Here is a 115343-nt window from a genome sequence, read left to right on the forward strand (position 1 = left end):
GTCGATTGACGCGCACAAGGCCGTCGGATTCCGACGCGCAGGCCATGACCGCGTTCGCCGAGGCAGAAGCCGCGAAGCGTCGGGTGATCTACGAGCTCGACGAACTGAAGTTGCCGATCTTCGGCAAAGACACCGACCCGCAGACCGGACTCGCTTTCGACCTTCTGTCGAGCCGTGACCAGCCGGTCACCACCGGCCACGCCGACGGTGTGATCACCATCGACCTCGCCGAGGGCGACGACGTGCACCGCGAGCAGCTGCGTGTGTCGATGGACGAGCCATACCGGACGCTGATCGGACACTTCCGCCATGAGATCGGACACTTCTATCAGATGGTCCTCGTCGGCGAGGGGCCCAATCTCGAGCGCTACACCGAGCTGTTCGGCGACCCCGACACGAGCTACCAGGACGCGCTCGACCGTCACTACAACGACGGTCCGCCGGAGGATTGGGAGGAGGACTACGTCTCCTCGTACGCCACGATGCACCCCTTCGAGGACTGGGCCGAGACCTTCGCCCACTACCTGCACATTCGCGACACCCTTGACACAGCAGCCGCCTTTGCGCTGGCGCCCGCGGGTGCGACCCTGGAGGCCGATCTGCCGGGCAAGGTCGGGTTCGAGCGGATCATCGACTGGTGGTTGCCGTTGACCTGGGCGCTCAACCAGATCAACCGCTCAATGGGACATCAAGATCTCTACCCGTTCGTTCTGCCGCCGAAGGTCCTCGAGAAGATGGAGTTCATCCACGAACTCGTCAGCTCAGACGAACGCGCGGTGGTATCGCAAGCCCAGTGATCATGTCGCAAGCACAGTAGCCGTGCCGCGGTCGCGGTGATCGACGCGACGCAACTGTAGTAATCACCGCGACCGCAACCCTTGGAACGGGCCCTCATCTCGACTGAACTGGTGTAGTTGCGCGTACGTCGCGCCACCCGACGTCGAGGAGAGAGGCTTTCTGTGAGCTCCCTGAAGTTCCACTGGTTCCTGCCGACAAACGGCGGTGACAGCCGCAATGTCGTCGGAGGAGGTCACGGCGTCGCCGCCGAAGCGGCTGGTCGACCGGCATCGGTGCAGTATCTGGGACAGATCGCGCGCAGCGCGGAGCAACTCGGATTCGAGGCGGCGCTGACTCCGACGGGCGCCTGGTGCGAGGACGCCTGGGTCACCACGGCGATGATCAACGCTCTGTCCGAGCGATTGAAGTTCCTCGTGGCGTTCCGGCCGGGCATGACGGCTCCGTTTCTGGCTGCTCAGATGGCTGGATCGTTCCAGAACCTCTCGGGAGGTCGGCTGCTGCTCAACGTCGTCACCGGTGGTGAGGATGCCGAGCAGCGTATGTTCGGCGACTTCCTCGACAAGAAGCAGCGCTACGCGCGTGCCGATGAGTTCCTGGAGATCGTGCGACGGCTCTGGACCGGTGACACCGTGAACTTCGACGGCCAGTACCTCTCCGTCGACAACGCTGTACTGCACCAGATTCCCGACCCCCTCCCGCAGATCTACTTCGGCGGCTCGTCACCCGAGGGGATTGCGGTGTCGGCAAAGCATGCCGACGTCTACCTCACCTGGGGTGAGCCGCCGGAGGCTGTGGCGGAGAAGATCTCTCGGGTCCGTGCTGCCGCGGCGGCGCAGGGGCGCGAGTTGACCTATGGAATCCGACTGCACACCATCGCGCGGGATACGTCCGCGGCGGCGTGGGCCGAGGCAGATCGTCTGCTGGCCAACATTTCTGACGCCGACATCGCGCGAATCCAGTCGGGTCTGAAGCGTTCGGCATCCGAGGGGCAGCAGCGCATGCTCGCACTGAACAAAGGCTCCAAGGACGGCCTGGAGATCTACCCGAATCTGTGGGCGGGCGTCGGACTGGTGCGCGGCGGAGCCGGCACGGCGATGGTCGGTTCGTTCACCGAGATCGCCGACCTCATCGAGGCGTACCACGAGGTCGGTATCGACGAGTTCGTGTTATCCGGTTATCCGCACCTCGAGGAGTCCTACTGGTTCGGTGAAGGCGTGCTCCCCGAGCTGACACGTCGCGGACTGTGGGAACACCCTGCGCCGGTTGCGACTACAGCGTCCGTGCCTTTCGGCTCGCCGACTCCGCTCACGCGGGTGTCGGCATCGTGACGACGGCAGTCGTCGTCGGCAACCCGCGCCCGGGTAGTCGAACACTGAGCGCCGCCACGTATCTGGCTACCGAGCTCGCCGACGGCCGACAACCCGATCTCACTGTCGACCTCGCTGCTCTGGGTTCGGCTCTACTGGACTGGTCGGACGAATCGGTCGGCGACCTGGTGACGCGGGTCGGAGCTGCTGATCTCGTCGTATTCGCCAGTCCCACATACAAAGCCGCATACACCGGACTGTTGAAGCTCTTCCTCGACAGGTTCGCGGGCGGAACCGGACTGTCGGGAGTGGCGATTCCCCTGATGCTCGGCGGCAGCCCCGCGCATTCCCTCGCACCCGAACTCGCGCTACGCCCGGTGCTCACCGAGATCGGTGGCACGGTCCCCGGACGCGGGCTCTACGTCGTCGACACCGCATACGACGATCCGGACGCTTACGCCGAATGGCTCACCGCCACAAAACCACTCGTGTCCACATTGCTGAAGGCAGGCTCATGAGCGAACTACGCACCAACCAGGATCTCGACCCAGCGCGTCTACGCAAGGCGTTCGGCATCTTTCCGACCGGAGTGGTCGCGGTCGCCGCGGAGGTCGACGGTCGGTTGACCGGGCTCGCCGCGAGCTCGTTCACCAGTGTCAGCCTTGATCCGCCGCTGGTGTCGGTGTCGGTTGCGGCCGGTTCGAAGACATGGCCCGATCTCCGACGCGCCGCTCATCTCGGCGTCACCATCCTCGCCGACCACCAGGGCGCCGCGTGCCGCCAACTCGCCGGAGATGTGGAACACCGCTTCGACGGTATCCCCGTCAAGGCGTCCGACGGCGGTGCGGTGACCCTCGACGACGGACTCGCGCATTTCGACTGCACCATCTACCGCGAGGTCGAGGCGGGCGATCACGTCATCGTGCTACTCGAACTTCACGGCGTCGACCATCCGGAGACCGGGGATGACCATCAAGAGGCCGGCAATCCATTGATCTTCCACCGCAGCGGTTTCGGCCGTCTCGCGCAGGCTGTGTAGCGCTCTAGCGCAGCGAGGCTGTCTAGCGCAGCGAGGCGACGAATGTCGCCGCTAGTGCCTCCAGACCTGCCTGGTCGTCGTCGTCGAACCGGTCGGGCACCGGGCTGTCGAGGTCGAAGACCCCGATCAGAGCACCGTCGTCGTCAACGAGCGGCACGACGATCTCCGATCGACTGTCGGCGTCGCAGGCGATGTGGTCGGGAACAGCGTGCACGTCGGCAACGCGCTGTGTCGTGCGGGTCCTCGCCGCGGCGCCGCAGACACCGCGGTCGAGGGGAATACGCACGCATGCGGGTTTGCCCTGGAAGGGGCCGACCACCAACTCATCGCCGTCGAAGAAGTAGAAACCGGCCCAGTTGACCTGCGGCAGTGCCTGGTAAACGAGTGCCGACAGATTCGCCGCGTTGGCAACCCGGTCGGATTCGCCGTCGACGAGTGCGCGTGCGGCGTTGTCGAGTTCGGCATAGTCCACAGCTGGATTGGTGATCGGGGCGGCGTCGAAACTCATTTCCCCACTGTGCCCCGGCGTCAGTGGTGACGCCAGACCGGCGATCACGCTGGTTCTGTGCTGGACGGTCGATGTGAACCGGCGAGACGACTGTGGCCGGGAGCGCGCACGCTCCCGGCCACACATCGCGTCAGATTCACTGGCGGACGGTGCGCCCCCGGATGGCGAGGTAGGCGGCGATCAGCACGATCGCGACGACGACGCCGACGATGAACGGGATGACCTCCCAACCGCCGTTCGAGTTGCTGTACCCGAACTGGTAGGTGAGCCAGGAACCGATGAGCGATCCCAGCACACCGAGAACGATGGTCATGATGATGCCGATGTCCTGCTTGCCCGGCATGAACAGCCGTGCGAGCGCGCCGATGATCAGGCCGACGACGATGGCGCTGATGATTGTTCCGATCACGTGAAACTCCTCCGTTGGCGGGGCCTGATCCGCTTGGACGATCCACGACTGCTTCATGGACGGAGCGTCGACTCGTCGACACATCCGTGACGGCCCCTCAGCCAACGTACGGCTGCGGAACGGTTATGCGGTTCCACGCAAGCCGCGTCGTAATCCAATCGAAATGTCGGGCAAACGACCCATCTCGGATGTCCCTGTTCGGTGTCGACGCACACAGTCGTGTCCACCGCAGGCAGACCGCCCGGAACGGTGACGAGACCGCCCGGAGTGGAGACGAGTCAGTGGCGGTGCCGTCGGAGATGCACCAGGTGTGTGTCGCGCTCGTCGTTGACCCACGCGTAGTAGAAGCCGATGAGGATCCCGCCGCCAACGAAGTTGCCCAGCAGCACTGTCCCGAGGTTGCCGAAAACCAGCCCGACCGGGACGTCGTGTTGGAATCCGACGATCATGAACAGCACGGTGTTGGCCACCGAGTGCTCGAAGTCGAGGAAGGCGAACACGAAGACGGCGGTGATCATCGCCATGCATTTGGCGATGTCCTCGGTGAGGTAGCCGTTGTAGACGAGCAGCATCGCCAGGTTGATCATGAAGTTGCAGAGCACGGCGCGGATGAAGAGATCCAACCAGCCGCTGAACCCGTCGCTGAGGTAACCGGTCTTGACGTCGACCGCGTGGACCATCGCGTTCAGTACGGGACCGTCGAGAAGCGTCGTGCCGCGCAGCATCACCGCGATCAACAGGCCGCCGAGGATGTTGCCGAGGTAGCAGAACACCAGAATGCGCATGATCAGCACGGGCGTCACGCGGCGGTAGTAGGCGCCGACCGAGACGATCATCATGTTCGAGGTGAGCAGTTCGGACTTGGTGTAGTAGATGAAGACCAGTGCCCAGCCGAAGGCGAGCGCCCCGATGAGTTTGCCGACTGCGTGGAGTTGGCCCGGCGGATCGGTCATCGTGTCGAACGCCGCGACGATTGTGTAGTTGATGACGTAGAAGATCGCGATGATATCCCGGCCATCGCGGCTCGCTGGATGAAGCGCCGCCGAAGGTGACCGGTCATCTTCTTCTTGGATTCGAGCACGTCGAGGGTCGTGCTGATGAAGAACTTTCCCGGGAAGAGCTTGGTGACGTCGAACTCGGGGTCGCTCATGGGTCAACGGTTCCACAGGCCCGGCGCCGCTGCCCGTCATACGTACACAACTGCTACGTCAGCGCGAGGCCATCGAAATAATTGTGATGGCCTCGCGCTGACGTCCGGGTTGTGTACGTCTCCGCGGTCAGTCTGCGAGGGTGGCGGTGTCGATGACGAATCGATACCGCACGTCGCTGTCGACGACGCGGTCATAGGCCGCGTTGATCTCGTCTGCGCTGATCTTCTCGATCTCGGCTCCGATGCCGTGCTCGGCGCAGAAGTCGAGCATCTCCTGGGTGGCGGGGATACCGCCGACCATCGACCCCGCGATCGAGCGGCGGTTGGCCAGCAGCGAGAACGCCTTGATCTCCAGGGGGTGCTCCGGCACGCCCAGCTCGACGAGCGTGCCGTCGACGGCCAGCAGGCCGAGGTAGCTGTCGAGATCCAGATTGACCGACACCGTGTTGATGATGAGGTCGAACTCGCCGCGCAGAGCCCTGAAGGTGTCTGCGTCTTTGGTTGCGTAATAGTGATCGGCGCCGAATCGTTTGCCGTCGGACTCCTTGGACAAGGTCTGACTCAGCACGGTGACCTCCGCGCCCAGTGCGTGCGCGATCTTGACACCGATGTGCCCAAGACCGCCCATGCCGATGATCGCCACCTTCTTCCCCGGACCTGCTCCCCAGTGCTTGAGCGGCGTGTACAGGGTGATGCCGGCGCAGAGGAGGGGTGCTGCGACGTCGAGCTCAACGCCCTCGGGGATCTTGAGCACGAAGTCCTCGGTGACGACGACCTGCTGCGAGTAACCGCCGTGGGTGAACTCGCCCTCGTAGGTAGACGAGTTATATGTCTGCACCACACCTTTAGTGCAGTACTGCTCGTCGCCGTTCTTGCACGCTTCGCACTCGCCGCAGGAGTCGACGAAGCATCCGACGCCGACGCGGTCGCCGACCTTGTGCTTGGTCACCTCGTCGCCGACGGCGGCAACTGTTCCGGCGATCTCGTGTCCGGGGACGACGGGGTAGGTCGTGCCGCCCCACTCGTTGCGGGCGGTATGGATGTCGGAGTGACAGATCCCCGCGAACGCGATGTCGATCAGAACATCCTTCGGGCCGAGATCCCTGCGTTCGATGGTGGTCTTCGACAGGGGCTCATCGGGTGCTGTCGCCCAGAACGCATTGACGGTTGTCGTCATGGTGGTTCCCTCTCCGGCGTCCGCGGGAAGCGCGACGATCTGCCGGTGCCGCGGGCACCTCACCTCATCCAGCGTGCCGACGCATCGTCGAATGCGCATGCGACTGTGGCGGGAGACACGTCGGGCCCGAAACGGGACCGACTTGGTTTTGTCACAGACAACCTGACTAGCATTCGCGTGTGACCGAATCGCCGGAGAAGACGACAGCAGGGCTGCCCACCCGTCGATCCGACGACCCGAAGCGCCGCGCCACAAAGCTCTCACCTGCGACGACCGCGATCGTCTCGGTGGTTGCGGGGTTGATCGCCGTCGTTGCAGCCGTACTGACCCCGTTTCTGCCCGTCACGACGACGACGGCAACCATCACCTGGCCGCAGGGGCAGCAACTGGGCGCGGACAATGCCGACATCACCTCGCCGCTCGTCGCGCAGATGGCGCAGGACCTCGACATCACCATTCCGTGCGCTCTGCTGCGCTCGGCACCGACGGACGCGGCGTCGACCGTGCTCACCACGATGCCGTCCGCTGCGAAGAACCAGCGCTCATCGGCGCTGAACGTGACAGCGGACGCCAACGCGGTGACGGTCACGATGCGCGGCGACACGGTTGCGTCCGCCCCGCGCGCAGACATCGCGTCCGATCGCTGCACGCAGCTGCACATCTTCTCGTCGGCGGCGGGTTCGGGCGCGCGTTTCGTCGGACTCGGGCCGGCGCAGATGGCTCCCGAAGCCGACCGGCCCCAGGTCGCAGGCGTGTTCACCGACATCGGGGCGTCGACGATCACGTCGACGCCCGGCCTCTCGGTGCGCATCGTCGTCGACGATCGCTTCGATTCGAGTCCTTCGGTCATCAAGTGGCTCGTGATGATCATCGGGGTGCTGGCGGCGATCGTCGCGCTCGCCGCCCTGGCGCTGCTCGACCACATCCACGGCTATCACCGACGGATCGGCCGTGTGCGCTGGCTTGCCCTGCTCCGTCCGCGCGCCACGGACATCGCGGTCACGGCGATCCTGGTCATCTGGCATTTCCTCGGTGCCGGCTCATCCGACGACGGATACATCCTCAACATGGGCCGAAACGCCGAGCACGCGGGCTACCTGGCCAACTACTACCGCTACTACGGCATCCCGGAAGCGCCGTTCGACTGGTACTACGACTTCCTGGCGCACTGGTCGACGGTGTCGGCGACCGGCGTGTGGATGCGACTCCCGTCGTTGGTCATCGGGCTGGTCAGCTGGTTCATCCTGAGCCGCGTGCTGTTGCCGCGACTCGGCCGCGCAGTGCGTACCTCACAGTGGGCCATGGTGACCGCGGCCGCGGTGTTCCTCGCGTTCTGGTTACCGATGTGCTCGGGGCTGCGCAGCGAGGGAGTGGTTGTGCTCGGCAGTCTGCTGACCTGGTGGGGCGTCGAGCAGGCCATCGCCACCCGGCGCATGTTGCCCGCCGCAGGTGCGGCGTTCGCGGCCGCGCTGACCCTGGCCACCGCACCCACCGGGGTCATCGCGATCGCACTGCTGATCACCGGTGCGCGGCCGATGCTCAAGATCCTGGTTCGACGACGCCGCGAATCCGGTCTTGCGTCTCTGCTGTTGCCACTGCTGGCAGCGCCCGCGATCGTGCTCATCATCGTGTTCCGCGATCAAACGCTTGCATCGGTGTTCGAGGCGATTCGGGTGCGGTACACCGTCGGCCCGACCCTCGAGTGGTATCAGGAGCTGCTGCGCTACTACTTCTTGGCCGTCAACACCCGCGACGGGTCGTTGGTACGTCGGGTCCCGGTGTTGTTGCTGCTGGTCTCGGTGTTCGTGGTCTTGGTGATCATGCTGCGACGCAAGCAGATACGCGGAGTCGACGGCGGTCCGGTGTGGCGTATCACCGGCGCGGTGCTCATCACCATCGGTCTGCTTTCGCTCACCCCTACCAAGTGGACGATCCAGTTCGGTGTCTTCGCGGGCCTGGCGGCCGCGCTGGCCGCAGTGGCCTGCGTTGCGATCGGGCAGGTGGCGCAACGCAATACACGCAACCTGTCGATTCTCATCGCCGGTCTACTGGTCGCCTGCGCTGCCGCGGCCGCCGGATACAACGCGTGGCCGTGGGCATACGACTTCGGTATCTCGTGGTTCGACAAGGCGCCGGTCGTTGCGGGTCTGCAGGTCTCGTCGATTCTGTTGGCGCTGGCCGTGATCGCGCTCGTCATCGCGATCTGGCAGCATCTGCGGCTCGACTACGTCGCCGACACAGGACTTCACCACGACGCGGGCAAGCCACCCAAGCGGTGGCGCATCGGTGTCGCGTCGTCGCCGGTCGCGGTCATCGCGGTCATCATCCTGCTGGCCGAACTCGCCGTGTTCGCGAAGGCTGCCGCTGCTCGAGCTGACACGTACTCCGTGTTGAAGGGCAATGTACATGCCGTGACCGGTGGTTGCGGAATGGCCGATTACGTTCTGGTCGAACCCGATTCGAACAAGGGAACTCTGGTCCCGGTCGACGGTGCCCCGGCGTCGAAGGCATTGGAGGGCACAGCCCGGGGATTCTCGTCCCAGGGCGTCGCCGACGACCTCACGCCGGAGGCCGATTCGATCAAGCCCGGTACACAGAACACATCGGCTGATCTGTCGAAGACCTTTGTGATCGCCGGTGGCGCGCCGGGGACGACCGGGGGGCGCGGGCCGCAGGGCGTCAACGGCAGCACCGCCGCACTGCCCTTCGGACTCGACCCCGCGACGACCCCGGTGATGGGTAGCTACGGGACAGGCGACGGCCAGGCGTCGCTGACGACCGACTGGTACCGGTTGCCCGCGCGTGATTCGTCACCACTGCTCGTCATCACCGCGGCCGGTGCGCTCGCGTCGACCGATCCCGATGGGGTGAGCACCTACGGACAGTCACTGCAGGTGGAATTCGGCGTCGACCGGGCCGGGAAGTTCGAGCAGGTGGGGGCGCCGGTGCAGCCCATCGACGCCGACCGCAAGGCCAACCGGCCCTGGCGCAACCTGCGCATCCCGATGTCGGCGGTGCCCGCGCAGGCGACCGCGATGCGGATCGTGGCCACCGACAACAACCTCGACCCGGATCAGTGGCTCGCGGTGACTCCGCCGCGCGCCCCGGAGTTGAAGACCTTGCAGGAGGTCGTCGGGTCGTCGGCTCCGGTGCTCGTCGATTTCGCCGTCGGAGCGGCCTTCCCGTGTCAGCACCCGATGGATGCGACCAACGGCATCAACCAGATTCCGCAGTGGCGCATCCTGCCGGAGCTGCCGGTCGCGAACTCGCAGTCGAAGACCTGGATGGCGACGGTCAACGGCGGGCTGCTCACCACAGCGGAAGCGCTTACCACACCGTCGACGATGTCGACGTATCTGAAGAACGATTGGTACCGCGATTGGGGCAGCCTGCAGCGGTTGTCGCCGCTTGAGCCCGATGCGGTGCCGGCGGCGGTGAGTACCGGAACGTCGACCAGATGGGGCTTCGATCGCCCCGGAGCGATGCAGGTGGTGCCGCAAGATGATGAGTGAGACATCGGTGAACGCACAGAGTACGGGGGCAGGCGGATCGGTGGACGCGGACTCGTCAGCGAAGTTTGCTCAACGCATCAGGATCGCGAAGATCGTGGCGGTGGTCGCCGGTATCGTCGGCATCGTCATCGCTTTGCTGACCCCGTTCCTGCCGGTCAACTACACCAAGACCGAACTGTCCTGGCCGCAACAGAATTCGGTTGGAAGCGTGGCCGCACCGAGTGTGTCGTTCTCGCCGGTGTCGATGGACGTCACCGTTCCCTGTGCGCTCGGCAAGAGCATGCCCGCGTCGGGCGGCGTGATCGTGTCGACGGTTCCGTGGAACGGAGCAGACGCCAACAAGGTCGGCTTCTTCGTCCGCGCCACCCGCGACTCGCTGCAATTGACGCAGCGAAACATCGTGTTACTCAGCGCACCACGTGCCGCCGCGGAGAATTCGCCGGACTGCCGGGTTGTCTTCCACGCCGACACCGACGGTGCCGCAGGTCGATTCGACAATCTGTCGAACCCTGACTCCGGGCTCGGATCCTTCGACCTGCGTGACGCGACGGCGCGTCCGCAGATCATCGGCGTCTACTCACAGCTGCCCGAGAACGCGCCGACAGACGGTCTGTCGTTCCGCGCGACACTGGACACGCGGTTCGTGTCCACCCCCACGACGCTGAAGTTCTGGTTGATGGTGATCGGCGTCGTCATGACGATCGCGTCGATGCTGGCGCTCGCGGTCCTCGACGCACGCGATGGACGCAGTGCACATCGGCGTTTCGGGTCACGGTGGTGGCGACCGCGCTGGGTCGACGCATTCGTGACTCTCGTCCTGCTGATCTGGTTGTTCGTCGGCGGGAACACCGCGGACGACGGCTATCAGGTGACGGTTGCCCGTGTCGCGCGGAACGCCGGCTACCTGGACAACTACTACAGATACTTCGGTGTGCCACAAGACCCGTTCGGCTGGCATTACCAGTACCTCTCGTTGTGGATGCAGGTGAGCACCGCGACGCCGTGGCTGCGTCTGCTGCCATTCCTCTACGCGGTCGTCGGTTGGTGGTTGATCAGTCGATATGCGATTCCGCGGCTCGGCCACGCTGTCCGGACCTCGCAGTCGGCGATCTGGGCCGCAGCACTGGTGTTCCTCGCGGTGTGGATGCCGTTCAACAACGGGCTGCGCGTCGAACCGATCATCGCGGTCGGGACGCTGCTCGCGTGGGTCCTGGTGGAACGGGCGATCGCAACCGGCAGATTCTTCCCGCTGACGTTGGCGGTCGTGGTCGCTGCGTTCACGCTGACGATTCACCCGACCGGTGTGATCGCGGCGATCCCGCTCATCGCCGGTATCCGACCGCTGCTGAAGCGACTGATGATCCGCCGACGTCGAGACGGGCTATGGCCCATCCTCGTACCAATACTCGCAGCCGGCGTCGTGGTGCTCTACGAGATCTTCGCCGACCAGACTCTCGCCTCGATCCGCGAGGCCATCAGGGTCAACGCGGCGGTGGGCCCCACCAACAAGTGGTGGGAAGAGGGCATGCGCTATTACATGCTCATGAACCCCACCGCCGACGGTGGTATCGCGCGCCGATTCGGTGTCCTCATCACCTTTGTGTGTCTGATCGTCGTTGTGGTCATGCTCCTCAATCGTCGCAGGCTGGCCGGTATCGCGTCGGCGCCGACGTGGCGACTGGTCGCGACCGTCGCCGGTACCGCGGTGATGATGGCGTTCCTGCCGACCAAGTGGACCCACCAAATGGGTGTGTACGCCTGTATCGCAGGTGCTCTGGCAGCTGTCGCGACCGTATGCGTCGATCGCGCGGTGATGCGTCGACGTCGCAACCGCACGCTGTTCGCGGCGGCATGCGCCTACGTTCTCGCGCTCGCATTCTCCGGACGGAACCAGTGGTGGTACGTCGGTAGCTACGGAATTCCGTGGCGCGATGCCGTTCCCGACGTCAAGGGCATTCCCGTCTGGGCCGTCATTCTCGCCGTGGCGGTGCTGTTGACGCTCCTGGGATTGTGGCAGCACTTCCGTGACGACTACGTGTCCGACGACATCCGGCGCGGGGAGGAGCGTGTCTCGAAGAACCGGTGGACATCGTGGCTGCGTTCGCCGTCGATCATCGTCGTGTCGGTGATCATGCTGCTGTTCACGCTGGTCTCGTTCGCGAAAGCGGATTGGACGCAACGGCATTCATGGTCGTGGCTGAGCTCGAACGTGGCGGCGGTACGCGGACAACCGTGCGCGCTCGCCGATTCGGTGCTCGTCGAGAAGGATGTCAACGAAGGATTGTTGTCACCGGCAGGTGTTGCCGGACAGAACAATCCGTCACCGGGCGCGGCGCTTGCCGGTGCAGGATCGGCAGGGTTCGACCCGAACGGTGTCGGATCGGATCTCTCCGACGACGGCACCGAATCGGACTCGGACTCGTCGACCGGGACGTCGTCGGCCGAGATCGACCGTACGCAGTCGGATGCGACCGATCAGTCGGGTTCGGACTCGTCGAGTCCGTCGAGCGATACCGCGGGCGGCACCACGTCGACGACGGGTGTCAACGGCTCGAGGGTGAAGCTGCCGTTCGGACTCTCGCCGCAGCGGACGCCGGTGCTCGGTACGTACGGCTCTCCTTCGGGCACAGGCTCGCTGACCTCTGACTGGTATCAGCTTCCGCCACGAAGCGCCGACGCCCCGCTCATCACCATGTCGGTTGCCGGGCAGATCGAGTACGTCGACGACCTCGCCGTGACCCGATCGGGCCAGCAGGTCCGCCTCCAGTTCGGTCGTGTGGGTCCCGACGGCGCGGTGACACCCGCGGGGATCATGACGCCGATGGACATCGGCGGTGCACCCGCATGGCGAAACCTGCGATTCGCGCTCGACGCCGCGCCGCAGGGCGCCACCGTGGTCCGCGTGCTGGCGCAGGACACGTCCACCAACCCCGATCAGTGGTTGGCCGTGACACCGCCCCGCGTGTCGAAGATGGTGACGCTCAACGATCTCGTCGGTCGCGAGGCTCCCGTGATGATCGACTGGGAGGCCGCGCTCGCGTTCCCGTGTCAGCGTCCCGCGCAGGTACACAACGGTGTGCTGGAGACGCCGGAGTGGCGCATTTCGCCGGACCGCGAGGGTGAGCGCGTCAATTCGCAGCGCTGGATGTCGGGAACCGCGGGAGGACCACTCGGCATCGTCGAGAACCAGCTCCGTCCAACGGTGTTGCCGTCCTACCTGCGCAACGACTGGGCCAAGGACTGGGGCATGCTCCAGCGCCTCACGCCGCTGGTTCCACAGAAGCCGGCGGAGCTCACGGTGACCACCGATGTCCACAACGGACTGTGGTCTCCCGGACAGATTCGCGCCGTGGGCTTTTGATACCGAAGGGGCCGCGGGCCCGGAGGTCTGGGAAGCTGGAGGCGAGGCCTCCGGAGGCGCAGGTTCAGGCGGCGCCGATGTCGGCTGTCGACGCGTGCGCGGTCGTGGAGCCTCGGACGCGTCGCTCGAACAGGTAGACCGCAACGCTCACCGCGGACCACAGCGCGAGCACCAGGAACGGCCAGAGATGTTGGTGTCCGCGGAAATACACTGCGGTGTGTAGTGCGTTGACCGACGCACCCGGCGGCAGCCAACCGCCGATGGTCGCGATGACCCGCGGCAGGAGCGGCCACGCCACCGACCCTCCCGACGACGGATTTCCCAGTAGCACCATGACGGCCCAGGTCGGCAGGATCGCCCACCTGCCGAACATGGAACTGAACATCGTGAAGATCATGCCGCAGGTGAACATGGTCAACGCCAGGATGAGCCACACCTCGAATACCGGCAGCGTGAGTGCCCCTATGATCCAGTCGATCATTGCGCAGATGGTGAAGCCGCCCAACAGCGAGTAGAGGGCGGTGAAGCCGATTCTCTCCCACGGGCGCAGCTTGTTGGCGTGTACGCCGAGTTGGATGGCGCCGACGAACCCGATGATCACCGCGGCGAGCATCATGTAGAAGATGGTGAGTCCGTGAGGATCTCGCGGTTGTAGTGGATTGGCGTCGCGGACGTTGACCGTGTAGCCCAGGCCCGCGGTCGCGCGGGGCGTTGCCTGTTCCAACAATTGCGCCACCGTGGCACCGGACGCACTCGACACCGCGACGTCGACCGTCCGCGTGGCGACATCGATGTCGACGACGGCGAAGACCTGCTGGTTCTGCAACTGGTCGAACGCTTCGGCATCGGTGGCCACATGCCGGACGTCGAGCGAGCTACCGAGTTCGTGTGCCAGCTTCACCTCGACCTCCGCCGACTGCGCTCCCGGGAGTGTGCCGACGACGGCGATCGGTACGCGTTCGGGTTTCGGATTGGCCGTCGAATACGTATACGAGCCAACGAACAGAGCCGCGGCGATACCGAGGATGACCACGATCACCAGTGCGGGTGCAAACCGCGACGTGCGAACGGCGTGCCATGTTCGTCGGATCTGATCTGCGGTGCGCACTCCTCAAGGCTATTCGGTCGTCGGATAGGCTGCTCCGAAAGCTGGTCGACTTCGGGGGTTTCGCCATGACAACTGCTTACGACTTCACCGTCACGGACATCGACGGCAACTCCGTCGACCTCGCTGACTATCGTGGTCGGCCACTGCTGATCGTCAACACGGCGTCGAAATGCGGGTTCACGCCGCAGTACAGGGGACTCGAAGAGCTCAGCAAGTTCTACGCCGACAGCGGGTTGGTTGTGCTCGGTTTCCCGTGTGATCAGTTCGCGCATCAGGAGCCGGGCGATGAGGCGGAGATCAAGAACTTCTGTTCGCTCACCTACGACGTCAGCTTCCCCATGTTCGCCAAGGTCGAGGTCAACGGCTCGGATGCACATCCACTGTTCGCGTGGCTGCGGGAGCAGAAGTCAGGTGTTCTCGGCAACCGCATCAAGTGGAACTTCACCAAGTTCCTCGTGAACCGCGACGGGCAGGTCGTCGACAGGTTTGCGCCGACGGTGAAGCCGGAGAAGCTGACCGGAGACATCGACAAGGTGATCTGAGGCGCGACCGGTTCGGACCGAAACCACGAAGAGACGTCATACACCCTTCGTCGAAGCGTATGGTCTGCGTATGTGAGCGCAGATGTCGCCGAACGCGGGCAGCCCGGCACGGGACTGCACCGATTGATCGGCCCGCTCTTCGACGACATCCGGCGCTGGACCAGACGCGTCACTCCCGAGGATCACGACTGGTTCGACCTCGCCACCGGATGACAAGGGAGAGAGTATGAGTGACCGACTGGCCGGCAGGGTGGCGTTGATCAGTGGCGGAGCCCGGGGAATGGGTGCCTCGCACGTGCGGGCGATGGTCGCGCAGGGCGCGCGGGCCGTCGCAGGCGACATCCTCGACGACGAGGGAAAGGCGCTCGCCGAAGAGGTCGGGGACGCGGTGCGCTACGTCCACCTCGACGTGACCGAGCCCGACGACTGGCGTGCCGCCGTCGACTTGACGGTGCAGGAGTTTGGTTCGCTCGACGTGCTGGTGAACAATGCAGGCATCGTGAATTTCGGACTCTTCGAGGACTACTCGCTCGACGACTGGCGCAGCATCATCGACGTGAACCTGACGGGCGTCTTCCTCGGAATCAAATCGGTTGTGCCGCAGATGAAGAAGCAGGGTGCAGGATCGATCATCAACATTTCGTCGATCGAGGGGCTTGCTGGGACAATGGCATCGCACGGCTACACGGCGTCGAAGTTCGGTGTCCGGGGCATCACCAAGTCTGCGGCGCTGGAGCTGGGTCCCAGCGGCATTCGGGTCAACTCGATCCATCCGGGACTGATCAAGACACCCATGACCGAGTGGGTGCCGGACGACATCTTCCAGACAGCGCTCGGACGGGCCGCCGAACCGTCGGAGGTGTCGGCGCTCGTCGTGTATCTCGCGTCGGACGAATCGGGTTACTCGACGGGCTCGGAGTTCGTCGTCGACGGTGGGGTGGTTGCGGGGTTGGCGCACAAGGACTTCGGTAGCCTCGACGGGTGACATCGGCCGACTGGCGGGCGAAACCCCGTTGCGCTGTCAGCTCACGACCACCCCGAGTCGCGTACGCAGAAACCTGCGCAGTGAGTCGTTGAACCGTTGGGTGGTCGGCGCTTTCGGTACCAACTGATCGAACGCGTGGAAGGCGCCGGACGCGATCTCGACCTCGCACGGAACATCTGCGTCGGCGAGACGCCGAGCATAATCGAGTGTCTCGTCGTGGAACAGGTCGCACGTTCCGACACCGAGCCAGGTCGCCGGGAGACCGCCGAGGTCGCTTCGGCGGGCGGGCACCGCGACGTTTCTGTCCGCGGAGCCGAGGTAGAGATCCCACGCCCGCTGATTGTCGCGCTCGGACCACAGTAGGTATCGGCGTCCGGTGGGTGTGGAAGCCGTCCGATCGTCGAGCATCGGGTACACGAGAGCCTGTGCGGCAAGCGGAATGTCACCACGGTCCCGGGCCAGGAGGGCCAGCGCGGCGGTCAGTCCGCCGCCCGCGCTCGCACCACCGACCGCGATGCGGTCGCGATCCGCCCACGGTTGTTCGGTCAGCCAGGAGAGTGCGGCGTAGCAGTCTTCCAGTGGCGTCGGATACGGGAATGCCGGTGCAAGTCTGTAGTTGACGGCAGCCACCGTGACGCCCGTGGTGTCGGCGAGGTCGCGGCAGTAGACGTCGTCTTGCCCCGCCGAGCCGAGAACGTAACCGCCGCCGTGGATCCACAGCATCGCTGCGCCTGTGTCGGCGGTTGCGGTGGGGCGGTGCAGGCGCACCGAGATTCCAGGACTGATCGCAACGGTCGGGGTGCCCCGCAGTCTCGACAACTGCACCCCGCCGACGCGTAGAAGAGGTTTCGGGGCGTAGCGCAGCCCGATTCCGCGGGGTATCCAGCGTGCGGTGCGGCGGAGATCGGGTGCGATATCGGAGGCGTTCATCGCGGCGACTATACATTCTCGGAAAAGTGTCTACTTTGACTGTGATCTGTGCCACTATGACCGCGTGCGAAGGGAGTCCCATGCCCACATTTGACACAGTCGTCCGGGGTGGCCGGTGGTTCGACGGGACGGGGGCGGCCTCGGCGATACGCGATGTCGGCATCCGCGACGGCCGTGTGGCAGAGATCAGCGCCGAGCCTCTCGACACCAGCGGCGCGCAGGTCATCGATGCCGAGGGCGCATGGGTGACGCCGGGACTGATCGACATCCACACCCACTACGACGTCGAGGTGCTCGATACTCCGGAACTGACCGAGTCGCTCCGGCACGGGGTGACGACCGTGTTCATCGGGTCATGTTCGCTCTCGACGATCTATGTCAACGGCGAAGAGGCAGGCGACCTTTTCGGGCGTGTCGAGGCGATTCCGCGTGATCACGTCATCTCAGCGGTGGATGAGCACAAGGACTGGACGTCACCCAAGGAATACGTCGATCGACTGGAGAGTCTGCCGCTCGGTGCGAATCTCGCAGCCTTCATCGGGCACTCGGACATGCGGACGGCTGTGATGGGGCTCGATCGGGCGACACGTCCTGACGTGCGACCGTCCCGGGCCGAGCAGGCGCGGATGGAGGAGATGCTCGGTGATGCCTTGGTGGAGGGATTCGTTGGACTCTCGTCGCAGCAGCTGAAGTTCGACAAGCTCGACGGGGTGACCTGCCGATCGCGCACTCTGCCGTCGACCTACGCCAAGCCGAAAGAACTCCGCAGACTCAAGAGCATGCTGCGTCACAGCGGGCGGGTGCTGCAGTCGGGTCCCGACATTCAGAATCCCCTGAACCTGGTCTCGCAGATGGTGCAGTCGATCGGGTTCGGGCGTCCGGTGCTGAAGACCTCGCTCCTCTCGGCTGCCGATGTGAAGTCGAACGAGAAAGCACTGCTCCTGATGGATCACCCGACAGCGCTGATCAATCGACTCGGTGGAGACTTCCGGTGGCAGCACCTACCCGTGCCGTTCGAGGTGTACGCCGACGGCATCGACTTGGTGATCTTTGAGGAATTCGGTTCGGGCGCAGCCGCTTTGCATTTGCGCGACGACATCGAACGAGACGCACTGATTCAGGACGAAGACTATCGACGGTGGTTCCGCAAAGACTACGAGCAGAAGTTCGGTATCAGGGTGTGGCACCGCGACTTCTTCGACGCCGAGATCGTCGCGTGTCCCGACGAAACCGTGATAGGCAAGTCGTTCGGCCAGGTGGGACTCGATCGTGGTGGCCTGCATCCGGTCGACGCCTTCCTCGACCTCGTCGTCGAGCATGGCAGACAACTGCGTTGGCGTACGACGATTTCCAACCACCGGCCGGAGATGCTCAAGAAGATCGCCACGTGGCCGACGGTGCAGATGGGCTTTTCCGACGCCGGCGCCCACCTGCGCAACATGGCCTTCTACAACAGCGGTCTGCGGCTGTTACGCCACGTTCGGGATGCCGAGCAGACGGGAAAGCCTTTCATGAGTAGCGAGTACGCAGTTCACCGCCTGACGGGCGAGGTGGCCGACTTCTACGACATCGACGCCGGGCACCTCCGTGTCGGCGACCGCGCCGACCTCGTGGTGATCGATCCCGAGCATCTCGACGAGCAACTCGAGGCGTATGTGGAGGCACCTATCGAGCAGTTCGGTGGTATGTCGCGCATGGTCAATCGCAACGACGGCGCAGTGCGCGCCGTCATGGTCAGTGGACGGACCGTCTTTGCCGACGGCCGGTTCTCGTCGGCGGTGGGGACCATGAGGACAGGCAGCTTCCTCCGCGCGGGCCGGGCCGCGCCGCCGGTGTCCGCACCGAGCGCGCACGCCGACGCTGAGCTGATACGCATGGGCTGACGGCTTCGGGTCGTGCCCTACCGTCGCGACGTCACCGTTGCGTATAGGTCCGAATGCAATTGGAGGGAAATCTCGACCAGCGGGAAACGGTGTACCCAACTAGTGGTGTTTTCGGGTGCGATGTGGTCCGATGTCGTGCAACCATCGATTCATGGCCGACACAGCAACTGCACCCGACAGCATCCTGGAGGCCGGAACCACGGCCCCCGATTTCTCACTCAAGGCGACGCCGGATCAGTCCCTGCGCTTGTCCGAACTGAGAGGCAACCCGGTGGTGCTCGTGTTCTATCCCGCCGACTGGAGTCAGGTGTGCGGGGACGAACTGGCCGTGTTCAACCAGTCTCTGCCGCTCCTACAGGAGTATCGCGCGGTGCTGCTTGGGATTTCGGTCGACAGCGCGTGGAGTCACCAGGCCTTCAAGGAATCCCGCAAGCTCGGCTACGATCTGCTCGCCGACTACAACCCGAAGGGTGAGGTGTCGCGAGCGTACGGCGCATATGACGAGGCCGCGGGATGTTCCAAGCGCGCACTGTTCGTCGTCGACGCCGACGGGGTGATCGCCTGGAGCTATCTGTCGCCGATGGCCATCAATCCTGGTGTCAACGGAGTGCTCGACGCGCTCGAAGCGCTCAAGAAGAATGCGTGAGGAGCCCACGATGACATTGACCCCATCCGTCGGACCCGACGACTACACGCAGGGACCCCACGACGCTGCAATCACATTGGTCGAGTACGGCGACTACGAGTGCTCCTACTGCGGGCAGGCCTATCCGATCGTCAAAGAGATACAGCAGACGTACCCGGACTCACTTCGCTTCTGCTTCCGCAACTTTCCCATTCCCGAGATCCACCCGCAGGCGCTGACCGCCGCGGAGTTCGCCGAGTACGCCGGAAGTCAGGGTCGTTTCTGGGAAGCGCATGATCGGCTGTACGAGAACCAGAACCGACTCGGCGACGGCGTGTATCGCGAACTGGCGGTCGAACTGGGTCTCGATCAGGGGGCCGTGGAGAATGCGGTGAACTCCGGAGAGTTCGCGGATCGAATCCAAGGACATATCAACAGCGGCCTGCGCAGCGGTGTGAACGGCACGCCCGCGTTCTTCATCAACGAGCAGTTCTTTCCTGGGCCTTTCACCGAGTTACCGGACATTCTGGAACAGATCTTCGCAGCCGGAAGGTAATACGTTCCCGCTCACGCGGTCGTGGCCACGGTTGCGCTGCGCTTTTCGAGCCGGATACACCGTGGCGTAGCCGCGTCGCACCGATCGTGCCGCGAGCGATCGGACGGTTCTACGCGACGAGTCTCGAGACTTTCCGCTGCCTTTTCACATCGCGGTTCAGGTGGAGAGAGTTCCTGCATATTCGCGTGCTCGGAATCGTTCCTAGCCAGCGCCTGCGCGTCCTTCGCGTTGTTGCTCACGCTCCGCGGATGGCACTGCGTCGGAGCAGGCTCCGGGACCTCCACGCGGACGACAGCTGTTGACGCTCCCTGTCTGCTGTGCACTCATCGTCGCCGGAATCGCTTACGGAGTGGTGACGTACGGATCGCACCACGCCGCCAACACCCAGGGCGGTGGGTGGTCGGAAGCGCCGACGACGGTCCTCGACGCGATCTGACGGTGTCCCGCGTCCCGGTCTAACCGTTTATGCGCACCACGGTGCGGCCCGTGATCCCGCCTGCACCAATGGCTTCGAGTGTCGACGGCAGATCGTCGAGGCCGATCTCGGTGATTAGATTGTCGAGATGTGCAGGGCGCAGGTCGGTCTCGAGTCGCGCCCAGATCGAGCGCCGGAGTTCGGGTCCGATCAGTACCGAGTCGATACCGAGCAGCGCCACGCCGCGCAGGATGAACGGCATGACCGTGGTGGGCAGGTCGGCGCCGCCGGTCAGCCCGCTCGCAGCGACGGTCCCACTGTGGTTCATTGTCGACAGAACGTACGCGAGTGTCTTACCCCCGACACAGTCCACCGCACCAGCCCACAGGGACTTTCCCAGAGGACGAATCCTGGTGTCGGCGTCGACGAGTCGACCGACGACCTCGGCTGCACCGAGCTCGGTCAATAACCCTGTGGCGTCGGTCTTTCCGCTCGATGCGGTCACGGAGAAGCCGAGGCTGCTGAGGAGGTCGACGCTGACGCTGCCCACACCGCCACTTGCGCCGGTGACGACCACAGGCCCGTCGTCGGGTGTCAGCCCACGATCGAGCAGGGCGACGACGCTCATCGCTGCAGTGAATCCAGCGGTGCCGATCGCGGCGGCCTCGCGGGTGGAGAGAGTGTCGAGTGCGACCACCTGGCTTGCGGGGACACGGGCGTAGGCGGCATAACCGCCGTGCTGGCCGGTGCCGATCGGACCACCGTGTGCCACAACGCGATCGCCGGGCTCGAAGTCGAGTGTCGATGATGCGATCACCTCGCCCGCGAGGTCGATGCCCGGGACGATCGGGTAGTCGCGGACCACGCCACCGCGCGGTGTCACGGCCAGCGCATCTTTGTAGTTGACGCCCGAGTACTCGACGGCGATGGTGACCTCGCCGTCGGGCAGGTCGGTTGCAGCGAGTCGCTCGCTGGTGAGCGCAACCGAGTCGCCGGCCTCGCGGGCCATCAGAACGGTGAACTCATCGGGCAGGGTGCGCGTCATCGGGCTCTCCTGGTCGTCGAGGGGCGTCGCATCTCAGCGTAGGTCACAACAGTCCGGCGATGTCGCCCGCGGCGAGCATGCTGACGAGTACGGGTACGAGATGGGTCGGGGCGATGCCGTAGTCGTTACGTCCGACCTTGGTGACGATCGACGCCGTCGTGAGGATCTTCAGGTGGTGGTAGAGCTGGCCGGTCGTACCGAAGTCGCCTGCCTCCTGGAGGTCGGTGACCGAGGCGTTACCGCGGACCAGCAGACGGACGATCTCGATGCGTGCCGGGTGGCCGAGTGCGGCGAACGTCGACGAAAGTGCTTCTGGTGCAAGGTCGACAGCGGCGTCCGCGGAGTAGGCGATGTTCCAGGTGACCGGGCCCGTGAAGTCCACGGCCCCGGAATACTCGAGTATCCCCGACGTCGTGCGTTCGGCACCGTCGTCGTCGGAGGAATCGGCGTGGTCGTCGGGTCGCCCCGAGGCGAAGACCGCAGCCTCCAGCCGCGCGATGCGTGCCTCGAGATCGTCCGACGACTGACTGGTCACGCAATGCACCGTAGCGCGTGCGCAACTGCCGGATCCGTGATGGCTGCCAGCAGGAGCTTCTGGTGTGCGAAGTTGTCGGCTTTGGTGTCGGCATCGGAGAGACCACGCACCATCAGGGTGCCGACGCCGATCCGGCCGTCGGCGGTGCGGTATTCAAAGACCTCGGTGATCACTCCCGGCAGGCTTCCGCCCTTGAAGCCGAGAATTGAACCGTCGGAGGACGGCCCCTGGTATTCGAGCACGCGCCGTGCGAGGGGGGCACCCGGTCCGAACGAGCCGTCGGCCAGGCCCGTCATTAGGGAGTGGAGAGCATTCGGCGTGGCCTGCAACAGTGCATTCGCCCGCGCCGCTTCTGGGTCGCCGGTCGCCACGCGGGCGCGTATCGCGGCGGCATACGCGGGATCGTCGTGATAGCGCTGAGCGGCACGGAACGCATCGTCTGGTCGCTGCAACGTCGGGTCAATGGTGGCGAGGTAGGCGCCGAGCAAGCTCGGGACGTCGTCGGAGAACCCGAAGCGATCCATCACCGAGCGTAAAGAGTTGTCTCCCAACGTGTTGCGCAGCAGGTCTGGCGCCGCGGAATCGGAGAATCGGATCATGACGTCAGCGAGCTGCTCGTAGGTGACCGTGCGTGTGCCGTCGACGGGGATGCCGTCGACGGCGGGGATCTTCAGGTAGGCGAGTGCACGCGCGTGAGCGCCACCGTCGAGTGCGAGGTACCAGCGCTGCCACTCGTTGACGCTGACGCGAGCCTCCGGGTTGAGACGGCCGTCGGCGACGGCGCTCGCGTAGGCCGCGAGGTGGATCAGCTTGACCGACGACGCCGCGGGGAACACCGCACCGGAGTCGTGCGAGATCGGCGCGCCGTCGATCGGTGTGACGCGCAGTGCGTAGTCGTCGGGGTGCGAGGCGAGATAGCCGATCCAACCCTGTATGGACGAGGTATCGGCCGCTCTCGGCGCCGCGCAGTGCGCGGATGAGGCGGTTGGGACGGCGTGTGCTTCCGCGGGAATCGTGACTCCCGTGATCACGGCGAACGCGATGGCGAGCAAGGAAACGAAGCGCATCAGGATCTCCCGGATGTTCGTAAGTACGTAATTACGAAACTATCAAACAAGGCGCCGGGCAGTCCGCGACAGACCCACGACAGCCGACGGCAGCGTCGTGTAAGCGGGCGACCATAGCGTCGGTGTCAATAAATCCTGACTACCGATAGGAGGTGCCCTCATGACCACCACTGATGCTGCGACGCCCAGTTCGTCGCGCACCTACACCTCGCTGGCAGCGGCAGCCATTCCCCTGGCCGCACTCTGCCTGGCCTTCTTCGTCGAAATGGTCGACAACACCCTGCTCTCGATCGCTTTGCCCACGATCGGCCGTGATCTGGGCAGCAGCACCACTGCGCTGCAGTGGATCACCGGCGCCTACTCGCTCACGTTCGGCGGGCTCCTGCTAACCGCGGGATCGATCGCCGACAGATTCGGTCGCAGACGCGTGCTGATGGTCGGTCTCGCCGCCTTCGGGCTGTTGAGTCTGCTCGTGGTGTTCGTGACCAGTACCGGCGAGCTCATCGGACTCCGTGCGGCGCTCGGGGTGGCAGCCGCGATGATGGCGCCGATCACCAACTCGCTGGTCTTCCGGCTCTTCGACGACAAGACGCTGCGCATGCGGGCGATGACCGTGATGATCGTCGTCGGCATGGCCGGGTTCGTGCTCGGCCCTATCCTCGGCGGCACCGCACTCGCCCACGTTCGCTGGGAGTGGCTGCTCGTCGTCAACGCGCCGATCGCACTGATCGCAGGTATCGGCATCTGGTTCGGCGTCGCGTCGGACCGGCGTGAGGACCTGACCGACGACAAGCTCGATCTTCCCGGAGCGCTGCTCAGCATCGCCGCGATAGGACTCGGCTGCTGGTCGCTGACCAGTGGCGTCGATCACGGGTGGAATTCGGCGCTGACCGTTGCGGCGATCGTCGGTGCCGTTGTCGCAGCGGTCGGATTCGTCGTCTACGAGCGGCGTGCAGCCTCTCCGATGCTCGATCTCCACCTGTTCGGGCGGGGCACGGTCAGCGGGGCCGCCGTCGCACAGATCGGGACGTCGATCGCGATGGCAGCCGTCATGTTCGGCCTCATCCTGCACTTCCAATACGCCTACGGGTGGAGTCCGATGAAGGCAGGATTGGCCAACCTGCCGATGATTGCCACGATGCTGCTGGCCTCCCCGCTCTCGGAACGGCTCGCCGCGCGCTTCGGTCACCGGATCGCCTGCTTCATCGGCGCGATGGCACTCGCGGGTTCACTGGTCGGGATGGCGTGGGGCGTCGAACACGGCTACCTCGCCATCGCGATCTCGATGGTCGTGATGACCATCGGGCTACGGACGGTCATGACGATCTGCGCCGTCGCGCTCGTCGATTCGGTGCCGGAGAACCGGACGTCGATGGGCACCGCGCTCAACGACACCGCCCAGGAACTCGGCACGAGCATCGGCACCGCCGTCATCGGGACCTTTCTCGCCGCACTGGTCGCCACCCAGTTGCCCTCGGGCGTGTGGACCGGCGCGTTCACCGAGACCTTCTATCACGGAGAGCGCATTGCTTACGCGGTGCTGGCCGTGGTCGTCGGACTCGTTGCAGGCGGGGGTGCGCTGGCGCTGACCAACTCGCGGAGCACTGAGGAAGCGCACTAGGTTTCGTCGTGCCTCAGTAGTGCCGTACCCAGGTGTCAGGTGGTGGCACCTGGGTACGGCACTGTTTGTGAACCGGTCCGAGTGTGTCCACAGATTGCGGAGCGCGGCGTCGTACAGAGGCTCCGGGAGCCCACACTGCTGTCCATGACCACCCTGCCGACACCACGGCCATCGCCAGAACGTATCGACCCAGAACGTATCGACCCAGAACTCATTGACGCAGAACTCATTGACGCAGTACTCGACGAACAGGACGGCGTGATCGCGCGTCGCCAGGTCATCGAGGCGGGATTCTCGGCGCCGTACATTCGACGCAAGGTGCGCCGCAGGGAGTGGGTAGCGGTGTCGGCCGGCATCTACGTCAACCACACCGGGCCCCTGACCGCTTCGGAGCGCGCGTGGGTCGCAGTTCTCGACGCCCACCCTGCGGCGCTGAGTCACCGCTCGGCGATCGCGGTCGGCGATGCGATCGGTGCGGAACCCATCCACATCGTCGTCGATCGGAAACGCCGGGTGCGTCGACGTCCCGGCGTCGTCGTCCATTACGGAACCCGTCTCGACGAGCGAGTTGCCTGGCACTTGCGGCCTCCGCGGGTTCGACTGGAGGAGGCTGTGCTGGACGTCGCGGCCGACGCGTCGTCGACGACGAGCCTGATCGCCTGCCTCGCCGACGTCGTCTCAGCGCGTAGAACCACTGCCGACAGGCTGCTTGGTGCACTGCAGAGGCGCCCACGGATGCCATCGCGCGAGTACGTCGTTGGCGTCCTGCGCGACGTACGCGACGGTACGTGCTCGGTTCTCGAGCACGGTTACCTGACGAAGATCGAACGTGCGCACGGGCTTCCGGCACCCGTGCGGCAGGCGCCGACCGCTGTGGGGCGAAAAGGGTTTCGCGATGTCGAGTACGAGGACTTCGGGCTCATCGTCGAACTGGACGGGCGCCTGGGGCACGATGGGCCGCAGGCTCGCGACCGCGACCTCGAGCGCGATCTTGACGCCGCGGTGGATGCCGATCAGAAGACGGTGCGCCTGGGGTGGGGCCAGGTCTACGACCGGCCGTGTGCGACAGCGGCCAAGATCGCACGCGCACTGGGGAAGGCGGGGTGGCCGGGAACACTCAGTCGGTGTCCGGACTGCCCGGAAGCGCCGTACCCAGGAGTCGATATGTGACTCATGGATACGGCAGCGGGTGCCTTCGCAACACATCACCACGTCAGCGGCGACGTTCCCAATGGTCGAGCCGGTAGTGGATGCGGCGTGGGTTTGCCGTCGAAAAAGATGGGGATGACCGGTTCGTCGATACGCCCGAACGGACCGTCGACTGTCGTCAGATCGATCGACCTCGTGCCCCAGTCGGTGTCGGGGGCGGCGCCCGAAAGCCCGAGAGAGTGCACCCAGGTGCAGACGCGCGCTAGGTTGATCCGGACCCGCCAGGAACCGCCCTCGGACTGTCGGCGGCGCAGTGCGGCAACGATTCCCGTGGCACCGAGGTAGGCGGCCAGATAGTCGTTGAGCAGATGTGTCGGCGGTAATTTCGGCGGTCCTCCGAGCCCCTCCTCCAGGCTGAAACCGGTTGCTGAACAGGCTAGTTGATCGAATCCGCCGCGATCTCCCCACGGTCCGTCGGAGCCCCAGCAGTGGTATTCGACGACGATGATGCCCGGTCGTCGCTGCGCGAGGTGCTCGGCATCGAGGCCGTGACGCTGCAGGCCGCGGTAGGCGTTCACGAAGACGTCGGCGTCAGCGATCAGGCCGGTGAGTGCGGCCAACTGATCCGGGTCGCGAACATCGCAGTAGGCGTTACGTTTTCCGCCGCCGGTGAGTGCCGGCATGGGGTGGGGGTCGACGAGGTCGGGTCGGGTGACGTGCACGACGTCGGCTCCGAACGTTGCCAGCAGTTCGGTGCTCACGGGGCCGGCGATCACGTGAGTCATATCCACAACTCGAACGCCAGTCAGCGGCGGCCATTCTCGTGGTGCGGTGAGGGATTCGGGCTCGGCGTCGTCAATGCGTTCCAGGTCGATGACCGGTCGTCGTGCGACGTCGATACCGACCGGCGACCCGGCCCACTGCTGCGCGGTTCTTGCAGCGGCCGCAACGCCGCCCGCCGCAACCACGGCCTCTTCGAGGGCAACGGAATTCCATGTGAGAGCGGCCTGCGCGATCCGCTCCTTTGTCGGCGGACAGTCCAGGACGGCGCACACGGCATCGCGTTGGTGCGGAAAGGTGGTGATCAAGAACGTCCAACCGTCGGCGGTGCGATAGAAGTCGTTGTTGCGCAGCGCCGTCGGGTCCTCGGCGATCAGTCGTGTCGGCTGTCCGTTGATGGTCGTGAGGTACGCGGCACGGAGTTGATCTACGGCGTCGGCGACGCTCACGGACACAACTGAGCTGTCGCCAAGCGCTGCGATCTGAGCCCCGAAAGCAGCGATGGCCGCAGCCGAGGCGTCGCCGATGCGGTGTGGAGACGGGGTGATCGGGTCGGCTCCGCTGATACGCGTCGGTCCGACGGCGGTTCCGGTGAGTGCGGTCAGGCCGTCGACGATGTCGGAGACGGGCGGCGAGGTGATTGGCATGGCTTCACTCTTCGCGTCGACCATGCGCGGCCGGTGATCTTCCGAATATACGTAAGATATCGACGTGGGTGGACAACGCGCCGTCGTGCGAGCCGACCGAGTGCTGGAAGAGGTTGCGCGTGCGTCAACTCCTTTGTCACTGAGCGTGATTGCTCGATCTGTCGGCGCACCCGTGTCGTCGACGTCGGATCTGCTCGATGACCTGGTGGCGTGTGGCTACCTGGTTCGAGCCGATCGGAGGTACCGTCTGGGCCCGCGGTTGATGACGTTGCGACTGATCGCGGCCCGCGCCGATGCGCCGCCGATCGAATCGGATGGACTTGCGGCGCTGGCGCAGTTCACCGGTCTGCCGGTGGCGCTTGCGGTGCTCGTCGGCTCCGACGTCGTGTATCTCGGGAGCGTCGGCGAGGTGTCTGACTATGCGGCGGCGGTGGTCGGGGAGCACCGACCGCGGCCCCTTCTTCGCACAGCGGCCGGACGTGCGTTCCTTGCTTTCGCCGACGACGGCGAGCGCGACCGGTTGTTGGCGATTCACGCCGGGCCGGCCGGCGCCGCTGGCTTCCAGCGCGAGGTCGCCGCGATTCGACGTCGCGGCTATGCGATCAGCGACGGACTCGCCGATCCCGAGATCCGCGCCGGGGGTGTTCCGGTCTTCGAGCGCGGGCTGCTGGTGGGCGTCGTCGTGGTGGTGGGTTCTCGAACCGACTCTGGGCGCGCCGTGGACAGGGCCGCTCGGCGGGCGCGGGAGTGGCTCGCGGGCCAGTGGGGGCTGTAGACGTGTGCCGAATGTAAGGATGTGGGTGCTGTAGCACCCAACTCTTTCGATACGACACACATGTGGGCTGCGTTGACGCGGCTGGTCGCGTGGCGCCGGGGGAGGGCACACTGAGGTGGTGACGGAATCGGTTTCGACGAGCAAACGGCGCTCGACAGCGAACGCGCGCCCGAGTAGCCGTGACGAGATTCGGGACGCATTCATTCGCCACGTGGCGGAGTCGGGATATGACGGCACCAATTTTGGGTCGATCGCCGACGAATTAGGCATCAGCAAGGGCACCATCGTCCACCACTTCGGCACCAAGGAGCGGCTGTTCGCTGACGCCCACGAGCGGTATATGGAGAGGCGGCTCGGCGAGGCGCAGGACATTGTCGCTCGCCTCGACGCTGTCGAGGAACGTCTCGCGGGTCTCGTCTGGGCGTTCACGATGTATCAGACGTATGGGCGAACTGAAACGGTCGCGTTCCAGCGTGAAATCGTGCGCTTCAACGATGCGCCGTCGATGCGACGATCCCGCGACCTCCGCCATGAATACCGGGATCTCGTCAAATCGATCCTCGACGAGGGGATGAGCACGGGAGTATTTCACGACGGCAACTCGTCGATCCTGGCGTTGCAGATCTTTGGCGGTACGCAGTGGATGTGGACGTGGTTCAACCCTGCCGGTTCGCAGTCCAACGACGACGTCGCCGCCACGTACGTCCTGCTGATCCTTCGAGGCTTAATGCTGTCCAGCGAGGGCATCGATGCCGTGATTGATCCGGCCGGCCGTGTCCGTGCGGTGGTGTACGAGGTCCTCGACGGAGGCGCTACGCCCTGCTGAGAGCGGTTTTCTCATATCCAGAAAGCGGGTCTGTCGAGTCGCGCTGTGACCCTTGACTGTACGTACGGTCAGTGAGATAGTCGTCACACACTGAACGGCGGTAATCGCTAGGAGAGGGATCAACGATGAGCTACTTCGCTGACGCATCAGAGGTGTACAAGTATCTGGGCGGCGTGTTTCGTCAGGCCAACGACACCGACGGCGTCGGTTCGACGCTGCGAGCCGCCGACATCGTTCTGCGGCTTGACTATTCGGCGCCCGATTCGTCGATCACCGTCGTCTTGAAAGAGCCGGCCATCGAAGTCATCGAGGGCGATAGCGAATTGACTCCCGATGTGCGGATGTCGATGTCGGCCGACAACGGCAACAAGTTCTGGCGAGGCGAGTACAACGTCGCCGTCGGGCTGGCCAAGGGGCAGGTGAAGGCCAAGGGGCCCGTCTCGAAGATTCTCAAGCTGATCCCGGCCGCCAAGCCTGTGTTCCCAATTTATCGAGACCTGGTGTCCGCGAAGGACTCCGAGAACGCCTGAGAACCCCGGCCGAGAGAGGATTGCGCGTGATGACGCCTCCGCATTATCAGATGTACATCGACGGTGCCTGGGTGGACTCGTCCACCACGATCGACGTCACCAACCCGGCGTCGGATGCACTGGTCGCGACCGTAGCCCACGGTGACGCCGACGACGCCGATCGCGCTGTCGCTGCCGCACTGCGCGCGCACCGTGACGGTGAATGGCGAAACACTCCGCCCGAAGAACGTGCCAAGATCATGACGCGGTGGGTCGAGATCCTCAACGAGCGGATGGACGAGTTCGTCGATCTTCATGTCGCCGAGAACGGGGTGACGCGCAGACAGGCCATGGCATTTCACGTCGGATATGCCATCTCGCACCTGCAGTACTTCGCCGATCTCGCGGCCACGTATGAGTTCAGCCGAAGCGGACCGATGCTGGGTTACCCGACCGTCGCCGCCGGGCTCGTGCGGCGCGAACCGTTCGGCGTCGTCGCGGGGATCGTGCCGTGGAACTTCCCGATGCTGCTCGCCGTCTGGAAGTTCGGACCGGCACTCGCCGCCGGTAACACCATCGTGCTCAAGCCGGACGAGAAGACTCCGCTGACGCTGCTGGAGATGGCACGCGCAGCGCACGATGCGGGAGTCCCGGCAGGTGTGTTCAACGTCGTGACCGGTCCCGGGGAGGTGGTCGGCGCGCGGTTGGCGGCTCATCCGGACGTCCGCAAGGTCGCATTCACCGGCTCGACTGCGGTGGGCCGGACCATCACGGAACTTTCGGCAGCCAACATCAAGAAGGTCACGCTCGAGCTAGGTGGCAAGGGTGCCAACATCATCCTGCCCGACGCCGATATGTCACAGGCAGTCGACGCTGCGCTGTTCGCCTTCTGTCTCTATCAGGGCCAGGCCTGCGAGTCGGGGACGCGGCTACTGTTGCCCGAGTCGTTGCACGATGAGTTCGTCGCGAGGCTTGTCGAGCGTGCCGCAGCTATTCGCGTCGGCGATCCAGACGATTTCGACACCGACATGGGGCCGATCATCTCGGCTGAGCAGCGTCAGCGCATCGAGCACTACATCGAGTTGGGCAAGAAAGAGGGCGCAACGCTGGTCTATGGCGGCACTCGCCTGACCGGTGAAGGGTTCGACGCCGGAAACTGGTTCGGCCCCACGATTTTCACCGATGTCGACAATTCGATGACCATCGCGCAGGAAGAGGTCTTCGGGCCGGTACTGGTTGTCATCAAGTACCGAACGGTTGACGAGGCCATCGAGATCGCCAACGACAGCGAGTACGGCTTGTCGGCAGGCGTGTGGAGTGAGGACATCGACGCCGCACTCGACGTGGCGGCGCAGATCGAATCGGGCACGGTCTGGATCAACGACTGGCACATGGTGAACGCGCTGTATCCGTTCGGGGGATACAAGCAGAGCGGCAACGGCCGTGAACTCGGACCGCACGCACTCGACGAGTACACCGAGGAGAAGTTCATCCACGTCGATCTCGCTCGCCGGATCGAGAGCAAGGTGTACGACCTCGTCGTGCCCGAGGGGGACTGATGTCGACAACCGTGCAGGCCGGGCCGATGCGCGCAGCCGTGTTCCACGATTACGACGTCGCGCCGGCCGTCGAAGAGGTCGTCCCAACCGACCTGGAACCGGACGAGGTCCTCGTTGCTGTTGCGGGAGTGGGGATCTGCCATACCGATCTCACTGCGATCGACGGGACAGTGCCACTACCAACACCTTTCGTCGTCGGACATGAGGGGTCCGGGGTGATCGAGGCCGTCGGCAGCGACGTCGTCGATCTCGCGGTCGGCGACAGGGTGGTGCTCACATTCGATCACTGTCGTGAGTGTGCCAGCTGTCGATCAGGGCACCCCGCGTATTGCGAGCTGTTCGCCGCGCTCAACTACTTCGGGACCCGGCTCGATGGCAGTGCGACCCTGCGCAGTGGTGAGGAGGATATCCACGGAAGCTGGTTCGGGCAGTCGTCATTCGCCACCCACGCGGTCGCCAGCGCTCGAAATGCCGTGAAGGTGGACGACGATCTTCCGATCGAGATTCTAGGACCACTCGGGTGCGGGTTGCTGACCGGCGCAGGTGCTGTGCTCAACGTGCACCGCCCATGTGAGGGCCAGAGCATCGGTATCTGGGGGATCGGTACGGTCGGGCTGTCTGCGGTCATGGCAGCAAAGGCGGCGGGGTGCGATCCCATCATCGCCGTCGATCCGAACACGGAAAGACTGGAGGTCGCCCGGAAACTCGGTGCGACTCACACGTTCGATCCCACGGCGACCGACGACGTCGTCTGGGAGATCATGGAACTGACCGGCGGACTCGACTTCACAGTCGATGCGGTGGGGTCGGGACTCGTTGTGCGCCAAGCCCTCGAGTCGCTTCGGTCGCCCGGGTCGTGCGCGACGCTCGGGCTGCAGAAGCTGGAGAACGAGATCACCATCGACCAAGGTCATCTGTTGCTGGGTCGGACCCTCACCGGCGTCATCGAAGGTGACGCCGACCCGCATCGATTCATACCCGAATTGATCGGGCTCTGGCGGGAGGGGAAGTTTCCCTTCGACACGCTGATCACCACCTACCGTTTCGACGACATCGCGACAGCTCTGTCGGATCTGCGCGCGGGCACATCGATCAAACCGGTTCTGGTGCCATCAACTTCAGACGAGGAGGACACTCGTTCATGACCGCACAGGACTCCGAAATCAGCAACGGTGTCGATACCGCGCTTCTGGGCGGTATCGGAGACGGTGGCGTGCAACCGATCATCGAGACCGTCGATCGCTGGGTTGCGCGCAAGCCCGACGACGTCGCGGTGATCTACGGCGAGCGACAGTTCACCTGGCGCGAGTTCCGCGAGCGCATCGGGCGCAACGCGACCGCTCAGGCCGCTGCAGGAATCGGCCCGAACGACCGAATCGCATTCCTGGACAAGAACTCCATCGCCTGTCTGGAGACGACGATGGCGGCTTCGCTGACGGGTGCGGCCAATGCCGTCATCAACTTCCGACTCTCGCCTGCCGAGGTCGCCTACATCATCAATGACGCCAAGGCGTCGATCGTCATCGTGGGAGCGGAGTTCGTCGACGTCATCGCCGCGTTGCGCGACGAACTGCCGACGGTGACGCGGGTGATCGTCAGTGGTGGACCCGACGACGAGTACGAGCGATGGCTGGCCGACGCCGCCGCCCCGTTCGAGGCCGTACCGTTCGATCCCGAAACTGCCTTCCTGCAGCTCTACACCTCCGGCACCACGGGGCATCCCAAGGGCGCCATGCTCACTCACCACAGTCTCGGAGCCCACAGCGCGGCCGCAGTAGCCGGGTTCCACTTCACCGGCGACTCCGTGAACATGGTCGCGATGCCGCTGTTCCATGTCGGCGGCTCGTCCTGGGCGCTCGCCGCCATGTCCGTGGGTGCCCAGACGGTGATCGTTCGCGAAACGATACCGGCAGCGATACTCGACGAGATCGTCGCGCGCGCCGTCACGCACGCCTTCTTCGTCCCGGCGGTATACGGCTTTCTGCTTGCCGATCCACAGGTAGCCGAGCGCGACTACTCGACGGTGAGATGCTTCGGTTACGGCGGCTCGCCCATGCCGTTGCCGACGATCCGCGCATGCCTGAAGACATGGCCCGGTGTCGACTTCTACCAGGTGTACGGCATGACAGAGATGTCCGGTGTGTTCTGCGTGCTCGACCCCGCGGACCATCGCGACGTCGAACATCCTGAACGGCTCGTCTCCGCGGGTCGACCGCTTCCCGGAGTCACCGTCAAAGTTGTTGACCCAGAGGGAAAGACGGTGGCTCCCGGTGAGGTTGGCGAGTTCTGGACACAGTCAGAGCAGCACATGCTCGGCTACTGGGACAAGCCACAGGAGACCGCGGAGACACTCGTCGGTGACGACTGGTTGCGTACCGGGGACGCCGGGCACATGGATGCCGACGGTTACCTGTTCATCTCCGACCGGGTCAAGGACATGATCATCACCGGCGGCGAGAACGTCTATCCCGTCGAGGTCGAACGTGTCGTGATCGAACACGACGCCGTCGCCGATGTTGCGGTGATCGGTGTGCCCGACACGAAGTGGGGTGAGTCCGTGAAAGCGGTGATCGTGTTGAGCCCCGGCGCCGAGGTCACCGAGGATGAACTGGTCGCCCACTGCCGCGCCCGGCTCGCCGGATACAAGGTGCCCAAGTCGGTCGACATCGTCCCCGATCTGCCGCGCAACTCGACCGGCAAGATCCTCAAACGCGAGATCCGCAAGGAATTCTGGGAGGGGGCGGACGCTGCACACGTGACGATCATGTCGAGCAGTTAACGGAAGCCGATGATGTCAAATGTCCCGGACGACAGTTCGCATACTGCGATGACGGCACCGGGCACGGTCAGCACCTGGCGGATGTACTGACGGGAACCGGTGCAGGTCGTGACGTCGATGGCTTGCACAGCGCCGGTGAGCGGGTTGACTCTCGAGAGGCTGTGCCCGTCGAGCGTGGCGACGATGTGGTCACCGACGAGTGCGAAGTCACCTGGCTGTCGTGCGGGATAAGCAGGCACTTCCACCGTGTGACGCTGTGCGTATGAGCGCACGAATACCGAATCGGCCGACACGTCTGTGGGGATGAGAACGACCGTGCCGCGCGGGCCGCGTGCGAGCTGCCCGACGCTGCCGGGGACGGGTGCGGAGTCGACCTGCTGCCCGCGATCGTTGATCACGACGACGTGTGCTGAGTCGGCTGGGCTCGTCGGCGCGACGAGAACCGCGAACTCATCCACGGAGACCGCGGCAACGTCGACGACGTTGCCTGACGGCAGGTTGGACTGCAGACGAATGGGTGCACCCGTCGTACGATCGGTCAGCTCGAGCTGTCCGTCGAGACACGTCGCCTGTGCTGCGTGTGTTTCTACACCAGAGCAGTCCTCGTCGGACTGATCCGAACGGCTCTCGTCGTCGACAGAGCGCGAACGGATCTCGCCGGTGACAGGGTCGAGTCCGACGGTGATGTTCGCGCGGCGCGCCGACACGGTTCCGTCGGGTTCGACGGTGAACGTGACCTGACGCCCGTTCTGGTCATCGACGGTGAGATCAGCGAAATCGAACGACCATCGGGGTGATCCGGTGCGCCCGTCGTAGGCGGTCACCGTGTTGTCGTGGACCGCCACGAATCCGTCGCCTGCGCGAGCGAGTGGGTCTCGGCCGTCGCCATTCAGCCTTGTGCGGTAGGCGACTTCGGTGACATCGGTCGGCAGTGGCGCCGTCGGCTCGGCCGCGGCGAGGTGCGGTCGCCATGGATTCGCGTACGAGCGTGCGAGGGTGATCGTCGACGGCACGACGAGCGCGATGACGAGAAGAGCGACGACAGCGCTGGTCCGGGCCCGACGTGGTGCGGAGATGGGCAGTGCAGCGACTGTGCACAGTGCGACCGAACCACACACAGCCGCGACGATCGCGTAGACGAACGCACCATGGCTGTCGAAAAGTCTTGAGACGTCCCGGTTCTTCGATCCTGCGACAACGCAGGCAATCACCGCGATCACGGCCGTGATCGCGACCGGCGGCAGGCTCGCCGACCACCATTCCGCGGTCCACGCTCGTCGGCGGACCGCCAGCGCGAGCACTGCGAGAGCACCAGCGATGAGAGCGCCGAATGCGAGCGCCCGTGCGATCGCACCCGGCACACCGGCGAGGTGGAGATCGGTGCGGAGTATCAGCGAGGTCACCCCGAAAGCAATTGCGAGCAGTGCGAGCGACATCGAGAAGCCGACGAGCACCGGCGCACTGACGACGTTCGACTCGACTGGTGCGTCCTGTGTCGGTGACGGAGTCGATTCGTCCGTCGGTTGTGCGGCTTCCGACGCCGTCACCGCGTCGTCGCGATTATTCTGAGCGGTCATCGGGTACCTCGCATCGTTGAGATGGTGTCGTCGAAGCCCATGACGACACCGCCTGGGAAGGGCTCTATCGACTCTGCCCGGCCGGGTCGGCTCTCATGGGTGCCCGTGTGCAGGTCGACCGTGGTGATCTGTCCCGTGGATGCCGAGCGCGGCTGACTCCCGTCCCAGGAAAGAGTGGCGATCAGGAGTTGATCGTGCAGGAAGAGCGAGGAGGAGTAGCTGCCCTCAACCGGAATTCGCAGAGGAGTGGTGGGTGCGGCGAGCGAGATGAGTTCGATTTCCGCACGGTCGACCGGTTCTGCGATGCAGTTCTTAGAGGTGTTGTCGCAGTTGATGATTCGTTTGTCAGTTAACTCCACGACATGCTTGCCGGTGGCGTCGGCGATAGCGGCGGGGTAGTGAGCCTGCTGGTCGGTGACGTAGTGATATCCCTCTGGTAGCGGTGGTCGGTCGGGGTCGCGTGCATCGCGCTCCGCGCGGCTCGGGAGCACTGCGCCGGTGTCCGCGTCGAGTACGCGGGTGTGACTGCCGTCGGGGCAGGTGAGCGTGAGCTCGACGGTGTCGTCCAGATCTCTGACGTCGTCGATGCTGCACGTCGTTCCCGCGTCGTGGCTCCAGCGCAGTTGGCCGGACGTGGGGTCGTACTCGCGAACGGTGCTGTCGTCCGTTGCCTCCAGGAGGTGATGAACCTGTGGGCCACCCGCGACGTCGCGATCCGAGTTCGTTTGTGGAAGCGACAACGTTGTCGAGTTCTTCCATATTCTCTCGCCGGTTGTCGCGTCGATACCGAATGTTCTCGTCCCTCCGGGGAATCCGCCGACGGTGACCGCAACGATTCCCTTGGCGGTGATGACGTGGACGCGTATCGAAGGGGAAGGATTGCCGACCACTCGCAGGTTCCATCTGGTGGTGAGGTCGTCGCCGTTGTACATCGTCAGACTGCTCGGGGAGTTGTAAAGTCCGGCCTTGTCGACCGTCACGAAGCCTGGACCCACCGGGTATGCGGCCACGACGCCGTCGGCGAGCTGACGCGGCTCACCGACGACAGCAGTGGGAGGAGGCGTCGACACCTGATGGCGGTCACCGAGATCGATCTCGATCATCTGATCGTCGGCACTGGCGGTCGGCGGCGCGAAGACCGCTGTCGCGGTTGCCGCTGCGGCGAGTGCGATCACTGCGGTCAGGGTGATTCCGCGCGTCGTCGACCTGCGGGGTGCGCGCCCTGCGAGGCCGAAGGGCAGAAGAAGAAACCCGACGAGTGCCACCCAGAATGCGGCGAGTGTGCCGCCGTAGCCGGTGCCGTGGATGTCCGCGTCGTTCATCGACGGCGCGTGAGTGAAGTAGAACAGGCCCACGATGGCCTGGCAGAGCAGCGCCACGAGGCACACGAGTTTCGCGGCATACCGAAGAGTTTGCGAACGTGTGAGTACGGCTACGACCGTCAGCGCGATAACGACCAGAGACAGCACCATCGTCGCCATGTTGACGGGGAGCCGGATGTCGCTGAAGCGGACCTTGCCGCCCGTCGTCGAGCTGTCCACCAGGTTCTTGGTACCGAACAGGATCACCATCAGGGCGACGGCGGACGCTCCGAGCAGTGCACCGAGGCCAAGGCCGGTGACCACCCAGTCGACCCAACCGCGGTGCTTGGTCGGGCCCTCTGGCTGTTCAGCGGCTGACGCTGTGACTTCTCGGGCGTCCGGGTCGGGGGCTCTGCGCACGCCGGGGATGCTACCTATCGGGTAAACGAGTGAGTCGACGTCCTCATTCGCGCGAGCGACGGCTCGAAGCAGATCGGCCTGTGCAGCCGGGGTGGATGCGTTCGGGTGTGAACGCGGGGCGGGTCCGCGGATTCAGGGGATCGGGGGAGCGCCGGTGTCGCTCGCTGTGCCGCCGCGGCGCAGTACCTCCGCTTGCGCTCGGGCGATGCCGCCGTGTTCCAGTGCCGCCAGGGTGGATTCGCCTGCCCAGACGGTCTCGCCGTCGTGTCGTCGAACCTCGACGGTCATGTGCGCGCCGAGATGCTCGATCGCGCCGGGAATGTTGCGTCGCTCGCTGGGGAGAGGCACCGGCAAGACGTGCGCATCGCCCAAACGTCCAGACCCTTCGACGTGAACGACGTACCGACGGCCGGTGCTGTGCAGTGACCACGTTTCGTCGTTGACATCTGCGTGTACTGGTGAGATCAGCGGGTCGCCGACACGCACCAGACGACCGTCGGGCAGTAGGACCACGATGACCGTGACCTCGGTGTGCACTGGCCCCGCCCGGACGGTTCCGCCTGCAAAGGCCACGCACGCCTCAGGTTCGGCGAATCCCTGGGCCTGACCCCACCACCAGCTTTCCGGGAAACCCTCGCGGCCCCAGTTCTTTTCGGCGTACACTTGGGCGCCGTCGAGATCCCACGTCTCATCGCCCACAGTTGCCGTACCGCTGGCCCGACCGCCCAGCAGCCACGGAGACCAGTACTGGTTCAGTCCGGGAATGGAGTGGAATGGTCCGGAGGCGCCGTAGACGCGACGCGGCCACGGCACGGGATCGTCGACGTGAACGTCGAGACGCGCGTCCGAGCCGAGGTCGAGGCGAACGTCGGCCACGTCGGCGCGGAACGCGGAGTCGACGCTGACCTTTAGGCTATGCGGATTGTCGTGACCGCCTGGATGTGCGGTCGTGCGTAAGAACCGATTTGGTTGGGAGGCAAGCCCTATGGTCACCCAGTGGTCGCCGTCGGGCGCAGTGTTCACCCCGCATAGCGCGATCAATGTGCGTCCACGGTCGGGTTGAGTGAAACGCCAGAAGTATCCCTCCATCGCCACGCCGTGCCCTGCCAGCGGATCGCCGAAGGGGAGGTCGGCGCCGCTGGCGCGATAGCGAGTGCTCAGTCGGGACATGTGCCACTCCTCGTGCCGCTGGTAGAGGCAGGCTACCGCGCACCGGCAGCGCCCGGCTGAGGCTTCGGGTCGGATTTCCGCGTTGGCCTCGCGGAAGGGCTTTCCACCTTAGACATGATAGAAAGTGAATCCTTCGCGGGCGAGAGAGAAGCCGTAACCTTCTGGGTTCTCGCAGGCGATACCCACGCTGCGTGAGTAGCAGACGATCTTGAGATTCGATCTCGGCTGAAACGCAACCGCCTCGCCGTACTGGAGGACTGCTCGCCCGTCACGGTAATTGCCTTGAATGACTGACCCGCACGCGGGCTTGTCGTAGTTGACCCAGCCGAAGATGTCGGCGGAGTTCTCGTGTCCCTCGAATGCGGGTATGTGACACGTTCGGTCAGAACCGAGCGTCACGCTGAATCTGGTCTCGCACAGCAGCGAGTCGGAATTGACGAAGCAGTTGATATTGCCTGATGGCGTGGCGAACGAATACGTGGCGCCTCCGCCGCCGGTGAAGTCAGTGCTCGGCCGCAGCGAGTACGTGGCGTCATCGCCGTGCGGACCCTTGGCCGTCCCGCTGTTCGTCGGAGCTGATGCCAGGTCGATGTAAAGCCGGTCCCCGTACGTATTCGAGAGACCGGGTGAGACGCTCGCGTCGTCGCCGTCGAGCGTGATGGTGACAGTGGTGTTCTCCGCCGGGTGGTTGCCGTTGTAGCGGGAATCGAAGCTCGCCACGATCTTCTGCGCAGAAGCGGATTCGATTGTCACGCTATGCATCACATAGGGCGTAACCGCACGAGACACCTCACCGTGGACGAATACGACGAGGGCCTCGAACATCGACGACCCGGTCCCTCCGGGTTGGTCTTTCGTACCGTTGGAACCCGTGACGACGGCGTAGGAAAGGCCTTGCGTGCATCCGGTGTAGTTCGTAGATTTCGGCTGAGGGTCGACATGAGCGTAGAAGTCTCTGATGTTCGCATTGCTGCTGCGCTCGGGAAACACTCCACCGGACAAGACAGCGGGAGCCGCGGCGCACGACTGTTCCGTCGATGGCGAGGCGGGGGTTGCGGTGACTTGTTCGGTAACAGTGGATTTGGTTCCGACGGCCTCGCCGGTACGGGAGGTGGAGCAACCGACGAGGATGATGCACAGTGTAAGCGCTCCGAGCGCACACACGCGGAGTGAAGGTCTTGCTCCTGCGGTCATGGACGAACCTTCCATCGACGGCTGCCTATCATGGATCGAGAACTCGGCTGAATACTAGATCCCGGGTCTGACAGGAGACTCCGCGCCACTACCGGATTCGGTATTGCTAGTCGGTTGTCGGTAGGCGCCGCTTCTTGGGCTCGATGACCTCGACGGCGTATTTCGTGCCCCACTCGTTGAGGGTTCTTACGAACGGTGCTAGCGCGTATCCCAACTCTGTTAACGAATACTCCACGCGCGGGGGGACCTCGGGATAAGCCTGTCGTTGCACGATGTCGTCGCATTCGAGTTCGCGTAGCTGACGAGTAAGTACGCGCGGGGTCACCGGACCGACCGCGCGTCGTAGTTCGCCGTACCGCACTGGACCGCCCAGGAGATTCTTGACGATCGTCATTTTCCATGCGCCGCCGAGCACCGCGATACTGACCTCGACAGGACACACATCAAACGCCCGGCGCACGGAGTCGCGGATAACCTCGCGCTCGTCACTTGGCATCGCCTGACCGCCTCCACTCCTGTGAACAGCTAGTAGACCAAACGGTACCTTATGGACGAAAATGTACATACTACCGCTGATGTGCTCAGTGCACTATTCAGTGAGTATGCGCGAATCCTCGGAGGCACCGGAGGGCCATCACCTGATTCACCCCGCGTGGCGGATGACGGTCATCGCTGCTGCCGCACTGGTTGCTGCCGGTTCCTACACCACAATCGCAGGACTCATTACCGATCCATTGGTGACGTCGTGCGGCTGGAGCCGCGCCGAGATCGGCATCGCAGGCTCGGTCAACATGGTCCTGTACGGCGCCATCGCGCCGTTCAGCGCTGCGCTGATGGATCGCTACGGCCTTCGCCTGATCGCGGCAGGTGCCCTGACGCTATTGACGCTCAGTTCGGTGCTGCTCGTCACCTTCACGCCGACGGCTGTCTGGTTCACGCTCTGGTGGGGCATCCTCGTCGGCACAGGAACCGGCTCCATCACCATGGTCTTCGGCGCGACAGTGGCCAACCGCTGGTTCATCGACCGCATCGGACTCGCCACAGGGATTCTCACCGCTGCCAGTGTCGTCGGACAGTTCGCCGTGCTCCCCGTGCTCTCGACGCTGATGACACATCACGGTTGGCATGCGCCGGTCATCACCTGCGGCGCGCTCGCGGTTGTCGCCGCGCTCCTGGTCACGATCGGCCTACGCAACCAACCCGCTGATCTCGGCGTCACGCGATACGGCGACATCCCCACCGCGACTACTCGCTTCACGGAGGGGACGGAGAACGCGCTGCGCCGAAGTCTGCGTGTACTGCTCGCCTGTGTGCGTAACCGAGCTTTCTGGCTACTCTCCGCGATGTTCCTTCTCTGCGGGGCCACCACCAACGGACTCATGTGGTCACACTTCACCCCCGCCGTCCACGATCACGGTATGGCCCCCACCGCAGCATCAAGCCTGCTCGCATTGATCGGCTTCGCTAACATCGCAGGCACTATCTCGGCGGGATGGCTCACTGATCGGATTGAACCCAGGGCTTTGCTCGCGGTGTTCTTCCTGATCCGTGCAACCGCCCTGGCCATCCTGCCCACCATCTTCACCAGTGAGATAGATGCGGGCCTCATCGCGTTTGCTGTGGCCTTCGGCATCCTGGACGTCGCCACTGTCCCGCCGACTATTGCCCTGTGCCGCCACTACTTTGGCGCCGACAGCGCACTCGCATTCGGATGGGTCAATGTCTTCCACCAGCTCGGAGCCGGAACCATGGCCGCCGTCGGCGGCGTCATCCGCGAGGTCGACGGCACCTACACTCCGGTATGGATCGTCGGCGCGACTCTGTGCACGGCAGCCGCCGTACTGGGCGCCATCACGACAAAGATCCACATACGCCACCACCCTGTCGACACGAACCCCTGCAGGTGGTACTCGCGTATGTGGCTACCCGCCCGGCATGTGGGCCCTGTTGCGGTTCATCTCGTTCCACTGCTACTCGGGCGTGTCCTCGGAGGAGTGGGATCGACGGCCCGGGCGCTGCTGTATCGCCGTGATCAGGGCTGCAGCGATGAGTAACATCATCACGCGCTGGCCCACCTCATCGCCGGTAGGGCTTGAGATGAGCGCAGCCAATGCAGCTAACGCGAGTAGCAGCCATGGCCAAGTCGTGGGGCGCATAGATTTCCTCTGCTCATAACCGATCTTCTTGTCGGGGTGCCGACAAGAAGATGAGAACTGATGGCTAGCGTCGTTGGCGAATTTCCAACCGCACCAACTCACGCTCGAGCAGGCTCTGTTGCCGCTCGGTCCAGATACCGTGGCCTGTGTGACTGATGTGACTTTCCAGTCCAGAAATCCAGAAAACGCGTTCGCCAGTCCAGGAACTGATCGAGCGCGGCAGCCGCGGCTAGTGATGCAAGTCACACACTCTACAAACCTGAGCGGAATGGACTCAACTCTATGTGCGTTGAAGGACCTGAGTGGCCATAATTGAGCCACAGAGACTTAAGAACGCAAGAACACGTAGAGAAAGAGGTACCACCAAGTGGACAGCTTCACCCCGACCACGAAGACGCAGCAGGCGCTGAGCGCTGCTGTGCAGGCGGCGGCCGCTGCTGGTAACCCCGACGTACGTCCGGCCCACATCCTGGTCGCGCTGCTGGACCAGTCCGACGGTATCGCTTCGCCGCTGCTCAAGGCGGTGGGAGTGAACCCGTCGACTGTTCGGGCGCAGGCTCAGGCCATGGTCGACCGGGCGCCGACGGTGTCGAGTTCCAGTGCCCAGCCGCAGCTCTCCCGCGAGTCGATCGCGGCGATCACCGCTGCTCAGCAGCTCGCTTCCGAACTCAATGACGAGTACGTCTCCACCGAGCACCTCGTCGTCGGTCTGGCCACAGGCGACTCCGACGTCGCCAAGCTGCTGCACGACAACGGCGCAACCCCGCAGGCTCTGCAGGAGGCGTTCGTCGCCGTCCGCGGCACCGCGCGCGTGACATCCGAAGACCCCGAATCCACCTATCAGGCGTTGGAGAAGTACTCCACCGACCTGACCGCTGCTGCCCGTGAGGGCAAGCTCGACCCGGTCATCGGCCGTGACGCCGAGATCCGTCGTGTCGTGCAGGTCCTCAGCCGTCGTACCAAGAACAACCCGGTGCTCATCGGTGAGCCCGGCGTCGGCAAGACGGCCATCGTGGAAGGTCTTGCGCAGCGCGTCGTCGAAGGCGATGTGCCGGAGTCGTTGCGCAACAAGACCGTCATCTCGTTGGACCTCGGATCGATGGTCGCGGGTGCAAAGTACCGCGGTGAGTTCGAGGAGCGGTTGAAGGCCGTGCTCGACGAGATCAAGGGCTCTGCCGGACAGGTCATCACCTTCATCGATGAGCTGCACACGATCGTGGGTGCCGGTGCCACAGGCGATTCCGCCATGGACGCGGGCAACATGATCAAGCCGATGCTCGCTCGCGGTGAGTTGCGGCTGGTCGGTGCGACGACGCTGGAGGAGTACCGCCAGTACATCGAGAAGGACGCCGCCCTCGAGCGTCGGTTCCAACAGGTGTATGTCGGTGAGCCGAGTGTCGAGGACGCCATCGGCATCCTTCGTGGCCTCAAGGAACGGTACGAGGTGCACCATGGTGTGCGCATCACCGACTCCGCATTGGTCGCTGCCGCAACGCTTTCCGATCGCTACATCACCTCGCGATTCCTGCCCGACAAGGCCATCGACCTCGTCGACGAGGCAGCCTCGCGCCTGCGGATGGAGATCGACTCGCGACCCGTCGAAATCGACGAGGTGGAGCGTGTCGTCCGACGCCTAGAGGTCGAGGAGGTCGCACTCGAGAAGGAGCACGACGAAGCGTCGAAGCAACGTCTGGAGAAGCTGCGTCAGGAACTGGCCGACCAGAAGGAGAAGCTCAACGAGCTCTCCGCGCGCTGGCAGTCGGAGAAGACCGCCATCGACGCCGTCCGCGACACCAAGGAAGAGCTCGAACGCCTTCGTGGAGAAGCAGATCGCGCCGAGCGTGACGGAGATCTGGGGCGTGCGGCCGAGCTTCGCTACGGCAGGATCCCCGGCTTGGAGAAGGAGTTGGAAGCCGCGATCGAGAAGACCGGCACCGACCCCGACGAGGACGTGATGCTGCAGGAGGAGGTCGGACCCGACGACGTCGCACAGGTCGTGTCGGCGTGGACGGGCATTCCCGCGGGCAAGATGCTCGAAGGGGAGACCGCCAAGCTGCTGCGCATGGAAGAGGAACTCGGCAAGCGCGTCATCGGTCAGAAAGAGGCCGTGGTCGCGGTGTCCGACGCCGTCCGACGTGCTCGTGCAGGCGTCGCCGACCCGAACCGGCCACTGGGATCGTTCCTGTTCCTGGGCCCGACCGGCACCGGTAAGACCGAGCTGGCCAAGGCGCTGGCGGAGTTCATGTTCGACGACGAGCGCGCGATGGTGCGCATCGACATGAGTGAGTACGGCGAAAAGCACGCCGTGGCAAGGCTTGTCGGTGCACCTCCCGGCTATGTCGGATACGAGCAGGGCGGTCAGCTGACCGAAGCGGTACGTCGCCGTCCGTACACGGTGGTGCTCTTCGACGAGGTCGAAAAGGCTCACCCGGACGTCTTCGACATCCTGCTGCAGGTGCTCGACGAGGGTCGACTCACCGACGGTCAGGGGCGCACGGTCGACTTCCGCAACACCATCTTGATCCTGACGTCGAACCTGGGTGCAGGAGGCGATCGCGACCAGGTGATGGCGGCAGTCCGCAGCGCGTTCAAGCCCGAGTTCATCAACCGGCTCGACGACGTCGTGATCTTCGAGGCACTGAGCCCCGAGGAGCTGGTGTCCATCGTCGACATCCAGCTCGGCCAACTGCAGAAGCGTCTCGCGCAACGTCGACTCGAACTGCAGGTCACGCCGAAGGCGAAGGAATGGCTGGCCGAGCGGGGATTTGATCCGCTCTACGGCGCACGTCCGCTGCGTCGACTGGTGCAGCAGGCCATCGGCGATCAGCTCGCCAAGGCGCTGCTCGCCGGCGATGTCCGCGACGGCGACGTCGTGCCGGTCAACGTGAGCGCCGACGGAGATTCGTTGGTTCTCGGCTGACAGCACTGACATGACCGAGCACTGACATGACAAGGTCCCCGACCCGCACCGGGTCGGGGGTCTTGTGTGCTGTTCGGGGTCGCTCAGGCCGCGGTCGCCGTGATGTGCGGCTCGAGCCGCTTGAGTGCCTGCCGAATTCGCGATTTCGCGGTGGGTAGCGCGACGCCGAGCTCGTCGGCGACCTCGCGGTAGGTCATTCCGCGGAAGTACGCCAGTTCGATTGCCTCGCGCTGCAATTCGGTCAGCCGGCACAGCAGCGAGCGCACCTCGCGGACCGTTTCGCGACGCTCGGCGGACTCGCTGACGACATCGTGTTCGATCCGTGTGGACTGCTCGGCTGTGCTGTAGACGTGTAGCCGACGCTTCGCGGCGGTCTCCGACCGCACACGGTCGACGGCCCGCCGATGCGCGAGGGTCATCAGCCAACCGAGGGGGGAGCCGGATTCGGCGTCGAACGTGTGGGCCGAGCGCCAGACGGTGAGAAAGACCTCCTGCGTGGTCTCTTCGCTGATGCCCCGGTCGCGCACGATCCGCAGGACCATGCCGTACACGCGATGGCTGGTTTCGTCGTAGAACTGGGCAAACGCGCCGGCGTCGCCTGTTGCGACCCGGCTCAGGAGTAACGCCAGACGGTCCGTTGCCTCGTTCATATCGTTGTGCTCCCGTCCACGCGATCGTTCCCCCGATCGTGGCGACAACGCTAGGGCGTCGTGCCCTGTCGGCGTCAGGGGTGACGAACGATTGCGACGAACTCGAAACTCAACACAAGGCTGATCACGGAGTGATAACGCGATGGGGGGTTATGGGTTACGAGCCGCTGGTGTCGCTGGGCATCGCTTCGTACAGCCAGGACACGACGACTGCACCCGGATCGACGACGCCGCGCGCGTTCTCTCCGACGTAGCTGGCACGCCCCTTGGTGGCGGTGGTGTCGCGGGTGGATTCTGCGCCATCGGCTGCTGCGCGTGCGACGTCGGCGAGGCTCGCGCCGTTGTCGAGTGCGTCGACGGCGGGACTCAGGGCGTCGACCATGGTGTTGTCGCCGACCTGTGCCCCTCCGAGATCCTGGATCTCGGCGAGCGCGCGCGACGAACCATCGCGCACCGACGCCTCGAAATCATCGCCGTCGGAGAACGCGTGCGCCAGTTCGCGGAACAACACACCGAAGATGACTCCCGAGGTCCCGCCGGAGCGGACGAGGTACGACGTGCTGATCGCGCTCAGCACCTGGCTGTCGGTGCCGCGCACGGGCAGGTCGAAGTGTGCCAGCGCGGCTTCCATGTTGGTACCGAAGTCGCCGTCACCTGCGCGCTGGTCGAGTTCGGTCAGATCGTCGATCGACTCCTGCACGTGCCGCACGAACCGGGTCAACCACTGGTTCTCCTCGCCGTCGTCGGCAGAATCCGACGGCTCGGCGAACGTCGTGTCGGTCAGTGGTGCGGTGCTGCGCGACGGGCTCGCGGCCCACCCGGGCGCGGTGGTCGGGGCGTCGAAGAGGGAGAGGATCTCGTCGTCGGCGCGGACTAAGGTGATCGACACCCCGCGCATGTCCAGGGCGGTCACGAAGGTGCCGACCATGGGTCGGGCGACGGTGATCCCGCGACGGTCGAGGTCGGCGACGACCTCACCGAAGACCAGATCCAGCTCGAGGGGATGAGCGGAGCCGAGGTTGTTGACCAGGGCGATCACCTGCTCGTCGTGGACCAGCGAGAGTGCATCGACCAGGGGATCGACCATGCGGTTGACCAGTTCGCGAGCCCCCACCCGGGCGGTGCGTTCACGTCCGGCCTCGCCGTGGATACCGACCCCGAATTCCATCTCGTCGGCGTCGAGCTCGAAGGTCGGCTCGGACTTCGATGGCATGGTGCATGCGTGATAGGCGACCGAGATGCTGCGCGCGTTGGCCACGACGTGGCGTCCGATCTCGGCGACCGCACCCAACTCGTCTCCGCGAGCCGCTGCCGCGCCGCAGATCTTCTCGACGACGATCGTCGCGCCCGTTCCGCGACGTCCCGGTCCGGTGGCCGAGTCGGAGGCGACGTCGTCGTCGACGATGACGTGGTCGGTCGCGATCTCGTCGCGGACCAGGTGTCGGGCGATGCGGAAGTTCATCACGTCGCCGGTGTAGTTCTTGACGATGTGCAGCACACCCGCGCCGCGATCAGCCCAGCGTGTGGCGCCGACGATCTGCAGTGCGTTGGGTGAGGTGAACACCAGTCCGGGGCACGCGGCGTCGAGCATGCCGACGCCGATCATGCCCGAGTGCATGGGCTCGTGACCTGAGCCGCCTCCGGAGACCAGGGCGACGGTGGCGTCGCCTGTGCGCTCGCGCTGATGCAGGAAGCCAGGGTCGGGCTGCCAGGCGATATCGGGGTGAGCGGCAACGAACCCGCGTAGCGAGTCGGTGATGAATGTGCCCGGCGAGTTGAGGATGTAGTCGCTCATTGGATCAACCGTATCCTGCAACCGTCGCCGACGGTGTCGGTGCCTCGGAGTAACCTGCGGCCGTGAACACCGATGTGATCGTCGGAGACGACGGACTGGCACGTTGTACCTGGGCTGCGGTCGAGCCCGAGACCAGCTACCACGACTCGGAGTGGGGATTCCCGCTCACCGGTGACAACGCCTTGTTCGAGCGGGTCTGCCTCGAAGGGTTTCAGTCCGGACTGAGCTGGCGCACGATCCTCACCAAGCGCGAGAACTTCCGTGCAGCCTTCGCCGGCTTCGACATCGAGAAGGTCGCCCGGTTCACCGAGCGCGACGTCGAACGCCTGCTCGGTGATGCGGGCATCATCCGTCACCGCGGCAAGATCGAGGCCGCCATCAACAACGCGCGACGGGCCGCGGAACTCATCGACGACGAGGGATCGCTTGAGTCGTTCTTCTGGCGGTATGCGCCTGCCGCAGAACATGTTCCGGGATCGATGACGCTGTCCGACGAATCGACGAAGCTCTCGAAGGACCTCAAGAAGCGTGGCTGGCGTTTCGTCGGGCCGACGACGATGTTCGCGCTCATGCAGGCCTCGGGGATGGTCAACGACCATGCCAACGACTGCGTGATCCGGCCGAGGGTCGCGGCGGCGATCGAGGAGTACCGGGGGATCGAGAAGTAACGGGCGATCGAGAAGTAGCGGGTGATCGAGTGATCGCGCCGATCGGCACGGCGACGGTTGGCGACGCCGCGTCATTCTGTGTCCACCATGAGCATGTGGGTGCTGCAGCACACACATCCCGCGATCCGACACATGTATGGCGCGCGCTCAGAATGTCAACAATCCGACAATGTGTCATCATGCCTGCATGGAGCATGAATTCGGGTGGGGTGACGGCCCCGTCGAGCAGGTCGGAATCGGCATCGTCTGCCCGTTCGACATGGCCCTCGACCGCGAGCTGTGGCGGTGGATGCCCGATGGCGTCTCGCTGCATTTCACCCGCACCGGATTCATCGACGCGCCGGTCGACATCGACATGTGTCGAGACCTCAACAACCACGCGGAGATCGCGGCCGCGGTGCGCTCCATCTCGGCGGTGCGACCCAGTGCGTATGCCTACGCGTGTGCGTCGGGGAGCTTCGTGTACGGAATCTCCGGAGCGGTAGAACTCTCCAACTGCATGCTGGGGGCCGGTGCACAGCGCGCGGTCACGACGTCGGAGGCACTGTTGCGCGCACTGGATGCGTTGGGAATCAGTCGGATCGCCGTCGCAACGCCCTACACGAATGGCCTGACCGGGCTACTGTGCGACTTCCTCGCACAGTCGGGGCGCAGCGTCGTCGCACAGGCGGGGCTCGGCCGCGACCACGACATCTGGACCATCCCGTATTCGGTGACCGCTGATCTCATCCGTGGTGCCGACCATCCCGACGCCGACGCCATCTTCGTCTCGTGCACCAATCTGTGGACCTACGATGTGCTCGGCGCACTCGAGGCCGAACTCGGCAAACCGGTGCTCTCGGCCAACCAGGTGACCGCCTGGGCGACGCTCGTCGACGCGGGGGTGCTGTCGCCGGGGATCACGCAGCCCTATGCGATGCCCGCAGCCGACCAGGCGCTGTTCGCGCACGCCGCGTGATCGACTCGACGTAGGGTGGCTTATGTTCACCGATCAGCCCTTCGATGCGGCGACCCAGGCAAAGTACGTGCAGCTCACCACTTTTCGTAAAGACGGCACGCCGGTGGCCTCTCCGCTCTGGGCGGCCGCCGACGGTAGCACGCTGGTGATGTGGACCGAGACCGACTCGTGGAAGGTCAAGCGGATTCGCCGCGACCCCCACGTCGTCGTCCAGGCCTGCGACGTTCGCGGCAAGAATCTGCAGGGTCAGGCGGTGGAGGGAACGGCAACCATTCTCGACTCCGCAGGTACCGACCGCGCACGCAACGCGATCACGAAGAAGTACGGCATCCTCGGTTGGATTCTGGTCAAGGCGAGCCTGCTGCGTCGAGGCAAGTCGGGCACCGTCGGCATCTCGATCACCCGCAGCTGATCGGTGTCAGGCAACGCTGAGCCGACGACGTCGCACTGCCGTTGGTAGCTCGTGATAGCAACGTGCCCACAGCACTTCGTGCTCGACGGGGGAGATCGCACCTGACGCGAGGCACTCATCGGCGTCGTGGAGAAGCGCGGCGAGTCTGCAGATCTCGCGTCGCGCTGCGCGGGCCGAAGCGTCTGACCCGTAGCCGGTCCACGCCTCCAGAGCTCGGATGTGCGCGCGCACCCGACGCGTCCGATGGCCGACGACGACGAGCGTCGCCCCAGCGACGACGAAACCCGTCACGAGGCCCACGAGCCCTGAGGCTCCGGCCCACGCCGCGGCAGCGGTGCTCGCCAGCACCGTCGCTATCACGAGAAACGGCAGAACGCGCCATGCACGCAGCCAACGGACGTCGTCAATGGTGACGCCCGGCGGATACACGACGAGGCGATGGCACACCCAGTGGCGTGCATAACCGACCTGCAGGTACCCCCACCGCGAAGACCCCGACCGGGCCGTTCCGCTCTGTGACTGCGCAGACTCGTTCATGTGATCGGTTCTAATCCCGTCACTCGCCGACGTGGCCGTTTCTGACGCCATCTCGACGCCGCGCCGGCAGATCTTGATGCGACGTTGACGCCCGTGGGGCGTACGTCGAGCGGCCCCGGTGCGAAGGTTGCGTCAACAAACCCCGGCGCCGCGTATGGAACGCGTTAAGGCCCCTTCCCGCATCAACGAATACGACAGAAGCTGTGGTGCGCCGATCGCCAGCCCGACGTTCGGCATGCCCAGCCAAGGAGTGTGAGAAGTGGCCGATGTGCTCTATGTACTCGCCGCACTGATCGGCTTCGCGATCTGTGTCCTGGTGGTCCGGGGCGTCGACGCGAGGATCGGCCGATGACCGCAGACGGAGTCGTGAACGTTGTTCTTCTAGTCCTGTCCGTCGTGACGGCGATCTATCTGATGGTCGCGCTGATCAAGCCGGAAAGGTTCTGACCGTGAATTCAACCCTTGCGGGGGTACTCCAGGCGGGCTTCGTCGTCCTGGTGCTCGCAGTCGTGTACGTGCCGTTGGGCGACTACATGGCGCGGGTGTACCGCAGCACCCGCGACCTGCTACCGGAACGCGCGATCTACGCGCTGGCCCGGGTCGATTCCCGACGTGAACAGACCTGGGTCGGTTACGTGCTCGCGGTGCTTGCCTTCTCGGTGATCTCTTTCCTCTTTCTCTACCTGCTGCAGCGGCTGCAGGGTGTATTGGGTTGGTCCGACGGCAAGCCGGGGGTCAACCCGGCCACGGCGTTCAACACCGCGATCTCGTTCGTCACCAACACCAACTGGCAGTCGTACTCGCCCGAGGCAGTGATGAGCAATCTCTCGCAGATGCTCGGCCTCGCTGTGCAGAACTTCGTGTCGGCCGCGGTGGGTATGGCCGTTGCCGTCGCGTTCATCAGGGGACTGGTGAACCGTCGGGGCGACGGGTTGATCGGCAACTTCTGGGTCGATCTGACCAGAACCTGCGTCCGTATCCTGTTGCCGCTCAGTGTGATCATTGCCATCATCTTGCTGACCCAGGGGGTGGTGCAGTCGTGGCACAGCGGGTTCGGCTTCACGACGATGTCGGGTGAGCACGCGCGAAGCATGGTGGGCCCGTTTGCATCCCAGGAGGCGATCAAGGAACTCGGTACCAACGGTGGTGGCACGCTCTCGGCAAACTCGGCGCATCCATTCGAGAACCCGACGCCACTGAGCAACGTCGTGGAGATACTCGCGATTCTGATCATCCCGGTCTGCCTCACGCGTACGTACGGAACGCTGGTGCGCGATCACCGTCAAGGTCTCACATTGCTCGGGGTCATGGCGACCATCTGGGGCATCATGCTCGCTATCGTGTGGAGCTTCGAATCCCACACCAACGGGCTGGCGGCGCAGGCGGCAGGCGCGATGATGGAGGGCAAGGAACAACGCTTCGGCATCGCCGGCAGTGCGTTGTTCGCGGTGTCGACCACCGGAACATCAACGGGTGCAGTCAATTCGGCGCACGACAGTTTGTCGGCAGGCGGCGGTGGCGCGGTGATCTGGAACATGCTGCTCGGTGAGGTCGCGCCCGGCGGTGTCGGCACCGGTCTCTACGGGATCCTGATGATGGCCGTGGTCACGGTGTTCGTCGGTGGCCTGCTCGTCGGACGGTCGCCAGAGTTCCTCGGGAAGAAGATCGGGCAGAACGAGATCACCATGGCGGCGCTGTACGTGCTGGTCATGCCTGCCCTGGTGCTGATCGGCGTGGGTGTCAGTGTGGCCATGGGTTCCACACTCGATGCACAGGGCAACAGCGGCGACCCGGGTACTCCGGGGTCGATCCACGGATTCTCCGAGGTGATCTACGCCTACACGTCGGCCGCGAACAACAACGGCAGCGCGTTCGGCGGGTTGACGGTCACCAGCGACTGGTTCCAGACATCACTGGGTCTGGCCATGTTGTTCGGTCGGTTCTTGCCGATCGTGTTCGTCCTGGCACTCGCCGGGCTGCTCGGCCGACAACGCCCGCGGGGCGCGGTCTCGGCGTCGGCCGCGGACGGTTCGACCGATGGCCCGACCGTCGTTGGGCGATCGACCGGCGTCGAGAACTCGACCGGCGAGGGCCGGACCGGCCTCGGCGATGTGGTCGGAGCGGGGATGGTTGCCGTGCTCGAGCGGCAGGAAGCCGTCCGGACGGAATCGAATCTCCCCACGCACGGAGCGCTCTTCGGCGCTCTCCTGCTCGGCACGATACTTCTCGTCGCCGGTCTCACCTTCTTCCCGGCCATGGCGCTGGGACCCATTGCGGAGGCACTTCTGTGAGCGTCAACACCATCGAGTCCGACGTGACACGCGAGGACGCGTCGGCCGAGCAGCACGAGGAGACCCAGCTGGTCTCACGTGGATCGTTCGATCCTCGCCAACTCCTCACCTCGGTCCCGCAGGCAGTGCGGAAACTCAATCCGCGTGACCAGGCGCGCAATCCGGTGATGTTCGTGGTTTACGTCGGATCGATCGTCACCACCGTGCTCGCCGTCTGGCGGCCGTCGTGGTTCGCATGGCTGATCGCCGCGTGGCTGTGGTTCACCGTCCTGTTCGCCAATCTGGCTGAGGCTGTCGCGGAGGGACGTGGCCGGGCGCAGGCTGACTCGCTGCGAAAAGTCAAGCGTGACACCATGGCTCGCCGACTGGAAGAGAGTGGTTCGATCTCGCAGGTGTCGGGAACCGCACTGCGGGTCGGCGATCTCATCGTTGTCGAGGCAGGCGAGGTGATCGCGGGCGACGGGGACGTCGTCGACGGCATCGCGACAGTCGACGAATCGGCCATCACCGGCGAATCCGCGCCGGTCGTGCGCGAATCGGGCGGTGACCGATGCGCCGTGACCGGGGGAACCGTGGTGCTCAGCGACCGCATCGTCGTCAAGATCACCGCTGCGCCGGGGGACAGCTTCGTCGACCGCATGATCGCGCTCGTCGAAGGGGCGTCGCGGAAGAAGACGCCCAACGAGATCGCACTCGACATCCTGCTTGCGAGCCTCACACTGATCTTCCTCCTGGCAGTGGTCGCCGTCGGTCCGATGCAGCAGTACGCGGGGCAGAGCCCGGATGCGATCAAGCTGATCGCGCTTCTCGTGTGTTTGATCCCGACGACCATCGGCGCCCTGCTCAGTTCGATCGGCATCGCAGGTATGGATCGGCTCGTGCAGCGCAACGTGCTCGCCATGTCCGGGCGCGCGGTGGAGGCGGCAGGCGACATCGACACACTGCTGCTCGACAAGACCGGCACCATCACCTTCGGAAACCGCCGGGCCACCGAGATCTTCCCGGGGCCTGGGACCGCGACGGCAGAACTCGCCGATGTCGCCTACCGGTGCAGCCTCGCCGACGACACTCCCGAGGGCCGCAGCATCGTCGAATTGTGTCTGGCAGAGCACGATGTGGTGCCTGCCGATGCGGATGCGCTGGCCGCGGCGCGGGGGCACGAGCACCCTGAGTACGAGGTGGTGCCGTTCACCGCGGAGACACGGATGAGCGGGATCGACGTGCGCACCGCGATGGGCACCACGGTCGAGTACCGCAAGGGCGCGGCCGACGCGGTCGCCCGATGGGTGACGAAGCTCGGCGGCGAGATGCCGCTCGAGGTGACCGAGCGGGTCGCCGAGATCTCCAGCGGTGGAGGCACGCCGCTGGTGGTGGCTCTCAACGCGCAGACGCCGCGTGTGCTGGGCGTGATCCAGCTCTCCGATGTCGTGAAACCCGGTATGACGCAGCGTTTTGCGCAACTGCGGGAGATGGGCATCCGCACTGTGATGGTGACCGGCGACAACCCGCTCACCGCAAGGGCAATCGCACAAGAGGCGGGCGTCGATCACTTCGTCGCCGAAGCGACACCGGAGGACAAGCTGGCGCTGATCCGCGCCGAGCAGTCCGGTGGGCGACTGGTTGCGATGACCGGTGACGGCACCAACGACGCGCCCGCGCTCGCACAGGCAGACGTCGGTGTGGCGATGAACTCGGGGACGTCTGCGGCCAAGGAAGCCGGCAATATGGTCGACCTCGACTCCGACCCGACCAAGCTCATCGACATCGTTGCCATCGGCAAGCAGTTGCTGATCACACGGGGTGCGCTGACCACGTTCTCGCTGGCGAACGATCTCGCGAAGTACTTCGCAATCCTGCCCGCGATGTTCGTGAGCATCTATCCGCAGCTCGATTCGCTGAACATCATGCGGCTGCACTCGGCGCAATCGGCCATCGTGTCGGCGGTCGTGTTCAACGCCCTCATCATCGTCGCGCTCATCCCGTTGTCACTGCGTGGCGTGCGTTACCGCCCCAGCTCGTCGTCGAAGTTGTTGGGCCGCAACCTGCTCGTGTACGGCGTCGGAGGTGTGATCACCCCGTTCGTGGGGATCTGGCTCATCGATCTCGTCGTCCGCTTCCTCCCGGGAATGGGGTAATCGCGCATGAACACCATCACGTCCGGATTCTTTCGCCAATGCGCTGTCGCGTTCTCGATGCTCGTGGCACTCACGGTGATCCTCGGCGTCGCCTACCCGGCGGTCGTCTGGGCGGCATCGCGGGTCGGCTCGAACTCTGCCGAGGGCTCGCAGGTGACCGACGCGAAGGGGTGTAACGCAGGATCCACGCTCATCGGACTCGATCCGAAGGCACCTGCCGCGACACCCGACAGCTACCTGCACGCCCGGGTCCTCGGATCCGACGATGATCCGATGGCTCCCGGCGATCCGGCGGCATCGGCCGCGAGCAACCAGGGCCCCAACAGCGAGACCCTCGCTCACAACATCGCCGCCCGTCGTGCGCTGATAGCGCAGCGGGAGGGTGTCGCTCCGTCGGCGGTGCCCGCGGAGGCGGTGACCGGCTCCGGCTCGGGCCTCGACCCGCAGATCAGTCCCGAGTACGCGGCGATCCAGATCCCGCGCATCGCTCGCGCCAGCGGGCGGTCGCAGGAAGCGGTCCGTCAGATCGTCGACGCGCACACAGCCGGGCGGCAGTGGGGGTTCCTCGGACAGCAGCGCGTGAACGTGCTCGAGGTGAACCTCGCCCTGGGACACACGGTGTGCAAGTGATCACCGGCCGCTCTGATTAGACTCGCATCCATGGGTTCAGGTGCCGACACCCGGGGACGGCTCGAAGTCTTCCTCGGGTGTGCGCCCGGAGTGGGCAAGACCTACGAAATGCTCTCGCAAGCAAGAGGTCTCGCTGATGAAGGCGTCGACGTGGTGATCGCGGTTGTCGAGTCGCACGGGCGGTCGGCCACCGCTGCCCTCACCGACGGACTCGAGGAGATCCCGCGACGCGAGGAGGTCTATCGCGGCGCAGTCCTCGAGGAGATGGACCTCGATGCGGTGTTGGCCCGCGCTCCACGGGTGGCGCTGGTCGACGAACTCGCGCACACCAATGCCCCCGGATCGCGAAATGCCAAGCGTTGGCAGGATATCGAGGAGCTGCGCGACGCGGGCATCGACGTGCTGACCACCGTCAACGTGCAGCATCTGGAGAGTCTGAACGACGTCGTCGCCCAGATCACAGGGGTCATCCAGCGCGAGACGGTCCCCGACGCCGTCGTGCGTGCGGCGGACGAGATCGAACTCGTCGACATCGCGCCGCAGGCGCTGCGGCAACGACTCAGCGCGGGCAAGGTGTACCCCGCCGGACGCATCGACGGCGCGCTCTCGAACTACTTCCGACAGGGCAATCTCACGGCACTGCGCGAGCTGGCGCTGCTGTGGCTGGCCGATCGTGTCGACGACAATCTCGCCGACTATCGGGCGGCGCATGCGATCACCGACACGTGGGAGGCGCGCGAACGTGTGGTGGTGGCGATCACCGGTGGGCCCGAATCAGCGACTCTGATGCGGCGAGCGAGCCGCATCGCATCGCGGTCGAGTGCCGAGCTCGTGGTGGTGCACGTGGTCCGCGGCGACGGGCTCGTCGGGACACCGGCCGCCGAACTGTCACGACTTCACGAACTGGCCAAGGGCTTCGGCGCGCGCATCCACACCGTGGTCGGTGACGACATCCCGTCGACGCTGTTGGATTTCGCGCGAGGCGTGAACGCAACACAGCTGGTTCTCGGAACCTCGCGACGCCCGCGTTGGCAACGCCTCTTCGATGAGGGTGTCGGCGCGAACGTCGTTGCGCGCAGCGGCAAGATCGACGTCCACATGGTCACCCACGACGAGACGCGACGCCGCAACCGACTCGACATCCGCGACACGCGCTTTCACCGACCACTGAGTTGGGTGGCCGCGATCGTCGTGCCGCTCGTCGTCACCGGTGTGCTCGCGTTTCTCGATCGCTGGCTCGGATTCGCCAGTGAGACCGCGCTGTTCTTCGTGACCGTGCTCGCCGTCTCGCTGCTCGGCGGAATCGGCCCGGCAGCGTTGTCCGCGGTGGTGTCGGGTCTGCTGCTCAACTACTTCTTCACCGATCCGCGTTTCACGTTCACCATCAACCAGCCAGACAATCTCATCACGATCCTTGTGCTGCTGGTTATCGCGATCGCGGTTGCCGCGCTGGTCGATTCGGCGGCGAGTAGACGACGGCAGGCGAACCTGGCCAGCCGCGATGCGGAGCTGTTGGCACTGTTTTCCGACGCGGTGCTCGGCGGCGCCGACGTCTCGGCGCTGCTGCAGCGGGTGCGTGAGACCTACGACCAGGGCGCGGTTGCTGTGGTGCACACGGCCGATGGCGGTCACGTCGTCGACGCCGCTGTCGGCGACGACCCGCCACGGCGAGCCGAGGATGCCGACACGGTCTGCCCGGTGCCCGGTGGCGAATACGAATTGTTGTTGCGCGGGCCGAAACTCGGCGGGCGTGACCGGCGGGTGCTCACCTCGGTGGCGATCCAGGCCGCAGGCGCTGTGCAGCGGCGTCGACTTGAGCGTGAGGCGTCCGAGGCTCGTGCGCTGGCCCAGACCGACGAGATGCGCCGCGCGCTGCTCTCCGCCGTCAGCCACGACCTGCGGACACCGCTGGCGGGCGCCAAGGCCGCCGTGTCGAGTCTGCGTGCGAGCGACGTGACGTTCAGCCCCGAGGACACCGCCGAGCTCCTGGCCACGATCGAGGAGTCGGTGGATCATCTGTCGGCGCTGGTGGGCAATCTTCTCGATTCGTCGCGGCTCGCAGCGGGTGCGGTGCGGCCCAAGCTACAGCGCACCTACCTCGTGGAGGTCGTGCATCGTGCCGCGACCGCAGTGAGCTGGGTCGGTGGGCCAATCCCGGAGATCGCCTTCACCTTTCATGCGATGTGGGCGTTCACCGACAGTGGGCTGCTCGAACGTGTGCTGGCCAACCTGATCGACAACGCCGTGCGCCACGGGGGCGGCGGTGGTGTCGCGGTGACCTCGGAGTCCGAGAGCGACGACGACGGGTTGGCGCGTACGGTCATTCGTGTGATCGACCACGGGCCGGGTATTCCTGCCGATCGGCGAGACCAGATCTTCGACGCCTTTGTGCAGGGCGGCGACCGCAACGGAGCCGACGGCGGCGTCGGCCTGGGTCTGTCTGTGGCGCAAGGTTTCGTCGCGGCCATCGGTGGTGTTCTCGGCGTCGAGCAGACCCCCGGCGGCGGAACCACGATGGTTGTTTCGCTGCCCGCAGGAGACGACCATGAGTGACGGCATTCGCGTGCTGGTCGTCGACGACGAGCCGCAGTTGCTGCGTGCGCTGCGGATCAACCTGAGCGCCCGCGGTTTCGCCGTGACCACGGCGTCGACGGGAACCGCAGCGCTGACGGCGGCCGCCAAGGTCAATCCGCAGGTGGTGGTGCTCGACCTCGGACTTCCCGACATCGATGGGTTCACCGTCCTCGAGGGACTGCGCGGGTGGACCAACGTGCCCGTCATCGTGTTGTCGGCGCGCGGGGAGTCTGTCGACAAGGTGGCTGCGCTCGACGCCGGTGCCGATGACTACGTCACGAAACCCTTTGGGATGGACGAGTTCTTGGCACGCTTGCGCGCAGCGGTGCGTCGTGGGGTTGCTGCTCCGGACGCGTCTGAGGTGCCGGTGGTCGACGCGGGCGACTTCGTCGTCGACCTCAGCGCAAAGCAGGTGTCACGTCACGGAGAGCAGGTGCACCTGACCCCGACAGAGTGGGGCATTCTGGAACTGCTGGTGCGTAACGAGGGAAAACTGGTGGGGCAGCGAGACATTTTGAGTACTGTGTGGGGTCCCAAGTACCTCAATCAGACCAACTATCTGCGTGTCTATCTCGCCAGTCTGCGTCGCAAACTCGAAGACGATCCGGCACATCCGGTGCACCTGCTCACCGAGGCGGGGATGGGGTATCGCTTCGTGCGGGGACAAGCGGCGACGCCGTGAACAGCTGACCGAGCCTGTCGGTGGGCGGGGTCATGCCCACCAGTCGCGCACCCTCCCACGCGGTCACCTGATTCGCGGTGAGTACGGGTTTGCCGATCTGGGCCTCCAGATCGGAGATCCAGGTGGCGGTGTGCAATGCGGTGTCGGGAACCAGAATAGCCTGTGCTGCAGGATGATCGGCGGCCACAACCATGTCGAACAGAGCGTCGCCGTCGATGGTGCCCGCGTCCGACGCGGTGAGGATGTCGTTGGCGCGCATGCCGATGACCTCAATGCCGGCGCCCGCGAGAAATGTCGTGAAACCCGATGCCACGTCCGCGGGGTAGCTCGCCGCGACGGCAACCGTGTCGATGCCCAACGCCCGGCACGCGTGTGCGAATGCGAGTGATGTCGACGACGCGGGCAGTCCTGTGGCCTCCGCCAGCGCCGCGGCCTGGCTGTGCGCGCCGTCCCAGCCGTACAGGAAGCTGCCCGAGGTGCACGCCCACATCAGCGCCGCAGGGTGATGCTCGCCTGCGCGCTGCGCGCCCTCGAGGAGTCGATCGTCCTCGCCGACGGCACGCATGGCGTCGACGGTGTGATCGTCGGAATCGATCTCGGTGATGACCACGGGCAGTGTGATCGTGTGTCCGAGGGCGGTCTCGATCAGTCGGTAGTCGTCCTCGGCAGCGTGGCCCGGATAGAGAATTGCGATCGCAGCGGTTGTCACGTGTAGTCCTCCCGACTAGATTGTCAACAATCCAACAATTGTTGGTCTCACCGTAACGGAATACGAGGTGACCATGCAGGACTCGGTGCGCGCGATGTCGGCGTCGGAACTCGGCGACGCCTATCGCAGTGGATTACTGAGCCCCGTCGACGTCGCTGCCGAGTTACTCGACGCCATCGGGGAGGTGAACGGCGAGATCAACGCGTTCTGCCTCGTCGACGCGGACACGACGATGGCCGCCGCGCGGGAGTCAGCGGCGCGCTACGCGGAGTCGGCGGCTCTCGGCCCCCTCGATGGCGTGCCCGTGTCGATCAAGGACCTCCTGCTCACCGACGGCTGGCCGACGCTGCGCGGTTCGTTGACGATCACGCCGGACGCGCAGTCGTGGAGTGTCGACGCCCCTGCGGTGGCTCGGCTCCGCGAAGCCGGCGCGGTTCCGCTCGGAAAGGTCACGACACCTGAGTTCGGTTGGAAGGGAGTGACCGACAGTCCGCGCACCGGGGTCACGCGCAACCCGTGGTCGTCGGACCGGACGTCAGGCGGATCGAGCGGCGGCAGCGCAGCAGCGCTTGCCGCGGGTCTCGGGCCACTGTCTGTGGGTACCGACGGAGGTGGTTCGATCCGGATTCCCGCGGCGTTCTGCGGGGTCGTCGGACTGAAGCCGACGCTCGGCCGTGTCCCGATGTATCCGCCGAGCCCGTTCGCGCCGGTGGCCCACGTCGGACCCATGTCACGCACGGTTCTCGACTGCGCGCTGCTGCTCGACGTGCTCAGTGGATTCGACTCGCGTGATTGGTCTGCCCTGGCTGCCCCCGACCCGCTTGCACCGTCACTTGCCGCGGGCGACGGAAGCCTCGTCGGAGTGCGCATCGCCTACAGCCCCGATCTCGGGTACGCGACCAATGATCAAGCAGTGCAGTCGAACACCGAGTCAGCGGTCGAAGTGCTACGCGGACTCGGTGCGGAGGTACACGAAGTCGACATCGGCTGGGACGATCCCGCCTGGGCCTACCACACCGTGTGGTTCGCAGGGGCCGCCGCAGTCGTCGGTGCCCTCGACCCGGCCGCGCGCAAACTCGTCGATCCGAAACTGCTTGCCGCGCTGGACCGGCACCACGACTTCAGTGCGCAGGACTACGTCGATGCCACTGCGCTGCGGATGTCGATGGGGACGCAGATGGGTGCCCTGCACGAGGACTTCGACATCGTGGTGACTCCGTCGATGCCGTCCGTCGCGTTCGAGGCGGGTGTCGACGTGCCCGCCGGGTCGCAGTCGCAGGACTGGACGTCGTGGACACCCTACAGCTACCCCTTCAATCTCACCGGTCAACCGGCGATCACCGTACCGAGCGGGCTGGCCGCGTCTGGAGACTCGTTGCTGCCCACCGGGATACAGTTCGTTGGCGCACGCCACGACGATGCAACGGTGTTGCGTGTGGCCGCAGCGTACGAGGCTGCAGCGCCGTTTGCGTCGATCTCTTCCCTTGCACCCCAACGACAGTCAGGATGATTCGTGTCCGACAGGTTCATCATCGTCACGCTCGCGTCGCGCGGGGTCAGTGCCCGAGCCCGATTGCTCGACGACGAGGCCCCGCGAACCGCCGCCGCGGTGTGGGATGCACTGCCACTGGGTGGCCAGGTCTTTCACGGCAAGTTCGCGCGAAACGAGATCTATACACTCACCCCGGCATTCGCCGAACAGGAGCCAGGCCAGGAGAACACCACCGTGACACCCATCCCCGGTGACCTGTGCTACTTCACGTTCGACGGTGTATTGGACAATCCCGCATATGGTTACGAGTCGGATGCTGCACCCTCCGAGCACTCGCTGCTCATCGACCTCGCCGTGTTCTACGGCCGAAACAACCTGCTGGTCAACGGCGACGTCGGTTGGGTTCCGGGAAATGTGTTCGCCACCATCACCGATGGGCTCGCCGAGTTTGCTTCCGCATGCAACGACATCTGGATGGGCGGCGCTCGTGGCGAAACCCTGACATTTGCGCGCGCATAGAGTACGAAGAAGAGGATGATCACGATGGCAACGCGGAGACACCAGGGAGAATCGGCAGGGCGCCGGCGGGTGCTCGAGCCGATCGAGCAGGAGTCGACCCCTGCGATCATCGCTCGCAAGTTGCATGACGCGATCGCGAACGGTAACTTTCCGTCCGGTTCACAATTGACAGAGGCGGGCCTTGCGGCAGACCTGGGGGTCAGTCGGGGGCCGCTGCGGGAGGCGATGCAACGCCTCACCGCCGAGGGGTTGCTGGTGAGCCACCGCAACCGGGGCCTGTTCGTCGTCTCGATGGACGACGACGACATCCGCGACATGTATGTCGCACGAACCGCAGTTGAGCGCGCTGCGATCGAACAGGTGATAGCCCACGCGGATCCGGAAGCGGTGGATGCCCTCGGTGACGCGGTCGCTGTGATGCGACGCCACATAGACGATCCGAACGGCGCTGATATGGCCGAGGCGGATATGCGGTTCCACCAGACGCTGGTGGAGTACGCGAGAAGTCAACGATTGTCGCGGCTGCACAGCACGATCCTCGTCGAAACGAGGATGTGCCTACGCGCGATGCGGGGAACGTACTCCTCGGGAAAGGAACGCACAGACGAACACCAGGCATTGGTGGACGCCATCGCAGCGGGGGATGCGCGGGCGGCCGACGCGCTGATGATCGAACACATGCGGGACGGGTTGCATCGTCTGGTCGGCGACGCCGACCGGGATGCCTCGCCCGCAGAAGCAGTTCTGTAGCGGTGTGACCGCTCGAGTCGATCACCGCCCACCGATGTGAGTCACCGGTAAGACAGACTGGCCCTGATTTTCACCAGGAAGGCACAGATGGCTACGGCAAACTCCTCGGCAACCTATGAGGAACTCGCGCCCGATCCGGAATCGCGAGAAGGCAAGGCGCTGCTGCGCAAAGCGATCGGCGCGTCGGCGATCGGCAACGCGACCGAGTGGTACGACTACGGCGTCTACGGCGTCAGCACCACATACCTGACGCACGCGTTCTTCCCCGGAAGCTGGGGGACAGTCCTGACGATGCTCGGCTTTGCGATCTCCTTCGCGCTTCGCCCGCTCGGAGGCATGATTTGGGGCCCGATCGGCGATCGAATCGGCCGAAAGTCGGTACTCGCGATCACCATCGTGCTGATCTCAGGAGCGACAGCACTCATCGGTGTGCTCCCGACGCACGCAGTGGCAGGGATCTGGGCTCCGATTCTGTTGATCCTGCTCCGTGTCATCCAGGGATTCTCGACCGGCGGTGAGTACGGCGGCGCAGCCACGTTCATGGCCGAGTACTCACCGGACAAGAAGCGCGGCCACTACGGGTCCTTCCTGGAGTTCGGGACGCTCGCCGGGTTCAGTCTCGGAACCGCGTTGGTGCTGATTCTGGATCTGGCGCTCACCGACGAGCAGATGCAGACCTGGGGCTGGCGTATCCCGTTCCTGATGGCGCTGCCGATGGGTTTGATCGGGCTCTACCTGCGTTCGCAGGTCGAAGACACCCCGGTCTTCCAGGAGATCGAGAAGCAGGCCGTGGTCAAGGGTTCGGCGTGGTCACGCTTTGTCGATCTGTTGAGCAACTACTGGCGTCCGATCCTGATCATGTTCGGCATGGTGATCGCACTCAACGTCGCCAACTACACGCTGTTGTCGTATCAGCCGACATATCTGAAGAACACGATCAACCTCTCCGAGGATGCGGGCAACATCGTCGTCCTCATCGGGCAGTTGGTCATGATGTTGCTGATCCCGTTCTTCGGATCGATGTCGGACAGGACCGGCCGAAAACCGATGTGGTGGTTCTCGCTGATAGGCCTGTTCGTGTTCGCCCTGCCGCTGTACTGGCTGATGGGCCAGGGATTTGCGTGGGCCATCGTCGGATTCGTCATCCTGGGTGTGCTCTACATACCGCAGCTGTCGACGATCTCGGCTACCTTCCCGGCGATGTTCCCGACCCAGGTGCGATACGCGGGATTTGCGATCTCCTACAACGTGGCGACCGCGGCGTTCGGCGGTACCGCACCACTGGTCAACGACTGGGTGATCAAGGTGTCCAACTGGAATCTGTTCCCCGCGGCGTACATGATGGGCGCCTGCGCGATCGGCATGGTGGCGCTGGTGTTCCTGAAGGAAACGGCCGGCGCGTCGCTGCGCGGTACCGGGATTCCGGAGAAGACCGACGACATCGCCGTGTCGGATGGAGCGGCTGTGTCGAAGGGCTAGCCGTGAGCTCGACAAGCTCGATCAGCTGCTAGGACTGCCGAGCAGGTCGAGGGCCATCAGCGCGTACGCCTGTGCGGCGGTGTGCAGGTCGGCGACGGTGACGGACTCGTCGGGTTGGTGCGCCTGGGTGTTGATGTTGCCCGGGCCGCAGACGATCGCGGGAATCCCTAGGTCCCGGCTGACGAACCCACCGTCGCACGCCGCGGTCCAGCCGCCGATCGAGGTCCGTGCACCGACGTCGGTGAGTGCGTCGACCGCCGAGGTGACCAGCGGGTCGTCGGCCCGGGTCTCGAAGCCGGGCATCTCCATCGTCACCGCGACGTCGACCTCGATGCCGTCGGAGTCGATCCCCGCCGCAGAGATCCGACCCCGTAGCCACTCGGCGACGGCCTCGGCGCTCTCGTCGGGCATGAGCCTGCGGTCGATGCCGAGCGACGCCATCGGGGCCACGACGGAGATGCCCTGGCCGCCGCTCATCGTCCCCACATTCCAGGTTCCCGAGCCGAGCAGGCCCGAGGCGCCTGCGGTCATGGTCTGGTGGTCGGCGCGGATGATGTCGATGATCGACGCGGCCGCGTAGATGGCACTGCGACCGTCGTCGGGTCTGCCGGAATGGGCGGCTCTGCCCACGATGTCGATCTCCAGATACGACGCCCCGCGACAACCTCGCACGACCGCCAGGTCGGTGGGTTCGGCGACGACGCATCCGACGAAGTCGCGCGACGCGTTCCGGTAGACCGCGTCCGGGCGGGCGACGAGATGGCGGACTCCTGCCCCGTGCTCCTCCTCATCGACGGTGCAGACCAGTTGCACCGGGCCGGACAGGAGGCCCTGCGCGGAAAGCGGAGCCAACGCCGACATCGCCGCGACGACCGCGGCGAGCCCGCCCTTCATGTCGACGGTGCCGCGTCCGGTCAACACGCCGTCGGAGAGTCTGGTGCGGTAGGGATCGCCGGTCCAACCCGGTCCCGCGGGCACGACGTCGGAGTGCCCGAGGAACATCAGCCCAGGACCGTCGCCGCCGGGAAGTGTCGCGACGAGGTTGGGACGACCGGGTGCCACCTCATAGGTGCTGACGGTGAATCCAGCCTCGCGGCAGGCGGTTTCGAGAACCGCGACAGCCTGTGCCTCGGTGCCGCCGGGATTCTCGCTCGGGGCGTCGACCAGCGCTCTGGTCAGCGCGACGATCTCGTCCGGACGGATTCGCGCCACCAGGGCCTCGGACTCGCTCACCGTCACTGGACTCCTCCCGTGTCGTCAGCCGGGCATGGCCGGGCTCATCTGTCGTGTGCCATCTTCTCGCAGCTCCCGGCGAGACGTCGAATCCCCTCGTCGATCCGTTCCGGAGTGCTCGACGCGAAGCACAGGCGCAGGGCGTTGCGGAACCGTCCGGTCGGTGACAGGGCGGGTCCGGGTATGAACGCGACACCGTCGGCAAGAGCGGTCTCGAACAGTTCACGGGTGTCGATTTCGGCGAACTCACCGCGCAGGGTGAGCCAGAGGAAGAAGCCGCCCTCGGGGTTGGTCGTCGACACCCGATCGCCGAAGTGACGTGTGATGGACTCGAGCATCGCGTCCCGGCGCTCGCGATAGAGGACGCGTAGCCCGGCGAGATGGTCCTCGAGCCCGCCGCGCGCGATGTACTCGGCGACGATGTGCTGGTTGGGCACGTTGGTGCAGGTGTCCATCGCCTGCTTGCCGTTGATCAGCAGTTGCCGTAGCGACGGGTCGGCGTCGACCCAGCCGACACGCCACCCGGGGGCGAGGATCTTGGAGAACGTGCGGACCGAGAAGACCAGCGGATCGTGCGGCGAGAGGGTCTGGAAGGTCGGGACGTCGTCGCCGGAGAACCGCAGCAGGCCGTAGGGATCGTCGTCGATGATGATCGCGCCCCACTCGTGCGCCAGCCGCAACAACTCACGTCGACGCTCCTCCGACAGTGTCACGCCCGACGGGTTCTGGAAGGTCGGGATCGTGTAGATCGCCTTCGGGGTGCGTCGGGTGCGGGCGACGATCTCCTCGAGCGTGTCGACCTGCATGCCGTCGTCGTCGACAGGAACCTCGAGTAGTTGCGCGCCATAAGAGAGGGCCGTGGCGCTTCCGTTGGTGTAGGTGGGGGATTCGACGACGACGAGATCACCGGGGTCGACGAACAGCTTGGACGCGAGGTCGAGACCCTGCATGCCACCGGTGGTGATGACGAGACGATCGTGGCTCGACGGGTCAGGTGTGGTGGCGAGATAGTCGACGAGCAGTTGCAGCAGACGCGGTTCGCCCTCGGTGGCTCCGTAGGTGAACGACGAATTGTCGAGGACCTCGCCCGCGATCTGGCGGAACTCCTCCGCAGGAACTGCCTCATCGGCGGGCGAACCCATCGCGAAGCGCACGATGTCGTGTGTCTGGGAGGCCAGAAGCGATGTCGACGAGTCGATCATCGAGCCGACGAGATCCTTTGCGCGCCCGGCGAGTGGAAGTGTCGGGGCGCCGCGTCTGACGTCGTGGAGGGATTCGGTTGCGGGGTTGGCCGTGTCGTTGGTCATGGTCACTGCTGGCACCTCATTTCCTGATCAGTTCCCGCGGGAACCCGGTGAAGGTCTCGACACCGGTCGGACTGACGCGGACGGATTCGGAGAGCTCGAATCCGTAGTCGTCCATCCACATTCCGCAGACGATGTGAAAGGTCATGTTGGTCTCGAGGATGGTTTCATCCTCGGTGCGGATGCTGATGGTGCGTTCGCCCCAATCGGGCGGGTAGCCGATCCCGATGGAATAGCCGAGGCGAGAGGGTTTTTCGAGACCGTACTTGGCGAGGGTCCAGTTCCAGGTGGACGCCAGCTCACGCGTGGCGACCCCGGGTTTGATCGCGTCGAGAACGTTGTTGAGGCCCTCAGCCGTCGCGCCCGCCACGTAGTCGAGGTCTTTCGACGGCTGGCTGAGCGCCACGGTGCGGGCCAGCGGGCAGTGGTACCGGTTGTGCGCTCCGGAGAGCTCGACAACGACTGCCTCGTCTGCGGTGAACGTGCCCTGGTGCCAGGTCAAGTGGGGCGTATCCGCGGCGGCACCGGTGGGCATCATGGGCACGATCGCGGGGTAGTCGCCGCCGAACTGGTCGGTGCCTGTGATCTGTGCCTGCGAGATCGCGGCAGCCGCATCGCATTGCCGCACACCGACATCGATTGTCTCGATGGCGGCGCGCATGGCCTCCGAACACACCATGCCCGCCTGCCGCATGAGCTGTACCTCGGCGTCGGATTTCACCGAGCGCACCCAGTTGACGAGTTCGAAGTTGTCGACGAGCTTCCACTCGGGGATCGCGTTGAACAGCGCGCGATACGCCTTGGGCGAGAAGAAGTGCGAGTCCATCTCGAGTCCGACGGAGCCTCCCTTCGACGCCGGTGCGATCTGATGGCGCTGCCGCAGCGCCCACGCGACCCAGTCGAAGGGGTGCACATGCGGGCGATGCACATAGCTCTCGGGATAGCCGATGATCTGGTCCTCGGGCAGCCATGTGGTGCGGTGTGCGCCATGGGCATCCATCTCGCGCGCGAAGAACAGCATGTCGCCCTCGATCGGGACGAAGAGCATCTGCGGGGTGTAGAACGACCACGCGTTGTACCCGATGAGGTAGAAGATGTTCGCCGGGTCGGTGACGATGATCGCCGAGAGCCCCTGCAGATCCATTCGTTCGCGCACGCGGGTCAAGCGCTGCTGGTACTCGCTGTCGGTGAACAGCTGGGCGCCGAGGTACAACCTATCGCCTCCGTCGGATCGGGGTGGATGTGTAGGTGACGTCGAGGAACTCCTCGATGCCGAGGCGTCCGCCCTCACGGCCGAGACCGGATTCCTTGATTCCACCGAACGGGGCGGCGGGGTTGGAGACCAGGCCCGTGTTGACCCCGACCATACCGACTGCGAGGCCAGAAGAGATGGCGTCGAGACGCTCGGCATCCCGACTGCAGACGTATCCGACGAGGCCTGCGGGGGTCGCGTTGGCGAGCTCGACGACGGCGTCGTCGGCCTCGTCGCCGTCGCCGTCGAACGGGATCAGGGCCGCCACGGGGCCGAAGATCTCGGCCGACATGAGGGCCGAGTCCGGCCGCACGTCGCGCAGGACGGTGGGCGGGTAGAAGTGTCCGGGACCGTCGAGGCGTGTGCCCCCGCACAGGACCGTGGCGCCGCGGGAGACGGCGTCGTCGACGAGTTCGGCGACCTTGTCGACGGCCTTGCGCTCGACGAGTGGTCCGACGTCGGTGCCCTCCACCATTCCGTCGCCGACCCGCAGGGCCGACATGCGTCGGGTGAGCAGTTCGGCGAACTCGTCGATGACGCCCCGGTGCACGAAGATCCGGTTGGCCGCGGTGCAGGCCTGGCCGGTGTTGCGCATCTTCGCGACCATCACCGCGTCGAGTGCGGTGTTAAGGTCGGCGTCGTCGCACACGATAAACGGGGCGTTGCCGCCGAGTTCCATCGAGGTACGCATCACGGTGTCGGATGCCTGGTGTAACAACAGTTTTCCGACCGCCGTCGAACCTGTGAAGCTGACCTTGCGGGCGAGTCCCGATGACATCCACGCGCCGACGACGTCGCCGGGATCGGTTGTGGTGACGACGTTCAGGACGCCGTCGGGGAGCCCGGCCTCGCGCAGGACGTCGGCGAGGAGCAGTGAGGTCAGCGGTGTCAGCTCTGCCGGCTTGAACACCATTGTGCAGCCGGCGGCGATCGCCGGGCCGATCTTGCGTGTTCCCATGGCGAGGGGGAAGTTCCACGGGGTGACGAGGACGCAGGGGCCGACGGGCCGATGCCGCACAACCACGCGGTTGTTGCCATCGGGCGTCACGAAGTGGTCACCGCCGATGCGCACGGCTTCCTCGGCGAACCAACGGAAGAACTCGGCGCCGTAGGCGACCTCACCGCGCGCCTCGGGATACGGTTTGCCCATCTCGGTGGTCATCACGGTGGCGAACTCGTCGGCGCGGGCGGTGATGAGTTCGTATGCGCGGTAGAGGATCTCACTTCGTGAGCGCGGGCTTGTCGCGGCCCACGCGGCCTGCGTCGACGCGGCAACCCGAAGGGCCTCGAGCGCGTCGCCCGCGCCGGCGTCGGCAACCGTGGCGATGATCTCGCCGGTCGCAGGGTTCTCGACGTCGAAACGACGGCCCGACGCCGCGGACACCCACGAACCGCCGACGAACAGGTCTGTCGGCAGGTCGGGGACCACCAGCCTTGGTGTCTCGATGGTTGTCACGGGGTTCCTTTCTCGGGTGGATGTGGCGCGGCGAGCGCATGCGCGAGGACCTCGGCCAGATGGCGACCACGGGCATCGATGCTGGGATCGGTGGTGCTCAGATGGTCGACGCTCATCGCGCAGCTGAATCCGTCGGTGACGACCGGGGTATGCGGTGCGGCGCGCAGCGCAGGGGCGAGAGCGTTCTCGGCCACCGCCATGCTGACCTCGTAGTGCCCTTTCTCGAAGCCGAAGTTGCCTGCCACACCGCAGCATCCGTCGGCAGTGGTGACGTCGACGCCGAGCGACCGGAGCGCGGCGGTCGAGGCGTGCGCACCGAAGACGGCGTACTCGTGACAGTGCGTCTGGACCGTCACCTCCTCGGGAAGCTGTGCGAACTCCAAGCCGTTCTCGAGGAGGGCGGGGACGTGGGCTGCGAAACTCGTGATTCGCGCGGCGACACGACGGGCGGTAGCAGAGTCGACGAGTTCGGGGAGATCCTTTCGCAGTGCGGCGGCGCAGCTCGGTTCGGCGACGACAATCGGACGATCGGAGCCGTCGTCGAGTCGATCGGCGGTGCGGGCAAGTACCTTTCGTGCGTGGTCGAGTTGGCCGGTCGAGATCCAGGTCAGCCCGCAACACACGTCGTCCCGGACGGCCACTGATTCGCCGGTGGCACCCAGGACGCGTGCCGCCGCGGCGGCGACCTGCGGCCGGAACGCCTTGGTGAAGGTGTCGACGACGAGTACGACCTCGGCGTCGGGAGGGCATCGGAGTTCGCCGAGTGCCTCTCGCCTGCCGCGACGACTGGTGAATCCGGGCATGGACCGTCGAGCGTCGAGGCCGCCGGCAGCGGCGGCGAGACGTCGGGGGAGCGGGGCCTGCAGCACTCGATTGAGTAGTGGTGCAACGGAGGTCGCCGCGGGAAGCCAGACAGGCATCCAGCCGAGCGAATAGTGCGAGAGCGGTCGCAGGCGTCGCCGGTAGTGGTGTGAGAGGAACTCCGACTTCAGCGAAGCCATGTCGACGCCGGTTGGGCAGTCGCTAGAGCACGCCTTGCACGACAGGCAGAGATCGAGAGCGTCGGCGACATCGGGCGATTGCCAACCGGATTCGACGTCGGGTGCCGAGCGCACCATGTCCTGGAGCACGCGTGCACGGCCGCGGGTGGAGTCCTTCTCATCGCGGGTCGCGCGATAACTCGGGCACATGACCCCACCGCTGGTTGTCCGGCAGCGGCCGACGCCGATACAACCCTGTACAGCGTGGATGAACGGATCGAGTGTCGTGTGAATCGGGCCGCGCCCGGCGTGCCATGGACGATTCGGTACGTCGGCGAGCGCGAGGTCGGTCGTGATGGGTGCGGGATCGACGATGCTGCCCGGGTTAAGGATGGCCGAGGGGTCCCAGATCCGGCGGAAGTCGTCGAAGGCGCGCAGCATCTCCGGGGAGTACATGATCGGCAGCAGTGCCGATCGCGCGCGCCCGTCGCCGTGCTCACCCGACAGCGAGCCGCCATGCGCCACAACGAGTTCCGCGGCACTGGTGCAGAAGCGGGACATCTGTTCGCGCCCCTGCTCGGTGCGGAGGTCGAAGGTGATGCGCACGTGCATGCAACCCGCGCCGAAGTGGCCGTAGAGCACGCCCGTCAGACCGAACTCGTCAAGAAGGGCGGTGAACTCCTGCAGATAGTCGGCCAGGCGCTCGGGGGCTACGGCGGCGTCTTCCCATCCGGGCCACGATTCGTGCGTCGTCTGCTCCTCACCTCCCGGGACCGTACCGGCTCCCGGGCCAGTGCTTTCCGGAGTGACGAGCCGCGCCGAGAGCCCGGCGCCGTCCTCACGGACACGCCACAGGGCACGGCGTCTCGCCTCGTCGTCGACGAACGCCGCGTCGACCATGCGACCGCATCTGCGGAGGTGTTCGATGAGGCGTTTCGCGGTTGCGGGAACGTCGGGCTCGGATTGGGCTGCGGCGCTCTCGTTGTCGAGGTCGATGAACAGCCACGAGTCGCCTGCCGGGAGCCCCGCAACGGTGTCGGGCCCGCGCCGTGCCGCCATCGTGGCGACGATGCCGCGGTCGATACCCTCGATCGCCGACGGCGCGAACGGCAGGATGTCGGGGACGTCGCGCGCGGCGTCGGCAACCGAACGGTAACCGACGCAGACGAGTAGTTGTGATGTCGGAGCCGCCACGAGACGGACGGTGGCGCCGACGACGATCGCGCATGTGCCCTCGCTGCCCACGAGTGCGCGCGCGACGTCGAAGCCATTCTCCGGCAACAGATGTGCCAGATGATAGCCCGAGACCTGCCGCGGTATCTGCTCGAGCTGGGTGCGCAACGGTGCGAGGTTGCGGTTGGTCAGTTCGGTGAGCGCACGGGTGAGTTCTGCCGCCCGGGCAAGCGCCACCGAATCGGCAGAAGAGGTCGCCTCGATACCGGATCGTGTTGCTGTCAGCCGTATTCCGTCTGCCGTGACCAGATCGAGCGCCTCGACGTGATCGGTGGTGCGACCGTGGCGCACCGAGTGGTTGCCGCACGCATCGTTGCCGATGGCCCCACCAATGGTGGCACGTGAGGCCGACGACGGGTCGGGAGCGAAGGTCAGGCGACCGTCGGTTGCCATGCGCACTGCAGCGGCCAGGTGGGTGAGTACGACACCCGGTTCCACGCGGGCCGTCGACGTCCGGGCGTCGATGTTCCCGATGCGAGACATGTGTCGGGAGAAGTCGAGCACGACGCCCGCGCCGATGGCGTTGCCCGCCATCGACGTTCCTCCACCGCGTGCCGTCAGCGGTATGCCGAGTCGGTGGCAGCACGCTGCGATGGCGGCGACCTCGTCGGCATCGCGGGGAAAGGTCACTGCGACCGGACGGACGCGGTAATTGGATGCATCGTAAGAGTATTCGGACAGACGACGCGACGTTGCGTCGACCTCGGCACCGAGTGCGGTGAGTTCGGTGACGATGTCCGGGGTGGAGATCGTCGGGGTCGGTAGTGGGTGCAGAACCATTTGCGCAGGCTAGGAACGGCCGTTGCGGGCAGCGACGTCGGCCAGCGCGGAAGCGAATCGGGCCACACCGGTGGTGATCTCGTCCTCGGTGACGACCAGCGCCGGAATCAGCCGGACCACATTGCCTTCCGGTCCGCAGGTCAGGGTCAGCAGTCCGTGTCGGGTGGTGGCCTGCTGCACGGCGAGAGCCGTTGCGGCGTCGGGGATCGTGGTGTTGCCGTCGTGGGAGACGAACTCGATGCCGACCATGAGGCCGAGACCGCGCACATCGCCGACAACGTCGAAGGCTGCGGTGACGTCCCGGATTCCCGACAGCAACTGCTCACCCCGGACCCGGGCGTTCTCGACGAGTCCCTCGTCGTCGATCACGTCGAGGGTCGCGATGGCCGCAGCTGCCGCGACGGCGTTTCCGCCGTAGGTTCCGCCCTGTGACCCCGGCCATGCCCGGCTCATCAACTCGGTGGGTGCTGCGATCGCCGAGATCGGGAAGCCGGATGCGAGACCCTTTGCGGTGATGAGGATGTCAGGTGTGAGATCGGCGTGCTGGTGTCCCCAGAATCTGCCTGTGCGGCCGAAACCGGCCTGCACTTCGTCGACGATGACGAGAATGCCGTGACGGTCGGCACGTTCGCGGAGTCCCGCGAGGAAGCGTGGCGGTGTCGGGAGGTAGCCGCCATCGCCGAGGACCGGTTCGATGAGGAAGGCTGCGGTGTCGTTGGGTGCCACGCGAGACATCAGCAGATAGTCGAGTTCTTTGAGCGCGAAGTCGACGGCGGTGTCGGTATCCCAGCCGTAGCGGTAGGCGTAGGGAAAGGGTGCCATGTGGACGCCGCCCATGAGCGGAGAGAAACCGGCGGAGAACCGGGTACCCGCGGTGGTGAGGCTGGCGGCGGCGACCGTGCGCCCGTGGAAACCGCCCTGGAAGACGATGATGTTGGGCTTCGCGGTTGCCATGCGGGCCAGCCGCACCGCCGCCTCGACGGCCTCCGAACCCGAGTTGGCGTAGAAGACGGAATCGAGTCCGAGCGGTAGCACTGCGCCGAGCTTTTCGGTGAGTTCGAGGAGCGGTTGGTGCATCACCGTTGTGTACTGGGCGTGGATGATCTTGGTGCATTGCTCCTGCGCTGCGGCGACGACGCGCGGGTGGCAGTGGCCGGTGCTCGTGACCCCGATGCCGGTGGTGAAGTCGAGGTAGGCGTTGCCGTCGGTGCCGTGAATCCAGGAGCCGAGCGCGTGGTCGACGACGACCGGCGTTGCCTGCTTGAGGATCGGCGACAGCGATGCGGTCTGGGGTGCGGCTGTCTGTGCCGCGAGAGTGCGGGGGGATTCGGCGACGGTCATGCGTACACGGTGTACCGGGATCGTCGGATTGTCAACAATTAGACAGTGGCGCGCGAACGGGCATCCGATGCGGTTACGGTGTCGGGTGTGACGTCCACGAAGCCGCAAGTCGTTCTCCTCGGTGCCGACGACGCGCCCGACCCGTACAACCTCGCCGAGCTCGCAGCCCTCGCCGACGTGCGGGAGTGCACCGTGGAGACGTTGCCGCAGGCGTTGCCGGGTGCCGATGTCCTGGTGGTGTGGGACTTCTTCTCCCGTGCCCTGCGCGACAACTGGGGTCCTGCGACGGAATCGCTGCGCTGGGTGCATGTCTGCGCGGCAGGCGTCGACTCTCTGTTGTTCGATGAACTGGCCGGCTCGGACATCGTGGTCACCAACGCGCATGGTGTCTTCGATCAGCCGATCGCCGAGTTCGTGCTGGCGTCGATTTTGGCGCGGGACAAGCGTTTGCACGAATCCGCACGCCTGCAGTCTGCGCACGAGTGGCTGTGGCGTGAGACGACGCGCACCGCGGGTTCGTCGGTACTGGTCATCGGGACCGGTGGTATCGGTCGCGCGGTCGCGCGTCTGCTGCGGGCCGTCGGGATGCGAGTGACCGGGGCCGGACGGACCGTGCGACACGACGACCCCGACTTCGGCGAGGTGCGCGCGACCGATGAGCTGACCACCTACGTCGGGGAGTTCGACAATGTGGTCGTCGTCGCACCGCTGACTGCCCAGACAGAGGGGATGATCGACGCGTCGGTGCTGACGGCAATGCGCTCCGATGCACATCTGATCAACGTCGGGCGGGGCAGGCTCGTCGACGAGGCTGCGCTGGCAGACGCGCTGCGGAGCGGTGGGATCGGCGCGGCGTCGCTCGACGTGTTCATCACCGAGCCGCTGCCCGTCGACAGCCCGCTGTGGGACCTCGAGAACGTGTCGATCTCGGCGCACATGAGCGGAGACGTGGTGGGCTGGCGTGACGAACTTGCCGATCAGGTCCTCGACAACCTGCGACGATACGTCGAGGCGTCCCCTGCGCGTGGTGCGGACGTTTTGTCGGCGACGCTGCAGAACGTGGTCGACAAGCATCGCGGGTACGTCGCGTCGGGCAGGTGATCTCGGCGGCCCTGGCTTGTGGGGAGGCGCCTGCTCGAGCAGCGGGTTGGACGTGGCTCGACCAGCGGCGCGGGTACTCGTCCGGCGGACGGGGCCTGAAGTAGGCTGTAGCGCGATGACCATCGTCTATTTCGTGATCGCAGCCGTGGCGCTCGCCGGTGCGGCGGCGCTGTTGTGGCTCGACCGCCAGCGTTCCAGCGGCACCCGTCACCAGCGTGCTGTGTGGGGCGATGCCCACGACTTCTCCTACCGGGCGTCAGACACCAAACTGCGCAAGGTTTTTCACCGCGCAACGATGAATGCGCCCGACTCGGTCGGTGTGCAGGATGTCGCATACGGGGTTTACGGTGGCGCCGAAGCTGTCGTGTTCGACCTCGCCGACACGGCGACCGTCATCGCGGTACGCCGCAACGCGCCGTCGAACGTGATCGTCGACCTGCGTCACGAGGACGTGCTCGCGCCCGCAGAGGACGACGTCGAACTGCTCGGTGCGATGGGGCCACGCGTGATGTTCTCCAATGATCTCGACGTCGCGCGGCGCGTGTGTGACCGCAGAATGGTCGCACTGGCCAACAATGCGCCGTCGTATGTCGAAGTGCTGTGGGACGAGGGCAACTGGGCGCTCGGTTCGATGCCGTTGACCGATGACGCGACCAAGCTCGACACCGGACTCGAAGTGGTTCGACGCTTTGCCGACCTGCTGCGCGTGCTGCCGCCGGTCCAGGACCCGCAGGATCCGCCGGATCCCCGCGATCCGCACGGGCCGACGCGCGAGGAGTTCGCCGACGAGAAGACCGAGTCGATGCGCGACAAGGAACGTCGTGCCCGTGTGCAGGCGCGGGAGGCGTCGGCGCCCGCGCCGCGTCGCCAGCCATCGCCACCGCCGCAGAGCGAGACCGGAGCCCGGCGCGCAGCGTCGCCGACGACGGGTCGGGGCATGACACCGATGCCGGTGCGGCGATCGCGCAGCGCGCAACCTCCCGACACCGGCGAGCGGCCGAACCGGCACCATCGGCGCGACTGACGCCGAGGATCTCCCCGAGACACCGGGCGACCCTCGAGACATCCGGCGATCATCGAGCATCCGACGTACGAGCAGGAAGACTGAACCGACTGTGACCTCCTCAACGCCCTCCGCCTCCTCGACACCAGAGGTCGACCAGGACGCCCGCGCGGCGCTCGCTCGGCTCGTCGGCGAACTATCGGTGGTGCACGGCAAGGTGACCTTGTCGTCGGGCCGTGAGGCCGACTACTACGTCGACCTGCGTCGGGCGACACTGCATCACGAGGCGTCTCCGCTCATCGGCACGCTCATGCGTCAGCTCACCTCCGACTGGGGCTATCAGTCGGTGGGCGGTCTGACGTTGGGTGCCGACCCGGTTGCCACCGCGATCATGCACGCTCCGGGGCGCCCGATCGACGCTTTCGTGGTGCGCAAGGCCGCCAAGGCGCACGGCATGCAGCGACGGGTCGAGGGTCCCGACATCGCGGGTCGTGCGGTGCTCATCGTCGAGGACACGAGCACGACGGGCGGCTCGCCCGCGACCGCTGTCGAGGCTGCGCGTGAGGCCGGAGCGATGGTGGTGGGCGTGGCGACCGTCGTCGACCGTGCCACCGGCGCCGACGAGGTGATCACCAAACTCGGTGTGCCGTACCGATCCCTGCTCGGCCTCGCCGACCTCGGACTCGGCTGACGCCATGCCTTCGGAGGGGGTCCCGGAGCAACCCGGACCCACCGAGTGGCAGGCCCGACCTGCCGTCGGGGTGGGGCCGTGGGATGTCGGTCACGACGGTCCGCTGCCCGACGACCCGCGTTACGACCCGCAGTTGCTCGCCGAGGGCGATACCCGGAATGTCGTTGATGCGTATCGGTACTGGCGCCGCGAGGCGATCGTCGAAGACATCGACGCCCGCCGCCACCCGTTCCACGTGGCAATCGAGAACTTTGCCCACGACGCCAACATCGGCACCGTGGTGCGGACGGCCAATGCGTTCGCGGCCTCGGCGGTGCACATCGTCGGGCGGCGGCGGTGGAATCGTCGGGGAGCGATGGTGACAGACCGTTATCAGCATCTGCTGCACCACGATTCGGTGTCGGAGCTGATGGCATGGGCGCGCGGGGAAGGGCTTGCGGTGGTTGCCGTCGACAACACCCCTGGGTCGGTGCCGCTCGAAACCGCGGACCTACCGCGCGCGTGCATCTTGCTGTTCGGTCAGGAGGGGCCGGGTGTCAGCGACGACGCCCAGGCGCAGGCAGATCTCACCGTGTCGATCGCGCAGTTCGGGTCGACGCGCAGCATCAACGCAGGCGTGGCCGCCGGGATCGCGATGCACGCCTGGATACGGCAGCACGCCGACCTCGACGACGCGTGGTGACGGTGCGCTCGACGTAGCTCGTGGCGTCGTCGGCGTCAGACGTTGTCGGGAGTGTGGGGATCGACAGAATCGGCAGCGGCCGTCGCCTCGGAAGTCGCGACTGCGTCGGTGGCGACCTTCTTCGCGGCGCGGCGTCGGCGATACCACTCGATGAACATCGGCGCGATCGACAGGACGACGATCAGGATGAAGATCGGCTCGATGAGGTTCTGCACCACCTCGAATCGGCCGAGCCAGTAGCCGAGCAGAACGATGCCCGCGCCCCAGACGATCGCACCGATCACGTTGTACAGCGCGAACACCGACCACCGCATACGGGCGGCGCCGGCGACGATCGGAGCGATCGTGCGCACGATCGGCACGAAGCGGGCCAGGAAGATGGTGATCGGGCCGTGCTTCTCGAAGAAGTCCTGGGCCTCGGTCAGATAGCGCTGCTTGAGGAATCGGGCGTCGGGCTTGAACATCTCGGTGCCGATGAACCGGCCGATCCAATAGCCGACCTGTCCGCCGAGGATCGCTGCGATCGGCACGAAGACCAGTAGTTGCCAGAGCGACGCGAACTTGTCGATGCCCTCTTTGCCGCCGGCCGCGACCACCATGCCCGCGACGAACAGCAGCGAGTCGCCGGGCAGCACAGGAAACAGCACACCCGACTCGATGAAGACGACGAGGAGAAGTCCCCAGAACGCCCAGGCGCCGAACCAGCTGAGCACGTTGATGGGGTCGAGGATGCCGGGGAGTGCGACCACGGTGGTCGTATGGGCAAGTGCGGTGTCGATCACGGGTCACCAGGCTACTTGGCCAAGCTGTGGGAGAGCCAATGAGCGGCTGTCTGGAACGAGCCGGGGCTCGTCCTGGCCGCTACGCGGGGTCAACCTCCTGCTCGACGACCAGTCGGCGCGAGCGTCGCCACCGCTTGACCACCTCGGAGATGATCGGGAGCACCGAGAGGAAGACGATGAGCAGGAAGATCAGGTCGACGTTGTCGCGGATGAAGGCGATCTGGCCGAGGAAATAACCGAGCAAGGTCACGCCGGCGCCCCAGACGACTGCGCCGATCGCGTTGTAGGCGAGGAACACCGGGTAACGCATCTTGGCGGCCCCGGCGACCAGTGGCGCGTAGGTGCGCACGATGGGGACGAAGCGGGCCAGGAAGATGGTGATCGGGCCGTGCTTGTCGAAGAACTCGTTGGCCTCGATGATGTAGGCCTCCTTGAGCACCCGCGCGTTTGGCTTGAACAGCGAATAACCCAGTCTGTTGCCGATCCAGTAGCCCACCTGGTCGCCGAAGAAAGCGGCGATCGGGATGGTCACGAGAAGCACCCACAGCGGAGCGAAGGGTTCGATGTCGGCAGACTTCGCGGCAACGATCAGGCCGGCGGTGAACAGCAGTGAGTCACCGGGGAGCAGGGGGAACAGAAGCCCGGACTCGATGAACACCACCAACAGCAGGCCGGCGAGGATCCACGTGCCGAAGGAGTTCAGCAGGTTGACGGGATCGAGGAAGCCGGGGAGCAGTGCGAGGTGGGTGGTCGTGGCGGCGAAGTCGGGTGCGGTCACGGCACCGAGGGTAGCGGAAACGGACAAAACGCCTTATCTGCCCGAGTGTGCGCCGTCGGGCCGATTGTTCTACTGCAGGTGAGAGCGTCCTGCACACGCGTGAGTGGCACTTGCCATACTGAGAGGGACTCAACAGAGCTCGAAGCGTGAGATCCCACCCGGTTGGAGGCCGTGACATGCCCATTGCAACCCCAGAGCAGTACGCCGAGATGTTCGCGAAGGCGAAGGAGGGCGGTTACGCGTTCCCCGCGATCAACTGCACCTCGTCGTCGACGATCAATGCGGCCATCAAGGGCTTTGCCGATGCCGGAAGTGACGGCATCATCCAGTTCTCTACCGGTGGTGCCGAGTTCGGTTCGGGACTCGGCGTCAAGGACATGGTGACCGGTGCGGTTGCGCTCGCCGAGTTCGCACACGTGGTGGCCGCCAAGTACGACGTGACCATCGCACTCCACACCGACCACTGCCCGAAGGACAAGCTCGACACCTACGTGCGTCCGTTGCTCGCCATCTCGCAGGAGCGCGTCGACGCGGGCAAGAACCCGCTGTTCCAATCGCACATGTGGGACGGCAGCGCCGTGCCGATCGACGAGAATCTCGAGATCGCCCAGGAACTGCTCGCCAAGGCGGCTGCTGCGAAGATCATCCTCGAGGTCGAGATCGGTGTCGTCGGTGGTGAAGAGGACGGCGTCGAAGCCGAGATCAACGACAAGCTCTACACCTCGGCAGAGGACTTCGAGAAGACCGTCGACGCGCTCGGAGCAGGCGAGAAGGGCAAGTACCTCCTCGCCGCCACCTTCGGCAACGTCCACGGCGTCTACAAGCCGGGCAACGTGAAGCTGCGTCCTGACGTACTCAAGATGGGGCAGGAAGTCGCGAGCAAGAAGCTCGGACTGCCCGACGGCTCGAAGCCTTTCGACTTCGTCTTCCACGGCGGATCCGGCTCGCTCAAGAGCGAGATCGAAGAAGCGCTGAGCTATGGCGTTGTGAAGATGAACGTCGATACCGACACGCAGTACGCCTACACGCGTCCGGTCGCCGGGCACATGTTCAGCAACTACGACGGCGTCCTCAAGGTCGACGGCGAGGTGGGCAACAAGAAGGTCTACGACCCGCGTTCGTGGTCGAAGAAGGCCGAAACGGGTATGTCCGAGCGCGTAGTCGAGGCGTGCGACGACCTGAAGTCGAACGGGAAGTCGATCAGCGCCTGACCCCGCATCATTGACATCGCGCCCCTCCCTACGGGAGGGGCGCGATGTTGTTCCATTGTTGCCGCGCTTCACAACTGACGCGCGAGTGGCTGACGGTTAGGCGAGTTGGCCTCGTTCGCGTGTCAGGACCAGATCAGCCCGACGACGACGGTCAACGCCAGTGCGGCCATCGCGACTGCAGCGCAGACCACCGCCGGGTCGACGCTCCGGTGCACACGAACCCGCTGCGAACGCGAACTAGGCGCACGGTAGGCGGCGCGCGCGGGCTCGCGGGGTCGACGGGGCAGCGGGATGGCGCCGGGAGCATCCGTGGAGGGGATGTAGGCGCGTCGGGGTGGGCGCTGCTGGACCCGCAAGGGCTGCGTCGTCGGTCGATGGACCGGCGCGTGATTGCCCGGCACCCACCCGGTGCCGGGCAGGTCGTCGCGCATCGGTGTCCGGTAAGCGGTCACCGCGGCGTACAGACCTTCCAGTCGCTGCCGTCCTTCTGAAGGTTGATGGTGACGGTCTGGGGCTCGTCGGGCTTGCTCGTCTGGTAGGCGGTCACTTCGACGACCGCCTTATTGCCATCGTCGGTCACCTTCGACGCCTTGATGTCTCCGGTGCGGACCAGCTCGTTGCGCGCCTTCTGCGCGGAGTAGATCTTCTGGAAATCGGCGTCGGAGATGTTGGTGTAGAACTGATTCTCCTGCCCGCAGGTGACCGACCGCAGTGTCGAGAGGTCGCCGTTGTAGAGGGCGCTGGAGAACTTCGACGCCGTGTCGGCAGCCTCGTCAGCGGCGGGCTTGGCGCGCGATGCGAGCACGCCCCACACGACTCCCGCCACCACCAGTGCCGCCACGATCACGGCGCCGATCACCAGCAGCAGGCGACGGCTGGAACCCGTGCCGTCTTCTGTCCTCGTCGGAGCCGCGGTACCTGCCGGCGGGATCACCTTCGGCTGGTGGGCTGTGGTCGACCAGCCGGTTGACGTTGCAGGACGGGCCGTCGACGACTGCGTCGCGGCAGTGGCGGCACCCGCAGCTGCCGCTGCACCGGCCCCCGCGACCGCAGCTCCGCCGACCGCCGATTTGTCTGCCGCCGGGTTCTCGTCGGACACATCGGTCGTGCCGCTGCTTGCCGGTGCATCTACGTCGGGCTTCTGCGCCTTGAGCGCTACCGTCTCGGCGTCGCCGTCGATCGGCTCGTCGTCCGACGGCTCCTCGTCGTTCTCGGCGGTGTCGATGCCGGGCTCGTCGTCGGCCGTGTCCGGGTCGGCGGCCTCATCTGCTTTTTCGTCGGCGTCATCCGCGGTGGCGTCGGCGTCTGCATCGCCGCCGACCTCGTCGGTCTGTTCATCGCTGTCGACCTCGTCGATCGGTTCGAAATCGCCGATGTCACCGTCGGTCGCTGCTTCTTCGATGCTCGCGTCGCCCGCGTCCGTCGTCGATTCGAACGCTTCGAGTCGGGCTTCGGCGTCTTCCTTCTCGAGTTCGCCGTCTTTCTCGGCGTCGGCCTCGCCCTCGGCGTCCCCGGATTCCGCGTCGGCCTCGTCGTGCTCTGCCTCCGCCTTCGCCTCGGCTTCCGCTCCGGCCTGATCGGCTGCGACCGCATCGGCCGTGTCGTCGGCGTCTTCGATCTCGGCAGCCGAGGACTCGTCGGCAGCGGGGAACTCCTCGGCTCCTTCGTCCTCGACGCTCGCGTCGGTGTGCTCGTCGACGCTCGCGTCGGTATCTTCGTCGACGCTCGCGTCGGTATCTTCCTCGTCGGAATCGTGCGCTGCCGCCGCCGCTGCACCTGCCGCACCCGTCGCGACCACACCTGCAGCCGCAGCCTTCCGCGCTATACCGTCGGCAGGCTTCTCGACGTCCTCGACGGCGTCGGAGTCTGTGGTGCTGTCGGCGGGTTCTTCGGTGCCGTCGGCGGTACCCGTGATGTCGACGTCGTCGAGGTCGGGCATGTCGCTGGTGTCGGGCAGGTCGTCGCGTTTGATCACCGTGGTGTCGGTGGCGCTCGGTGACGCCGTACCCGCGACTTTGGCGACGGTGGCTTTTTCGTCTGTGGGCTTGACGGCTGAAGGCTTGTCGTCCGTGTCCCCGCCGCCGGTTCTCGCCGTGTCGGAGTCGCCGGCGTCAGCCTCGGCGCCGCTCTCCTGTGCGGTGTTCTCCTGCTCGCCGGTCGTGGTGCCGCCTGCGAGGGGATCGATGTCGTCGAGGTCGTCGAGGGTGCTGGGATCGGGGAGCTGATCGCGCGAGATCACCTTGGTCGCGGAGTCGATGCCCCGGCCGCCGCGGGGCGTCGGTCCGCTCGGGCGTGACTGCGTACTCGTGGCGCCGCTTGCGCCTGCTTCCTCGACCTGAGACTTGTCCACAGATGAACCCGATTCCCCCGATTGTGTATCCGCGTCCGACCTCGCGGTGTCCGGTGCCTGGTCGTCACCCGATGTCGACGTCTCGCTTGGTGTCGAGCCCGAACTCGGAGTCGACTTCTCAGACGTCGGCGCATCCTGTGTGGCGGGCCTGGCATCCGGTGTGACGGGCGCGGGCCGTGTGGAACCCGTCGGCGGTGCCGGTCGCGGCCGGTTCGACGCCCCCTCCAGGCGTTCTGCGGCCTTCTTGCGTATCACCGAGAAGGCCTTGGTGACAGCCGATTTCCGATCACCGGATTGCGGCATCGCCGATCACCATTCCTTCCTCGAACAAGTGGATTACGCCGTGCACTGCGGCAACGGGGTCGTGGGCATCCGGGTCGTTCACCGACCGAGTGCGCCATTCACCCTAGCGAATCGTTGGTGTCACGGGCATCCGGGCACGCAGATGAGCATCTGCGAAGACTACTACCGCCGAGGTGCTGCGTCGGCGGCCCGTGCAGGTGGGGCCGACGGGGGATTTGCGGGTCGACCGAAGCGGACATCGTGCCGCGACTCGATGCTTGAATAGGGGAGTGACTTCCTTCGGAGACTTGCTGGGACCCCAACCGACACTCCTGCCGGGAGACGACGACGCCGAATCGGACCTACTCAACGGTGCCTCACCCGCGGAGGTGGCAGCGTCGCACCCGACGGCGTCGATCGCCTGGGCGTATCTGGCAGAAGCGGCACTGACGTCGGGCGGCGTCGGTGACGACGGTCAGCCCGCCGGTGAACAGACACCTGACGTCGACGCCGTCATCGCGGCGTATGCCTACGCGCGCACCGGTTACCACCGCGGCCTCGACCAACTGCGGCGCAACGGGTGGAAGGGCTTCGGCCCCGTGCCGTGGTCGCATGAGGGCAACCGGGGATTCCTCCGATGTGTCGGCGCGCTGGCCAGAGCCGCTCGCGTCATCGGTGAGAACGAGGAGTACCTGCGCTGCCTCGATCTCCTGAATGACAGCGACCCCAGCGCGGCAGAACAACTCGGCCTGGTGTGATCGCAACGCTGCGCGCGCGGGTCAGCGCCAGGGTCAACGCGCTCCCGCGTCCCCTGCGCACCCGTGTCCGGCGGCTGTACCTCTCGCTGCAACCGATCCTGCAGTGCTCGATCGCCGCGGGGCTGGCGTGGTGGATAGCGCTCGACCTGCTCCACCACTCGCGTCCGTTCTTCGCGCCGATTGCCGCGGTCATCTCACTCGGACTGTCGCTCGGCCAGCGATGGCGTCGTGCCGTCGAGCTCGTCGTCGGTGTCTCCATCGGCATCCTTGTCGGCGATCTGCTCGTCTCGCGAATCGGTTCGGGGACCTGGCAGATCATGGTGGTCGTCGCGCTGGCGATGGCTACAGCGGTCTTTCTCGACGACGGTCCGCTGATCCCGATGCAGGCGGCGTCGTCGGCTGTCCTGGTCGCCACGCTTCTGCCCCCCGGGCAGGCGGGCGGCTACTACCGTGCGTTCGACGCACTGATCGGAGGACTGGTCGGCATCGTCGTCGGAGCGCTGTTACCCGCCAATCCTGCGTCTCGCGGGCGACGCGACGCGGCAGGCATCCTCGCCACGATGCGCGACGCCGCGAAGACGCTCGCGGCAGGGCTCCGCGTCGGGGACGCCGACGTGGTGTTCTCCGCACTCGAGAGTGCACGCGGCACACAGGCCGCGATCAACACGATGCGGTCGGACATGCGGGGCGGCAAGGAGATCAGCACGATCTCACCGCTGCACTGGCGTCAGCGTTTGCGGTTGCAGAGAATTGCCGCGACGGCCGACCCCATCGACAACGGTGTACGCAACTTCCGGATCATCGCGCGACGCGCACTGGGTATGACACAGCGCGGCGAGAAACTTCGACCCGAACTGATCGAGATCGTCGACGACCTCGGCGACGCCTTCGAGACTCTGCGTCGGATGATGCTCGCCGATCCCGGTGAATCGCCCGACCCGGCAGACGCGGCTCGCGTACTGCGCACGATAGCGCGTAAGGCGCGCGCCGAGCTCGTCGCAGAAAGCGGGATGAGTGAGACGGCTCTGCTGGCGGAGACGCGTTCGCTGCTGATCGACCTGTTGATGGTCTGCGGGCTCCGACGCTCATCCGCGCAGGCGACGCTGCGCTGACCGGACCCGGCCGGCACGACCGCACCGGGATTCGCGAGGGGGACATCTAGGCGACCCCTCCCGCCTACGTTGCGATTTAGGTGAACCTAACCCTTGTCATATATGCGAGTTCGCGCATATATTGGCTGCACCATGGGCCACTCGCATTCACACGCACACTCGCACGTCGCCGACGCCTCGACGTCGAATCGTCGGATCTGGCCGATGGCTGTCGCCGTCGCGATGATCGGCACATACTTCGTCGTCGAACTCGCAGTCGGAATCGCGGTCGATTCCCTGGCATTGATCGCCGATGCGGGGCACATGCTGACCGACGTCGTCGCCCTGTTGATGGGGCTCGTCGCACTGCTGCTCGCGCGCCACGGATCGACGACAGCCGAGCGCAGTTTCGGTTGGCACCGCGCCGAGGTGTTCACGGCAGTTGCCAACGCTGTACTACTGATCGGTGTCGCCGTCTTCGTGCTCTACGAGGCCATTCGACGCATCGGCTCCGACCCGGAGGTGCCGGGGCTGACGCTCATCGTGGTCGCGTTGATCGGACTGGCTGTCAACGTCGCGATGATGATGCTGCTGCGTGCCGACTCGAAAGAGTCGATCGCGGTCCGGGGGGCGTACATGGAAGTGCTGGCCGACGCCGTCGGCAGCGTCGGCGTGCTGGTCGCGGGCATCGTGACGATGACAACGGGGTGGGGGTACGCCGACATCGTCGTCGCGGTCCTGATCGCCCTCTGGGTGGTGCCGCGGGCGGTGCGGCTCGCTCGTGACGCCCTGCGGATCCTCAACCAGCAGGCACCCGACCACGTCGACGTCGATGCACTCGAGCACGAACTCGCAGCCATCCCGGAGGTGCACGACGTGCATGACCTCCACGTCTGGTCGCTGACCACCGGGATGGACGTCGCGACAGTGCATTTGGCGAGTAACTGCCCCAACGACGAGGTGCTCCCGCAGGCGCGGGCGGTGCTGGCCCGGCACGGACTCACCCACGCGACGATCCAGGTCGATCCGGACCAGATGGAGAAGCGCTGCCGCGACGATCTGGGGTGGTGACGCGCGACGCGTAAGCCCGATCGCGCGTCGTGGTCGGCCTTCCTCGTTGCGGTCGGCTATGTTCGCTGTCGTGAGACGTCGGGGGTTCATGACCGTCCTGGCTGCCGGGGCGGCCACAGCGCTGGGGGGATGCGCCACAGCACGTGTCGACGCGGTTGCGCCATCGGCGTTGCCGTCGACCAATCCGATGTCGCCGATCCCGACGCCGGTGGCGCAGAGCACGGCAATGCAGGTGCCGCCGCCCGACGTCGCGCGAAAGGTTCGGGTTCCCTCCGGAACACTGACCGCACTTCCCGGCACGGGAAGGCATCTCGCGTTGACCGTCGACGACGGTGCGAGTTCGGATGTCGTCGGGGCATACATCCGATTCGCCCGAGACACAGGTGCCCGCTTCACGTTCTTCGTCACCGGGTCCTTCGACTCGTGGACCGACCACCAGGTGCAACTGCGGCCATTGGTTGAATCCGGGCAGATCCAGTTGGGAAACCACACGTGGACCCATTCCGATCTCACGTCGTTGTCGGCGGCGGGTGTCGCAGACGAGCTGACACGGTGTAAACGATTTCTACACAACAGATTCGGGGTCGACGGCACGCCGTTCTTCAGGCCTCCGTACGGCTACCACAATGCCACTGTGGACGCCGTGGCCGCCGACCTGGGATACCTGACGCCGGTCTTGTGGTTCGGGTCGCTCTCGGACTCGGGGGTGATCACCGAAAAGTATCTGGTGCAGTGCGCCCGACGGTATTTCCATCCGCAGACCGTGATCATCGGCCACGCCAATCATCCGCCGGTGACCCACGTGTACCCGCAACTGGTGGAGATCATCCGGGAGCGTCGACTCAACATGGTCACACTCGACGACTACTTCGCAACGCGCAGAACGTGATCCGACGCCGCGCCGGGCAGGGCGGCGCTATGTTCGCCAGAACATGAAGACGTTCCACCCCTGGGTGGCGAGATTCGATGGTACACCGGACAACTCGAACAACCATCGGATGAGATCGAAGAATGCGGCGTTCAGTTGGGGGATGAACAGTAGCGCGAACACGATCAGGAATCCGTAGGGCGCGATCTTCGCGGCGTTCGCTCTCGCCTGCTGCGAGAGGTAGGGCTCGATCGCGTTGTAGCCGTCGAATCCGGGCATGGGGATCAGGTTGAGAACGGCGGCGGTGATCTGCAGAAAGGCCAGCATGCCCAGCGCCGCCCACAGGTTCACGCCGTCCACGGCGAGCAGCATCCCCGACAGCACACCCGAATGCAGCGGGACGTAGGCATCGGGTGCGGCGACCCGGATGACGAGCAGCAGGATCGCCGCGAGTGCGACGTTCATCGCGGGCCCGGCCAGCGAGACCAGCGTCTTCTGTCGATTGGTCATACCGCGCTCGTCGAGATATACGGCGCCACCGGGAAATCCGATGCCGCCGAGCAGAATGATCAGCAGCGGCAGGCCGAGGGACAGGCCCGGGTGCGTATAGCGCATCGGATTGAGTGTGAGGTAGCCGCGGAGCTCGGCATTGCGATCGCCGAACCGGAATGCGGTGACAGCGTGGCCGAATTCGTGCAGACACAGGGAGATGACCCAGCCCGCGAGGACCAGCAGTAACGTGCCGCCGATCGACATCGCGTTGCGGCCGGGGTCCGAGACCGCGCACATCCATCCACCGAGCACCGCGACCGCGACGAATGCGAGGAAGAGCCAGCCCGGACGTATCGCCCGGACGATCTCGCGGCTCGTCGGTCGTTGCGGGCGATCGCCCGCCCACGCGTTGCCGGTCATGAGGCCTCCCGCACGGGTACATCCGTCGAGGGCACAGCCATCGTCAGCACATCCGTCACGGGCACACCAGCTTCCAGTCGACGTGGTGGCGGTAGTACGTCGAGCGCTTCACGATTCGCGGCGTCAGGACACCTTCGCGCTCGACGACCAGGTTGGTTCCGCCGGTCTGTGCTGCCCGGCCACTGTGCCACCGGCCCGGCAGCAGCGGGCGTTCGACGCGGGCTCGCACACCTGGTGCGTCGCGGGTCGGTTCGATACGCACACCGCGCACCGACCCGCGGAACAGACGGGCATCGTCGACGTACGTCTCGCCGTGCAGCGCCGAGGACTCGGCGCCGAGGTGCCGGGCGCTCCCGACGAGCACCGTCGCGGCGTCGTCGCGGATGAGTGGCAGGTCGCGGGCGACGCCGTGTCGTGCGAGGTCGGCCCCACGAGCGCCGTGCGGCAACCCGTACCGCGTGGTGGCGGGAGTGGCCGAGGTCGGTGCGTACGCGACCTCGACGTCGAGCCGGTCCGCGATCATCAGGATGGCGACCACCTCGGCGAGCAGGACGTCCGGATGCGCCGAGTCACCTGGTTCGACGACGAGTCGTGACGGGTCGTCGGCAAGCGCGGTATCGACTACCCGGCGCACGGCCTTGCGGGTCGGCGGTACTTGCCGGGCGTCGTCGACGAGTGCCACCGACGAGATCACTGCATGGGACACGCGGACGAGCGTAGTCGTGCTCGCGAGCACTGGTGTCGGGACGCCCGGGGACGTCCTCGCAGGTTCTACCCGGTCAGCAAGTAGGGTGGTTCCGTTACGGCGCGCACCGCATGCCTGCGACTCGACGTCGGTATGTGTGCGACTAAGGAGTAGGGGACATGGCAGCGATCGTGCTTATCGGCGCCCAGTGGGGCGACGAGGGCAAGGGTAAAGCGACCGATCTGCTCGGCGAGAAGCTGCAGTGGGTGGTTCGCTATCAGGGCGGCAACAACGCAGGTCACACCGTCGTCCTGCCGAACGGTGAGACGTTCGCCCTGCACCTGATCCCTTCGGGAATCCTGACCCCCGGCGTCAACAACGTCATCGGCAACGGCGTCGTCGTCGACCCCGGTGTGCTGCTCACCGAACTGAGCGGACTCGAGGATCGTGACGTCGACACCTCCGGTCTCATGATCTCTGCCGACGCCCACTTGCTGATGCCCTACCACGTCGCGATCGACAAGGTCACCGAGCGGTTTCTGGGCAACAAGAAGATCGGCACCACGGGCCGCGGCATCGGTCCGTGTTACCAGGACAAGATCGCCCGCGTCGGTGTGCGCGCGGCGGATGTGCTCGACGAGAAGATCTTCGCGCAGAAGGTCGAGGCGGCGCTCGAACTGAAGAACCAGATCCTGGTCAAGATCTACAACCGCCGCGCACTCGAACCGGCGCAGGTCGTCGACGAGGTCCTCGCCCAGGCCGAAGGCTTCAAACACCGCATCGCCAACACCCAGCTGTTGCTGAATCAGGCGCTCGAACGCGGCGAGACCGTACTGCTCGAAGGGTCGCAGGGCACGCTGCTCGACGTCGACCACGGCACGTATCCCTATGTGACGTCGTCGAATCCGACGGCGGGCGGCGCTGCGGTCGGGTCGGGTATCGGGCCCAACAAGATCACCACGGTGCTCGGCATCCTCAAGGCCTACACCACGCGCGTCGGCTCGGGTCCGTTCCCGACCGAGCTGTTCGACGAGTGGGGCGAGTACCTTGCGAAGACCGGCGGCGAGGTCGGTGTGACCACCGGCCGTGCCCGACGCTGCGGCTGGTTCGACGCCGTGATCGCCCGCTACGCGACGCGCATCAACGGCATCACCGACTACTTCCTGACCAAACTCGACGTGCTCTCCAGCCTCGACCGCGTGCCGATCTGCGTCGCCTACGAGGTCGACGGCGAGCGCGTCGACGAGATGCCGATGACCCAGACCGGGTTCCATCACGCCAAGCCCATCTACGAGTACATGCCCGGCTGGTGGGAAGACATCTCGCAGTGCACGACCTTCGACGAACTGCCGCAGACCGCGCAGGATTACGTGCTCCGACTCGAGGAACTCTCGGGCGCGCACATCTCGTGCATCGGCGTCGGCCCCGGTCGTGACCAGACTGTCGTCCGCAGGGCCATCGTCTGAGTTGCGTCAGCGTCGGCGGCCGGCGGTTGGGTGTCGTCCGCAGGGCCATCGTCTGAGTTGCGTCAGCGTTGGCGACTGCGGAATTCGTCGCTGGTTCCCGCAGCTGCCTTTAAAAAGCGGATAGTCTGCGCTGTCAATATACGGATTCCGCAACGATTGCCTCCTGGTATCGTCGATTCACTCGGCGCGCGGCGCCGTCGGCAACTACATTCGAGGGTGTAGTCGGCCGAGCGGCCGTGCGTGCAGACGAGGAGAATCGCAATGAGCTTGTACCAAGTCGTCGACCCCGCGACCGGCGACGTCGTCAAGGAGTATCCGACCGCAACCGACGAGCAGGTCGAGGCGGCGATCACGGCGGCGTACGACGCGTTCAACACGTGGTCGAAGAAGTCGACGGTGGCCGAGCGTGCCGCCCTGATCCGGCGCGTCGGCGAGTTGCACACCGAACGCAAGGACGAGCTGGCCAAGATCATCGTCCGCGAGATGGGCAAGCCGTACGACCAGTCCGTCGGTGAGGTCGAGTTCAGTGCTGCGATCTACGAGTACTACGCCGACAACGCGGAGAAGTTCCTCGCCGACGAGCCCATCACGTTGCTCGAGGGTGAGGGCTCGGCGTTCATTCGACGCAGCGCTGTCGGTGTACTGCTTGGCATCATGCCCTGGAACTACCCCTACTACCAGGTCGCGCGGTTCGCCGGGCCAAACCTGGTGCTGGGCAACACAATTGTGCTCAAACACGCCCCGCAGTGTCCTGAGTCGGCGGCTGCTCTGCAGCAGATCTTCCTCGACGCCGGGTATCCGGCGGGTGCGTATGTGAACGTCTACGCCACCAACGAGCAGATCGCCGAGGCCATCGCCGACCCGCGCGTGCAAGGCGTTTCGCTGACCGGATCCGAACGTGCGGGAGCCGCGGTCGCCGAGGTGGCCGGCCGCAACCTCAAGAAGGTCGTCCTCGAGCTCGGCGGGTCGGATCCGTTCATCCTGCTCTCCACCGACGACCTCGACGCCACCGTCGATGCGGCGGTCGACGGGCGATTCGAGAACACCGGGCAGGCGTGCAACGCCGCGAAGCGGTTCATCGTCGATGAAAGCGTCTACGACGACTTCATCGTCAAGTTCACCGAGAAGGTCAAGGCCGCAGCCGATAACCTCGGGCCGCTGTCGTCGGTGGCTGCGGCCGAGCGCCTCGACGAACAGGTGCAGTCGGTGCTCGCGACGGGTGCCACCCTCGAATCGGCAGGCGAGCGCAAGGGCGCCTACTTCCCGCCGGGCGTGCTCACCGGCGTCGACCCCGAGTCGGCCACCGCAAAACAGGAGCTGTTCGGTCCGATCGCCACGGTGTACAAGGTGTCGGGTGAGGACGCCGCGGTCGAACTCGCCAACGACACCCCGTTCGGCCTCGGCTCGTACGTCTTCACCACCGATCCCGACCAGGCTCTACGCGTCGCCGACAAGATCGAGGCAGGCATGGTCTTCGTCAACGCGGTCGGCGCGGAAGGGGCCGAACTGCCGTTCGGTGGCGTGAAGCGATCAGGCTTCGGCCGCGAACTGGGACGCTTCGGTATCGACGAGTTCGTCAACAAAAAGATGATCAGGATCAGCTGAACCCGGTCGCGAGGCGTCGTTCCCGACCATTGTTCGACGACGCCTCGCGGTCGGGTTGTTTCATCACCGATACCCACCATTTCTCGAGTGGGGATGGTTCGGGCCAGACAACGTAGACATGATGATGCCCATCGTGATCGGTTGGGGTGTTTCCCGGCCAGTTGCGGCTAGCCGTCGTATCTCCAGTCATGTTGTCCTCCTTGCCTTCCGGTGTGGGAAGTGCATCCCGCGGGTGATGAGAAATGTTCTAGCACTCCTATCGAATGAGTGCTAGACGAGAGTCGGTCGCAGTGCTATTTTTATTGCGTACAGCATGTGCTGCTCGTCGAATCGGGTGGCGGGCAGCCTGAATTCAGGAGGTGAGTTGCTGTGCTTCGTTTTGATCCGTTCGGCGATGTTGACGCGCTTGCTCGTGGGCTCATGACGGGCTCCTCCGTGGGGTCGGTTCGAGCGCCCCGGTTCATGCCGCTGGATCTGTACAAGGTCGCCGACCACTACATGCTCGTCGCCGACCTCCCCGGTGCTGACCCCGGCTCGATCGGCATCGACGTCGACCATGGCGTGCTCACGCTGACCGCTCAGCGTAGTGCGCCATCCGACGATGGTGTGCAATGGCTTGCGAGCGAACGTTTTTCGGGTACATACCGAAGGCAGGTGTCCCTCGGTGAAGGTATTGATGTCACGAAGATCGTGGCGAACTACGACAACGGTGTGCTGTCGGTGACGATCCCCCTCGCCGAGGAGGCGAAACCACGCAAGATCGTCGTCGAGTCCACCGGCCGGCAGCAGGCCATCACCGCGAATGCGAGCGGCTGAGCACTGCCCTCGTGGGCTGATGTCCGTGGAAGACTCTGCCGCACAAATCCTTTGACGGGTAAATGCGAATACTTAACGAAGGGGGTGGGATACCGCAACGAGTCAATTGAGGAATCTGTCCATCGCGCGGCGGGTTCGGTCGGGCCGTCAACGAGTTCTGGCACGGTGCGACCGTCCCGCCGCCCGTCTGTCGCATGCTCCGCCGATACATGTCGCTGTAGTGTCTGTCGCTGCGGAACGCGACTGTGACACAGTATGTGGATGATCCGGGGTCGATCCGAGCGCGATTACGGGTCGATCCTGCTGGGGTCGGCCGCTGAAGGACGAATCAAACGACGGGTTCGCGTCCAGACGGTGCTGACCGCGACGATCGTCGTCACCAATCTCGTGGGTGCAGTCGCCGCGATCGCGCTGTCTACCGTCGGCATCCCCGAACCGTCGACTTTCCTTTCCGAGTTGTGGTGGGTCAACTTCATCGTCGTGCCGCTGTATGTCTCCCTGGCATTCGTCGTCGGTATCGGGTGGGGCACGTTCACTGTCACGCGCGATCTGCGGTGGGCGATCAGGCGCGAACCACCGACCAAGGCCGACGTCAAACGCACACAGCGGGTCCCTATCCGACTGTTGGGGCTGCAGGCGATGCTGTGGCTCGGGGCCGTCGTGATGTTCACCATCATGTACGGCGTCCAGAGTCCGATGCTCATCCCGAAGATGCTCTTCGTCATCGGTTTGTCGGGGACCGTCGTTGTCGGTGTCTCCTACCTGTTGATCGAACTGGCGCTCCGCCCGGTGTCGGCGGATCTCATCAGTGCCGGATACCGCCGACGCAAGCGCTCGGGTGTGTTGTCGCGGTCGGTGGTGGCATGGATCGTCGGATCAGCGACGCCCATCGTCGGCATCCTGCTCGTCGTGTCGTTCGGTGCATTCCGCGAGGACACGAGCAAGCTCGACCTGTTCGTCGGGGTGTTCGTGCTCGCCGTCATCTCCCTGGCCACCGGCCTGCTCCTCACGGTGTTGACCAGCCTGAGCGTGACCGGGCCACTGCGCAGCGTGCGTAACGGCATGAACAAGGTACAGGCGGGAGACGTCCGCGACGAGGTCGACCTGGTGGTCTACGACGGCACCGAACTCGGTGACCTCCAGGTGGGCTTCAACTCGATGGTCGGCGGGCTCCGGGAGCGCGAGCGCATGCGTGACCTCTTCGGTCGACACGTCGGTCGTGAGGTCGCCGAAGCCGCGCTGAGCTCCGATCCGGCGCTCGGCGGCACCGAACGCACCGTCGCCGCACTGTTCGTCGACGTGATCGGTTCGACGACGCTGGCCGCCGAGCGCTCACCGACCGAGGTCGTCGAGATCCTCAACAGGTTCTTCGCGGTGATCGTCAAACAGGTGGAGCGACATCACGGCCTGGTCAACAAGTTCGAGGGCGACGCCGTGCTCGCGATCTTCGGCGCTCCGATCGACCTCGACGACGCCGCGGGTGCCGCGCTGTGCACCGCCCGCGAGATCGCGCGAGACCTCGAGCGTCGGGTTCCCGAGCTGTCGGCGGGTATCGGGGTCGGGTTCGGCCCTGTCGTCGCGGGCAACGTCGGCGCGATCGAACGGTTCGAGTACACCATCATCGGAGATCCGGTCAACGAGAGTGCACGGCTCTCCGAACTCGCCAAGCGGGATCCGCGCCGCCCGCTGGCGTCGGGGCGGCCCGTCGAGGTCGCCGATGCCGAGGAGGCCATTCACTGGGAGGAGCAGGAGACCACCTCGCTGCGCGGACGCACCGAGGAGACCCACGTCTACGCCGCGCTGCCTGACGACGCCGCGCTGCCTGACGACGCAGACCAGGCTGTTACGTCTCCCGATCGTTGACGCCCTCGGCGAAGTCGAGACGGCGAAGCGCGGTGCGCAGGACCTCGTCGTCGATGTGCCCGGCGTCGCGTTCGTCGATGAACACCCTTCGTTGGATCGCAAGCATCTTGTTGCGCATACGATTTCCGGCCGCAGTGGGACTCTCGCCGATGTCCTCGGGCCCGCGACCGAGTTCTTCCCACGCTGTATTGCGTTGCGTGGTGATCCATTTGCGGAGCATCGCCACCTGCAGCTGTCTCGGGTCCTGGTCGTCGATGTCCCGCGCCATCGTGTCGAGGTAGCTCTCGGCCTCGCGTGACGCGCGATCCTGAGCCGCGGCATAGGCCAGGCGGTCGGCGGCCGCGTCCTCCTCGCTGCTGACGCCGAGTCGTCGGATCACCCACGGCAGGCTGACGCCCTGGATCAGTAGTGTGCCGACGACCACGACGAAGGTCAGGAACAGGATTTCCGCGCGAGCCGGGAACGGTTCACCCGACTCCGTGGTCAGCGGGATCGAGAACGCCGCCGCCAGCGAGACCACTCCGCGCATACCCGACCATCCGACGACGAACAGCCACGACGGCTTGGGCGGGGGCTCTCGTCGTCGAACCCCGGGAAGCACACGGGCCGCGTAGGTGGCGGCGTAGACCCATACGAAGCGCACCAGGATCGTCGCGATCAGCACCATCGCGGCGTCGAACGCGATGTGCAGCCAGGATTGTCCTGCGAGCCCCCGGATGAGATCGGGCAGCTGCAACCCGATCAGCAGGAAGACGAACGCTTCGAGCAACGCGTCGATCGACTTGCGGACGGCGGCGTCCTGGATTCGTGTCGCATAGCCGACGCGGGCGGAGCGCTGCCCGAGGAACAGCCCCGCCACGACGACCGCGATCACCCCGGATGTGTGCAGTTCCTCGGCGACGAAGTACGTCCCGATCGGCACCATGAGACCGATGGCCGTCTCGATCGTCGGGTCGGTGAGCCAGTCACGGATCCTGAAAACCAGATAGCCGATCAGCAGGCCGATGACGAGTCCCCCGACAGCTGCGAGGAGGAACGTCTCGACGCCGCCCCACACCGATGTCGTCGCACCGACCGCCGCGGCCAGCGCCACCCGCAACGCGGTGAGAGCTGTCGCGTCGTTGAGCAGACTCTCGCCGCCGAGGAGGGTCATGATCTGCCGCGGTAGCCCGACCCTGCGCCCGATCGCCTGTGCGGAGACGGCATCGGGTGGCGCAACGATCGCTCCGAGGACCAGGGCGGCGGCCAGCGGTAGATGGGGCACTGACAGGTAGGCGACCACGCCGACGGCCGCCGCGGTGAACAGCGGAAGTCCGATCGCCAGCAGGCCGATGGCACGGCGATTCGCACGGATCTCCTGGTATGAGCTGTCCTGCGCGGCCGAGTAGAGGAGGGGCGGCAGGATGACGAACAACACGAACTCGGGGTCGAGCTCGGCCGCGGACAGTCCGGGTATCCACCCGATTGCCAACCCGACGACGACCAGCACCAGCGGCGACGACAGGTTGTAGTGCCGCGACAGCGCTGCGATCACCACCGACAGCACCGCGACCAGCAGAAGGGAAGCGCTCACCGCGTCAACCTAACCCGAGTCGTCGAACTCGACGCGGCACCGGAGGCCGGCGGTGTCGGAGATAATGGAGGTATGCGTCTGTTCGGTCGATCCCGTCCCCGCGTCGGTGACACGCGTGGCAACGCCGGAGTCGTCGAGGCGAGGTGCCCTGAGCTCGCCGAGATCGGGGTTGACCCGGCCGCCGATCCGGGTCCGGCCACCGGGGACATCAGCGTCTGCGAGGACTGCGTGCAACTCGGCGAGCAGCACTGGGCACATCTACGGATCTGTCTCGAGTGCGGTCACGTCGGCTGCTGCGATTCCAGCCCCCGCAGGCACGCCACCGCCCACTTCCACGACGTCGGTCATCCCGTGATGCGCTCAGCCGAGCCGGGTGAGGTCTGGCGCTGGTGCTACATCCACGAGGTGATGGGCTGAGCCCGATCGCCCGGCCGGTGCAGCTACCGGTGATCGAACGCGGAACGACAAATCCGGCACGTAAGATTGCGGTATGACCTCGACCAACGGGAGTAGCGCGGACAACCACGCCACCGGCGCGGCGACACCGAACGTGTCGCCCGCGCAGCCGACCGTGGGGCCGCCGGACATTCTGGGAACACCGCTGTCACCGAACGCCACCAGGGTGATGGTGCTCGGTGCCGGCGAGCTCGGTAAAGAAGTGATCATCGCCTTCCAACGGCTCGGCGTCGAGGTGGTCGCAGTCGACCGATACGCGGGTGCTCCCGGGCAGCAGGTTGCCCATCACGCCGAGGTGATCGACATGACCGACGCCGACGCGTTGATCGGCTTGGTCGAGAAGTACTCGCCCGCCTATGTCGTTCCTGAGATCGAGGCGATCGCGACCGACGCATTGGTCACGATCGAACAGCGCGGACTCGCAGAGGTCATCCCGACGGCGTCCGCGGTCGTCGCGACGATGAACCGGGAGGGAATCCGACGCCTCGCCGACGAAGAGCTCGGACTTCCCACGTCGCCGTACCTGTTTGCGGGATCGCATGACGAGCTGACGGTTGCCGCCGAACAGGTCGGGTACCCGTGTGTGGTCAAGCCGGTGATGTCGTCGTCGGGCAAGGGTCAGACCGTTGTTCGCGGGCCCGAGGACGTCGACAAGGCGTGGGACACCGCGACGACCGGCGGTCGGGTCGCGGGTGAACGTGTCATCGTCGAGGGTTTCATCGAGTTCGACTACGAGATCACCCTGCTCACGGTGCGTGCCGTCGACCCGGCAACCGGCCAACTGGTCACCCACTTCTGCGCCCCGATCGGACACCGCCAGGTCAACGGTGATTACGTCGAGAGTTGGCAACCGCATGAGATGAGTGCCTTCGCCCTCGGCGCCGCGACGTCGATAGCCGCCCGTATCGCGACAGCGATGGGCGACGGAAAGCTCGGTGGCCGTGGGATTTTCGGCGTCGAGTTGTTCGTCAAGGGCGACGACGTCTACTTCTCCGAGGTCTCACCACGCCCGCACGACACCGGGCTGGTGACCATGGCGACGCAACGGCTCTCGGAATTCGAGATGCACGCGAGGGCGATCCTCGGTCTGCCCGTCGACGTGACGCTTGCCTCGCCGGGGGCATCGGCCGTGATCTACGGGGGGCTCGACGAGAAGGGCATCGGCTTCGAGTATGTCGCGCAGGCACTTGCGGTGCCCGAGACCGATATCCGGCTCTTCGGTAAGCCCGAGAGTTTCCGCCGTCGCAGGATGGGGGTGGTCACCGCGACCGCCGACGACGTCGAGACCGCCCGCGAACGTGCCGTACGCGCGGCGTCGATCGTCACGCCCGTGCCCGGCAGGCCCGCCCGGCGCGGGGTCGTCGTACCGCTTCGCGGTCCGGGACCGCAGAGCCCGCCCAAACCTCCTGTGGGGCAACGCCCTCCGGGACCACCGCGTCCTCAGGCGACCCCACCGGGGCCCCAGGTTGCCGGGCAACGGCCGCCGCAGCCCGCGCCGCGTCCAGCGCAGCCGCCACGTCAGCCCGGTCAGGGCGACCGGAGGGTTCCGCCGCCGGTCGGACGTGACGCTGTAGGTCAGCGCCCCGGCCCCGGCCAGCCGGACGCGCGTCCCGTGAATCCGAAAGGTCGACCGGTAGCACCGGGCGGGCCGGGCCAGCAGTCAGAGGTGCGTGTGCCTGCCGGGCCTCCCGCGGCCGGTGGTCGCGATGCCCCCGATGGTGGGCCGTCGGCGTAGGGCAGTCGAGCCGTCTGGCGCAGGGGCTCAGTGTGCGGACGCGCCCATGTCGCTTCGCGCACTGCGCGTCCCGATCGGGACGATCAGTGGGTCGCCGTACACGGGATCGGTGATCACCCGCGCGGTGAGACCGAACGCCTCGTCGAGGAGCTCTTCGGTGATGACCTCGTCGGGACTACCCTGGGCGACTATTCGTCCCGAGGTCATCACGAACAACGAATCACTGTATCGGGCAGCGAGATTCAGATCGTGCAGGACCATCACCACGGTCTTGTCGTGCTCGGTGCGCAGCGAGTACACGAGATCGAGGACCTCCACCGAGTGCGCGAGGTCGAGGTAGGTGGTCGGTTCGTCGAGCAGTAGGAGGTCGGTGCCCTGCGCGAGTGTCATCGCGATCCACACGCGCTGACGCTGACCACCGGATAACGCGTCGATGTGTCTGTCGGCCAGTTCGGTGGTCCCGGTCATCTCCAACGCGGCCGCCACGGCGGCCTCGTCGTCGGGTGACGCCTGCTGATACCACTTCTGGTGGGGGAACCGCCCGCGCCCGACCAGGTCGGCGACGGTCAGTCCCTCTGGCGCAACCGGGTTCTGGGGGAGTATGCCGAGCTTGCGCGCGACCTCTTTCGGCTTGGTGTGGTTGATGTCGGTGCCGTCGAGGAGCACGACGCCCTCACGGGGACTCAGCAGGCGCGACATCGCCCGCAGGAGCGTCGACTTACCGCAGCCATTCGGGCCGATGATGGTGGTCACCGCGGCGTCGGGGATCTCGACGTCGAGCCCCTCGATGACGACGCGATCGTCGTATCCGACGCTGAGTCCTTGGCCGACGAGCCTGCTCATACTGTCGCCTTCCGTGACATCGAGACCATGAGATAGATGAGGAACGGTCCGCCCACCGCCGCGGTGACGATGCCGACGGGCAATCCATCGGGCAGGAGCGTGCGGCACAGGAGATCGCCTGCGAGTACGAGAATCGCTCCGATCACACCGGCAAGCAACGGGGTCGGGACGGGCGTTCTGGCAAGGCGCATCCCGATCTGCGGTGCCAGCAGTGCGATGAACGCGATCGGCCCTGCCGCCGACACCGCAAGCGCGGTGAGCCCCACTGCGACGAGTAGCACGGTTGTCGACACGCCCGCGGTCCGAACTCCGAGCCCTCGTGCCATGTCCTGGCCGAGTGAGAGCGCGTCGATCTGGCGCGACATCGTCACGATCACGACAATGCCCACCGCGACGGCGATCGCGACGGGCCAGACGCTCGACCAGGTTGATTGGGACACCGATCCGACCAGCCAGACCTGTGCGCGGGCAACGTCTTTGATGTCGGCGCGGGTGAGGAGGAACGACGTGAGGGCTTGGAGTAGCCAGGTCGTTCCGACGCCGATGAGAACGAGTCGGAGGGGGTTGATGCCGTGGTTGGCCTTGCGCCCCGGCCATGCGAGCACGTACATCACGACGGCTGTGAGAACGCCGCCCAGCAGTGCTGCTGCCGGAACCCCGATGTCGGAGAGCCATGCGCCCCAACTGTTTCCGAAAGCGATCGCTGCGACCGCGGCTGCACTCGATCCGGCTGTGATGCCCAGGATGTCGGGGGTGGCAAGCGGGTTGCGTGCGATGAGCTGGCTCAGTGCCCCGGCTGACCCCAGCGCGAAGCCGACGAGCACCGACACCAGGGCACGGGGCAGCGAATCGGAGAGGACGACGACGTTCTCGATGCGGGTGCCGCCGCCGAGCAGGATGCGTGCGACGTCGAGCGGTGACAGCGGATAGTCGCTCACGCCGACGCTCAGGAGGAACAGCAGCACCACGAGGGCGAGCCCGATGAGGGTCACGCCGACCATGCGAGGGCGTACCACCCACGACGACGGCCCGAGCCGGACGACGAGACGTCGGCGGGAGCGTGACGTCGACGACCCGGCGTCGGCGAGCGCGGCATCTCCAGCGGATTCGCGCTCTGTGGTGTCCGATTCGGTCGTCATACGTTCGCCAGTTTCTGTCGGCGGACCATGGCGATGAGGAACGGCGCCCCGACCATGGCCAGCATGACGCCGACCTGCACCTCACCTGGCCGGGCGATCACGCGCCCGAGGACATCGCAGATCAGCATGAGGGCGGCACCGATGAGTGCCGAGTAGGGGATGATCCAGCGGTAGTCGGGGCCGGTGAACGCACGAGCGATATGCGGCACGACCAGCCCCAGGAAGACGATGGGCCCGCAGGCGGCCGTGGCGGCCCCGACCAGCAGCGTGATCGCTGCGATCCCGACGGCGCGGATCACCAGCACCCGAGATCCCAGGGCCGTCGTCATCTCGTCACCGAGACTGAGGATATTGAGAAAGAACCCGCTGGCCAGTGCGAGGACGAGACCGACGACGACGAATGGCAGCGCTGCCCAGAAGACGTCGATGCTTCGCCCCGACGTCGAGCCGACGCTCCAGAATCGCCAGGCATCGAGCGACGCAGTGTCGGAGAGAACGATGGCCGACGTGATCGCGGTGAGCATCGCCGAGAGGCCCGTGCCGGCCAGGACGAGGGTGACCGGACCTGTTCCGGTCAGCGCCGAGACGCCGAAGACCGCACACGAGGCGATGATCGCGCCGAGGAGACCGAACCCCATGAAGGCCATCGGGGAGGAGATCCCGAGCACATAGACCCCGCATACCACCGCACATGCCGCCCCTGCGTTGACGCCGAGCATCCCGGGGTCGGCTATCGGATTGCGGGTGTGCCCCTGGGTAATGGCTCCCGCGGCGCCGATCGCCAGACCGCACATCAGGCCGAGCACTGTTCGCGGAATGCGTAGATCCCAGACGATGCCGGCGATGTCGTCGGGTTTGCTCACCGTCGGAGCGCTCAGATGGACGATCGAGCTCCAGATCTGGCCGACCCCAGACGTGAGCGCATCCCATGTCTGGGCAGGTGGGACGCTACGCGTGCCGATGATCACCGATGCGATGACCGCTGCGGCGAGGACCGCAACGATCAGCAACAAACCGGAGATACGACGCACGAAGGGCAACCTTACCTGAGTTGGTACCGGACCCCCGGATGGTGGGGCGAAGTCACGAGGTGGTGTCCGAAAGGGCAAGATCTTTCGGCGGGGGTAACAATTTCCTGTGAGTTTCCGATATGCATGTTCAGACGGAACGAACCGTCGGGGGTGAGATCTACAGCCGCATCCCCGGTGCGTATCGGCACCTTGCAGGTCGATCAATGCACGACGACACGTGAATCAGGAAGGTCATACGACATGAAGAAGTCTGTGAAGCGCGCTATCGCCGCGGTCGCCGCCGCCAGCGGTCTCGCTGCGGGTTCGGTAGCCGCAGCGACACCCGCCCACGCTGCAGCTCCGGGCGACCTCGCGCTTGTCGGCGGAGTCGACTGTTACTTCAAGGGCTGGGGACCCACCTGGGATAACCTCCCCGGCTGGCGCATGCACCGCTGGATGGGCGTGAAGAACATCGGTGGCGCGACCATGACCAACGTGAATGTCACCGAGTTCGGTGGCCCGACGAAGAAGGTCGCGCTCAAGGATCAGCCCGCGGGCGTTCTGAAGGCGGGGCAGTTCTTCATGGCGTCCGAGACGACCTGGCGTGGCTGCTTCCCGTCGTCGATCTCCGGCTACACCATCGGTGCTCAGGTGGAGAACATCTTCAACAACGCCGGCTTCTGGTGGAACCTCAAGCAGTTCGAGGGCGACCGCAAGCCTGCGCCGAACACGAAGAGGGTCGACCCGTCGCAGGCCAAGGTTGGCGACCAGGCTCCGCCCGCGTCCGCGGTGAAGGCTGCACAGAACTGATCGACCCGATCGCCTGGCGATCGGTTTCCTCTCACACAAAGAACGCCGACCGGAATCCCGGTCGGCGTTCTTTGTTGTCTGTCTCGGGGTTCGAGCGTCAGGCCTTGTGAACCCCCTGACGGAGTCAGGCCTTCTGAACCCCTGACGGAGTCAGGCCTTCTGAACCTTGTGCGGCTCCGATGCGGCGACCATGTCCTCGCGCTCGACGACCTTGACGCGTTCGCGGCCCTCGGCGGCGCCGAGAGCTCGTTCGTGCTCGTCGAGTCGGTACCAGCCGTCCCAGGTGGTGAACGGGATGCTCTTGGACTCGAGCAGCTCAATGATGGCGTCCTCCGACGGATTCGTCGGTTCGAGGAGCGCGTCGTTGCCCATGTCCTCGATGATGCACTCGACGGTTTCGTTCGCATCGCCCTTGGTGTGGCCGATCAGACCGACGGGTCCGCGCTTGACCCAGCCGGTGGTGTACAGGCCGGTGAGGTGGGTGCCGTCGTCGAAGATGCGCCCGGCCTCGTTGGGGATCACGCCCGCCTGCGAGTCGAAGGGGATCTCGGGGAGGTTGTCCGACAGGTAGCCGACGGCGCGGTAGACCGCGGTGACGTCCCAGTCGGTGTGCTTGCCGGTGGGCTTGACGTTGCCGGTGCCGTCGAGCTGGGTGCGCTCGGTGCGGAGTCCGACGACCTCACCGTTCTCGCCGAGGATCTCGATCGGGCTCTCGAAGAAGTGCAGGAAGAGCTTGTGGATCGCACCCTGCTTGGGCTCGCGCATCGCGTAGTTCTCGATGATCGTCGCGACCTGGTCGGTGATCTTGGAGCCGCGCCGTGCGACCGCCGAGCCCTCGTCGTAGTCGATGTCCTCGGGGCTGACGACGACCTCGATGTTCGGCGAGTGGTCGAGCTCTTTGAGTTCGAGCGGCGTGAACTTGGCCTGTGCCGGGCCACGGCGGCCGAACACGTGGACCTCGACGGCCTTGTTGGACTTGAGGCCTGCGTAGACGTTGGCCGGGATCTCGGTGGGGAGCAACTCGTCGCCGGTCTTGGCGAGTACGCGGGCGACGTCGAGCGCGACGTTGCCGACTCCGATGACGGCGACCTTCTCCTGCTCGAGCGGCCATTCGCGCGGGAAGTCGGGGTGGCCGTCGTACCAGGCGACGAACTGCGCCGCGCCATAGCTGCGGTCGAGGTCGACGCCCGGGATGTCGAGTGCGCGGTCGTCGGTGGCGCCGGTCGAGAAGATCACGGCGTCGTAGTGCGCCTTGAGTTCGTCGAGGGTGATGTCGGTGCCGTAGTCGATGTTGCCGAGCAAACGCACCTGCGGCTTGTCGAGGACCTTGTGCAGTGCGGTGATGATGCCCTTGATGCGCGGGTGGTCGGGGGCGACGCCGTACCGGATCAAGCCGAACGGAGCGGGCATCCGCTCGTAGAGATCGATGCTGACACCGCGGTCTTTGGCGGTGTCGGACTTCATCAAGGCATCGGCCGCGTAGATGCCGGCCGGGCCGGCTCCGACGATGGCAACCCGCAGCGGGCGGCTCTGATCAGTCATAGAGTGTCGTCTACCTCGTACTCAGGGGTGTCTCGACGCGCCAGGATATCGCTGTGGTGCGTCGACGCTTATCCCCTCTACGGTAGGCGCTGGACAGCGATAGCCAAAATCATCTGTGAGGGTTGCCTCAGTTGTCCGACTACCCCTGTGTCCGCTTCCGGGCAGCCTCCGAGATCGGTTCGATCGTCTTGTCCGCCACCCAGGGCACGGTGAGCACTGTCGGCACCGACATCGCGCTGCCGACCTGCTGGTCGAGGTAGACGACGCGGCTTTCGGCTACGTAGCTCTGACGGTTCCAGGTGGGGTCGGCCTTGAGTTTGGCGTTCGCGCCTGACCAGTCGACCGTGACGACCACATCGGCCGCGTTGAGCAGGTCGAGTCGCTCCGCGGAGATCGAACCGTAGAAGCCATTGGTGATCGTCGGTTTCAGTGCCTCGGGGAAGTTCAGGCCGTAGTCTGCGAGCATTTGGGCGCGTCCGTCGCCCGGCCCGTAGATGGAGATACCGCCGTCGGGCGATCCGGTCACCACGACACCCGTCTTGCCCTTCAATTCGGGGTGCTTCGCAACGAGGTCGGCGACGTGCTTCTTGGCTTCGGCAGTCTTTTTCGACGCCGCGTCCGGGAGTCCGACGGCCTTGCCGATCTCGGTGGTCTGCACGTCCCAGGGAACCTGCCAATCCTGGTATTGCGCAGGTCGGACGATCGTCGGTACGGCCTTGCTCAGGGTCTCGTATTGCTCACGCGTCGGGGCTGCGCCCACGGCAGTGACCAGTTGCGGGTTGGTCGAGAGGGCCTTCGCGATCTGCGCGCCGAACTCGGCCGACACATTGGGCAGGATCTCCGGGTCCGCGTCGCCGAGGAGTTGGGCGTTCCACGGAGCGCTGCGTTGCGTCGGGTCGGCGAAGGGGGCGATTGTCGTCGGGGTGATGCCGAGTGCGAGAAGGGTATCGCCGTCGCCGACACCCATCGCGGCAACGCGGGATGGTTGCGTGGAGATGGTCGTCGACCCGTACTTGTGATCGATGGTGACCGGCAGCGCGCCGGGTTCGGCAGCAGGTGCCGACGAGGCGCCCGCGGACTGCTCCTCGTCGGGGGACGAGCATCCGACGAGGACCAACGTCGACGCCGCGACAGCTGCGAGTGCTGCGAGAGCTGGGCGGAGATGTAGTGGGTGGCGCACGGGGTGATCCTCTCGGTGGTGCTGACCGCTCTTAGGGTCACCTTACGAGATCGCTTGCCGTGTATGTCCGGATCGGGGGTGACATGAGCCGGCGCGCCGGCACACTACACTGCCCGGCATGGCCAAAGGTGCACGTGAGTCAGCCGCCGGTGACGAACTCGAGGGCGAGCAGAGCCCGCGCACCTGGAAAGACGCGTGGCCGTTCTGGATTGCACTGGTCGTCGTCGCGCTGGCGATTCTCGGTGTCGTGCTGTCCAACGTGTTGCGTCCTGCGCAAGAGCGGGCAAGTGATTCCGGCCAGGTCCAGTTCGCGATCAACGACAACTACACCGCGCGCAACAACGTCGATTACGGCAAATACAAGCAGACGACGTGCGCTGCCGACACGTCGTCGTCAGCATTCATCTCCGAGGCCGAATTCGTGCGTCAGAACCGGACATCGGTCGAGTCGAAGGGTCGCATCGTCATCCCGGAGATCACCGATGTGACGGTCAACGGCGACCGCGCTACAGCGCGTGTGCACTGGCACTTCGACAAGACTCCGGACGACGAACAGACCACCAGCGTCGTCGTCGTGAAGGACGACGGGGACTGGAAGGTGTGCAAGGGCTGAAACGTGCGACTTCCGGCGGATATGACACCCTGGAAGGCGTGACTTATGCAGGAGACCTCACGCCTGTCGAAGCGTGGGAGAAGCTCGAGAACGACCCCAACACCGTTCTGGTCGACTGTCGCACCTCAGCGGAATGGGCCTTCGTCGGTGTCCCCGACCTCGAGGTCATCGAGAAGAAGACCGTCTTCGTCGAGTGGAACACCTTCCCGGAGGGCGCTCCCAACCAGGCGTTCATCGCGGAACTGCGCGATGCGGGTATCCGGGACGACAACGAAGTGATCTTCCTGTGCCGCTCCGGGCATCGCTCCATCGGTGCTGCCGAGGCTGCGACGGCCGCCGGAATCACCAAGGCGTACAACGTGCTCGACGGATTCGAGGGAGCGCTCGACGAGAACGACCACCGCGGCCGAGCGGGCTGGCGTGCGTCGAATCTCCCGTGGAGGCAGTCGTGAGCCACGAACTGCCCGAGGGCGTTTCGTTCGACACTCTTGCGGTGCGCGGCGGCCTGGCGCGGTCGGGGTTCTTCGAGACTTCCGAGGCGCTGTACCTCACCAGCGGCTACGTCTACGACTCCGCAGAGGCCGCCGAGCGTGCGTTCACCGGCGAGGACGAGCGATTCGTCTACTCCCGCTACGGAAATCCGACGACGGCGATGTTCGAGGAGCGGCTGCGTCTGCTCGACGGAGCCGAGGCGTGTTTCGCGACTGCGAGCGGCATGGCCGCTGTGTTCGTCGCGCTCGGGGCGCTGCTGAAGGCGGGCGATCGGCTTGTTGCCGCGCGGAGCCTGTTCGGGTCGTGCTTCGTGGTGTGCAACGAGATCCTGCCCCGGTGGGGCGTCGAAACGGTCTTCGTCGACGGTGAGGACCTCGACCAGTGGGAGCAGGCGCTCTCCACCCCCGCCGACGCCGTGTTCTTCGAGACACCGTCGAATCCGATGCAGACCCTCGTCGACGTGGCCAAGGTGTCGGAACTTGCGCACGCTGCGGGCGCAAAGGTGGTGCTCGACAACGTCTTCGCCACTCCGCTGCTGCAGCGCGGCTTCGATCTCGGCGCCGATGTGATCGTCTACTCCGGCACGAAGCACATCGACGGGCAGGGCCGTGTGATGGGTGGCGCGGTGTTGGGTACCAAGGAGTTCGTCGACGGTCCGGTGCAGACCCTGATGCGTCACACCGGGCCGGCGCTGAGTCCGTTCAACGCCTGGACGCTGCTGAAGGGACTCGAGACCATGCGACTGCGCGTCGACGCGTCGGTGGCATCGGCGTTGCGCATCGCCGAATTCCTCGAGGCCGACCCACGCGTGCGATGGACCAAATACCCGTTCATCACCTCGCACCCGCAGTACGAACTGGCGACCAGGCAGATGTCCGGTGGCGGCACCGTGGTCACGTTCGAGCTCAACGATCGCGACGGTGTGGACGGAAAGAAGCGAGCCTTCGAGGTACTCAACGCGCTGCGCGTCATCGACATATCGAACAACCTGGGCGACTCCAAATCACTCATCACCCATCCCGCCACCACGACACATCGTGCAATGGGTCCGGAGGGACGGGCTGCAATAGGACTCAGTGACTCCGTGGTCCGGCTGTCCGTCGGTCTCGAAGGCGTCGACGACCTGCTCGGCGATCTGGATCAGGCGCTGGGCTGAACGCATCGATCGCGCGGGGTCGGACCACCGGGCATAGTTGAACGACATCGCACGACCACCAGCTCGCGAGGACCGATCATGACCGACAGTGCTTCATCCGACGACGCCTTCTGGGATGCTGCCCACGACCACCTGATCCGCTACATCCCGGCGTTCTCGTCGCGCATCATCGAGCGCGCCGCAGGTTCCTACGTCTACGACTCCGATGGCAACGCCATCCTCGACTTCACCTCGGGGCAGATGAGTGCCGTGCTCGGCCACTCGCATCCTGCGATCGTCGAGGCTGTGTCGAATTCGGTTGCCACGCTTGACCACCTGTTCAGCGGAATGCTCAGCAGGCCCGTCGTCGACTTCGCCGCTCGGCTTTCTGCGACCCTGCCCGACAACCTCACGCGCACCGCACTGCTGACCACCGGCGCCGAGTCCAACGAGGCCGCGATCAAGATGGCCAAGCTAGCCACCGGACGCTACGAGATCGTGTCGTTCGACCGCTCGTGGCACGGAATGACCTCCGGAGCAGCGGCTGCCACGTTCTCGGCAGGTCGACGCGGGTACGGGCCGACGCTGCCGGGAAACTTCACACTGCCGACTCCGAACGCCTATCGGTCGCCGTTCCGGCATGCTGATGGTTCCTACGACTGGGAGGCCGAGCTCGAATACGGCTTCGCGGCCGTGGACACGCAGTCGAACGGCTCACTGGCGGCGTGCATCGTCGAACCGATCCTGTCGTCCGGCGGAATCATAGAACTGCCCGAGGGCTACCTCGCGCGCCTGCGGCAGATGTGTGACGAGCGGGGCATGCTGCTGATCCTCGACGAGGCGCAGACCGGGCTGGGCCGCACCGGCACCATGTACGCGTTCGAGCGCGACGGTGTCGCGCCCGACATCCTCACGCTGTCGAAGACGCTGGGTGCTGGTTTGCCGGTTGCGGCCGTGGTGACGAGTGCGGAGATCGAAGATCGCTGTGCCGAGCGAGGATTCCTCTTCTACACCACCCATGCATCGGATCCGCTCGCGGCGACTGTCGCGCTGACGGTTCTCGATGTGATCGAGCGCGAAGGTCTCGTCGACCGCGCTGCCAAGCTCGGTGATCAGTTGCGCGAGCGGCTCATCGGGCTTCGCGACGATGTCGAGGTTGTCGGTGACGTACGTGGCCGTGGACTGCTTCAGGGCGTGGAGCTGGTGACGGACAAGGCATCTCGAGCCCCGGCGGATGCCCTCGGCGCGAAGGTGACCGCCGCCTGCCTCGAGCGCGGGCTGCACATGAACATCGTGCAACTGCCCGGCATGGGCGGCATCTTCCGCATCGCCCCGCCGTTGACAATCAGCGACGACGAACTGCACCGGGGGCTCGACATCCTCACCGACGCGCTGGCGGCATCGGTCTAGGGAGTAGCTCGGCCGACGGCGCGCGCAGAAGTAGGGGATACGGTCTTTCCTCGGGTTTTGCGCGCTTCTCCTAGAAGTAACCCCGGGAAAGGCGCAGAACCCGGGGAAGGAATCCTCTCCCTACTTTCCGCGCGACGGCTCTAGCTCCGGCCCATCACCGTGACGCCTTCCTACAGTTGGACGCCCAGCGCCCGTAAGACCGTCGCGAGCTTCGCCGATGTCTCGTCGAGCTCTGCCTGCGGGTCCGAATCGGCGACGATGCCGCCGCCGGCCCATGTGCGCACGTGATGTCTATCGTCGGACAGCTGTAGGGCACGGATCGTCACCATCCATTCGCCGTCGCCCGCCGCCCCAGACCACCCGACCGCGCCCGCATAGAACCCGCGTGGTTCCTCGTGTGCGGAAATGAACTCTGCGGCAGCGTGTCCCGGAGTCCCGCACACCGCGGGTGTCGGGCTCAACAGCAACGCGAGGTCCAGTGCGGTGATCGTCGGATCGGCCAGAACGCCACGGATCGGTGTTGCCAGATGCCACATCTCACCCGTGGATGCCAGTACCGGCTCGTCGGGAACATCGAGTTCGCGGCAGATGGGTTCCAACGCGTCGCGGAGGTGATCGACGACGAAGGCGTGCTCGGCCCGATCCTTCGTCGATGCCAGAAGTGATTGGCCCGTAGCATGATCGGTGACCGGATCGGTGGATCGTGCTGCTGATCCGGCGTAGGGGCGACACGTCACCTCCAGCCCTTGCTTGCGTAGCAACACTTCCGGGCTTGCGCCGAGCAGCCACCGAGCCCGTGGATCCGAGTTCTCGTCGGTGCTCAGGTCGACGAGAAACGCTGAGTGCTCGGCATTGCCGTATGCCAGCGCCTCGAGTAGTCGATCCGGATCGACGGGCTCCTCGACGTCGAATTCGACGGAGCGTGCGAGAACGACCTTGGACAACGCGCCCGAATCGATCTCGTCGATCGCGCGGGCAACGCGATCTCGATGCACCGCCGGGTCGGGTGACCACGTCACGTGTCGGGCGCGAGCGGTTGCCGGCGCACTGCCACCAATCGCCGAGCCGCTGTGTGTGATGGTCTCGGGGACCAGGAGCGCGGCGTCGTCGGCGGTGGTGAAAGGGATCGCTCCGGTGACCGCGCCGATTCGTCCGGAACGCAGTGCCTCGGCAGCCTCGGTCGCATCGGTGAATCCCTGTGATGCGCCGCGTGCTCGAACAGTGCCGTGCGGCCGGGACAGGACGAAGACCTCCGAAGCTGGCATGGAATCACGCTACCCACATGCGCCGGAGTCGCGCATCGTGCCGTCGTACGGGCGAGTTTCGTGCACGCTGAGCAGAAATTGACAGCCCTGCGGCTCATCGGTGATTCTTGGAACAGGTCATGAGTGCCAGCGACAAGCCCCGGCTAGCTGGTCGGCAACCCTCCTCCGCGGTGGGGTGCTCCGGGTGACGACCTGGCCATATCCGAGGTGGGTATGGCAAGCGTGGATTCCAAGGAGATTGTTCGATGACTGCTGTCGTCACCCGTTCGTTCACCGATTTCTCACAGATCGAGGCTGTTTCGCCTGATCAGACCCCGACGATCGCCGCATTGGCCGAGGTCGTCGGCGCAACAGAACGCGCGCCGCTCGCCGACGGTACGACGGTGCGCTACGCCAATCTCGACTACGCGGCGAGCGCTCCCGCTCTTACCGCGGTCGCCGACGCCGTCACCGAGGCTTTGCGCACGTACGCCAGCGTGCACCGCGGTGCGGGCCATCTCTCGCAGATCACGACGCGACGCTACGAACAGTGCCGCGAGACCGTTCGACGCTTCGTCCGTGGACGAGCCGACGACGCCGTCGTGTTCACCAGAAACACCACCGACGCGATCAACCTCGCGGCGCATGTGACACCCGGCGACGTCGTCGTCCTCGACATCGAACACCACGCGAACCTGCTTCCGTGGGTTGAACGCAAGGACAAGTGGACGCGCATCGTCGAAGTGGCTTCGACCATCGACGAGACCCTGGCCGCCGTCGAGCGTGAGCTCGAAGCCAAGCCCGTTTCGCTGCTCGCGGTCACCGCGGCGTCGAATGTGACCGGCGAGGTCCTTCCCATCTCGCGACTCGCATCGATCGCGCACCGGCACGGGGCCCGAATCCTGGTCGACGCAGCGCAACTCGTCGCGCATCGCCCGGTGTCGATCGTCAGCCACGGCATCGACTACCTGGTCTTCTCGGGCCACAAGCTCTACGCACCGTTCGGCGCGGGTGTGCTGATCGGACGCACCGACTGGCTCGACGCCGCGCAGCCCTACCTCGCCGGTGGTGGCGCCACTGCAGACGTCGACGTCGAGTCCGGTTGCGCATCGGTCTCGTGGCACACGGGCGCATCGCGGCACGAAGCAGGATCTCCGAATGTACTGGGCGCCATCGCGATTGCGGCGGCATGTGAGGCGATCACCGAGCTCGGGCACGAATGGATCGGTGCACACGAGGCGTACCTGTGCGCGCTGTTGGACGACGGACTCGCCGAGATCGAGGGTGTGCGCCCCCTGCGCGTCTTCGACGACGGTGTCGAGCGAGTCGGCATCGCCGGGTTCACCGTCGACGGTCACACCCCGCGCGAGGTCGCGGAGTACCTGAGTGCAGAGCACGGCATCGGTGTGCGCGACGGCAAGTTCTGCGCGCACCCTCTGCTCAATCGCCTCGGCCATCCCGATGGCGCGGTGCGCGCAAGCTTCGGTCTCGGTAGCTCTTCCGACGATGTCGACCGCCTGCTCCATGCGCTGCGCTGCCTGTGCGATCACACTGCCGACGCTTCCGCACCCCGCCACCGAAAGGCCCACCGATGACTATCCACACCACTTCTCCGCGAGATCAGGTGACCGGCGAGCTACTCGCTGCCGACACAGGTCTGATCACAATCGGCCGCCCCGCGCTGCGCGTCGCCGTCGTCGGCGACGCAGCGGCAGCGGAACTGCCGATCGTGGTGCGACGTTCGACGCTGCGCGACGCCCAGCGCACCAGGTCGTTGCTCCGGGCAGGAACCCGTGACACGGCGAACTTCTCGGTAGCGCTCGCGGTCGAGGTCGCCATCGCACCTCATCCGGGTTCGGCGCGCGCGTCGGTGTCGGCGGTGCCTGTGAACGAGAGCGCCTCGGAGACCGTGCGTTATGTCGGGACTCCGCACGGCCTGGTCACGCTGATCCGCGACATCTACGCGGCCGAGGTCGCCGACGCCGTGATCATCGTGCCGATCGACGGCTCGGCAACCGAGCATCGCGTACGCGCAGAGGTGCTGCCGCAGTTCGAGACCCGACGCGCCGCGTGATCCCGACGACCCGTAGATAGAACTGAGCAGTGCCGGGGTCTCAGTGGGCCGCGTAGGCGCGGGCGAGGTCGAGACGCTGCCACGACTGAGCGCCGCGACTTTGGTCGTCGAGCGGATAGCCTGCGGGATAAGCGGTGCGGCGCAGGAGGTCGGTTGCCTGCGCGCGGGTCAGCCCGGGATGCACCCGCAGCACCAGATCGACGGCCGTCTGCGGCACGACGAACGGCGCGTCCGCCGATCCGATACGGCTCAGCCCGTAACTCATGCGCTCGCGGTAGTCGCTGACGGCTGCGGCGTCGCTGCGATACGCGATGTCGCGTGCGATGCACACAGACAGTGCTGCACCACAACGCCATTCGAGTTCGGCGCGCAGTTCGCGTCCCGCGGCGTCGATCAGTGGTCGGAATCTCGGGTCGGCATACCTGTCGGCAACGGCGGCGTCAGCGACCATGCGTCCGCCGATCACATCGAGCGGATAGTGCACGCCGAGAACCACCCGGTGGTAGCCGGCCTCACTGCCGCGGGCGAGGAGTTGCGGGGCGAACTCGGGCACCATCAGGGCGAGGAGTCCGGTGCGGATCATTGCCGAGGCGGTATGGCCGGACGGGAATGACGAACCGGTCGACAGCACGTCCTTGTCGGTCTTGCCCGGCAGGTTGTAGACCTTGATCCGGTTCGGTGCCACCACATAGGGCCGCGGATTGTCGGAGATCTCCTTCTCCACAAGAGTCGACGCCGCCACACCCTGACCGCGTGCGGCAAGGGTGTCGACGAGTGCGGTCACCTTCGGCAGACGCTTCTCGGTCAGTGCGCGACGCATGTCGGCGCCCAGTTCGGTGCCGAACGCGTCGGTCATGGCGTACAGCTGGGTCTGTGACACTCCGTCGATGGCATACGCATCGTCGAGCGCTCGCTTCTGCAGTGCCGGATCATGTTGCGCCGCATTGTTGATGGCGATCGCCTTCGCCAGGTTCTCCGAGATCGTGGCGGGGTGGTGTGCTCGGATGTCGGTGAAACCCGAGATCACCGGCCAGTAGAGTACGTCGCTGCCGTGTATGTCCGACTGGTAGACGGTGGCGAGTGCCCCGACCGGGAAGGGCGAGGGGGTCGGCTTGGGTGGCGCGGCTTGTGCCGCCGCGGAGGCACCGAACATCGCACACAGTGCCGTCGTTGCCATGACGAGTCCGGTTGCGAGCTGTCGGGTCAATCTCATCGGAGTCCCTGTCGATCGAGGTGTGGTCTGGATGCTGGTTGTTCCTGTAAATAGCTACGCACGAATAAGTTTCGGGTTACCCGCGCGGGTCGACCAGCCGAATGCCCGCCGCGCCGTCGATCTCGGATCGAGCACATCGTCGACGTAGAACCATTCCATCGTGGCGCGGGCAGTGGTCACGGTCATCACCCCGAATCCGTGACGTGTCAGTTCGACATCCTTGATCCAGGGGTTGGCCAGCTTGATGGCCTCCTGTCCGGCGGAGAGCACCGCGGCTGTCGGAGCGTCGAGCGCGCGGTTGACCGCGATCGTGTCGTGCGGGCTGGCGGCGGTGATGCTCGGGACGGTGAATTCGCATGCGACGGTCCGCCCGGAGCGGTCCCTGCCGTAGTGAGGAACGTTGAGCGGCAACTCACTTGCCCACGAGCTGTGAATGTCACCCGCGACCAACACCACGTTGCGCTTGCCTGCCCGGTCGATCGCGGACAACAGTTGCCGACGCTCCGCGGCGTATCCGTCCCACTGATCGCTGTTGACCGGGATACCGTCCTGCGGCAGCCCGGCCTTCTCATGCAACCAATCGGCGAGCCGTGGGTCGGTGGATTCGGGAATCGTCAACGGCACCATCATCACCTCGCTACCGATCACCTGCCATCGGGTCGACGACGTCGTGACCGACGTCTCCAGCCAGGTGTACTGCTCGGCGCCGGTGATGCTCTGGGCCGGATCGTCGACGCGTGTCGACGACTGCTTGTCCCTATAGGAGCGCAGATCGGGGATGATGAGCTCGGTCAGCGTGCCGAAGCGCAGTCGCCGATACAGGTGCTCGCCGTTCTCGAGTGAATTGGGGCGCACCGGCATCCACTCGAAGTACGCCTGCGTCGAGGCTCGTTTACGTGCGGCCCAGCTGCCCTGCGTGCGCGGATTGTGGTTCTCGGCGCCGTCCTTGTAGGAGTCATTGGCCGACTCATGGTCATCCCACATGCAGATGAACGGGTGCGCGGCATGTGCACGGGCCAGGTCGGGATCGCGGTGGTACTTTCCCTGTCGGATGCGGTAGTCGGCGAGGGTGACCGTCGCATGTGGTGGTTCGACTCTGCGTACCGTCTCACCGAATGCGCCTGCGTAGCCGCCCGATTCGTATTCGTAGGTGTAGTCGCCGAGGTGCAGCACGAAGTCGATGTCGTCACGGTCGGCCATCGCTCGATACGAGATGAAGTGTCCTGCTTCGTAGTTGGAGCACGAGCAGACTCCGAACCGGAGACGGTCGATGGCCGCCGAGTTCGCCGGTGCGGTCTTGGTCCTGCCCACCGGCGACACCGCTCCCGCGGCCGGGCCGTCGAGGACCGTGAAGCGGTAGAAGTAACGTGTCGCTGGGGCGAGTCCTGCGGCGTCGACCTTGACGGTGTGATCGCGTTGCGCCGACGTCGCCACGTTTCCGGATGCGACCACGCTGCCGAATGCGTTGTCCCGTGCGACTTCCCAGCGCAGCGTTGTCGGATCGCCGAGTCCTGAGCCGGGCGTCGCACGCGCATGGGGCGTGACGCGCGTCCACAGGATCACACGGTCGGGGAGTGGATCGCCAGACGCGACCGAATGCACGAAAGCGCTCGAACCGCCACGGGCTGCCGTTGCGGCGGGGACCGCGGTCGACGCGACGGCGGCTGTACCAGCGGCCACGCTTGCCGACTTCAGGAACGTCCTGCGCGTCACACCTGCGTGTTGCGACGAGGGGGTTTCGACGGTTTTCGGAAGTCTGAGAGCCACGAGGTGTCAGTCAAAACCCGATAGGTGACTGGATCGGGTAGTTCAGGTGAACGACAAGTGACCACCTGCGGCCGCCGCCGGCACAGTGGGCGAGATATGTGAGCGACCAGACTGCTCAGGCCGGGCTCAGGCCTCGCCACGCTCCCACTGTTCGATCAGACCGGCCTGTGATTCCTCGGTGAGCAGCCCGTAGAGCTTGAACCGAGCCATACCGCCGTCAGGGAAGATGTCCATGCGTGCCTCGGTCATCGGCCGGTCGAGGTCGATGACGAACCGGTGGCGGGTGTCCGGCTGCAACTCGGTGCGCGGCAAGACGTCGAACCAATCGCCGTCCTCGCCGTCGCGGCCGCGGACCGTTGCGGCGCCCGGTGCATTGCCGATGAAGTAGCTGGTGTCGAGTTCGACGAGGCTGACCCGCCCTTGGCCTGCGAGGCGCACCTGTACCCAGTCGTTTCCGGAGTCACGGCGACGACTGGTCTCCCATCCCTCGCCCATGTGTCGCGCGCGTCCGGGCATCAGCAGATTGTTCGGCGAGCTGTAGAACATGTTGGAGCATGCGGTGATGAGGCCGCCGTTCTCGAGCGCCGCGAGGTCGAAGTGGCCATAGCGGAAGAAGTGCGGGTTGGGTACACCACGCCCGTGCACACGGAAGCGAGCAATACCGCCGTCCGGGTGCATGGTGAGCCTGACGTGAGTGAAGCGGTCCTTGGCGTCGACCTTGAACGGATTGCGGGTGTCGCCGTCGACGGGGGTCTTCTCGACGATGGTGGTCCACGCGGCATCGTCGACGAGTTCTTGTGCAGAGACAACGCCCTCGACGGCGGTCGCCTCCACCGAGATCTCGGGCGGATAGTTGCCTTTGAACCACGACGTGTCGACGACGACGCCGTAGATCACGCCGGGGGCGCCGAGCCGGATGATCGCCTGGTCGACACCATCGACACGGCGTCGTCTCGTCTCCCACCCGTCGTAGACCTGGCCCTTGTGTCCGAAGGTGGCCGGACGGTACTCCGCCGGGCCTGTCTTGATCAGGTTCTGCACCTCAGCGAACAGGTCGTCGTTGGTCCACACCACCGCTCCGCCGAGATCGCGCAGGGCGAGGTCGGGCATGGACGTGAAGTGCGGGCGGCTACCTGACGGCGGTGGGGGCTGAGGAGTCACGAATGTCGATGGTAGTGGGCTGTTTGCCAGGTGGAGAATCGGAGCGCATACTTGCGCACGGCATTTGCGTGCAACATGCAACTATTTGCAGTCGACAACATCTGTCGGCTTTGTCCGCTCGGTACCGATGCAGCCCATCGGCACACAACCGGCGTCGGCGGATGCTCCAGCGACCAATAATCAAAGACCAGCGCAGAAGGTGGTGACCGTGCTCGAACCGGAGTCGATCGATCAGCTCTTCGAATCACTCAGCCGCTACCTGCGCATTCGTGACCGTGCCATACACACAACGTTTCGCACCAGGGAGGGCGAGTTCGAGACCGCGGCCTTCCGCGGACTGTTCCATCTCGACCGACACGCCATGCGGTCGAGTGAACTCGCCGTGGCGCTGAGCGCCGATCCGTCGACTGTCTCGCGCCACGTGGCGCAGCTCGTCGAGCTCGGTCTGGTGCGTCGGGAAGCCGACCCCGATGACGGACGTGCAACCCTGCTGGTGATCACCGAGGCGGGACGTCAACGCGTCGAGGGCATGCGCGCGATTCGGCGCCGGGCCTTCGACGCCGCGATGGCTGACTGGAGTCAGGAAGAACTGTCGACGCTGGTGGTGCTGTTCGACCGCTTCGTCGACGCCGCCGAGCAACTCATCGTGCCGGCCGCCGACCACGCCGGGAAGGAAACGACATGACAGACGAGACGAAGGTCTCCGCGTCGTCACACGACGTCGCGGGCGCCGGGCTGACGCACCGGCAGATCCTCACGATCCTCGCGGGCCTATTGCTGGGGATGTTCCTCGCGGCACTCGACCAGACCATCGTCTCGACGGCGATCCGCACCATCGCCGACGACCTGCACGGCTACGACATGCAGGCCTGGGTGACGACCGCTTATCTGGTGACGTCGACGATCGTCACACCCCTCTACGGCAAGCTGTCCGATCTGTACGGACGTAAACCCTTCTTCCTGCTTGCCATTTCGATCTTCATCGTCGGGTCACTGCTGTGCTCCATCGCGACGTCGATGTACGAGCTCGCGGCATTCCGTGCGCTGCAGGGGCTGGGTGCGGGCGGTCTGTTCACGCTCGCACTGACGACGATCGGCGACATCGTCCCGCCCCGCGAGCGCGCCAAATACCAGGGCTACTTCCTCGCGGTGTTCGGAACGTCGAGTGTGCTGGGTCCGGTGCTTGGCGGGTTCTTCGCCGGCCAGTCGTCGATCCTGTGGGTGTCGGGGTGGCGCTGGGTCTTTCTCGTGAACGTGCCGATCGGCATCGTCGCGCTGATCGTCGTCGCCAAGGTACTCAACTACGACCAGCAGAAGGGGCAGGGTGGCCGTACCGACTACTGGGGTGCCTTCGCGCTCGCGGTCGGGATCGCGCCGCTATTGATCGTTGCCGAACAGGGCCGCGAGTGGGGATGGTTCTCGGGATGGTCGCTGCTGTGCTACGCCGTCGGGATCTGCGGTATCGCCGCGTTCATCTGGATTGAACACATGATGGGCGACGACGCGCTGATACCGCTGCGCGTTTTCAAGAATCGGGTCTTCGCGCAGGGCATCGTCATCTCGATGGTCGTCGGTGCCGTGATGTTCGGCGGGATCTCGATGCTGCCGCAGTACTTCCAGGTACTGCGCGGATCGTCCCCGATGGTCGCGGGCCTGCAGATGCTGCCGATGGTGCTCGGCCTGATGTCGGGTTCCATCGCGTCGGGCCAGATGATCTCGCGCACCGGCAGGTACAA

103 protein-coding genes and 1 riboswitch (2 of these 104 only partly in view) are annotated in these 115343 nt (G+C 65.5%); of the genes, 60 read left to right on the forward strand and 43 right to left on the reverse strand.

Annotated elements, in window-relative coordinates; genetic code table 11:
- The 4 genes from GOACH_RS00285 to GOACH_RS00300 all read left to right on the forward strand — a co-directional run.
- Positions 1-797 carry the 3' portion of a zinc-binding metallopeptidase family protein gene (locus tag GOACH_RS00285; protein WP_005168902.1) on the forward strand. The gene continues 238 nt to the left of window position 1, outside the view, so only the last 797 of its 1035 coding nucleotides appear in the window; its start codon lies off the left edge, out of view; it ends in the stop codon at positions 795-797.
- Positions 798-959: 162 nt separating this feature from the next.
- Complete coding sequence (locus GOACH_RS00290; RefSeq protein ID WP_005168905.1) at positions 960-2126, forward strand: LLM class flavin-dependent oxidoreductase; 1167 nt, start codon at positions 960-962, stop codon at positions 2124-2126.
- A complete protein-coding gene (locus GOACH_RS00295) occupies positions 2123-2623 on the forward strand; it encodes an NAD(P)H-dependent oxidoreductase (protein WP_005168908.1) in 501 nt (166 codons plus the stop codon). The genes GOACH_RS00290 and GOACH_RS00295 overlap by 4 nt, the downstream gene beginning before the upstream one ends.
- Entirely contained in the window at positions 2620-3144 is a 525-nt protein-coding gene (locus GOACH_RS00300; RefSeq protein WP_005168911.1) for a flavin reductase family protein, read from the forward strand. Before GOACH_RS00295 ends, GOACH_RS00300 begins: the two co-directional genes overlap by 4 nt.
- Positions 3145-3166: 22 nt before the next feature.
- Here the strand turns inward: GOACH_RS00300 and msrC are convergent, their stop codons facing one another.
- The 5 genes from msrC to GOACH_RS00320 all read right to left on the reverse strand — a co-directional run bounded on the left by msrC (position 3167) and on the right by GOACH_RS00320 (position 6388).
- Positions 3167-3652, reverse strand: a complete 486-nt coding sequence (msrC, locus tag GOACH_RS00305) for a free L-methionine (R)-S-oxide reductase MsrC (protein WP_005168913.1) — start codon at positions 3650-3652, stop codon at positions 3167-3169.
- A gap of 136 nt (positions 3653-3788) precedes the next feature.
- Positions 3789-4061 carry a GlsB/YeaQ/YmgE family stress response membrane protein gene (locus GOACH_RS00310; protein WP_005168916.1) on the reverse strand — a complete coding sequence of 91 codons (273 nt, stop codon included), beginning with the start codon at positions 4059-4061 and terminating at the stop codon, positions 3789-3791.
- A 278-nt stretch (positions 4062-4339) separates the two neighbouring features.
- Positions 4340-5014: a formate/nitrite transporter family protein gene (locus GOACH_RS00315; RefSeq protein WP_245551743.1), complete on the reverse strand. Its 675-nt coding sequence runs from the start codon at positions 5012-5014 to the stop codon at positions 4340-4342.
- Positions 5011-5211, reverse strand: coding sequence for a hypothetical protein (locus GOACH_RS24125; RefSeq protein ID WP_245551745.1), 201 nt, complete (start codon positions 5209-5211; stop codon positions 5011-5013). Before GOACH_RS24125 ends, GOACH_RS00315 begins: the two co-directional genes overlap by 4 nt.
- A gap of 127 nt (positions 5212-5338) precedes the next feature.
- Positions 5339-6388 carry an NAD(P)-dependent alcohol dehydrogenase gene (locus GOACH_RS00320; RefSeq protein ID WP_005168921.1) on the reverse strand — a complete coding sequence of 350 codons (1050 nt, stop codon included), beginning with the start codon at positions 6386-6388 and terminating at the stop codon, positions 5339-5341.
- Positions 6389-6567: 179 nt separating this feature from the next.
- Here GOACH_RS00320 and GOACH_RS00325 point away from each other — a divergent pair, with 179 nt between their 5' ends.
- Positions 6568-9900, forward strand: a complete 3333-nt coding sequence (locus GOACH_RS00325; RefSeq protein ID WP_005168924.1) for an arabinosyltransferase domain-containing protein — start codon at positions 6568-6570, stop codon at positions 9898-9900.
- Positions 9890-13261 carry an arabinosyltransferase domain-containing protein gene (locus tag GOACH_RS00330; RefSeq protein ID WP_005168930.1) on the forward strand — a complete coding sequence of 1124 codons (3372 nt, stop codon included), beginning with the start codon at positions 9890-9892 and terminating at the stop codon, positions 13259-13261. The genes GOACH_RS00325 and GOACH_RS00330 overlap by 11 nt, the downstream gene beginning before the upstream one ends.
- 64 nt (positions 13262-13325) lie before the next feature.
- Here GOACH_RS00330 and GOACH_RS00335 read toward each other — a convergent pair whose 3' ends face one another.
- Positions 13326-14369: an ABC-2 transporter permease gene (locus GOACH_RS00335; RefSeq protein ID WP_040517284.1), complete on the reverse strand. Its 1044-nt coding sequence runs from the start codon at positions 14367-14369 to the stop codon at positions 13326-13328.
- 65 nt (positions 14370-14434) lie between these two features.
- Between GOACH_RS00335 and GOACH_RS00340 the strand changes: the two genes are divergently transcribed.
- From GOACH_RS00340 to GOACH_RS00345, 3 genes are all read left to right on the forward strand, one after another.
- Complete coding sequence (locus tag GOACH_RS00340; protein ID WP_040517286.1) at positions 14435-14911, forward strand: glutathione peroxidase; 477 nt, start codon at positions 14435-14437, stop codon at positions 14909-14911.
- Between the two features lie 72 nt (positions 14912-14983).
- On the forward strand, positions 14984-15124 hold the full coding sequence (locus GOACH_RS23655; protein ID WP_157227397.1) for a hypothetical protein: 141 nt from the start codon (positions 14984-14986) through the stop codon (positions 15122-15124).
- 13 nt (positions 15125-15137) lie between these two features.
- The gene (locus tag GOACH_RS00345) at positions 15138-15896 is read left to right on the forward strand and encodes an SDR family oxidoreductase (protein ID WP_005168939.1); all 759 of its coding nucleotides are present in this window, start codon (positions 15138-15140) and stop codon (positions 15894-15896) included.
- 36 nt (positions 15897-15932) lie between these two features.
- On the opposite strand, the gene GOACH_RS00350 is transcribed toward GOACH_RS00345, so the two are convergent.
- Positions 15933-16826: an alpha/beta hydrolase gene (locus tag GOACH_RS00350; RefSeq protein WP_005168942.1), complete on the reverse strand. Its 894-nt coding sequence runs from the start codon at positions 16824-16826 to the stop codon at positions 15933-15935.
- An 80-nt stretch (positions 16827-16906) separates the two neighbouring features.
- Here GOACH_RS00350 and GOACH_RS00355 point away from each other — a divergent pair, with 80 nt between their 5' ends.
- From GOACH_RS00355 to GOACH_RS23660, 4 genes are all read left to right on the forward strand, one after another.
- The gene (locus GOACH_RS00355) at positions 16907-18709 is read left to right on the forward strand and encodes an N-acyl-D-amino-acid deacylase family protein (RefSeq protein ID WP_005168945.1); all 1803 of its coding nucleotides are present in this window, start codon (positions 16907-16909) and stop codon (positions 18707-18709) included.
- Positions 18710-18860: 151 nt separating this feature from the next.
- Positions 18861-19355, forward strand: coding sequence for a redoxin domain-containing protein (locus tag GOACH_RS00360; protein ID WP_040517288.1), 495 nt, complete (start codon positions 18861-18863; stop codon positions 19353-19355).
- 10 nt (positions 19356-19365) lie between these two features.
- On the forward strand, positions 19366-19890 hold the full coding sequence (locus GOACH_RS00365) for a DsbA family protein (protein WP_005168951.1): 525 nt from the start codon (positions 19366-19368) through the stop codon (positions 19888-19890).
- Positions 19891-20188: 298 nt separating this feature from the next.
- On the forward strand, positions 20189-20326 hold the full coding sequence (locus tag GOACH_RS23660; RefSeq protein ID WP_157227399.1) for a hypothetical protein: 138 nt from the start codon (positions 20189-20191) through the stop codon (positions 20324-20326).
- Positions 20327-20345: 19 nt separating this feature from the next.
- Here GOACH_RS23660 and GOACH_RS00370 read toward each other — a convergent pair whose 3' ends face one another.
- From GOACH_RS00370 to GOACH_RS00380, 3 genes are read right to left on the reverse strand one after another with little or no spacing between them, the layout of a single operon-like run.
- Positions 20346-21350 carry an acrylyl-CoA reductase family protein gene (locus GOACH_RS00370; protein ID WP_005168953.1) on the reverse strand — a complete coding sequence of 335 codons (1005 nt, stop codon included), beginning with the start codon at positions 21348-21350 and terminating at the stop codon, positions 20346-20348.
- 43 nt (positions 21351-21393) lie between these two features.
- A complete protein-coding gene (locus tag GOACH_RS00375; protein ID WP_005168956.1) occupies positions 21394-21885 on the reverse strand; it encodes an ArsR/SmtB family transcription factor in 492 nt (163 codons plus the stop codon).
- Positions 21882-22952 carry a serine hydrolase gene (locus GOACH_RS00380; protein WP_005168960.1) on the reverse strand — a complete coding sequence of 357 codons (1071 nt, stop codon included), beginning with the start codon at positions 22950-22952 and terminating at the stop codon, positions 21882-21884. The genes GOACH_RS00375 and GOACH_RS00380 overlap by 4 nt, the downstream gene beginning before the upstream one ends.
- Positions 22953-23112: 160 nt before the next feature.
- On the opposite strand from GOACH_RS00380, the gene GOACH_RS00385 reads away from it, so the two are divergent.
- Entirely contained in the window at positions 23113-24573 is a 1461-nt protein-coding gene (locus GOACH_RS00385) for an MFS transporter (protein ID WP_005168962.1), read from the forward strand.
- 39 nt (positions 24574-24612) lie between these two features.
- Positions 24613-25743: a putative endonuclease domain-containing protein gene (locus GOACH_RS00390; protein WP_005168964.1), complete on the forward strand. Its 1131-nt coding sequence runs from the start codon at positions 24613-24615 to the stop codon at positions 25741-25743.
- Positions 25744-25778: 35 nt separating this feature from the next.
- Here GOACH_RS00390 and GOACH_RS00395 read toward each other — a convergent pair whose 3' ends face one another.
- Positions 25779-27173, reverse strand: a complete 1395-nt coding sequence (locus GOACH_RS00395; RefSeq protein WP_005168968.1) for a CoA transferase — start codon at positions 27171-27173, stop codon at positions 25779-25781.
- A 40-nt stretch (positions 27174-27213) separates the two neighbouring features.
- Between GOACH_RS00395 and GOACH_RS00400 the strand changes: the two genes are divergently transcribed.
- From GOACH_RS00400 to GOACH_RS00425, 6 genes are all read left to right on the forward strand, one after another.
- Positions 27214-27924: an IclR family transcriptional regulator gene (locus GOACH_RS00400; protein WP_005168972.1), complete on the forward strand. Its 711-nt coding sequence runs from the start codon at positions 27214-27216 to the stop codon at positions 27922-27924.
- A 118-nt stretch (positions 27925-28042) separates the two neighbouring features.
- A complete protein-coding gene (locus tag GOACH_RS00405) occupies positions 28043-28750 on the forward strand; it encodes a TetR/AcrR family transcriptional regulator (protein ID WP_157227400.1) in 708 nt (235 codons plus the stop codon).
- 125 nt (positions 28751-28875) lie between these two features.
- Positions 28876-29280: an SCP2 sterol-binding domain-containing protein gene (locus GOACH_RS00410; protein ID WP_005168980.1), complete on the forward strand. Its 405-nt coding sequence runs from the start codon at positions 28876-28878 to the stop codon at positions 29278-29280.
- A gap of 29 nt (positions 29281-29309) precedes the next feature.
- Positions 29310-30818, forward strand: a complete 1509-nt coding sequence (locus tag GOACH_RS00415; protein ID WP_005168983.1) for an aldehyde dehydrogenase family protein — start codon at positions 29310-29312, stop codon at positions 30816-30818.
- Positions 30818-31963: an NAD(P)-dependent alcohol dehydrogenase gene (locus GOACH_RS00420; protein WP_005168986.1), complete on the forward strand. Its 1146-nt coding sequence runs from the start codon at positions 30818-30820 to the stop codon at positions 31961-31963. The genes GOACH_RS00415 and GOACH_RS00420 overlap by 1 nt, the downstream gene beginning before the upstream one ends.
- The gene (locus tag GOACH_RS00425; protein WP_005168989.1) at positions 31960-33597 is read left to right on the forward strand and encodes a long-chain-fatty-acid--CoA ligase; all 1638 of its coding nucleotides are present in this window, start codon (positions 31960-31962) and stop codon (positions 33595-33597) included. The genes GOACH_RS00420 and GOACH_RS00425 overlap by 4 nt, the downstream gene beginning before the upstream one ends.
- Here the strand turns inward: GOACH_RS00425 and GOACH_RS00430 are convergent.
- The 5 genes from GOACH_RS00430 to GOACH_RS00450 form a co-directional block, all read right to left on the reverse strand.
- Positions 33594-35174, reverse strand: a complete 1581-nt coding sequence (locus GOACH_RS00430; protein WP_005168992.1) for a hypothetical protein — start codon at positions 35172-35174, stop codon at positions 33594-33596. The genes GOACH_RS00425 and GOACH_RS00430 overlap by 4 nt on opposite strands.
- Positions 35171-36895 (reverse strand): PQQ-binding-like beta-propeller repeat protein, encoded by a 1725-nt coding sequence (locus GOACH_RS00435; protein WP_005168995.1) that lies wholly within the window; start codon positions 36893-36895, stop codon positions 35171-35173. The genes GOACH_RS00430 and GOACH_RS00435 overlap by 4 nt, the downstream gene beginning before the upstream one ends.
- Positions 36896-37027: 132 nt before the next feature.
- Positions 37028-38065, reverse strand: a complete 1038-nt coding sequence (locus GOACH_RS00440) for a tocopherol cyclase family protein (protein WP_005168998.1) — start codon at positions 38063-38065, stop codon at positions 37028-37030.
- Between the two features lie 108 nt (positions 38066-38173).
- Positions 38174-38818, reverse strand: a complete 645-nt coding sequence (locus GOACH_RS23665; protein ID WP_157227402.1) for a hypothetical protein — start codon at positions 38816-38818, stop codon at positions 38174-38176.
- 547 nt (positions 38819-39365) lie between these two features.
- The gene (locus GOACH_RS00450; protein WP_005169002.1) at positions 39366-39755 is read right to left on the reverse strand and encodes a winged helix-turn-helix transcriptional regulator; all 390 of its coding nucleotides are present in this window, start codon (positions 39753-39755) and stop codon (positions 39366-39368) included.
- Between the two features lie 106 nt (positions 39756-39861).
- Here GOACH_RS00450 and GOACH_RS00455 point away from each other — a divergent pair, with 106 nt between their 5' ends.
- On the forward strand, positions 39862-41313 hold the full coding sequence (locus GOACH_RS00455) for an MFS transporter (RefSeq protein WP_245551747.1): 1452 nt from the start codon (positions 39862-39864) through the stop codon (positions 41311-41313).
- Positions 41314-41782: 469 nt separating this feature from the next.
- Positions 41783-44335, forward strand: a complete 2553-nt coding sequence (clpB, locus tag GOACH_RS00460) for an ATP-dependent chaperone ClpB (RefSeq protein WP_005169009.1) — start codon at positions 41783-41785, stop codon at positions 44333-44335.
- An 83-nt stretch (positions 44336-44418) separates the two neighbouring features.
- Here the strand turns inward: clpB and sigK are convergent, their stop codons facing one another.
- Positions 44419-44985, reverse strand: a complete 567-nt coding sequence (sigK, locus tag GOACH_RS00465) for an ECF RNA polymerase sigma factor SigK (RefSeq protein WP_005169012.1) — start codon at positions 44983-44985, stop codon at positions 44419-44421.
- A 157-nt stretch (positions 44986-45142) separates the two neighbouring features.
- A complete protein-coding gene (locus tag GOACH_RS00470; RefSeq protein ID WP_005169015.1) occupies positions 45143-46780 on the reverse strand; it encodes a dihydroxyacetone kinase family protein in 1638 nt (545 codons plus the stop codon).
- Positions 46781-46842: 62 nt separating this feature from the next.
- On the opposite strand from GOACH_RS00470, the gene GOACH_RS00475 reads away from it, so the two are divergent.
- From GOACH_RS00475 to GOACH_RS00485, 3 genes are all read left to right on the forward strand, one after another.
- Positions 46843-47448, forward strand: coding sequence for a DNA-3-methyladenine glycosylase I (locus GOACH_RS00475; RefSeq protein WP_005169017.1), 606 nt, complete (start codon positions 46843-46845; stop codon positions 47446-47448).
- Positions 47449-47635: 187 nt separating this feature from the next.
- Positions 47636-48406, forward strand: a complete 771-nt coding sequence (locus GOACH_RS00480; RefSeq protein WP_005169021.1) for a maleate cis-trans isomerase family protein — start codon at positions 47636-47638, stop codon at positions 48404-48406.
- A gap of 22 nt (positions 48407-48428) precedes the next feature.
- Positions 48429-48818, forward strand: a complete 390-nt coding sequence (locus tag GOACH_RS00485) for a PPOX class F420-dependent oxidoreductase (RefSeq protein ID WP_005169024.1) — start codon at positions 48429-48431, stop codon at positions 48816-48818.
- A gap of 6 nt (positions 48819-48824) precedes the next feature.
- On the opposite strand, the gene GOACH_RS00490 is transcribed toward GOACH_RS00485, so the two are convergent.
- Entirely contained in the window at positions 48825-49355 is a 531-nt protein-coding gene (locus GOACH_RS00490; protein ID WP_005169027.1) for a DUF6611 family protein, read from the reverse strand.
- A gap of 348 nt (positions 49356-49703) precedes the next feature.
- Between GOACH_RS00490 and kdpF the strand changes: the two genes are divergently transcribed.
- Genes kdpF through GOACH_RS00520 form a run of 6 tightly spaced genes read left to right on the forward strand, consistent with a single transcriptional unit; the run spans position 49704 to position 57667 of the window.
- Positions 49704-49802, forward strand: coding sequence for a K(+)-transporting ATPase subunit F (gene kdpF / locus GOACH_RS00495; RefSeq protein WP_052003859.1), 99 nt, complete (start codon positions 49704-49706; stop codon positions 49800-49802).
- A 2-nt stretch (positions 49803-49804) separates the two neighbouring features.
- Complete coding sequence (gene kdpA, locus GOACH_RS00500; RefSeq protein ID WP_005169031.1) at positions 49805-51646, forward strand: potassium-transporting ATPase subunit KdpA; 1842 nt, start codon at positions 49805-49807, stop codon at positions 51644-51646.
- 23 nt (positions 51647-51669) lie between these two features.
- Complete coding sequence (gene kdpB, locus GOACH_RS00505; RefSeq protein ID WP_085950568.1) at positions 51670-53781, forward strand: potassium-transporting ATPase subunit KdpB; 2112 nt, start codon at positions 51670-51672, stop codon at positions 53779-53781.
- A gap of 6 nt (positions 53782-53787) precedes the next feature.
- The gene (locus GOACH_RS00510) at positions 53788-54411 is read left to right on the forward strand and encodes a potassium-transporting ATPase subunit C (RefSeq protein WP_005169038.1); all 624 of its coding nucleotides are present in this window, start codon (positions 53788-53790) and stop codon (positions 54409-54411) included.
- A 30-nt stretch (positions 54412-54441) separates the two neighbouring features.
- On the forward strand, positions 54442-56964 hold the full coding sequence (locus tag GOACH_RS00515) for a DUF4118 domain-containing protein (RefSeq protein ID WP_005169041.1): 2523 nt from the start codon (positions 54442-54444) through the stop codon (positions 56962-56964).
- Entirely contained in the window at positions 56957-57667 is a 711-nt protein-coding gene (locus GOACH_RS00520) for a response regulator (protein WP_005169043.1), read from the forward strand. Before GOACH_RS00515 ends, GOACH_RS00520 begins: the two co-directional genes overlap by 8 nt.
- Here GOACH_RS00520 and GOACH_RS00525 read toward each other — a convergent pair.
- Positions 57612-58376 carry a maleate cis-trans isomerase family protein gene (locus tag GOACH_RS00525; protein WP_005169046.1) on the reverse strand — a complete coding sequence of 255 codons (765 nt, stop codon included), beginning with the start codon at positions 58374-58376 and terminating at the stop codon, positions 57612-57614. The genes GOACH_RS00520 and GOACH_RS00525 overlap by 56 nt on opposite strands.
- Before the next feature lie 73 nt (positions 58377-58449).
- Here GOACH_RS00525 and GOACH_RS00530 point away from each other — a divergent pair, with 73 nt between their 5' ends.
- The 4 genes from GOACH_RS00530 (at position 58450) to GOACH_RS00545 (ending at position 62616) form a co-directional block, all read left to right on the forward strand.
- Complete coding sequence (locus tag GOACH_RS00530; RefSeq protein ID WP_005169049.1) at positions 58450-59886, forward strand: amidase; 1437 nt, start codon at positions 58450-58452, stop codon at positions 59884-59886.
- Positions 59887-59889: 3 nt separating this feature from the next.
- Positions 59890-60387 (forward strand): DUF3830 family protein, encoded by a 498-nt coding sequence (locus GOACH_RS00535; protein ID WP_005169051.1) that lies wholly within the window; start codon positions 59890-59892, stop codon positions 60385-60387.
- Between the two features lie 15 nt (positions 60388-60402).
- Positions 60403-61137: a GntR family transcriptional regulator gene (locus tag GOACH_RS00540; RefSeq protein ID WP_005169054.1), complete on the forward strand. Its 735-nt coding sequence runs from the start codon at positions 60403-60405 to the stop codon at positions 61135-61137.
- A gap of 87 nt (positions 61138-61224) precedes the next feature.
- Entirely contained in the window at positions 61225-62616 is a 1392-nt protein-coding gene (locus tag GOACH_RS00545) for an MFS transporter (protein WP_005169057.1), read from the forward strand.
- A gap of 21 nt (positions 62617-62637) precedes the next feature.
- Here the strand turns inward: GOACH_RS00545 and GOACH_RS00550 are convergent, their stop codons facing one another.
- Genes GOACH_RS00550 through GOACH_RS00575 form a run of 6 tightly spaced genes read right to left on the reverse strand, consistent with a single transcriptional unit; the run spans position 62638 to position 72195 of the window.
- Complete coding sequence (locus GOACH_RS00550) at positions 62638-63855, reverse strand: M20 family metallopeptidase (protein ID WP_005169058.1); 1218 nt, start codon at positions 63853-63855, stop codon at positions 62638-62640.
- Positions 63856-63893: 38 nt separating this feature from the next.
- Positions 63894-65156, reverse strand: coding sequence for an aminotransferase-like domain-containing protein (locus GOACH_RS00555; protein WP_040517352.1), 1263 nt, complete (start codon positions 65154-65156; stop codon positions 63894-63896).
- 16 nt (positions 65157-65172) lie between these two features.
- A complete protein-coding gene (locus GOACH_RS00560) occupies positions 65173-66366 on the reverse strand; it encodes a M24 family metallopeptidase (protein WP_005169064.1) in 1194 nt (397 codons plus the stop codon).
- 1 nt (position 66367) lies between these two features.
- Positions 66368-67861 (reverse strand): NAD-dependent succinate-semialdehyde dehydrogenase, encoded by a 1494-nt coding sequence (locus tag GOACH_RS00565; RefSeq protein ID WP_005169067.1) that lies wholly within the window; start codon positions 67859-67861, stop codon positions 66368-66370.
- Positions 67858-70854 (reverse strand): FAD-binding and (Fe-S)-binding domain-containing protein, encoded by a 2997-nt coding sequence (locus tag GOACH_RS00570; RefSeq protein ID WP_005169069.1) that lies wholly within the window; start codon positions 70852-70854, stop codon positions 67858-67860. The genes GOACH_RS00565 and GOACH_RS00570 overlap by 4 nt, the downstream gene beginning before the upstream one ends.
- A gap of 9 nt (positions 70855-70863) precedes the next feature.
- Complete coding sequence (locus GOACH_RS00575) at positions 70864-72195, reverse strand: aspartate aminotransferase family protein (RefSeq protein ID WP_005169073.1); 1332 nt, start codon at positions 72193-72195, stop codon at positions 70864-70866.
- An 87-nt stretch (positions 72196-72282) separates the two neighbouring features.
- Between GOACH_RS00575 and GOACH_RS00580 the strand changes: the two genes are divergently transcribed.
- The 4 genes from GOACH_RS00580 to GOACH_RS00595 all read left to right on the forward strand — a co-directional run bounded on the left by GOACH_RS00580 (position 72283) and on the right by GOACH_RS00595 (position 75672).
- Positions 72283-73296: a D-2-hydroxyacid dehydrogenase gene (locus tag GOACH_RS00580; RefSeq protein ID WP_157227407.1), complete on the forward strand. Its 1014-nt coding sequence runs from the start codon at positions 72283-72285 to the stop codon at positions 73294-73296.
- 115 nt (positions 73297-73411) lie between these two features.
- Positions 73412-74320 carry a TtfA family protein gene (locus tag GOACH_RS00585; protein ID WP_005169080.1) on the forward strand — a complete coding sequence of 303 codons (909 nt, stop codon included), beginning with the start codon at positions 73412-73414 and terminating at the stop codon, positions 74318-74320.
- 91 nt (positions 74321-74411) lie between these two features.
- On the forward strand, positions 74412-74990 hold the full coding sequence (gene pyrE / locus GOACH_RS00590) for an orotate phosphoribosyltransferase (RefSeq protein ID WP_005169083.1): 579 nt from the start codon (positions 74412-74414) through the stop codon (positions 74988-74990).
- Between the two features lie 4 nt (positions 74991-74994).
- Positions 74995-75672, forward strand: a complete 678-nt coding sequence (locus tag GOACH_RS00595) for a TrmH family RNA methyltransferase (protein ID WP_005169088.1) — start codon at positions 74995-74997, stop codon at positions 75670-75672.
- 35 nt (positions 75673-75707) lie between these two features.
- Here GOACH_RS00595 and GOACH_RS00600 read toward each other — a convergent pair whose 3' ends face one another.
- Positions 75708-76454, reverse strand: a complete 747-nt coding sequence (locus GOACH_RS00600) for a DedA family protein (RefSeq protein WP_005169090.1) — start codon at positions 76452-76454, stop codon at positions 75708-75710.
- A gap of 79 nt (positions 76455-76533) precedes the next feature.
- Positions 76534-77232, reverse strand: coding sequence for a VTT domain-containing protein (locus GOACH_RS00605; RefSeq protein ID WP_040517294.1), 699 nt, complete (start codon positions 77230-77232; stop codon positions 76534-76536).
- 176 nt (positions 77233-77408) lie between these two features.
- Between GOACH_RS00605 and fbaA the strand changes: the two genes are divergently transcribed.
- On the forward strand, positions 77409-78443 hold the full coding sequence (gene fbaA / locus GOACH_RS00610) for a class II fructose-bisphosphate aldolase (protein ID WP_005169094.1): 1035 nt from the start codon (positions 77409-77411) through the stop codon (positions 78441-78443).
- 122 nt (positions 78444-78565) lie between these two features.
- On the opposite strand, the gene GOACH_RS00615 is transcribed toward fbaA, so the two are convergent.
- Positions 78566-78895, reverse strand: coding sequence for a hypothetical protein (locus tag GOACH_RS00615; protein ID WP_005169096.1), 330 nt, complete (start codon positions 78893-78895; stop codon positions 78566-78568).
- The gene (locus GOACH_RS00620) at positions 78892-81096 is read right to left on the reverse strand and encodes an Rv0361 family membrane protein (protein ID WP_040517297.1); all 2205 of its coding nucleotides are present in this window, start codon (positions 81094-81096) and stop codon (positions 78892-78894) included. Before GOACH_RS00620 ends, GOACH_RS00615 begins: the two co-directional genes overlap by 4 nt.
- A gap of 269 nt (positions 81097-81365) precedes the next feature.
- Between GOACH_RS00620 and GOACH_RS00625 the strand changes: the two genes are divergently transcribed.
- From GOACH_RS00625 to GOACH_RS00640, 4 genes are all read left to right on the forward strand, one after another.
- Positions 81366-81833: a DUF3151 domain-containing protein gene (locus GOACH_RS00625; RefSeq protein WP_005169100.1), complete on the forward strand. Its 468-nt coding sequence runs from the start codon at positions 81366-81368 to the stop codon at positions 81831-81833.
- Positions 81830-82945 (forward strand): FUSC family protein, encoded by a 1116-nt coding sequence (locus GOACH_RS00630; RefSeq protein WP_005169103.1) that lies wholly within the window; start codon positions 81830-81832, stop codon positions 82943-82945. Before GOACH_RS00625 ends, GOACH_RS00630 begins: the two co-directional genes overlap by 4 nt.
- Before the next feature lie 132 nt (positions 82946-83077).
- Entirely contained in the window at positions 83078-83995 is a 918-nt protein-coding gene (locus GOACH_RS00635) for a cation diffusion facilitator family transporter (protein WP_040517298.1), read from the forward strand.
- A gap of 88 nt (positions 83996-84083) precedes the next feature.
- Positions 84084-84884, forward strand: coding sequence for a polysaccharide deacetylase family protein (locus GOACH_RS00640; protein WP_005169106.1), 801 nt, complete (start codon positions 84084-84086; stop codon positions 84882-84884).
- A gap of 27 nt (positions 84885-84911) precedes the next feature.
- Here GOACH_RS00640 and GOACH_RS00645 read toward each other — a convergent pair whose 3' ends face one another.
- Both GOACH_RS00645 and GOACH_RS00650 read right to left on the reverse strand, forming a co-directional pair.
- On the reverse strand, positions 84912-85775 hold the full coding sequence (locus tag GOACH_RS00645) for a site-2 protease family protein (RefSeq protein WP_005169108.1): 864 nt from the start codon (positions 85773-85775) through the stop codon (positions 84912-84914).
- Positions 85776-85830: 55 nt separating this feature from the next.
- A complete protein-coding gene (locus GOACH_RS00650) occupies positions 85831-86481 on the reverse strand; it encodes a hypothetical protein (protein WP_040517355.1) in 651 nt (216 codons plus the stop codon).
- Between the two features lie 158 nt (positions 86482-86639).
- On the opposite strand from GOACH_RS00650, the gene GOACH_RS00655 reads away from it, so the two are divergent.
- Entirely contained in the window at positions 86640-87926 is a 1287-nt protein-coding gene (locus GOACH_RS00655) for an adenylosuccinate synthase (RefSeq protein ID WP_005169112.1), read from the forward strand.
- Positions 87927-88187: 261 nt separating this feature from the next.
- Complete coding sequence (locus GOACH_RS00660; RefSeq protein ID WP_005169114.1) at positions 88188-89531, forward strand: NAD-dependent succinate-semialdehyde dehydrogenase; 1344 nt, start codon at positions 88188-88190, stop codon at positions 89529-89531.
- Here GOACH_RS00660 and GOACH_RS23670 read toward each other — a convergent pair.
- A complete protein-coding gene (locus tag GOACH_RS23670; RefSeq protein ID WP_157227409.1) occupies positions 89524-89721 on the reverse strand; it encodes a hypothetical protein in 198 nt (65 codons plus the stop codon). The two genes, GOACH_RS00660 and GOACH_RS23670, sit on opposite strands and share 8 nt — an antisense overlap.
- Before the next feature lie 179 nt (positions 89722-89900).
- Here GOACH_RS23670 and GOACH_RS00665 point away from each other — a divergent pair, with 179 nt between their 5' ends.
- Both GOACH_RS00665 and GOACH_RS00670 read left to right on the forward strand, forming a co-directional pair.
- Positions 89901-90347: an Hsp20/alpha crystallin family protein gene (locus tag GOACH_RS00665; RefSeq protein WP_005169116.1), complete on the forward strand. Its 447-nt coding sequence runs from the start codon at positions 89901-89903 to the stop codon at positions 90345-90347.
- Between the two features lie 261 nt (positions 90348-90608).
- Positions 90609-92210: an adenylate/guanylate cyclase domain-containing protein gene (locus GOACH_RS00670; protein ID WP_040517357.1), complete on the forward strand. Its 1602-nt coding sequence runs from the start codon at positions 90609-90611 to the stop codon at positions 92208-92210.
- On the opposite strand, the gene GOACH_RS00675 is transcribed toward GOACH_RS00670, so the two are convergent.
- Positions 92191-93783 carry a Na+/H+ antiporter gene (locus tag GOACH_RS00675; RefSeq protein WP_005169120.1) on the reverse strand — a complete coding sequence of 531 codons (1593 nt, stop codon included), beginning with the start codon at positions 93781-93783 and terminating at the stop codon, positions 92191-92193. The genes GOACH_RS00670 and GOACH_RS00675 overlap by 20 nt on opposite strands.
- Before the next feature lie 72 nt (positions 93784-93855).
- Here GOACH_RS00675 and GOACH_RS23230 point away from each other — a divergent pair, with 72 nt between their 5' ends.
- Positions 93856-94200, forward strand: a complete 345-nt coding sequence (locus GOACH_RS23230; protein WP_005169122.1) for a UBP-type zinc finger domain-containing protein — start codon at positions 93856-93858, stop codon at positions 94198-94200.
- Between the two features lie 73 nt (positions 94201-94273).
- The gene (gene purT / locus GOACH_RS00685) at positions 94274-95974 is read left to right on the forward strand and encodes a formate-dependent phosphoribosylglycinamide formyltransferase (RefSeq protein ID WP_005169124.1); all 1701 of its coding nucleotides are present in this window, start codon (positions 94274-94276) and stop codon (positions 95972-95974) included.
- A 27-nt stretch (positions 95975-96001) separates the two neighbouring features.
- Here the strand turns inward: purT and GOACH_RS00690 are convergent, their stop codons facing one another.
- From GOACH_RS00690 to GOACH_RS00700, 3 genes are read right to left on the reverse strand one after another with little or no spacing between them, the layout of a single operon-like run.
- On the reverse strand, positions 96002-96817 hold the full coding sequence (locus GOACH_RS00690) for an ABC transporter ATP-binding protein (protein ID WP_005169127.1): 816 nt from the start codon (positions 96815-96817) through the stop codon (positions 96002-96004).
- The gene (locus GOACH_RS00695; protein WP_040517303.1) at positions 96814-97956 is read right to left on the reverse strand and encodes a FecCD family ABC transporter permease; all 1143 of its coding nucleotides are present in this window, start codon (positions 97954-97956) and stop codon (positions 96814-96816) included. The genes GOACH_RS00690 and GOACH_RS00695 overlap by 4 nt, the downstream gene beginning before the upstream one ends.
- On the reverse strand, positions 97953-98987 hold the full coding sequence (locus GOACH_RS00700; protein WP_005169130.1) for a FecCD family ABC transporter permease: 1035 nt from the start codon (positions 98985-98987) through the stop codon (positions 97953-97955). Before GOACH_RS00700 ends, GOACH_RS00695 begins: the two co-directional genes overlap by 4 nt.
- A 240-nt stretch (positions 98988-99227) precedes the next feature.
- Between GOACH_RS00700 and GOACH_RS00705 the strand changes: the two genes are divergently transcribed.
- On the forward strand, positions 99228-99776 hold the full coding sequence (locus GOACH_RS00705; protein WP_005169131.1) for a hypothetical protein: 549 nt from the start codon (positions 99228-99230) through the stop codon (positions 99774-99776).
- Between the two features lie 150 nt (positions 99777-99926).
- Here GOACH_RS00705 and GOACH_RS00710 read toward each other — a convergent pair whose 3' ends face one another.
- The gene (locus GOACH_RS00710; RefSeq protein ID WP_005169133.1) at positions 99927-101318 is read right to left on the reverse strand and encodes an FAD-dependent oxidoreductase; all 1392 of its coding nucleotides are present in this window, start codon (positions 101316-101318) and stop codon (positions 99927-99929) included.
- A 139-nt stretch (positions 101319-101457) separates the two neighbouring features.
- Complete coding sequence (locus GOACH_RS00715) at positions 101458-102498, reverse strand: ABC transporter substrate-binding protein (RefSeq protein WP_005169135.1); 1041 nt, start codon at positions 102496-102498, stop codon at positions 101458-101460.
- A gap of 118 nt (positions 102499-102616) precedes the next feature.
- Here GOACH_RS00715 and GOACH_RS00720 point away from each other — a divergent pair, with 118 nt between their 5' ends.
- The 4 genes from GOACH_RS00720 to GOACH_RS00735 all read left to right on the forward strand — a co-directional run bounded on the left by GOACH_RS00720 (position 102617) and on the right by GOACH_RS00735 (position 106148).
- A complete protein-coding gene (locus tag GOACH_RS00720; protein WP_005169137.1) occupies positions 102617-103111 on the forward strand; it encodes an Rv0361 family membrane protein in 495 nt (164 codons plus the stop codon).
- A 38-nt stretch (positions 103112-103149) separates the two neighbouring features.
- Positions 103150-103563, forward strand: a complete 414-nt coding sequence (locus GOACH_RS00725) for a rhodanese-like domain-containing protein (protein WP_040517358.1) — start codon at positions 103150-103152, stop codon at positions 103561-103563.
- Positions 103560-104759 carry an O-succinylhomoserine sulfhydrylase gene (locus GOACH_RS00730; protein ID WP_005169141.1) on the forward strand — a complete coding sequence of 400 codons (1200 nt, stop codon included), beginning with the start codon at positions 103560-103562 and terminating at the stop codon, positions 104757-104759. The genes GOACH_RS00725 and GOACH_RS00730 overlap by 4 nt, the downstream gene beginning before the upstream one ends.
- Positions 104760-104837: 78 nt before the next feature.
- The gene (locus GOACH_RS00735) at positions 104838-106148 is read left to right on the forward strand and encodes an aspartate aminotransferase family protein (protein WP_005169142.1); all 1311 of its coding nucleotides are present in this window, start codon (positions 104838-104840) and stop codon (positions 106146-106148) included.
- A gap of 170 nt (positions 106149-106318) precedes the next feature.
- Here GOACH_RS00735 and GOACH_RS00740 read toward each other — a convergent pair whose 3' ends face one another.
- Positions 106319-107413: an isochorismate synthase gene (locus GOACH_RS00740; protein ID WP_005169143.1), complete on the reverse strand. Its 1095-nt coding sequence runs from the start codon at positions 107411-107413 to the stop codon at positions 106319-106321.
- 115 nt (positions 107414-107528) lie between these two features.
- Positions 107529-107642: riboswitch (SAM riboswitch) on the forward strand.
- 16 nt (positions 107643-107658) lie between these two features.
- On the opposite strand from GOACH_RS00740, the gene GOACH_RS00745 reads away from it, so the two are divergent.
- Entirely contained in the window at positions 107659-108987 is a 1329-nt protein-coding gene (locus GOACH_RS00745; RefSeq protein ID WP_005169144.1) for an aminotransferase class V-fold PLP-dependent enzyme, read from the forward strand.
- Positions 108984-109466, forward strand: a complete 483-nt coding sequence (locus tag GOACH_RS00750) for a hypothetical protein (protein ID WP_005169145.1) — start codon at positions 108984-108986, stop codon at positions 109464-109466. The genes GOACH_RS00745 and GOACH_RS00750 overlap by 4 nt, the downstream gene beginning before the upstream one ends.
- A 40-nt stretch (positions 109467-109506) precedes the next feature.
- Here the strand turns inward: GOACH_RS00750 and GOACH_RS00755 are convergent, their stop codons facing one another.
- From GOACH_RS00755 to alc, 3 genes are all read right to left on the reverse strand, one after another.
- Positions 109507-110679, reverse strand: a complete 1173-nt coding sequence (locus GOACH_RS00755) for a phosphatase PAP2 family protein (protein WP_005169146.1) — start codon at positions 110677-110679, stop codon at positions 109507-109509.
- Positions 110680-110733: 54 nt separating this feature from the next.
- Positions 110734-112359, reverse strand: a complete 1626-nt coding sequence (locus GOACH_RS00760) for an alkaline phosphatase D family protein (RefSeq protein ID WP_245551754.1) — start codon at positions 112357-112359, stop codon at positions 110734-110736.
- 213 nt (positions 112360-112572) lie between these two features.
- Positions 112573-113556 carry an allantoicase gene (alc, locus tag GOACH_RS00765; protein WP_217999506.1) on the reverse strand — a complete coding sequence of 328 codons (984 nt, stop codon included), beginning with the start codon at positions 113554-113556 and terminating at the stop codon, positions 112573-112575.
- Positions 113557-113809: 253 nt separating this feature from the next.
- Here alc and GOACH_RS00770 point away from each other — a divergent pair, with 253 nt between their 5' ends.
- Entirely contained in the window at positions 113810-114292 is a 483-nt protein-coding gene (locus GOACH_RS00770) for a MarR family winged helix-turn-helix transcriptional regulator (RefSeq protein WP_005169149.1), read from the forward strand.
- On the forward strand, positions 114289-115343 hold the 5' portion of the coding sequence (locus GOACH_RS00775; protein WP_005169150.1) for an MDR family MFS transporter. The gene runs 637 nt beyond the window's last position; the window shows 1055 of its 1692 coding nt (coding positions 1-1055); the start codon lies at positions 114289-114291; its stop codon lies off the right edge, out of view. Before GOACH_RS00770 ends, GOACH_RS00775 begins: the two co-directional genes overlap by 4 nt.

The organism is Gordonia aichiensis NBRC 108223 (assembly GCF_000332975.1).
Classification (GTDB): Bacteria; Actinomycetota; Actinomycetes; order Mycobacteriales; family Mycobacteriaceae; genus Gordonia; species Gordonia aichiensis.

What these genes read in the sequence shown, in the direction of transcription:
- GOACH_RS00300 (WP_005168911.1), top strand. Translation starts at nt 2,620, where the DNA reads ATGAGCGAACTACGCACCAACCAGGATCTCGACCCAGCGCGTCTACGC.
- msrC (WP_005168913.1), bottom strand. Translation starts at nt 3,652, where the DNA reads ATGAGTTTCGACGCCGCCCCGATCACCAATCCAGCTGTGGACTATGCC.
- GOACH_RS00315 (WP_245551743.1), bottom strand. Translation starts at nt 5,014, where the DNA reads ATGACCGATCCGCCGGGCCAACTCCACGCAGTCGGCAAACTCATCGGG.
- GOACH_RS24125 (WP_245551745.1), bottom strand. Translation starts at nt 5,211, where the DNA reads ATGAGCGACCCCGAGTTCGACGTCACCAAGCTCTTCCCGGGAAAGTTC.
- GOACH_RS00320 (WP_005168921.1), bottom strand. Translation starts at nt 6,388, where the DNA reads ATGACGACAACCGTCAATGCGTTCTGGGCGACAGCACCCGATGAGCCC.
- GOACH_RS00330 (WP_005168930.1), top strand. Translation starts at nt 9,890, where the DNA reads ATGATGAGTGAGACATCGGTGAACGCACAGAGTACGGGGGCAGGCGGA.
- GOACH_RS00340 (WP_040517286.1), top strand. Translation starts at nt 14,435, where the DNA reads ATGACAACTGCTTACGACTTCACCGTCACGGACATCGACGGCAACTCC.
- GOACH_RS00345 (WP_005168939.1), top strand. Translation starts at nt 15,138, where the DNA reads ATGAGTGACCGACTGGCCGGCAGGGTGGCGTTGATCAGTGGCGGAGCC.
- GOACH_RS00350 (WP_005168942.1), bottom strand. Translation starts at nt 16,826, where the DNA reads ATGAACGCCTCCGATATCGCACCCGATCTCCGCCGCACCGCACGCTGG.
- GOACH_RS00355 (WP_005168945.1), top strand. Translation starts at nt 16,907, where the DNA reads ATGCCCACATTTGACACAGTCGTCCGGGGTGGCCGGTGGTTCGACGGG.
- GOACH_RS00360 (WP_040517288.1), top strand. Translation starts at nt 18,861, where the DNA reads ATGGCCGACACAGCAACTGCACCCGACAGCATCCTGGAGGCCGGAACC.
- GOACH_RS00365 (WP_005168951.1), top strand. Translation starts at nt 19,366, where the DNA reads ATGACATTGACCCCATCCGTCGGACCCGACGACTACACGCAGGGACCC.
- GOACH_RS00370 (WP_005168953.1), bottom strand. Translation starts at nt 21,350, where the DNA reads ATGACGCGCACCCTGCCCGATGAGTTCACCGTTCTGATGGCCCGCGAG.
- GOACH_RS00380 (WP_005168960.1), bottom strand. Translation starts at nt 22,952, where the DNA reads ATGCGCTTCGTTTCCTTGCTCGCCATCGCGTTCGCCGTGATCACGGGA.
- GOACH_RS00385 (WP_005168962.1), top strand. Translation starts at nt 23,113, where the DNA reads ATGACCACCACTGATGCTGCGACGCCCAGTTCGTCGCGCACCTACACC.
- GOACH_RS00395 (WP_005168968.1), bottom strand. Translation starts at nt 27,173, where the DNA reads ATGGTCGACGCGAAGAGTGAAGCCATGCCAATCACCTCGCCGCCCGTC.
- GOACH_RS00410 (WP_005168980.1), top strand. Translation starts at nt 28,876, where the DNA reads ATGAGCTACTTCGCTGACGCATCAGAGGTGTACAAGTATCTGGGCGGC.
- GOACH_RS00415 (WP_005168983.1), top strand. Translation starts at nt 29,310, where the DNA reads ATGACGCCTCCGCATTATCAGATGTACATCGACGGTGCCTGGGTGGAC.
- GOACH_RS00420 (WP_005168986.1), top strand. Translation starts at nt 30,818, where the DNA reads ATGTCGACAACCGTGCAGGCCGGGCCGATGCGCGCAGCCGTGTTCCAC.
- GOACH_RS00425 (WP_005168989.1), top strand. Translation starts at nt 31,960, where the DNA reads ATGACCGCACAGGACTCCGAAATCAGCAACGGTGTCGATACCGCGCTT.
- GOACH_RS00430 (WP_005168992.1), bottom strand. Translation starts at nt 35,174, where the DNA reads ATGACCGCTCAGAATAATCGCGACGACGCGGTGACGGCGTCGGAAGCC.
- GOACH_RS00440 (WP_005168998.1), bottom strand. Translation starts at nt 38,065, where the DNA reads ATGTCCCGACTGAGCACTCGCTATCGCGCCAGCGGCGCCGACCTCCCC.
- GOACH_RS00450 (WP_005169002.1), bottom strand. Translation starts at nt 39,755, where the DNA reads ATGCCAAGTGACGAGCGCGAGGTTATCCGCGACTCCGTGCGCCGGGCG.
- GOACH_RS00455 (WP_245551747.1), top strand. Translation starts at nt 39,862, where the DNA reads ATGCGCGAATCCTCGGAGGCACCGGAGGGCCATCACCTGATTCACCCC.
- sigK (WP_005169012.1), bottom strand. Translation starts at nt 44,985, where the DNA reads ATGAACGAGGCAACGGACCGTCTGGCGTTACTCCTGAGCCGGGTCGCA.
- GOACH_RS00470 (WP_005169015.1), bottom strand. Translation starts at nt 46,780, where the DNA reads ATGAGCGACTACATCCTCAACTCGCCGGGCACATTCATCACCGACTCG.
- GOACH_RS00480 (WP_005169021.1), top strand. Translation starts at nt 47,636, where the DNA reads ATGGAGCATGAATTCGGGTGGGGTGACGGCCCCGTCGAGCAGGTCGGA.
- GOACH_RS00485 (WP_005169024.1), top strand. Translation starts at nt 48,429, where the DNA reads ATGTTCACCGATCAGCCCTTCGATGCGGCGACCCAGGCAAAGTACGTG.
- GOACH_RS00490 (WP_005169027.1), bottom strand. Translation starts at nt 49,355, where the DNA reads ATGAACGAGTCTGCGCAGTCACAGAGCGGAACGGCCCGGTCGGGGTCT.
- kdpF (WP_052003859.1), top strand. Translation starts at nt 49,704, where the DNA reads ATGACCGCAGACGGAGTCGTGAACGTTGTTCTTCTAGTCCTGTCCGTC.
- GOACH_RS00510 (WP_005169038.1), top strand. Translation starts at nt 53,788, where the DNA reads ATGAACACCATCACGTCCGGATTCTTTCGCCAATGCGCTGTCGCGTTC.
- GOACH_RS00515 (WP_005169041.1), top strand. Translation starts at nt 54,442, where the DNA reads ATGGGTTCAGGTGCCGACACCCGGGGACGGCTCGAAGTCTTCCTCGGG.
- GOACH_RS00520 (WP_005169043.1), top strand. Translation starts at nt 56,957, where the DNA reads ATGAGTGACGGCATTCGCGTGCTGGTCGTCGACGACGAGCCGCAGTTG.
- GOACH_RS00530 (WP_005169049.1), top strand. Translation starts at nt 58,450, where the DNA reads ATGCAGGACTCGGTGCGCGCGATGTCGGCGTCGGAACTCGGCGACGCC.
- GOACH_RS00540 (WP_005169054.1), top strand. Translation starts at nt 60,403, where the DNA reads ATGATCACGATGGCAACGCGGAGACACCAGGGAGAATCGGCAGGGCGC.
- GOACH_RS00545 (WP_005169057.1), top strand. Translation starts at nt 61,225, where the DNA reads ATGGCTACGGCAAACTCCTCGGCAACCTATGAGGAACTCGCGCCCGAT.
- GOACH_RS00555 (WP_040517352.1), bottom strand. Translation starts at nt 65,156, where the DNA reads ATGACCAACGACACGGCCAACCCCGCAACCGAATCCCTCCACGACGTC.
- GOACH_RS00570 (WP_005169069.1), bottom strand. Translation starts at nt 70,854, where the DNA reads ATGGTTCTGCACCCACTACCGACCCCGACGATCTCCACCCCGGACATC.
- GOACH_RS00575 (WP_005169073.1), bottom strand. Translation starts at nt 72,195, where the DNA reads ATGACCGTCGCCGAATCCCCCCGCACTCTCGCGGCACAGACAGCCGCA.
- GOACH_RS00585 (WP_005169080.1), top strand. Translation starts at nt 73,412, where the DNA reads ATGACCATCGTCTATTTCGTGATCGCAGCCGTGGCGCTCGCCGGTGCG.
- GOACH_RS00595 (WP_005169088.1), top strand. Translation starts at nt 74,995, where the DNA reads ATGCCTTCGGAGGGGGTCCCGGAGCAACCCGGACCCACCGAGTGGCAG.
- fbaA (WP_005169094.1), top strand. Translation starts at nt 77,409, where the DNA reads ATGCCCATTGCAACCCCAGAGCAGTACGCCGAGATGTTCGCGAAGGCG.
- GOACH_RS00620 (WP_040517297.1), bottom strand. Translation starts at nt 81,096, where the DNA reads ATGCCGCAATCCGGTGATCGGAAATCGGCTGTCACCAAGGCCTTCTCG.
- GOACH_RS00635 (WP_040517298.1), top strand. Translation starts at nt 83,078, where the DNA reads ATGGGCCACTCGCATTCACACGCACACTCGCACGTCGCCGACGCCTCG.
- GOACH_RS00640 (WP_005169106.1), top strand. Translation starts at nt 84,084, where the DNA reads ATGACCGTCCTGGCTGCCGGGGCGGCCACAGCGCTGGGGGGATGCGCC.
- GOACH_RS00645 (WP_005169108.1), bottom strand. Translation starts at nt 85,775, where the DNA reads ATGACCGGCAACGCGTGGGCGGGCGATCGCCCGCAACGACCGACGAGC.
- GOACH_RS00655 (WP_005169112.1), top strand. Translation starts at nt 86,640, where the DNA reads ATGGCAGCGATCGTGCTTATCGGCGCCCAGTGGGGCGACGAGGGCAAG.
- GOACH_RS00660 (WP_005169114.1), top strand. Translation starts at nt 88,188, where the DNA reads ATGAGCTTGTACCAAGTCGTCGACCCCGCGACCGGCGACGTCGTCAAG.
- GOACH_RS23670 (WP_157227409.1), bottom strand. Translation starts at nt 89,721, where the DNA reads ATGACTGGAGATACGACGGCTAGCCGCAACTGGCCGGGAAACACCCCA.
- GOACH_RS00670 (WP_040517357.1), top strand. Translation starts at nt 90,609, where the DNA reads ATGATCCGGGGTCGATCCGAGCGCGATTACGGGTCGATCCTGCTGGGG.
- GOACH_RS23230 (WP_005169122.1), top strand. Translation starts at nt 93,856, where the DNA reads ATGCGTCTGTTCGGTCGATCCCGTCCCCGCGTCGGTGACACGCGTGGC.
- purT (WP_005169124.1), top strand. Translation starts at nt 94,274, where the DNA reads ATGACCTCGACCAACGGGAGTAGCGCGGACAACCACGCCACCGGCGCG.
- GOACH_RS00690 (WP_005169127.1), bottom strand. Translation starts at nt 96,817, where the DNA reads ATGAGCAGGCTCGTCGGCCAAGGACTCAGCGTCGGATACGACGATCGC.
- GOACH_RS00695 (WP_040517303.1), bottom strand. Translation starts at nt 97,956, where the DNA reads ATGACGACCGAATCGGACACCACAGAGCGCGAATCCGCTGGAGATGCC.
- GOACH_RS00705 (WP_005169131.1), top strand. Translation starts at nt 99,228, where the DNA reads ATGAAGAAGTCTGTGAAGCGCGCTATCGCCGCGGTCGCCGCCGCCAGC.
- GOACH_RS00710 (WP_005169133.1), bottom strand. Translation starts at nt 101,318, where the DNA reads ATGACTGATCAGAGCCGCCCGCTGCGGGTTGCCATCGTCGGAGCCGGC.
- GOACH_RS00720 (WP_005169137.1), top strand. Translation starts at nt 102,617, where the DNA reads ATGGCCAAAGGTGCACGTGAGTCAGCCGCCGGTGACGAACTCGAGGGC.
- GOACH_RS00735 (WP_005169142.1), top strand. Translation starts at nt 104,838, where the DNA reads ATGACCGACAGTGCTTCATCCGACGACGCCTTCTGGGATGCTGCCCAC.
- GOACH_RS00740 (WP_005169143.1), bottom strand. Translation starts at nt 107,413, where the DNA reads ATGCCAGCTTCGGAGGTCTTCGTCCTGTCCCGGCCGCACGGCACTGTT.
- GOACH_RS00745 (WP_005169144.1), top strand. Translation starts at nt 107,659, where the DNA reads ATGACTGCTGTCGTCACCCGTTCGTTCACCGATTTCTCACAGATCGAG.
- GOACH_RS00750 (WP_005169145.1), top strand. Translation starts at nt 108,984, where the DNA reads ATGACTATCCACACCACTTCTCCGCGAGATCAGGTGACCGGCGAGCTA.
- GOACH_RS00755 (WP_005169146.1), bottom strand. Translation starts at nt 110,679, where the DNA reads ATGAGATTGACCCGACAGCTCGCAACCGGACTCGTCATGGCAACGACG.
- alc (WP_217999506.1), bottom strand. Translation starts at nt 113,556, where the DNA reads ATGCCCGACCTCGCCCTGCGCGATCTCGGCGGAGCGGTGGTGTGGACC.